A 111,785-nucleotide genomic window follows, 5' to 3' on the forward strand; every position below is an offset into this window, starting at 1 on the left:
GTCCCTGGTCTCCACCATCACCGTGGCCGAGATGACGCGCCAGGGCCAGCTGATCGCAGCGTCCACCTTCCAGAACATGACGGTCTACACCCTGGTCGCCCTGCTCTACCTGGCCATGAGCCTGCCGCTGGTATGGGGGCTCAGGCGTCTGGAAAAGCGCTTTGGAGCGGGAAGGAAGTCGCCATGATCGAGATCGATCACCTGGAAAAGGCCTACGGCGAGCATCGCGTGCTGCGGGGCGTCAACCTGCGCGTGGCACGTGGAGAAGTGGTGTGTCTGATCGGCCCTTCGGGATCAGGCAAGTCCACGGTGCTGCGCTGCATCAACGGCCTGGAGTCGTACCAGGGCGGCGAGGTGCGCGCCTTCGGTGAGCGCGTGGACACACGCGCGCCGTCCATCCACGCGCTGCGCAGCCGCATGGGCATGGTCTTCCAGCGCTTCAACCTCTTCCCGCACCGCACCGTGGTGCAGAACGTGATGGAAGGCCCCATCCATGTGAAGGGCCAGGCGCCCGGCCAGGCCCATGCCGAGGCATTGGAGCTGCTGCGCAAGGTAGGTCTGGCAGACAAGGCACAGGCTTGGCCCGCACAGCTTTCGGGCGGGCAGCAGCAGCGGGTGGCCATTGCCCGCGCCCTGGCCATGAAGCCAGAGGCCATGCTGTTCGACGAACCCACTTCGGCCCTGGACCCCGAGCTGGTAGGCGACGTGCTGGGCGTGATGCGCCAGCTGGCCGAAGAAGGCATGACGATGATCGTGGTCACGCACGAGATGGCCTTTGCTCGCGAGGTGGCCGACCGCGTGTGCTTTCTGCACGGCGGCACCATCGTGGAGGAAGGCCCTTCGGCCCAGGTGCTGGGCGCACCGCGCCATGCACGCACGCAGGACTTCCTGCGGCGCGTGCTGCACCAGCACTGTGCGCCATCAGAAGGTGCGGCATGACGATGGCAGCTACCGCCTCCATCGCATCGTCTTCGTCGGTACGCCCCGTGCTGTCGCACCCGTCAGCGCCATCGCTGTGGGCGGCCACTGCACCCGCCGCACCGCCCACGCCACCGCTGGCAGCAGCGCTGACCACCACCGACGTGCTGGTGATCGGCGCGGGATATACCGGCCTGTCGGCAGCACTGCACCTGGCCGAAAGCGGCGCCAGCGTGTGCGTGCTTGACGCCCATGCTCCCGGCTGGGGCGCGTCGGGCCGCAACGGCGGCCAGGTGAACCCCACCCTCAAGTACGACCCCGACGAACTGCAGCGCATCCACGGTGCCGCTCTTGGCGAGCGGCTGATCGACGCCGTCTCCCGCTCGGCCGACCTTGTGTACGGGTTGATCGAACGCCACGGCATCGACTGTGCGCCCGTGCGCGCCGGCTGGCTGCAGGTCGGATACACCCAGCAGGCGGTGGACGGCATGCATGCGCGCGCCCGGCAGTGGGAGCGGCGCGGCGTGCGCGTGGAACTGCTGGACCGCACTGCTACGGCAGCACGCACCGGCACGCCCGCGTTTGCAGGCGGCTGGCTGGATGGCCGCGCCGGCGCCATACAGCCGCTGGCCTACGTGCGCGGACTGGTGCGCGCCGCACAGACCCTGGGCGCGCAGGTCCACAGCGGATCGCCCGTGCTGGCACTGGAGCGACAGGGCACGGACCATTGGGCCGCCACCACGGCCCAGGGTCAACGCATACAGGCCAGGCAGGTGCTGCTGGCCACCAACGGCTATACCGATGGTCTGTGGCCTGGCCTGGCGCGCACGGTACTGGCAGCCAACAGCTTCATCGTGGCCACGCAGCCCCTGGGCAAGGCGGGCGCGCACATCCTGCCCGGGGGCGAGACAGGCTCGACCTCGCAGCGCCTGCTGCTGTACTTTCGCAAGGACGCACAAGGCCGTCTGCTCATGGGCGGGCGCGGACATTTTGCGGACCCGCAGGGTGCAGGCGACTATGCCCACCTGGAACGCGCCGTGGCGCTGATGTTCCCCGGACTGGGCCCCCTCCAATACGAGTACCGCTGGGCAGGGCGCATCGCCGTCACACGCGACTTCATGCCCCACCTGCACCAGCCTGCCCCCGGCATCACCATGGCCCTGGGCTACAACGGCCGCGGCATTGCCATGGCTACCCTGCTGGGGCGGGAGGCGGCCGCGCTGATGGCCGGCGGAAATGCGCCGGCCTGCCCCTTTCCGGTAACGCCGGTTCAGCCGATACCGCTGCATGGGTTGCAACGGTTGTACATAGCGGCAGGGGTGGCTTGGTACAGCCTGCTGGACCGGCTGGGTGCGTGAGGTTCAGTGGAGCCGGCCGATCAAGCCGCGCCGGCCTGGCGCACCAGCCGCAGCGCCTGCTGCGCCACGCGCTCGCCGAACAGGCGCGCGGTCTCCAGGTCGCCCGGCAGCATCTCGGCGGCCGAGGCATCCGAGGCCGATTGCGCCATGGCGCCGCTGAAGGCGCCTATCCAGTTGAGGTCGTTGCGCTGCGCGGCGCGCGCGTTGGACGGCAGCATGCCGCTGCCCACCCACAGCCCGCCGTGCTGCATGGCCAGCTGGAACAGATAGTCCAGCGTGGTCTGCTTGTTGCCGTTGACGCTGGCACTGTTGGTGAAGCCGGCGAACAGCTTGTCCTTCCAGGCCTGCACGAACCACGGCTTGGACGAGGCATCGGCAAAGCGCTTGAACTGCCAGCTGGGCCCGCCCATGTAGGTGGGCGAGCCGAAGATGATGGCATCTGCCGCCGCCAGCAGCTCCCAGCCGCCGGCAGGCAGCTGGCCGTCGCTGTCTATGGCCAGCATGCGCGCACCCGCGCCATCGGCCACGGCCTGGGCCATGCGCTGGGTGTGCCCGTAACCCGAGTGGTAGACCACCACGATATCTGCCATACAAGAAATCCTCGGGCGCCGGCCACGGCTCCAGGCCGGCAGGCGCCACATTCATCGATCATCCACGCCAAAAGGCCCCACAGCGCTGCTGCGGGGCCCACTCAGGCCGGTAGCCTAACAAAAATAAAGGAGCTGGCGGCAGTGCGCGGGCCACTCAATGGCGCCGTGCATCCACACTCCAGCCACCGGCGCCATGGGCGGCAAAGCCCAGCAGGCCGCCCGTGACGGCGATGTTCTTCCAGAACAGCAGCTGCTGCATCATGGCCGCGTCAGCCGGCACGCTCCAGTAGGCATGGAAGAAGAAGCTGGCCACCAGCGTGAAGAAGGCCAGCGCCAGGGCCGCCCAGCGCGTGCACCAGCCCAGCAGCAGGGCCAGCCCGCCGACGATCTCCACCACCAGGGCCACGGCCACGCCGATCTGCGGCATGGGCATGCCCACCGAGGCCGCATAGCCCACCGTGCCGGCGAAGCCTCCGATTTTCTGAAAGCCCGCAGGCACGAACATCAGCGCGATCAGGATGCGGCCGGCCAGCGCCAGCGGGTTGCTCAGACGGTTCAGCATGATGGTTACTCCTCGTGAATGCTCAGGCTTGCAGATCGAACACCAGGACCTCGGACTGTTCCCCGTCGTGCAGGCGCAGTCGCGGTTCATTCTCCACAAGGGCCGCATCGCCCGTTGTCAGCCGTTGCCCATTGACGCTCAGCGCGCCGCGCACCAGGTGCACATAGGTTTTGCGGCCGGGGGGCAGCTCCATTTCGGCGTGCTCATCGCCGTCGAACAGGCCGGCATAGAGCCGGGCATCGGCATGGACGGTGACCGAGCCATCCGCGCCATCGGGCGAGACCACCAGGCGCAGGCGGCCGCGCTTTTCCTCGTCGGCGAAGGCTTTCTGCGCATATCCGGGCGCAATGCCCGTCTCGCTGGGCAGCAGCCAGATCTGCAGGAAATGCGTGGTCTGGCCTGGTGCGTGGTTGTGCTCGCTGTGCACCACGCCCGAGCCGGCGCTCATGCGCTGCACCTCTCCCGGCGAGATGGTCTGCTCATTGCCCATGCTGTCCTTGTGCGAGAGCCGGCCTTCGAGCACGTAGCTGATGATCTCCATGTCCTTGTGGCCATGGGCGCCAAAGCCCGTACCCGGGGCGATATGGTCTTCATTGATCACGCGCAGGTTGCCAAAGCCCATGTGGCGCGGATCGTGATAGCCCGCAAACGAGAAGCTGTGGTGCGAGCGCAGCCAGCCGTGGTCGGCATGGCCGCGTTCGCGGGATTTGCGCAGGGCGATCATGTGTATGTCCCTTTCAACTGGTCAGATCTTCAAAACTCTTGCGTCGGTGGCTCCACTGTAGAAGCCGCTGTAGCAGGCCAGGCACAGCGGGATTGATGGCATCATTCAAAGCTTTTGAATCCATAACGCCCCATGCCCAGCCCCCGCGACGTGCTCACTCCCGACAGCCTGGCCATGCTCCAGGCCATTGCCGAGGCCGGCAGCTTTGCCGCCGCCGCACGCCAGCTGGGCCTGGTGCCAAGTGCCCTGACCTACCGCGTGCGCCAGATCGAGGATGCGCTGGACGTGCTGCTGTTCGACCGCCGCTCGCGCCACGCCCAGCCCACCGAGGCCGGCCGGGAACTGCTGCGCGAAGGCACCCGGCTGCTGCATGAGATCGACACCGTGGCCCACCGCGTGCGCCGTGTGGCCACGGGCTGGGAGCCGCACCTGACCATCGTGGTGGACGGCGCCGTGGCGCGCACGCCCATGCTGGAACTGGTCGAGGCCTTCTACGCCATGCAGCCGCCCACGCGGCTGAAGCTGCGCGACGGCATTCTCACCGGCACGCTGGAGACGCTGACCTCGGGCCGCGCCGACCTGGCCATCGGCGTGGCCGTCAACTCCAGCAACGTGGCGGGCCTGCAGGCCTGCGAGCTGGGCGAGCTGGACTTCGTCTTTGCCGTGGCGCCCCACCATCCGCTGGCCACGGCGCCCGAGCCCATCACCGACGCGACGCTGCTGCAGCACCGCATCATCGCCGTGGCCGATTCAGGCCTGCGCGACAGCGCCAGCATGGGCCTGCTCAGCGGCCAGGACATCTTCACCGTGGACTCCATGCAGGCCAAGATCGAGGCCCAGGTGCGCGGCATAGGCTGCGGCTTCCTGCCCCATTTCATGGCCGACGTCTATGTGCAGGCCGGCCTGCTGGTAACGCGCCAGGTCGCCCGGCCCTCGCGCAATGTGCGCATGCACTACGCATGGTCCTGCCCGCCGCAGCAGGACCCGCCGCGCGCGCTGCAGTGGTGGCTGCAGCAGCTGGAAAGCCCCGCCACGCGCCGCGCTCTCATGGAAAATCATCACCGACATTGAGCTGGCGCACGCCGCCGGGCGGTCTGTGCGGGTGTAGAGTGGTTACAGGTCCCGGCCTGCTCCGCCGCTGCGGCGAAGCAGGCCGGCAAGGACATGCTTCCCGGAATCTGCCACTGCCCGCAAAGGTCTGCTCCATGAACGCTTCCCGCGCCGCCTCCAAGTCCACGGTCAAGAAAAAGGCCACCAAGCCCCCCGAAGCCTCCAAGGCGCGCCCCAAGGCCGGCGCGCGCCGCATCGCCGTGATCGGTGCCGGCATGGCGGGCCTGGCCTGCGCCCGCACGCTGATGCAGGCCGGCCACGATGTCCATGTCTACGAACGGCTGCCCCAGGTGGGCGGGCGCATGCGCTCCGTCAACGCCGCGCATGGCGCCTTCGACATCGGCGCGCAGTATTTCACCGTGCGCGACAAGCGCTTCGAGCTGGCCCTGCAGACCGTGCCCGGCCTGTGCCGCCCCTGGAGCGTGAGCACGCTGCGCGTGCTGGATGCGCAGGGTCGCCAGTCCAGCGCCGCACCCGCACCCACCGAGGCCCATTGGGTGGCCACGCCCGACATGCAGGCCCTGCCCATGGCCTGGGCCGCGCCGCTGTGGGACGCCGACCGCCTGCATCTGGGCCAGCGCGTGACCAAGCTCGAACGCCAGCCCGGCTCGCGCGGCTGGAGCCTGCATGTGGAGACGACCGAGCCGACCACGCAGATCCGCACGGGATTCGATGAAGTGATACTCGCCCTGCCCGCGCCCCAGGCGCGCCAGCTGCTGCAGACCACGCCCCTGGCCCTGTCGCTGGTGCAGGGCATGGCGGCCGTGGAGATGGCACCGTGCTGGGCGCTGACGCTGTCCTATCCCATGGCCACCGAGGCCGGCCTGTCCACCCTGGGCCCACAGTGGAATGCAGCCCGTACCACCCATGAGCGTGCAGTCTGGGTGGCGCGCGAATCGTCCAAGCCGGGACGCTCCCAGAGCGAGCGATGGACCGTGCTGGCCAGCCCCCAATGGTCCCAGGAGCACCGCTCCGACGACGCGCCCCGCGTGCTGGCCAAGATGCAGAAGGCCTTTGGCGAGATCACGCGCATCCGCATCCCCCCCCGCCATGCCAGCGTCTATCTCTGGCCCCATGCCCAGACCCTGTCGCCGCTGGGCAGCAGCCATTTGCGCAACAAGGACGCCGGCCTGGGCCTGTGCGGCGACTGGTGCATTGGCCGCCGTGTCGAGGATGCCTTTGTCTCGGGGCTGGAGATGGCGCTGGCCATGGTTGCGGACTGAGCCGGGGCAGTGTCCGGCTCCCAGGTCATGGCAAGGGGCGGCGCGAGGCTTTAACATCCGGCCCCGATGATTTGCGCCGTCCCTCAGTCCCCCGATCCCGGCATTGCCACCGCGGCCTCCCCCTATGTGGGCCGCTTTGCGCCCTCGCCCACGGGCCTGCTGCACGCAGGCTCCCTGGTGGCAGCGCTGGCCAGCTGGCTGGATGCCCGGGCCCACGGCGGGCGCTGGCTGGTGCGCATCGAGGACATAGATCCCCCGCGCTGCCAGCCCGGTGCCGACATGGCCATCCTGGGCCAGCTCGCCGCCTGCAGCCTGCTGCCCGACGAGGAGCCGGTCTGGCAATCCCGCCGCGGCGCCCTCTACGAGGCCGCTGTGGAGCAGCTCAAGGCCAGCGGCCTGGCCTATCCCTGCGGCTGCACGCGCAAGGACATCGAGGCCGCCTGGGACCGCCTGGGCTGGATCCATGAACGCCATGTGGAGCGCCCCTACCCCGGCACCTGCCGCGACGGCCTGCATGGCAAGAGCCCCCGCGCCTGGCGCTTTGCGCTGGACCACTTTGCCGGCCGCCACCCCGTGCTGCGCTGGCAGGACCGCCGCATGGGCGCCCAGCAACAGGACGTGACCCACAGCGTCGGCGACTTCGTGCTGCGCCGGGCCGATGGCCTGTGGGCCTACCAGCTCGCCGTGGTCGTCGATGACGGCCTGCAGGGCGTCACCCATGTGGTGCGCGGCGCCGACCTCGCCGACAATACGCCCCGCCAGATGCTGCTGCAGCGCGCCCTGGGCCTGCCCGCCCCGCAGTACCTGCATACGCCGCTGGTGCTCATGCCTGACGGCGAGAAACTTTCCAAGCAGCACGGCGCCCCCGCCCTGGACCTGAGCGTCCCCCTGGCCACGCTTCGCACCGCCGCCACCCACCTGGGCCTGCCCCAGCCTTCTCCACAGACCGCATTGGGCGAAGCGCTGCAGTTCTGGGTACGGAGCTGGCGCCATACATACAATTGAGCCCGTGAACCCAATTCCTTCCTCCCACGCCGAGCAGTCCCTGGACGGCGACATCCCGAACACCATGCCCGCTGCCTCCGGCACGCCGCATGATTGCCCTTCACCCTCCACGCCTGCGGCCGCGCGTACCGGCCAGCCGCCCGAGGGCGTGGCCCATCCCAAGACCATCAAGAGCTATGTGCGCCGCGCCGGCCGCACCACGACCGGCCAGGCCAAGGCCTTCGAGGAACTGGGCCCGCGCTTCGTGCTCAACTACCAGGCCGCGCCGCTGGACGCAGCAGCCACCTATGGCCGCCAGGGCCGTCTGATCCTGGAGATCGGCTTCGGCATGGGCGAGGCCACGGCACACATTGCGCGCGTGCGCCCGGACGACAACTTCCTTTGCTGCGAGGTGCACGAGCCTGGCGTGGGCGCCCTGCTCAAGCGCATTGGCGAGCAGGACATCACCAACATCCGCATCCTGCAGCACGACGCCGTCGAAGTCATAGACAACATGCTGCCCGAGGCCAGCCTCGACGGCGTGCACATCTTCTTTCCCGATCCCTGGCACAAGAAGAAGCACAACAAGCGCCGCCTGATCCAGGAGCCTCTGGTGGCCAAGCTGGCGCGCCGGCTGCGCCCCGGTGGCTACATCCACTGCGCCACCGACTGGGAACCCTACGCAGTGCAGATGCTGGAAGTGCTGGGCGCCGAGCCCCTGCTGGCCAACACGGCACAAGGCTATGCCGCCAAGCCCGACTACCGGCCGCTGACCAAGTTCGAGAACCGCGGGATCCGCCTGGGCCACGGCGTATGGGATCTGGTGTTTGAGCGCCGCTGAGCCGGTCGCGCCCTCCTCCAAGACAAGGCCTCGCATGCAGCCATTGCTACAGAATCTGGTCGAGATGACGGCCCACCGGGACCATCTGCGATTGGAAATCTCGGTGCTGTCCACCTTGTTCAAGCTCAACGGCGTGGTGCAGGTGAGGGCGCTGGAGCTGTTCGCCATGCCTGACGGCAGGCACTGCGTGCGTGCGCGCACCTGGAGCCAGGGCGATGAGGTCATGTCCACCGATGCCGAGGCCCTGTACGACCCGCAGAGCGTGGAGCTGTCCTCCATGCCCTCGCTGCAGCAGGCCCTGCAGCAGCGCGCCCTGGTCGCCTCGGCCGTGCAGCCCGATGGCCGCCATGTGCTGTGGCTGCCGCTGTGGCGCCAGGAGACGGCCTACCACTGCCTGGAGATTGCCCAGTCCACGGCCTTCTCGCCCAGCCGGCTGGATGTGATCCAGGGCATCTTCGGCGTCTATCACAACTACCAGAGCCTGCTGGACTACAGCGAGCGCGACGCGCTGACCGGCCTGCTCAACCGCAAGACCTTCGACGAGCAGTTCCTGCGCCTGTCTCTGCAGGAGCCGCCGGCAGCCATGCCTGGCGTGGCCACGCAAGATGTTCCGGGCCAGTGGCTGGCCGCCATCGACATCGACCATTTCAAGCGCATCAACGACCGCTTCGGCCATCTGTATGGCGACGAGGTGCTGATCCTGGTGGCCAACATCCTGCGCAGCTGCTTCGATGCCAAGGACCGCGTATTCCGCTTCGGCGGAGAGGAGTTCGTGGTGCTGCTGCGCTCGGTCAGCCTGGCCAATGCGCGCAAGGCGCTGGAGCGCCTGCGCCACGATGTGGAGAGCTACGAGTTTCCCCAGGTCGGCCGCATCACCGTGAGCGCGGGATTTGCCGCCATGGGCACGGGCGCGCCCGTGGAGGTTCTGGGGCATGCCGACCAGGCGCTCTACCACGCCAAGGAACATGGCCGCAACCAGACCTGGTACTACGGCGACCTGATCACCCAGGGATTGCTGGCACCCCAGGTGAACAGCAACGACATCGAACTGTTCTGAGCCCGACCTGAGGCCAGGCCGGTCAGGCCGGGTCGGTCAGGCCGGGTCGGCCACGCGCACGCAGTCGCGCCCGGCGTGCTTAGCCTCGTAGAGCATGGCATCGGCACGCTGCAGCAGTTGCTGCACGCCCTCGCCGCCACGCAATTGGGCCACGCCAAAGCTGGCCGTCAGCATCAGATCCAGCCCGTGGACATGCACGGGCATGGTGCGCACGGTCTCGCGCAGTTGACCGGCCAGTGCCCCGGCCCGAGCCGCAGCGACACCAGGGATCACGATCAGGAACTCCTCCCCGCCGTAGCGCGCCATCCAGTGCGCCGACGAATCCAGCTCCAGCGCACGCTGGCAGCGCAGCGCCACCTCGCGCAGCGCGGCGTCGCCAGCGGCATGGCCGTGCCTGTCGTTCACCCGCTTGAAGTGGTCCACGTCCACGAACATCACGCTCAGCGCCGCGCCCCGGTCCCGGCTCTGGACGACCTCGGTCGCCAGGCGCTCGTCCATGGCGCGCCGGTTGAGGCAGCCCGTCAGCGCGTCGGTCAGCGACATGCGCTTGACCTCTTCCACCAGCTCCTGCAGTTGCCCGGTGCGCTGGGCCACCAGCAGGTCCAGATGCTCGATGTGGCCGCGCAGGTCATGCTGCAGCTGGGCAAAGCCCTGCACCACCAGATCGATCTCGTCGTGCTGGCCGCGCCGGGTCCGCTCCAGCACCAGAGGCCGCGACAGCTCGTTGGGCTTGAGGCTGGCCGCAAAGCCTGCAATCTGCTGCAGCGGCTGGCGAAGTTCGCGGCGCATCACCCAGGCCACCATCAGGCAGACCAGGGCCGTGAACAGCGCATAGCCCAGCAGCACGCGCAGCGTGGAGTCGCGCAGCACCTCCAGGTAGTGGCCCCGGTTTTCCCAGACCTGCAACTCACCCAGCGGCAGGCTGGACTGGCTGTGCCTGGGCGCCGCAATGGCCATGGACACGGCGGGAGCCTGGCCATCCCTGGGCTCGCCGGCCTCGTACATCTCGCCCGTGGAGGTGACGCGCAGCTGCACATGGCCGACCAGGGGCAGCCGGCCCAGCCACTGCACCTGCTCGTGCACCAGGGCAGGCTCTATATCCCACAGCGCTGCCGACAGCGAGATCATGCTGTTGGTCACCACCGTCTCCATGGAACGGCGAAACTCCTGCTGCCCCTTGCGGTACTCCCACCAGGCGTGGGCACCGCCGAACACCAGCATGCAGGCCACGGCCAGCAGCATGATGCGCACAATCAGCAAGGAGGCGATCGAACGGAAGCGGGGCATGGAAGGCGCTCAGCGCAGCAGGTGCTTCAACTCGAATCCGTAGCGCCGCAGCCGGGGATTGAGGTGCTTGCTGTAGCTGCGAAAGTCCAGCGGAGCCAGGGGCGCGCTGATCCTGTGCTCGTAGCGGTCGATCTGGGACTTGTCCAGCAAGGCGAACATGGGCCGCACCTGCTCCAGCCCTTCGGTGGCGAAATCGCTGCCGTGCGCATGGTCGTACAGCATGACCAGGGCCCAGGCACCCGTGAGGAAATGGCCGCCCGCCAACGCGCTCAGCTCGCCCGTGCGCAGCGCCGTCATGGCGGCGGCCGATGAATTGATGGCACTGAAGAAGGCATCGTGCCCGGGCGCTCCCCCGCGCGCGCGCCAGGCCTGCATGGCGCCAAAGGCCATCTCGTCGTTGCCGGCCCACACCAGGCGCACTTCGGGATAGCGCTGGAACAGCACGGCCGCCTGCTGCTCGGCGCGTTCGCGGCGCCATTCGCCAAAGACTTCCTGCTGCAGCACCACGTCGCCGGCCTCGGCCGCTGCGCGGCGCATGCCGGCATTGCGCTCCACCGACGAGGGCGTGGAGCGGTCGCCGGCAATGGCCACCATGTGCAGCCGGCCATCGGCCGCACGCGCGTGGCCCGACGCCCGCGCGGCGGCGAACAAGGCCTTGGCCGTGAGGTAGCCGGCCTCTTCGGCGCCCGGCTCCAGGCTGCCCAGCCAGTGGCGATAGCGCTCTCGCGCCACGCCGGTCTGGCCACGCAATGTCTCGGGCACGCCACTGAAGGCCATGAAGCTGTCTATGCCTGCCGCCTCCAGCGTGCGCAGGATTTCGGGCGCCACGCTGTAGTCGTTGGTGAACATCACGTAGCGGGGCCGCTGCGCCTTGGGCAGGGCCGCGATCTGCCGCGCGATCTCGATGGGGCGCAGGTGGTCGCGCTGCGCATAGCGCACCTGCAGCTGCATGCCCAGGCTGCTGGCCGCGTCCTGCATGGCCTCGCTGACCGTGGTCCAGTAGCGCTCGTCGGACCGGCCGGGGTTGATGAAGACCACGCTTTGCGCGGCGGCAGCGGCCGATTGCGCCACCACGCCCATCACCCACGCCATGCGCAGCGCCCACGGCAAGACGCCCCGGTGGAGGAATCCACCGGGGCGTCCCGAAGCGGGAGCAGCAGCAATCATCTGCCGCGCAGCTGGATCAGGCGCGCTCTGCCACCCAGGCCTGCACGGCGGCCAGCGCGGCCGGCAGGCCCGCTGCATCCGTGCCACCGGCCATGGCCATGTCGGGCTTGCCGCCGCCCTTGCCGCCGACCTGGCTGGCCACGAAGTTCACCAGCTCGCCAGCCTTGATGCGCGAGGTCTCGGCCTTGGTCACGCCGGCAGCCAGCTGCACCTTGTCGCCATCGACCGCCGCCAGCACGATGGCGGCGGCGCCCAGCTTGTCCTTGAGCTTGTCCATGGTCTCGCGCAGGGTCTTGGCATCGGCGCCTTCCAGCCTGGCGGCCAGCACCTTGATGCCCTTGACGTCGACGGCCTGACCGGCCAGTTCGTCGCCCTGGCTGGAAGCGAGCTTGCCCTTGAGCGCAGCCACTTCCTTCTCCAGCGCACGGATCTGCTCCAGCGCGCCGCCGATGCGGGTGTTCAGCTCGGCCGTCGGCGCCTTCAGCGCAGCGGCCGCCTGGTCCACCGTGGATTCCAGCGATTGCAGGTAGGCCAGCGCGTTCTCGCCGGTCACCGCCTCGATGCGGCGCACGCCAGCGGCCACGCCGCCTTCGCCCACCACCTTGAACAGGCCGATGTCGCCCGTGCGCTGCACGTGGGTGCCGCCGCACAGCTCGCGGCTGGTGCCGATGTCCAGCACGCGCACGGAGTCGCCGTACTTCTCGCCGAACAGCATCATGGCGCCCGTGGCCTTGGCCGATTCGATGTCCATCACCCGCGCGTCGGTGGGCGTGTTGGCCAGGATCTCGGCGTTCACGCGGCGCTCGATCTCGCGGATCTCGGCAGCGGTCACGGCCTGGTTGTGGGCAAAGTCGAAGCGCGTGCGCTCGGCGTTGACCAGCGAGCCCTTTTGCTGCACGTGGTCGCCCAGCACTTCGCGCAGGGCCTTGTGCATGATGTGCGTGACCGAGTGGTTGCGCATGGTGGCGGCACGCAGCTGCGTGTCCACCTCGGCCTGCACGGCATCGCCCACCTTCAGGCTGCCGGACTCCAGCACGCCATGGTGGCCGAACACATCGGCCTTGATCTTGAGCGTGTCCTCGACCGCGAAGCGCGCGCCTGCGGTGCTGATCACGCCCTGGTCGCCCACCTGGCCACCGGACTCGGCGTAGAAGGGTGTGGTGTCGAGCACGACCACGCCGCTCTGGCCGGCCTTGAGTTCCTGCACGGCGCTGCCTTCGGCATACAGTGCCACCACCCTGGCGGCCTCGGCCAGCTTCTGGTAGCCGGTGAAAGCATTGGCCTGGCCCGTGTACTCGAGGGCGCGGTCCATCTTGAACTTGCCAGCCGCGCGGGCCTTGTTCTTCTGTTCTTCCATGGCGGCCTGAAAGCCTGCCTCGTCCACGCCCAGGCCGCGCTCGCGGCAGACGTCGTTGGTCAGGTCCAGCGGGAAGCCATAGGTGTCGTGCAGCTTGAAGGCCACGTCGCCGGGCAGCACCTTGGCGCCACCGGCCAGCGCCGCATCCAGGATTTCCATGCCGTTGGCCAGGGTCTCGAAGAAGCGTTCTTCCTCGACCTTGAGCACTTCGGTGATGCGCGCTTCCTGCTCGCGGATCTTGGGATAGGCGTCGCCCATCACGGCCACGAGGTCCTTGACCAGCTTGTGGAAGAACGGAGTCTTCTGGCCCAGCTTGTAGCCGTGGCGGATGGCGCGGCGCACGATGCGGCGCTGCACGTAGCCGCGGCCTTCGTTGGACGGGATCACGCCGTCGGCCACCAGGAAGGAGGTGGCGCGGATGTGGTCGGCAATGACCTTGAGCGACGGGGTCTCGAGGTCGGCAATGTGCGTCTCGCGCGCAGCCGCCTTGATCAGTGCCTGGAACAGGTCGATCTCGTAGTTGCTGTGCACATGCTGCAGGATGGCGGCCAGGCGCTCCAGGCCCATGCCGGTATCCACGCAGGGGGCGGGCAGCGGCTTGACGTTGCCCTGCTCGTCCATGTCGAACTGCATGAACACGTTGTTCCAGATCTCGATGAAGCGGTCGCCGTCTTCGTCAGGGCTGCCCGGAGGGCCGCCGGCCACGTGCGCGCCGTGGTCGTAGAAGATTTCCGAGCAGGGGCCGCAGGGGCCGGTGTCGGCCATCATCCAGAAGTTGTCGCTCTTGTAGCGGCCGCCCTTGTTGTCGCCGATGCGGATCACGCGCTCGGGCGGCAGGCCGATTTCCTTGGTCCAGATGTCGTAGGCCTCGTCGTCCTCGGCGTAGACCGTGGCCAGCAGGCGCTCCTTGGGCAGCTTGTAGACCTCGGTCAGCAGTTCCCAGGCCCACTTGAGCGACTCGCGCTTGAAGTAGTCGCCAAAGGACCAGTTGCCCAGCATCTCGAAGAAGGTGTGGTGGCGGGCGGTGTAGCCCACGTTTTCCAGGTCGTTGTGCTTGCCGCCTGCGCGCAGGCAGGTCTGCACCGAGGTGGCACGCGTGTAGGGGCGCTTGTCGGTACCCAGGAACACGTCCTTGAACTGGACCATGCCCGAGTTGGTGAACATCAGCGTCGGGTCGTTGCCGGGCACCAGGGGGCTCGACTCCACGATGGTGTGGCCCTTGGATGCGAAAAAGTCCAGAAAGCTCTTGCGAATGTCGGCAACGGTGAAAGTGGGTGTGCTCATGGTGTCTAGGAGTTCGGAGCGCGCACGCGGGGCGCTGTCCCTGGCGGGAGGGTGTCCCGTCGGGACCAACGCGCATTATAGGTTTGCCCCATCGTCGCGGCAGCGAGCCCTGCCTAGCCTCCATCACGCACGTGGCCAAAGAAGGCCTCTCCTCCCATCTGCCCGCCCTTGAGCACGATCTCCAGCCCGCCGCGCTGGCCGGATCGCTGACATGCGTGCGCAACAGCGGCGCGCGACTGGCCGGTCCGCGGCGCCTACAGCTGTGGGTGGCGCCCCATCCGGGCCGCAGGGCCGACATTCTTGCGCTGGAGAAATGGCTGGTGCAGGAGATGGGGGAGATGGCTAGCACAGGCGATCTCGCCGTTCCCTGATCCCGCTCAGACTGCGCGCGATGGGCGCCCTGGATAATCGCCAGCCGGAACCACAGCAAGCACACCATGGCGCAACCACAGACACCCGAGCCTCATTCCGCCAAACCGGCCCAATCAGGCAAAAGCCGCATCGTGCCCTGGCTCATCGGCCTGCCCGTGGCCTTCTTCGCTGTGCTCATGCTGGCTGGCCAGTTGCTGTCCACGCCCGAAGGCGAGGCGCGCTGGGTGGAGCGCGAAACCATCAAGATCTGCCGCAAGGAAACCGCCAGGCCTGAGGCCGAGCGCAAGACGCGGCAGTTTGAATCGGTGCAGGACTGCGACAGGCTCGAATTCGACTTCAAGCAGCGCTACGGTGAAAACCCCTGAGGCGGAGCCGCAACGGAAAATGCCCCCACGCTCCCCTGCTTCGCAAGGTCCGCTGCCCCCCAGGGGGCCAGCTTTTTGCCTTGGGGCGGCCCGGCGACAAAAAAGGCCGGCAGAGCCGGCCTTTGGCTTGCAAGGGCCCGTTCAGTCGCGCGTCTCGATGGCCCGGTTGATGCCCAGCGCCGCCAGCGTGCACAGCGCGCCCGACAGCAGATAGATGCCCAGCGCCACCAGGCCGAAGCGCGAGGACACGCCCAGCGCCACCAGCGGGGCAAAGGCCGCGCCGACCAGCCAGGCCATGTCCGAGGACAGGGCCGCGCCCGTATAGCGATAGCGCGAGGGGAAGTTGGCCGTCACCGTGCCTGCCGCCTGCCCGTAGGACAGGCCCAGCAGGATGAAGCCGACGATGATGAACACGTTGTTGCCCGTGGTGCCGCTGCCCAGCAGCCAGGGAGCCACAAAGCTGAAGATGCCGATCAGGCAGGCCATGGTGCCCAGCGTGTTGCGCCGCCCCACCCGGTCGGCCAGCCAGCCCGAAACCATGATGGCGCCGGCCGCACAGAAGGCGCCAACGATCTGCACGCCCAGCACATGGTTCACCGACTGGTCCGAATACAGCGAGATCCAGGACAGCGGGAAGATGGTCACCAGATGGAAGAGCGCAAAGCTGGCAAGGGCTGCAAAGGCGCCGATGACCACGTTGCGGCCCTCGTCGCGCATCAGCGGCACCACGCCCATGGGCTCCAGCTCGCGCTGCGCCAGCAGCTCGGTGTAGGACTGGCCCACCACCAGGCGCAACCGGGCAAACAGTGCCACCACGTTGATGGCAAAGGCCACGCAGAAGGGATAGCGCCAGCCCCAGCTGAGGAACTCGTCGGCATCCACATGGGCATAGATGAAGGCAAACAGGCCTGCCGCCAGCACAAAGCCCAGCGGCGCACCCAACTGCCCGATCATCGAATACCAGCCCCGCCGGTTCTGGGGCGCCGACATGGCCAGCAGCGACGGCAGTCCGTCCCAGGAGCCGCCCAGTGCAATGCCCTGGCCGATGCGCAGCAGCGCCAGCACGATGATGGCGTTCACGCCCGCCTGCTGGTAGCTGGGCAGGAAGGCCATGCCCACCGTACACACGCCCAGCAGGAAGAGCGCCAGCGTCAGCTTGGTCGCCCGGCCCCAGCGCCGCTGCACGGCCATGGACAGCGCCGTGCCCAACGGCCGCGCCACGAAGGCCAGCGCGAAGATGCCGAACGACATCAACGTGCCGTCAAGCTTGGAAAGATAGGGGAACAGCAGTGCCGGGAAGACCAGCACGCAAGCGATGCCGAACACGAAGAAGTCGAAGTACTCCGAGGATCGCCCCAGAATCACGCCGACGGCGATCTCGTTGGGCGTGACATCTTCGTGGGTGTCGGCGCGGGACAGAGATTCCTTGCTTTCGTAGCTTCCGTTGGGGAAGCTTGCAGTTGTGTCGAGGCCGCTCATAGATGGATGCTCCTTGTCTCGTCTCACTGACAGCTCCGTTCTACGCCCTCGCTTGATCTGGCGCAAGGCGGTTTCACCTCGACCGGACTTGGTGTTTTTCCTGCTGCGCGCGGCCGAAAAATGCGGCCTCCGGATCGCCGGGACCCCGCTGCCTGCCCCGCCAGGTAGCAGAAAGTTCCCGGCTTCTCCTTGACGTTGGACAAAATGTCCAATGGACAAATTTATACTTCGTAATACATTTGCCCGGATCTTGTAATCCGCGTTTCTATGTAAACGCGCTCTTGTTGCGCCCCTAGCATGCTAAAAATCAAGGAACTCCGTGGGCCTGCGTGGCTCACCGCGGCCGCTTTGACAGCCAGTCTCACTGGCTGCAGCAAAGCCGTCGTGCTCAACCCGGCCGGCGATATCGCCGCGCAGCAAGGCAACCTGGTGGTCACGGCCACCTTGCTGATGCTGATCATCATCATCCCGGTGATCATCCTCACGCTGCTGTTCGCCTGGAAATACCGCCAGTCGAACACCGAGGCCCACTACGACCCCGAATGGCACCACTCCACCACGCTGGAGCTGGTGATCTGGTCCGTGCCGCTGATGATCATCATCGCGCTGGGCGCCATCACCTGGATCAGCACCCACAAGCTCGACCCCTACCGCCCGCTGGACCGCGTCTCGGCCTCCAAGCCCTTGAGCACCGATGTCAAGCCGCTGGAAGTGCAGGTCGTGGCCATGGACTGGAAGTGGCTGTTCTTCATCCCTGAAAAGGGCATCGCCACCGTCAACGAGCTGGCCGCTCCCGTGGATCGTCCCATCCACTTCAAGCTGACCGCCACCTCGACGATGAACGCCTTCTACGTGCCTGACCTGGCCGGCATGATCTATGCCATGCCCGGCATGCAGACCGAGCTGAACGCAGTGATCAACAAGACCGGTGTGTTCCACGGCCTGGCATCGCACTACAGCGGCGCCGGCTTCTCGGGCATGACGTTCAAGTTCCACGGCCTCAGCGACGAGGAATTCGAGCAGTGGGTTGCCAAGGCCAAGTCCGAAGGCAAGGCCCTGAACCGCGACACCTACCTGAATCTGGTCAAGCCCAGCGAGCGCAACCCGGTCGAGCGCTTCGCCACCGTGGACGAAGGCCTGTACGACAAGGTGCTCAACCGCTGCGTCGAGGAAGGCAAGATGTGCATGCACCACATGATGGCCATCGATGCCGCGGGCGGCGAAGCCTATCTCAAGGCCGTGGGCATGAACCTGCCCCAGGATGTGTGCACGGTGCAAAACGCCGACCGCGTCGTGGCCTTCCTGGACCAGCGCGACGGCTCGGCCGCCAGCGCACAGCAATAAGCAGATAGCGGAAGCGGACGACGGCCAGCCCGCCGCCCGTTCCAAAACGACCTAAGAGACTCGATATGTCTGAACATACCTCCCCGGCACAGGCCCACTGGCTGCTGGGACGCATCACCTGGGACTCCATCCCGATGGCGCATGAGCCCATCGTGCTGGTGACCTTCATCGCCGTGGTGCTCGGCGGCCTCGGCGTGCTGGGCCTTCTCACCAAGTTCCGCCTGTGGGGCCCGCTGTGGCGCGACTGGCTGTGCAGCATCGACCACAAGAAGATCGGCATCATGTACATGATCCTCGGTCTGGTCATGCTGCTGCGCGGCTTCGCAGATGCGCTGATGATGCGCCTGCAGCAGGCCATGGCCTTCGGCGACAACCTGGGCTACCTGCCTCCGCACCACTACGACCAGATCTTCACGGCCCACGGCGTGATCATGATCTTCTTCGTGGCCATGCCCTTCGTGACCGGCCTGATGAACTACCTGGTGCCGCTGCAGATCGGCGCCCGCGACGTGTCCTTCCCATTCCTGAACAACTTCAGCTTCTGGATGACCACGGGCGGCGCCGTGCTGGTGATGATCTCGCTGTTCCTGGGCGAGTTCTCCACCTCCGGCTGGCTGGCCCTGTCCAACCTGGGGGCGCAGAACCCGGGGGTCGGGCTTGACTACTACATCTGGGGATTGCAGGTGGCCGGTGTCGGCACCACGCTGTCGGGCATCAACCTGATCGTGACCATCATCAAGATGCGCGCACCCGGCATGAACCTGATGAAGATGCCCGTCTTCACCTGGACTGCCCTGTGCACCAACGCGCTGATCGTGGCCTCGTTCCCCATCCTGACCGCAGCCCTGGTGCTGATGTCGCTGGACCGCTACGTCGGCACGAACTTCTTCACGAACGACCTGGGCGGCAACCCCATGCTGTACGTGAACCTGATCTGGATCTGGGGCCACCCCGAGGTCTACATCCTGATCCTGCCGTGCTTCGGCATCTTCTCCGAGATCGTCTCGACCTTCAGCCGCAAGCGCCTGTTCGGCTACACCTCCATGGTGTACGCGACGGTGTGTATCACCATCCTGTCCTACCTGGTGTGGCTGCACCACTTCTTCACCATGGGCTCGGGCGCCAGCGTGAACACGTTCTTCGGCATCACGACGATGATCATTTCGATCCCGACGGGTGCCAAGATATTCAACTGGCTGTTCACCATGTACCGCGGCCGCATCCGCTTCACCGTGCCGATGCTGTGGACCGTGGGCTTCATGTGCACCTTCGCCATCGGCGGCATGACCGGCGTGCTGCTGGCCGTTCCCCCGGCCGACTTCGTGCTGCACAACAGCCTGTTCCTGATCGCCCACTTCCACAACGTGATCATCGGCGGCGTGGTGTTCGGCGTGTTCGCCGGCATCAACTTCTGGTTCCCCAAGGCCTTCGGCTACAAGCTCGATGAGTTCTGGGGCAAGTGCTCGTTCTGGTTCTGGCTGGTCGGCTTCTGGGTGGCCTTCACGCCGCTGTACGTGCTGGGCCTGATGGGTGTGACGCGCCGCGCCAACCACTTCGAGGACCCCTCGCTGCAGATCTGGTTCATCATCGCCGCCTGCGGCGCAGGCCTGGTGGCCCTGGGCATCGGCAGCTTCCTGATGCAGCTCGTGGTCAGCTACTTCAAGCGCGACCAGCTGCGTGACGAAACCGGCGATCCATGGGAAGGCCGCACGCTGGAGTGGGCCACATCCTCGCCCCCGCCCCAGTACAACTTCGCCTTCACGCCCGTGGTGCATGAGATCGATGCCTGGTGGGATATGAAGAAGCACGGCTACCAGCGTCCGCTGACCGGCTTCAAGCCCGTGCACATGCCCGCCAACACCGGCGCCGGTGTCGTGATCGCTGCGCTGTCCACGGTCTTCGGCTTCGCGATGATCTGGCACATGTGGCCCCTGGCCATCGTGTCCTTCGCCGCCACCGTGCTGGCGTCGATCATCCACACGTTCAACTACAAGCGCGACTACTACATCCCCGCCGCGGAAGTCGCGGCCACGGAAGAACTGCGCACACAACAGCTGGCACGTCATGTCTGATATCCGTTACACCGCAGGCGGCGCTGCCGCCCTGGCCCCGCGTGAGTACCACCTCGCCGAGGAGCCCCATCCCGAAAACGGCACCGCTCTGGGCTTCTGGCTCTACCTGATGAGCGACTGCCTGATCTTTGCAGCGCTGTTCGCCACCTATGGCGTGCTGGGCCGCAACTACGCTGCAGGCCCCACGGGCGCCCAGCTGTTCGACCTGCCCCTGGTGGCGATGAACACGGCCTTCCTGCTGCTGTCGTCCATCACCTTCGGCTTCGCCATGCTGCAAAAGCAGCAGGGCAAGCTGGGCGGCACGCAGATGTGGCTGGCCATCACCGGCCTGTTCGGCCTGTGCTTCCTGGGCCTGGAACTCTATGAGTTCTCCCACCTGCTGCACGAGGGCGCTGGCCCTCAGCGCAGCGCCTTCCTGTCCTCGTTCTTCACGCTGGTGGGCACCCACGGCCTGCACGTGACCTTCGGCCTGATCTGGCTGGTCACGCTGATGATCCAGATCAACAAGCACGGCCTGACGCACGAGAACAACCGCCGCCTGATGTGCCTGTCGATGTTCTGGCACTTCTTGGACGTGGTCTGGATCGGCGTCTTCACTTTTGTTTATCTGATGGGGGTGCTGTAAATGGCTGCACACGACATCCACGCCGGCCACGGTCACCACGACCATCACGGCCATGACGACCACCACCACGATGCCGGCCCGCACAGCACGTTCTCGGGCTACATGTGGGGCTTCGTGCTCTCGATCATCCTGACGGCCATCCCGTTCTGGCTGGTGATGGGCAACATCATCTCGGACCGCTCGACGGCCGTGATGGTGCTCGGCGGCTTCGCCGTGGTGCAGATCCTGGTCCACATGGTCTTCTTCCTGCACATGAACGGCAAGATCGAAGGCGGCTGGACCCTGCTGTCCACCATCTTCACCGTGGTCTTCGTGGCCATCGGCATCGCAGGCACGCTGTGGGTCATGTTCCACATGAACACCAACATGATGCCCCAGCACACCATGCCGACCGATTCTGCGGCGCAGACGGCACCGGCCGTGGTCACGCCTTGACCGCATCCGGAAACTCCGGGCCCTCCAGCCGCGCAGGCGCATGGCGCCGGCGCGGCCCACTCGCTCAGGCGATGCTCATCTCGGTGGGCATCGCCTTGTTTTTGGGCTTCATCTTCCTGGGCAGCTGGCAGGTGCAGCGCCGCGCCTGGAAGCTGGATCTCATAGAGCGCGTGGAGCAGCGCGTGCACGCCGCACCCGCTGCCCTGCCCCCGCCCGCCGAATGGCCGCAGATCACGGCCGCCGACCATGAATACCGCGCCGTGCAGGCCAGCGGCCAATGGCTGACAGGCAAGACCGTGCTGACCCAGGCCGTGACCGAGCTGGGAGCAGGCTTCTGGGTGCTGACGCCGCTGCAGCTGGACGATGGCAGCCAGGTGCTGGTCAACCGGGGCTTCATCCCCACGGAGCAGCGCGCACGCTGGCAGGCGCAGCCCGGGCAGGCATCCCAGGACCAGGTGACGGTGTCCGGCCTGCTGCGCATCAGCGAGCCGCGCGGCGGTTTTCTGCGCGAGAACGATCCTGCTCAGCAGCGCTGGTTCTCGCGCGATGTGGCGGCCATTGCACAGGCCCAGGGCCTGGACCATGCTGCCCCCTACTTCATCGACGCCGGCCTGCCGGGCCAGCCCGTGGCGGACGGCACCTGGCCGCGCCCGGGCATGACCGTGATCCGCTTTCCCAACAGCCACCTGGTCTACGCACTGACCTGGTACGGATTGGCGCTGATGGTGGTCGGTGCCGCCTGGCTGGTCAGGCGCAATGACCGGCAGCCGGCCGACAAGCCATAGAACCGCCTTGCGCAGGCAATGGGGCCATCGATGACATCGGTGGCCCTTTTTCTTCAGTCCTCTACAAGACCCTGCCGCGCCACGGCTGCCTGCGGTAGCGCACAATCGCCCGCGTGAATTCGCCTTCAGAGTCCCTGTTCCGCGTCGAGCGCACCACCGAACGCCAGAACATGCAGCTGCTGATACAGCTGCGCTGGTTTGCCGTGGTCGGGCAGGTGATCACCATCTCCCTGGTGCACTACGGCTTCGGCATCAACCTGCCGCTGCCGGCCATGGCCCTGGTGCTGATGGCCAGCGTATTCACCAACCTCGGCTACATCTACTGGTACCGCAGCCACCGCCGCCAGATCTCGGCGCGCAACCTGTTCCTGGCCCTGCTGGCCGACGTGCTCGCCCTGGCCATACAGCTGTATCTGAGCGGCGGCGCCAGCAATCCCTTCATCTACCTGTTCCTGCTGCAGGGCATTCTGGGCGCCGTGCTGCTCAGGCCCGTGCACGCCTGGATCATCGTCGCCAGCACCTCGCTGTGCACCCTGGTGCTGGCCATCGTGCACTGGCCCCTGCCCATTGGCGCGGCGGGACCGGACGGGCTGCCCGGCCTGTACGTGAGCGGCATCCTGATCAGCTTCGGGCTGACCACAGTGCTGCTGGTGGTCTTCCTGCGCCGCATCGTCTCCAACCTGCGACGGCGCGACGCGCGGCTGGCCAACATGCGCCAGCGCGCCAGCGAGGAAGAGCACATCGTGCGCATGGGCCTGCTGGCCACGGGCGCGGCGCACGAGCTGGGCACGCCGCTGTCGACCATGTCCGTCATCCTGGGCGACTGGCAGCGCATGCCCGCCATCACGCAAGATCCCGATCTGCTCGCCGACCTGCAGGAGATGCAGCAGCAGCTGCTGCGCTGCAAATCCATCGTCTCCAGCGTGCTCATGTCGGCCGGCGAAACCCGCGCCGACGCGCCCCAGGCCACGACCTTGCATGCCTTCATGGATGGAGTGGTCGCCCAATGGCAGTCACGCCATGCGGTGGAGCGTTTCGACTATGTCCAGGCCGAAGAGGACTTCCCCATTCTTTCGGATACCGCGTTGCAGCAAATGGTTTGCAATGTGCTCGACAATGCCGCCGAGGCATCTCCCGGCCATGTGGCGCTGCACCTGTCCGTGCGCACCGGCATGCTGTGCATCACCGTGCGCGACAAGGGTCCCGGCTTTGCACCTGCCGTGCTGGAGCAGCTGGGCCAGCGCCATATCTCCACCAAGACGGAGCGCCCGGGCCGCGGACTGGGCCTGTTCCTGGTGCTCAACGTGGCGCGCTCGCTGGGCGGACGCGTTCAGGTGAGGAACACCCCGCCCAGGGGCAGCGAGGTGGAGATCCGCCTGCCCCTGTCATCGATTGCCATTGAACCCGGCGCCTGAAGCGGCGCCCACAGGAACCCGAATCGCCCATGGACAGCTCCCGCCTCCTGCTGCTGGTTGAAGACGATGCAACGTTTGCACGCACGCTGACGCGATCGTTCGAGCGGCGCGGCTACCGCGTGCTGCAGGCCGCCAGCGCCGAGGAAGTGCGCGAGCTGCTGCAGACGCATTCGCCGCAATACGCCGTCATGGACCTCAAGCTGGCCGGCAATGCCTCGGGCCTGAGCTGCGTGCAGATGCTGCACCAGCACAACCCCGAGGCGCTGATCGTCGTGCTCACCGGCTATGCCAGCATTGCCACGGCCGTGGAGGCCGTCAAGCTCGGCGCCTGCCACTACCTGGCCAAGCCGTCCAACACCGACGACATCGAGGCCGCCTTCGGCCGCCTCGAAGGCCGCACCGACGTGGAGCTGTCGCGCAACCCCACTTCCATCAAGACACTGGAGTGGGAACACATCCACGAAACCCTGGCCGAGAGCGACTTCAACATCTCCGAGGCCGCACGCCGCCTGGGCATGCACCGGCGCACGCTGGCGCGCAAGCTGGAAAAGCGGCAGATCAAGTAAGACGGCAGGCACCAAGACAAACCGGGCCTCAAGGGCCCGGTTTGTCATTGCGCGGCCATGGCCCTCAGGCCATCAGCCCAGCCAGAGGTAGTGATCGATCAGCAGTGCCAGGAACAGCACGCTCAGATGCACCAGCGAGAAGCGGAAAGTCCTGCGCGACAGCTCGTCCGAGTAATTGCGCCACAGCGCGAAGGCATAGCCGCAAAAGCCCACGCTCAACACCACGGCCACCACCAGGTACAGCCAGGAGCTCATGCCGTACATGAAGGGCAGCATGCAGGCTGCGAACAGGATCACCGTGTACAGCAGGATCTGCAGCCGCGTGTACTCGCTGCCATGCGTGACGGGCAGCATCGGCAGGCCCGACTGGCGGTAGTCCTCCACGCGGTACAGCGCCAGCGCCCAGAAATGCGGAGGCGTCCACAGGAAGATGATGAGAAACAGGATCAGCGCCTCGGGTCCGACCTGGCCCGTCATCGCGGCCCAGCCCAGCACGGGCGGCATGGCGCCGGAGGCGCCGCCGATCACGATGTTCTGCGGCGTGGCGGGCTTGAGGATCACCGTGTAGATCACGGCATAGCCCACGAAGGTGGCCAGCGTCAGCCACATGGTCAGCGGATTGGTGCACAGCAGCAGCACCAGCGCACCCAGCGTGCACAGGATGGCCGAGAAGGCCAGGGCCTGCTGGCTGGTCAGCTCCCCGCGCGCCGTGGGCCGCCAGGAGGTGCGCTTCATGCGCGCATCGATATGGCGCTCCACCAGGCAGTTGAAGGCCGCTGCGGCGCCCGCCACCAGCCAGATGCCCAGGCAGGCCAGCGCCATGTGCAGCCACTGGTCGGCGTTGGGCCAGCCCGGCACGGCCAGCACCATGCCGATCAGCGCGCAGAACACGATCAGCTGCACCACGCGCGGCTTGGTCAGGGCATAGAACTGCGTCCAGCGTGAGGACTCGACACTCAGGGAAGCTTGTTTACTCATGCAATCTCTCCACGGGCAACCGGCAACCCGGCCCGCAGCGTGCCCGGGCGACTGGCCGCCAGGCACCAAACAATCACGGTCACCAGCGCGGCTGCGCCACCCGTATGCAGCACCGCGGCCACCAGCGGCCAATCGAGCACCACGTTCGACAGGCCTGTCAGCACCTGCAGCACCAACAACGCACCCAGCACGCGGCGCTGCAACGCCAGTGCGGGCACTTCACCCAAACGCCACCACAGCCCGGCCAGCGCAGCCACCACCACATAGGCCGCCAGGCGGTGCAGATAGTGGATGGCCGTGAGGCCCGCAAAGCTGATGTTGCTGCCGTCCTGCAGCAGGCCCAGCGGACGCCAGATCTGCAGCGCCTGCGAAAAATCCATGGCCGGCCACCAACTGCCCTGGCAGGTCGGAAAACTGCTGCAGGCCAGCACCGCATAGTTGGTGCTGACCCAGCCACCCAGTGCCACCTGCAGCACCAGCAAGCCCAGGCCCAGCCACAGCAGAGCACGCAGGCCCGGGGAAATCACCGTTGCCTGCTGCTGGCGTGCCTCCCGGCTCAGCCCCACGGCGGGCACGCACAGCAAGGCCAGCAGGCCCGTGCCGCCCAGCAGGTGCAGGGTCACGATGGCCGGAAACAGCTTCATGGTCACGGTCCAGGCGCCAAAGGCACCCTGCAGGCAGACCCAGAACAGCGCCAGCGTGGGCCACCAGGGGCTCATGGCCCCCCGCCGTGCGCCTTCCACGCCTTGGGCGCCACCCGCCCTGCCCTGGCGGCGCGCACGCCGCCAGGCCATGATGGTCATGGCGATGATGAGCACGCCCACGGTGGTGGCCAGATAGCGGTGGACCATCTCTATCCATGCCTTGCCATGCGTCACCGGCCCGGTGGGCATGGCGGCCTGCGCCTCGGCAATCTGCGCGCGGGCGCCCATGGGGCTGGCGCTGCCATAGCAGCCCGGCCAGTCAGGGCAGCCCAGGCCGGAATCGGTCAAACGCGTAAAGGCGCCGAACAGCACCAGGTCGAAAGTCAGAAACAGCGTCAGCACCGACAGTGCCTGCAGCCGCTTGAGCGAGCCACCGTTGCGGTTGCGCAGCCACACCCAGGCCAAGGGTCCCAGCGCCAGCAACAGGCCCAGCAGCATCAGCTCCAGAACGGGGGCCAGATCGTACAGCGCCTGCTCGTTCACCTCCGCCCTCCACAGCGCAGCGTCCACCGGACGGAACGGACCCCAGGCAAGCCGCAAGGCAATGCCACAGGCGCATCCGGTTGGCGACAGCAGAACTTCATAAATGAGAGCAATTTGACGAGAAGGCTCAGCCCCATGCGCGAGATTGGATCGCAGGCCGGGCCCACAGAGAATCAGGACATGCACCCAGATACAGGCTGCGGGACGGCGCCCCATGCACAAGGCCCGCCAAGCGGGCCCGGTCGCTGCAACTTTCAGAGCAGCATGTCTTTGATATGAAACAATTCTACTTGCCTGCGCACCACTCAAGCGCCCAAGCGCGCAGTGCCCCTAGACCGCAGCCAGCTTCTTTTGGCCGGCGTGATGCGGCTTGGGCCGGGCGCACACGAATTTGCGCAGGGTGCCACCCGAGGCATCGGTGGCCCGGCTTTGCACAACTGCTCAGATTCGCTCAGATTCAGACGCCCAGCGTTCCTTAGATTGACGCTTTCACTTGGGGACCGGCAACCGCCGGGTGAGGCCATGATTGCAGGACGCTCGTGGACTGTGCTTGATGGGCGCGGACACGAAATCGGGCGTGTCGAAGGCGATGAATTCGTCCGGTGCGGGACCAGGCTCATCTACCGCATCGATGGGCCGGCGCTGTACTCCATGGACGGCTCGGCCAGACTGATGGGCTTTATCGAAGGGACCGAGGTCAGAACCCGGCAGGGGCGGATCTTTCTCAAATTCCTCGCGCATTGAACTGCGCTGCTCTGATCTACGCAGCACCGTGCGCATGCAGCGGCAAGCTTTCGGCCCCCTTCTGCGCCAGCCGATGACAATCTATATCAATTCATTCATAGCCAGTCGCTAAGACGCACAGATAATTGCCGGCATTCGTGTGAATTGTGAGAAGGGACCGGGCCACGTGCCACGCCCTTCGCATGCTGGAGGATTGGCAGATGAGCGCCCCGGAAATGGAGGCCATACAGGAGCGGCTGAAGAAGCTGCGGGCCGACGAGGCGCAGGTAGCCGAGCAGCTGGAACGGCTGCAGACCCAGAAGGCTGCGCTGGAGCACAGGCAGGCCATGATCCAGGGCGCCTTGGAGGTGCTGGAAGAGATGCGGCAGGAGCTGGAGCCATGAACCGCGGCAAGCCCGGTTCGTCCTCGTCCTCGTCACCGCCCGCCACTGCCCTGCCAACAACCCAGGACTGGCTGGAAAGAATTGCAGCCCTGGATGCCACGCAGCCGCCGCCTACCCCACCTCGTCCGCGCAACACTCGCAAAGCAGCGCGCCGCAAGGCGGTCACCATCGTGGCAAGGCTGGTGCTGCTGGTGCTGCTGGCCATCGCCCTGGCCGTGGCGGCGCAATTGATGTGGGTCAAGTAGCTGCCTGCGGTATACCCTCGCATCCTGGCGAAGTTCCCATATTGTTTGCATGCTCACTTGCGCCTAGCATGGAGGCACACTCAACGCAGTGGAGGTGTCATGGCCGATCCCGAAGAACCGCTGGAAATACGCTCAGAACGCTGGCAGTCGCTGAAGGGGCTGGACATCGCCTCCGTGGATCTGGGCCCCATCTGCGTGGTGCTCTTGCTGACGTTGATCTGCATGGCCGTGATGCTGCTGCTGGCCAAGTCCGGCGCCGAGCAGGTGCGGCAGGCCCAGCCATCGCCCCAGGCCAAAGGCCCTGCTCCCCGACCGCAACCGGCGCAGCCCGTGGCAGAACCCGCCCAGCAACAGACCTGGATACCGGCCTTGCGCACCTGAGCGCGGCAAGGCCGGTCCAGGCCGTAGGTAGCGCGTTCAGACCTTCATCGAACGTGTCGCAATGAAGGTCGGCACGAACTTCTCGATCACAAAACGGGCGTGGGGCTGCCAGTCCTCGTGGAAGCCCGTCAGCACAAGCCCCGCATCCAATTCCCCCCCGATCTGATCGGCCAGCGTATGGCCGAACACCAGGGCCTCGTTGCGCTCGCGCTTGGCCGCAATCGCCTCGGGCGGCAAATCCGCCACATCGGAATACGGCAGGCGCCAGGCGGGCCGCACGAGTCCTTGCTCGCGCAATGCAGGATCACGGTCCTCCACGAAGACCACCGGATTCCAGAAGCTGGACAGAAGACGCCCGCCCGTCGTCAGCACCCGCGCGCATTCACGCCACACGGGCCGCACATCGGGCACGTAGAGGTTGGAGATGGGGTGAAAGATCACATCAAAGCTGGCGTCTGCAAAGACCCCCAGATCGCGCATATCGCCCTGCACGCAGGTCAGCGCAAGGCCTTCGCGCTCGGCCACATGCCGGTCCTGCGCAAGCTGGCCGGCTGAGGCGTCAAAGACGGTGACCTGGGCGCCCGCTGCCGCAAGAATGGGCGCCTGCTGGCCGCCGCCGCTGGCAAGGCAGAGGATGCGCAGGCCGCGTACATCATCCAGCCAGCCGGCAGGCAAGGGGCCTGGCGTGAGCCGCGCCTGCCAGCTTCCGGCGCGGGCCCGTGCTATTTCGGCGCTGTCGACCGGGCGCGACCAGTCGCAGGACTTGGCAGCCTGCTGGTTCCAGGCGGCCGTGTTGTGGGCAAGGATATCGATGGATTCCGTCATGGGCACTCTTTCAAAAATTCCGAAAGGAGGCCGCACGGCGACGCCGGGTTGCGTTCAGGAAACGCAGAGCAATCAACGAACAGGCAGGAGGTGACGCAGGCGTCCGCCGTCGGCCGGCAAAGGGCTTCGGGGGATTGGTCGGACGAAGGTCCGAAGGCGTCACAGGTTCATGTCAGGCTCGCAATGGTCGCAGGAACGGAAGCAAAAATTCTAGGGTTGCCCGAAGCACGCTGTCAAACAGCTGCGGCGCCTTCCCCACACGGTCATGCAAAAGTCACAACCGTGAGACGGCCTGGCTGTAAGTTGAACCCGCACCCTCGATGGCGCCGGCTTCTGCTGCGCCTTGGCGCGCCCGCTGACGACCGCCTTTTCCAACCCGGCGCCCAATGGATACCGAGGAGCAACACTTTGAAGGAGAGCTATGCGTAGTCCCAAGAAAGGCAGAGAGCCGATCCGGCTCCTGGACCTGGCCCCCGCCGTCTTCTGCATGCAGTGCGAACAGGAAAAGCCCGCCACAGGCGCCCGCCAATTCCATGCGTGGCACGTGTGCAGCGATTGCTCGCAGAAGCTGGCCCGACTCCCCACGGCGCAAGCACCCACGGCGCACCCTGCGCACTGAGGCAAGCGATTCCCCAAAACGACAGCCCGCCAAATGGCGGGCTTTCTCATGCCCTTTCGGGCATGGGCGGGACCATGACAGTGGATCGCGCCTACCAGGGCGCAAACACCATCATCAGCGCCACGGCCACGACGGCTGCGGCGATGTACATGGTCCGCCTGGTGGCGAACCGGTTGCGGGACGACGACGTGGGCACTTGGCCAGGGGTGTTGGGAGGAGGTGTGTTCATGGCCTCAAGCATGGGTGCCGCCCAGGCACGCCCTTGTCGGACAAGCACAGGTCAGGGAATCAGCGCAAGGCAGGACCAGGCCGTCGGCATTGGCCCATGGCCCGGTGGTCTGAAAGACGAATGGCGCTGCAATCGCTCGCGTGTGCCTCAATATGGGCGGACTCCGCAGATCAGGTGTGAACCGGTGCCGAGAAATCCCAGGCGTTTGCGGGCATGACCGCGCAAAACGCCCCTTCCAGCGTCGCGTTGTGGTGTTCCACAATCTTCTGCGCTGCAAGCTGGGGGGTGTCGGCACAAGTATGTCCATCCGCAATAAGGACGGCATCAAGGCCCAGATCGCGAGCGACCCGGCAATTGGTGTCCACGCAGTACTGAGTCTTCATGCCGGTGATGACCAGGCCGGTCACGTTGCGTGCTTGAAGCTGCTGCAACAGATCGGTGCCTGCAAAGGCGCTTGGGCGGTGTTTTTCGAACACAACCTCACTGCCGTCCAGTTGCAGTTCGGGTGCGAGTTGGGTCAGTGGGCTGCCTGGGCCAATGGGCGTTCCCACGGGACCGATGTGACGAGCCAGAAAAATTGGCGCTCCCGCACGGCGGGCCTGTGCCATCAAGGTATTGATGGTGTCCAGCACCTCGGTGCAGCGCCACATGGGTTCAGGCCCTCGGACCAGGCCGACCTGAACATCGAGGACTAACAGAGCAAACATGAATGCAACTCCTTGCGTGGTGCCGGCGACGCAAGGGCAAAAAAAGGGCCCTGTCCATCGCTGGCGGGCCTGGGAAGTGGTTCAACTGGGACTCACGGCACTTCACACGGTCCGCAGGAAGCGGTCGTGGAGGTGATAGTGGTGAGAGTGCAGTGAACCATGGAGTTCCATTGTAACGAGCGCCTTCGCCTGTCATCTCAGCACCTATGCGGCTTTTTTGCGTTTGTCGCGCCGCAGATCTCGCCCCTGTAGTTCCGGACGCTGTCCAGCTGTTTTCGGGGGGAGACGTCAGGCAAGAACAAGCCCGCTGATAGGGCTTGTCTGCACCTCGGTGTGCTTCACCTTCTTCGACGTCTCGTCACTTCCCAGGATGACAAGTTGCTGCGCCCTTTGCGAGACCAGTTGATGGAGAACCCCCAGGCGCTGACGGATCCGGCAGCGACTACGCGGACAACAGCGCCCAGCGTTCGTGATCTCGCCAGCGACCACCGACCTTCATGAATGCGGGCGACAACCCCTCCAACTTGAAACCACAGGACTTCACCAGTGCTATGGCTGCCTTGTTCTCAGGCTGAATGTTGGCTTCCAGCCGATGCAGCTTCGAAGTCCTGAAGACCTGCTTCACGACATGCGCGAGGCCCTCCTTCATCAGGCCCTTCCCTTCGAAGCCCGAGAATGCAAAGAAGTCGATATGGGCAGAGCGGAACGGGTCCATCAGGATGTTCGTGATCTGCACGACCCCGGCAAAACCATCGCTGCGCCACTCCCAGATCACAAATGCCGCACCCGACGGTTCCTGCACGCGAGCCAGGTAGCCCTGGAACTCCTGTGCCGTGCTGGGCGGCGAAACCCATGGAGCGTGCAGTTTGCGGCTCTGTCCGACCGCGTCGATGAACTGCTGCTCCAGATCGGCGGTCAGCGTCGAAACGTAGATATCTGTGCCCATGACTTCCCTTCTCTGTGGAGAGAAAAGTGTAGCCAGCCCAGGAATCCGTCGGAAGCCCGGCAGCGCGCTTGCACCCTACAGCCTTGTCAAGTGCACCATTGAAACGACGAAGCCCGCTTTGAACTGACCCCATGAAGTTGGACGGTTGGAAGTTAGCGGCTCAAGGCCTGATTTCGGTACTGCACCGGACTCAGGCCTTCTAGCATGAGCTTGATGCATTGGTAGTTGCCCAAAGACCACCACCGCGACGATGCCCTGCCCTTCGGCGACTGCCCCTCTCAGAAAGGAAACCTCGAAATGACCGGCCACAAGCCCTTGCGGCAGCAGAAAGGACCGGCATCGTGACCACGAAACCCGAACCCATCGCCACTAACGTCTATGACAAACAGCCGGGCGGAACCTATAGGGCCAACATGCACGTCAGTGGGCTGGCCATCCAGCGCGCTCTGCGACATATTCGTCCGGGGACACGACAGGAGCTTGCGCGGTTCCGCCTGGGACAGCACCCGGCGCCGAAACCCCACATGCTTCCCCCCGGCGGTTTTCCCCTTGGAACACAGCTGGCGTTTGAGAAGGCTACGCCAACAGTTCGGCGCCTCCCTACCGATCTTTCCTGCATCGAGCCCCAGTCCCACGCCTGCCCCAGCTGTGCCCGCAGCTGCTTGGCCGCCGTGGGAGGGTCTCGTCGCTTATCGAGTACGTCGTAAGCTTGGACACAGGTCACGTCACGCGGCACTGTCCAGGCAAGCTCTGGTACCTCGCCCAGCATTCGCGCCAGAGCGCTCCGCGCAAGGTGATCGCGGAAACCCTCCAGCAGCGCACGCACCTTAGACGATACGGCAGGACCATGTTTGGCCAGTGCTGCCTTGCGACGGGCAGTGACCGGATCAACTCCTGCGCTACCCCCGCGCTTGTCTCCCTGAACTGAGACAGCCTCTGCAAAGCGCTATCTCGGGCCAGTGCCCGAGCCTCACCTACTTCATCAGGCCAGCAGAGCTGTTTGTAGCGGTAGGCCCGTGTTTTGTGCGATTGGGAGTTGACCTATCGCAATTCATCGCACCCCTTCACGAGCAGGTGCGAGCCTGGCTGAAGCTGCTTTGCAGACCGCGAATCGAATAGCACTAGAATCTCACCCAGAGTCATGGCGCCGGTTCTATTGCCAGCGACGTAGGAGGCAAAAACCTACTCCCGAACCTACGCCAAGGTTGCAGGTGCAGATAGATTTCGCTGGGTGCCAAGTTGAGGTTTTGCGGCAAACGCGCCGTGAAAGTCTCAAGAAAACAAGCATCTAGCGAAGAAATGCATGATTCGACAATGGCTCAACCAAGGCGGGCGTCGTTCAATGGCAGGACCTGAGCTTCCCAAGCTCATGACGTGGGTTCGATTCCCATCGCCCGCTCCAGCTTTCCTCGCGCACTCTTCATTTGCGCGCGCGGGCCAATCTCTGGACTGAGGAGCAGGCGCCGCCGCAGCGGCGCCGGGGCGCTATCGCACGCCAGGCGATGAACTGCCCATCTCGACTTTCAGGTCCGGGAAGGAGTTGACCATCTGGACCTTGAAGTCAGGGAAAGAGGTGACGATCTGCCACTCTCCGCAACGGTCTGCGGAGGAGTTCACCACCTTGACCTTGAGGTCCGGGAAAGAGCTGGTTGCCTGGACCTTGATGTCGGGGAAGGACTGCACGAGCTGGACCTTGCCGTAGAGGCGGATGCCTTTGTAGGTGCAGTTTTTCTTGTCGAAGTCTGCGGCGTGAACGAATGCCGGCAGGGCAAGACAGGCAAAGACAAAGCTACAACGCTGCAGAAGATGCATATGCGAAAAGGGAGTGGGTCTTCGGAAACAAGCCAGGCCGTGGCTTGCGGCCGCCCTATTAGAGCATCCTGCATGCAGAAGCCCCTGACGTTTTCGACCGAGCGTCAGCCTGGGGCAAGACCATCCATCCGGCACTCAGGCCATGAGCCCAAGCAGCCAGTCCGCATACTCCACGGTGGCGGGAGTGGTCCCGGAAGGAGGCTTGATGCATGCCGCGCGTGTGGAATTCGCCATGGCGCGTATGTCGCTGGGTGTGTGGCCGAATTTGGCCCGGAATGCGCGGCTGAAGTGGGCCTCACTGGCAAAGCCCAGGCGCGCGGCCACCTCGGCGACACGCAGGCGTCGGTAGGCAGGGTTTGACAGGGCATGGAAGGCCTCTTGCAACCGTCGCTGCTGCACATAGCGCATCACACCCCCCAAAGGTTCGAAAAGGTGGTAAAGCCGGTGACGTGAGATGCCGAAGCACCGGCAAAGCAGCTCGGGCGAGAGGGGAGCAGCCAGGTTTCGCGCGATATGGCGCTTGATACGGTCCAGCATTGCTGCCTGCAATTCAGTCCGAGCCTCGGCCACCGTCCGTAGACTGGGGCGCAGGCAGGCCGCCAGCATCTGGGTAGTGGCATGCACTATGTCGTCAGCCTGCTCCAGGCCGATGGAAGGCAGGCGTCGCTGCAGAGCGCAAAGATGATCTGCCAATAGCCCGGCGAAGATGCTGCTGCGGGTCAACACGGTTCCGTGCAAGCCTGAACTCGATGCACCCATTGCCTGGTCGCCAAGGCTGCGGGGCACGATCAACGAGAGCACATGGGAGTCGTCCGCAACGGTATGCTGGCAGCGAGCCATGTCGAAGAAGACCACATCACCTGCTTGCACCGTCAGCTCGTGACCATCGTCACAGCGCCCTGTGAAGCCGCCTCCCCGGTACCACTGCACCAGATAGTGGTCCAGCCCGTCATGGGCCGCGCGTGCATGTCCGCGCGAAAAGCGCTGTGCACCGAAGCGCAGGTCTCCCAAAAGCAATTGTCCCAAGTGGACTGCATCTACCGAGGCGTGGAAGCCGCCGCGCACCGTACCGCGCTCCAGCGGGGTCACATCGAACAGTACAGAGATGCCGCTGCGCCAAGCGTCGAACCTGTCCGCCTCCAGGCACTGCTCGGTGGTGAAGGTGGTGCTCGGCAGGGCTGAGGTCGGAGTCTGCATGTCGAATGATCTGGGCAAAAGAATGCCGTGGTGAAGCCGTCCCTCCGATAGCAGCCAAGGCGTTGCGACACACTCGCCCAGGACGGCTTTCATTTGAGAGCCGCGGCATCGTAACGCAATGTGTGCTGGGGCGAATCGAACTGACGAACGGTAGCCCGTCAAGATGCAACCCAGGCAGTGATGCAGGAAGATGCGCAGAAGTTGGTGCCTCGGCAGGTCCAGCAGCCATTCAGCCTGTGGCGGTGGATAGCGTTCACAGGCCTTGGAGAATCAATGCTTGAGTTTCTCAAGAGTCAAAACGGAGTGTTCCATGACCCCTACCACCGAACAAAAACGTGCCAGCTTCCGGGCCCTGCACCGCCAAGGCTGCTTTGTACTGCCCAATCCATGGGACGCCGGCAGCGCCCGCATGCTGCAGGGCCTGGGCTTCAAGGCGCTGGCCAGCACCAGCTCGGGCCATGCATGGTCGCTGGGCCGGCCCGATGGCGCCATCTCGCGCGACATGACCCTGGCGCATCTGCGCACCCTGGTCGCGGCCACCGACCTGCCCGTGAACGCGGACTTTGAAAGCGGCTTCGGCCTGGGTCCGCAGGAGGTGGCAGAGAGCGTTCGCATGGCCTTGGACACCGGCGTGGCAGGGCTGTCCATCGAGGATTCGACAGGCGATGCTGCCAACCCCTTGCGCAGCATCGAGGACGCCGTGGCCCGGCTGCGCGCCGCCCGCGCTGCCATCGACGAGGCAGGCGGTAGCACCTTGCTGGTCGGGCGTGCGGAGAATTTCTTCGTGGGCCGGCCCGATCTCGACGACACCATTGCCCGGCTCAAGGCCTATGCCGAGGCCGGCGCGGACTGCCTGTACGCACCCGGCATCCGCAGCGCCGAGCAGATCCGTGCCGTGGTGGCGGCCGTGGCACCCAAGCCGGTGAATCTGCTGATCGGAGGGGCCAGCGAATGGAGCCTGCAGGATGCCGAGGCCATGGGCGTGCGCCGCATCAGCGTGGGCGGCGCACTGGCGCGCGCAGCCTGGGGCGGCTTTCTGCATGCGGCGCGCTCCATTGCCGAGACGGGGCGCTTCGACGCGTTCGCCCAGGCCACGCCGGGCGCCGAGCTCAATGGCTTTTTTCAGGGCAAGGACTGATCCGCACCGGCCTGCAGCCGCTGCGCGGTCATGACCCAGACCGCGATATCGAGCAGGGCGGCTGCGCGCTCCACCGGCGCAAGCTGCGGGTCCAGCACGCCGTCCATCTGCCGTGCCAGGGCGGACCAGCCCAGCAGTGCGGCCTGATCGGCCCAGGCCCGGCCTGCGGCCAGCAGCGGTGCGCCGGCACCCACCAGGCCTGCGGCCTGCATATCGGCCAGCCAGACCTGGCCCTGTGCCAGCCAATGGCGCAGCGGCGCCTCGGCGTTTTCGTTCGGTGCCGTGCTCATGGCTGTTTCTCCCTGGTGCCCTGCGCTGGCGGCGGCTTCCAGGCCGTGCTGGGATGGTGCCAGTCCGTACTGTCCCGCCAGCGCACCGATGCCACGGCCATCTGCAATCGCCCGGCCACGAATTCCACGCGGCCAAAGACCTCCTGCAGCACCCGGCCGCACGCCAGCTCCCGGCGCAGGGCCTCGCCCGCCCTGCCCTGCATGCCGTGCAGATCACCGGCCAGGCATATGACGGGGCCGGAGGTTGGCAGCTGCGGTTGCAGCTCCATCGTCCAGCGCTGCAGCAGCAGGTCAGTCTGCGGCAGGCCGCTGCCGCTCACCTGCCATCGCGCCCAAAAGGGCGGCTGCTGGCGCCAGGGGTCTGCATGCAGCTCCTGCAGATGGCGGCGCAGCAGGACCTGGGGGTCGTCGGCCCCCGGCAAGGGGCCGGCCGCCTGGGCCGCCACCAGCCGGGTGGCATCCCGTGCCGAAAGGCGGCCGTCGTCGCTGACCCAGCCGTCCACCAGCACATGAGGACCTTGCAGCAGCTGCCTTGCCGTGAGGCCGCCCAGGGTTTCCGATTCCAGCGCCTGGGCAGGCTCCCATTGCGGATCAAAGCCCTCAGCGCGCGATGCCGACCAGGTCAGGAACCGGCCACTGGCCGCATCCTGCAAGTGCACCGAAAAACCGCGCTGCCCTCCGCGCGCCAGCCACAGCTCGGCCGCCACGGCATGCAGACACAGGCCTTGCACGCGCCGGTAGCTGCGCCTATGCACGCCAGCCAGCTCCTGCAGGGGCCGAGGCAGGGGTTGCTGGGCCAGGCCGCGCAGCAGCATCCACAGCGCGGCCAGCAGGGGAGCCACGCGCTCGGCCGCGCCGGCACGGCCCGCGCGCTCGTCGCGCAAGGCGCGCACCAGCAGGTTGAGCACGCTGGCGGGGCGCGGCAGGTCGGCCTGGCGCAGTTCGGTGGACAGTGCCTCGCCCTGGTCGAGGAAGGCCGGGCTCATGCCGGCACGGCCCTGCAGCACCCAGCCGGTCAGCCAGAGCCTCACCTGCGCCAGGCGCTGCAGTGCGCCGGCTTCCAGCGCATGCGCAGGCAGCTCGGGCATGGGTGCGCCCGCTGCGCGCCGGGCCTGCAATGCCACCAGGGCGCGGTGCGCGCAGGTGGCGGCCTTGCAGCTGCAACTGGCCGCCGCCAGGCCGCCAGCACGCGGCAGGCGCACGGTCACTTCGTCGGGATTGGAGAGTTCACCGACCAGCGCGGCCGGCGTCTCTTCCAGCACGGCCTCGAAACCCTGTGCCATCCAGCGCAGGGCCTTGCGCTGGGCAGCGCTGCCGAAGGCCCGCGCCACGACCTCGGCATCGCCCTCCAGCCATGGCGCGATAGGGGCCTGTGCTGCCTCATCGGCCGCCCCTCCGCTGGCCAGGCGCGCGCGCAGGCCCAGCAGCAAGGCGCACAGATGGTGGCAGGGTCCATACGCCGGGCAGCTGCATTGCAGCGTGGCAAAGCCCGCGCCGGCCAGGGTCTGGACATGGCCTTCGATATCGGCCCGGGCATGGCTGGCATCCAGCTCCCAGGCCGCCGCATCCAATGTCGCCAGGGCCTTTGCGCCGCGCTTGAGCAGGCCCTTGTTGGCCCAGTCGGCAATGGCGTCATCGTCCAGGGTGCGCAGCCATTCCTGCATCATGAGGATCGCCCTGCCTGCATGACACGGGCCAGCCAGTCCACCAGATGGTCGGGCGTCATGGCGCCGACCTGCGCACCGCGTTCCACCAGTTGCGCAGCCAGGTCCCGGTCGTAGTCGGGATGGGCGCGGCGATCCAGGGCGGCCAGCACCAGCACGCGCGCACCGCTGGCGATCAGCCGCTCGGTCTCGGCGATGACGCGGGCCTCGTCATGGCCTTCGTAGAGATCGGTGATCAGCACGACCACGCTGCGGCGCGGCGCGCCCAGTTGCCCGGCCGCATGCGCCAGGGCGGCACCGATATTCGTGCCTCCGCCCAGTTGCGCGCCCAGCAGCAGTTCTTCGGGCGCATGCAACTGGCCGGTGACATCGGCCACCTCGTCGGCGAACAGCAGCACATGGGTGCGCAGGGCGCGCACGCGCGCGAAGATGCTGCCCATCACGGCGCTGTGGATGACGGATTCGTACATGGAGCCGCTCTGGTCCACCACCAGCCACAGGTCCCAGGTCAAGCGCTGCGCCTCGTTCTCCCTGAAGAACAGGCGCTCCAGCACCAGCACCTGCTCCTCGCTCTGGTAGTGGCGCAGGTTGTGGCGCAGGGTGCGCGGCCAGTCCAGATCGCTCATCTGCCCCTGGCCCCGGCTGCTGCGGCGCCTGCGCCGCCGCCCCAGGGCCGAGTGCACGCGCGAGGACAGCCGCGCCTGCAGATCGGCCACCACACGCGCCACCAGCCGGCGGGCCTCGGCCAGCACCTGCACGGGCAGGCTGGCGCGCACGGCCATCAGCGCGGCCACCAATTCAATGCTGGGCGTGGCCTGGGCCAGTACCTGGGGGTCGCCGAGCAGGCCGTGCAGCCCGTAGCGCGACAGCGCATCACGCTGCAGCGTTTCCACGGCGCTGCGCGGAAACAGGTCGCGCACCTCGCCCAGCCAGTGCACGGCCTGGGGCTCGGGCACGCCGTTGCCGCCCTGGCGCGCGGACAGCCCGCCCGTGCCCTGCCAGGCGTCGGTGCCTGCACCGTCGGGCTGCTCGCGCAGGCGGTGCTCGCGCTGGTAGAGATAGTCCAGTGCCGCGTCGCGGCGCGCATCGGCGTCATCGAGCGGCTGCGCCGCAGCCAGGGGCTGGGCCGCCTCGGGCCCGAGGATGAGGCGCCAGCGCCGCAGGGTGGCGGCATTGATTGCCTGTTCCTGCATTGGCGGCTCGTGCATTGGCAGTTCGTGCATTGGCGGATCTTTCCGGCTCATGACAGTCCCCAGGGATGCAGCAGCCGGCCCACCTGGGCCGCCAAGGCGCGGCTGTGCGCCAGGGCCTCGTCCGATGGCAGGTGCACGCAGGCCAGCGTGGTTGCGCCGGGTGGCGTGGCCGCGCCCGACAAACCGGCCAGCCGCCCGGCCAGTTGCCGCAGTTCGGCACGGGTCAGCTGGGCAAAGGCCAGCCGCAAGGCCGGCAGGCCGGCCAGGAAGGCGTCTTGCGGCCAGTGCGCAATGCCGTCGCTGAGCAGGCGCAGCAGCGGCGGATGACTGAGCAGCCAGCCCTTGGCCACGCGCACAAAGCCCTGCAGGTACTCGCCCATGGCGGCAGCATCGACCTGCGCCAGGCCCAGCATGGCGCGCAGGGCGGCATCGGTCTGCGCAATCTGCCAGCGGCCGGCCATGCTCAGGATGCCGGCGGTGGCGCCGCGCACGCGCGCGGGCGTGCTGTCGGCGCCTGCCTCATGCAAGGCGGCACAGGCATCGTGGAACAGGCCGGCGTCGGCCCAGGGCACGGCGCGGCAGACCATGCCGTGCAGATCGGCCAGGGCATCCAGGGCCTGTGCCTGCTGGGATGCATCGCCCTCGCCCAGCCAGGGCAGGCGCAGGCAGGCCTGGGCAAAGCAGCGCCGCAGCAGCGGCAGCAGGCGCGCCAGGCCCACGCCGCCCAGCGCATGGCGGGCCTCGTAGGCCAGGGCCAGGCAGCCGGTGGCGCGGGCCAGGGCCAGGGCGTCGTGGCTGCGCTCCATCCAGGCCTGCACGGTGTCCAGCACCTGCTGGGCAATGCCGTCCAGGCCCATGACCAGCACTTCCAGCACGCGCTGCGCCGGCTCGGTGTCGGCTGTCTGCGACAGCCGCTCCAGCACGCGGTGGACAGCGGCCTCTTGCAGGCTGGAGCCGTGGCGCATGGCCTCGGTGAGTGCCACCGTGGTCTCGACCTGCCAGCCCAGCGTCCAGACCTCGCGCACGCGCGCCAGGCCGGTGCCCGCCACAAAGTCCGGTCCCGCCAGGCATTGCGCATAGGGCACGCCCAGGTAGCGCAGCCGGTGCAGTCCCTGCGACAGGCGGCGGTGACGGGCGCTGCGGTAGATGTCCAGCTCCTTGCGCACGGGTGCGGCAGGCCGCACGGGCAGGCGGTGGCGCAGGCAGAAGGCCTGTACATCGACCAGCAGCGGGGCGGCCGGCGCGTTGGGTGGCAGCTGGCCGTAGTCGTCGGCGTCCAGCAGCCATTGACCAATCTGCTGCCCGGTCTGCTGCCCGGCCTGCGGCTCCATAGGCTGCGGACGCAGGGCCTGGGCATGCTCCTTGAACACGGCGCTGTCCAGCGCTTCCAGCAGCTCGGCCCGGCCGCCGTGGCAGGCGCGCAGTGCAGCCAGGCCATGGGCCAGGCGCACGGCCTCTGCCGCGTCGGGCAGGCTGGCGGGCAGGCCCCGGGCACGCAGGCCGTTCACGGTGCGTGCCGCCATCTCTGGCCAGGCCTGGGCATCGGGTTGCGAGGCGCCCTGCTCCAGCGCCTGCCAAACGCCCTGGTAGTAGCCGGGCATGGGCATGCCGGCCGCGTAGCCGCTGGCACGCTCCAGCCGCTGCAGCGTGTAGGGGATGAGATGCACGCCCACATCGATGGGCTGACCGGCCGCAGCCGGACGCTCGGGCGCCGACAGGCCAGCGGTGATGCCAGCCACGATGCCCGCCACATGAAAGCCGCCGCAGACCACCAGGCAGCGCCCGCCTTCGGCCAGGGCCTTGCGGACCTGGGCGGCCATGTGGGCCTCGCGGGCCCTGTCTTCGGCATCAGGGCCCGCGCCGCCCGCTGCCTCGTCCCGCTCGCGCAGCAGCTGGCTGAAGGCCAGCACGCCGGCAAAGTACGCCTGGGGCGAGGCGTCCTCATTGCCCGATTCGTAATGCCGGTCCCACCATTCGTCGAAGTCGCGGCAGCCGCCGGCCTGGATGAGGCCGGCCAGCACGTCGGGCGCGCGCCGCGAGGGTTCGTCGGCCAGCAGGGGTTCGGGCGCGCAGGCGAAGTAGTCCAGCTGCGCGGCCTGGACCAGCCGCGCCGCATAGGGCAGGTCGATGAAGCGCACATGGCTGCGCAGCCGCACCGCCTCGCGCAGGGCCACCCATTCAGGAGAGAAGGCCGCAAAGGGCACATAGCAGCGGCAGCGCCAGTCGTCCTCCAAAGCGCCATTCGCGCCATTCGTTTCATGTGCGCCATCGCCGCCTGCCACGGTCGCCTGCAGGTAGGCCGCCAGCGGCGGACGCGCCTGGGCGTGCTGCAGCGCAGGCAGCAGCGCATCGAGCTCGCCCGGGCCTTCGATCAGCACGTGGCTGGGCTTGAACTCGCGCATCAGCGCGCGCAGGTGGTGGGCGCAGCGCGGGCTGTGGTGGCGCACGGGCACCAGGCGCAGCTGCGGCAGCGGCGCCAGCCAGGCGGCAGCGTCAGTGCTCACGGCCGCCTGCGACAAAGTCCTGCCAAGCCGGCTGCCCTGCACGCTGGCGTGCCACCACGCGCAGGTATTCGGCGAAGCGGCGGCGGTCCTCGTCGTCGTCCTTGATCACCGTGCCCAGCAGGTGGCGCGCCAGGTGGGCCGGACCCACGCGCTCCTGCCCGAAGTACCAGCACTGGCAGGCGGCGTTGAAGGCCACGTCGATGGCCTCGGCCGTGGACAGCACGGTGCCCGGCCGCTCCACGGCCGTGCCCTCCACGCTGCCGCTGCGCAGCTCCTGGAAGGCCGTGGCCAGCAGGGCCAGCACATCGGGCGCGACGGTGGTGCCGATGCGCTGCTGCGCCAGTGCGCGGCCCACCTCCTGCCCTATCAATGCGGCCTGCGCGGCCACGCCTTCGAGCGGGCGCATGGTCTCGAAGTTGAAGCGGCGCTTGAGCGCGGCCGACATCTCGTTGACGCCGCGATCGCGCAGGTTGGCCGTGGCAATCACATTGAAGCCCGGCCGTGCCAGCAGCCAGGGCTGCTCGTGCTTGAGTTCGGGAATCTGCAGCAGCCGGTCGGAGAGCACGGGCACCATGCAGTCCTGCACTTCGGTGGAGCAGCGCGTGATCTCCTCGAAGCGCAGCAGCCGCCCTTCGCCCATGGCGCGGTGCAGCGGGCCGGGCACCAGGGCCTCGGGGCCGGGGCCGTCGCGCAGCAGCAGGGCGTAGTTCCAGCCATAGCGGATCTGCTCCTCCACCACGCCGGCACCGCCCTGCACGGTGAGCTTGCTGTCGCCGCTGATGGCGGCGGCCAGCAGCTCGGACAGCAGGGACTTGGCCGTGCCCGGCTCGCCCACCAGCATCAGGCCGCGCTGGCCGGCCAGGGTGACGATGGCGCGTTCGACCAGGGCATCGTTGCCGTGGATCTTGCGCGCGATGGCCGGCCCGCCGCCGTCAGGTTCCGCACCGCCCAGGATGAAGCGCCGAACGGAGCGCGGGCTCAGGCGCCAGCCGTCGGGGCGCGGGCCCTGGTCGGCGGCCTGCAGGGCCGCAAGTTCCTGGGCGTGGGCCATCTCGGCCGGCAGCCGCTGGGCGGCAGGTTCCGGGGTGGGCGCTGCCATGCGTTTGGTGGCCATCAGTCGCTCTCCTTGGTGCCGGCCGATTTGGCGGCGATGGCCGCGAACTGCGCCATCAGCGTGGCCTGCAGCGCGCGCGGCCACTGCTGCGGCTGCAGCCGGGGCCAGCGGCCATCCTCGCCGCGGTGGCTGCTGTCATAGACCACGGCGTGGGCGATGTCCACGCGGTGGTCCAGTTCCATGAACGGCATGTAGCGCCCGTGGTGAAGCTCGATGTACAGCTGCGGGCCCGCCAGGTCCAGCCTGTGCTCGTAGATGCCGGGGCCGTCTTCCACGGGGCCAGGGCGGTAGTTCCACTTGGCCAACAGGCCGGACAGCGCGCCCTGGCGTATCTGCAGCGGGCCGGCAGGGTGCAGGGCATGGTTCTTCCACTGGCTGGCGTCGGGCAGTTGCGCACCCGCGCCCAATTGGTCGATCAGCGGCTGCAGCTCGTAGTCGGCCAGGCAGGTGCGCCAGGCCTCAACCTCGCCCGCTGCGGCATCGACCGGATGCCAGAGCAGCACCTGCGCATCGTCGGGCAGCTCCACGGCATCGTCTGCGGCATCGAGCAGGGAAAAGTCCTCGGCAATGCGAAAGCTGGCGCCCTGCTCCAGCCGCCAGATCAGGGTGCGGCCCATGATGCGCAGCAGGGGATGCTGCAGGAACAGGCGGCGCCAGCGCGGGACGGACCAGCGCTGTCCCGTCATGAAGGCGGTACCCATGCGCGGCGCCTGCTGCCTGGCGATGGCCTTGACGCCGGCGGCAACGGTCTTGAATTCGGCCTGTGCCGCATTCCACTGAAGGCGCAGCGATTCGTCCTTGAGCGCAGGCAGGGTCTTGGAGGCCTTGCCATTGTCACCCACCACGCGCAGGCTCAGGTCGCCCTGCAGCTGCAGGCGGTAGCGCTGCGGGCCCACCTCCAGCACCAGGCCTTCGCCGCCCAGGCCGAAATCGGGCGTCAGTTCGTCATACAGCTCGATCAGGCTCAGGCCGCGCCGCTGGGCGGCTGCCTCCAGCGCGTCATGCGCTGCCGCAATCACCAGGTCCTTGAGCTTGCGCGAGGTGGACAGGGTCTGGACCTGGGACAGCGCGTACAGCGTGTCCAGCGCACCGAGCTGCTCCACGGCGATGATGGCGCGCAGCTTCTTGCTCCAGCCCCAGGCCTTCACGGCGGCCACCAGGGTCTGCACCAGGCGGTCGTCGACATGGCCGTTGGCCAGTCGCAGCGCCCAGCGCGCCTTGGGCTCGCCCTCCAGGGCCACCCAGGCATCGACCAGGTGCAGGGACAGCTGGGCGCGGCTTTCGGCCGGCACATGGGCCAGCAACTGCTCCACCAGCGGCGGCAGCTCTTCCTCGGCCGTGGCCACCAGATGCAGCACGATGCGGGCCGCATGCCCGGACAGCGGCGCGAACAGGGCCAGGGTCTCTGGCTGGTCATAGGCCTTGATGCTGCTGGAAAAGCGCTTGAAGCGCGCCACGCGGGCCTCCAGTGCGTCAAGCGGCACCCTGCCCCCCTCCCCCTGCGCCACGTTCAAAGCACCCGGCACTGGCACACCCAGGGCCAGCAGCCGGCCCTCGACCATGCTTTCGGAGCCCAGGTCCAGGCCCGTGCGCAGCAGCGCCTGCAGCAGCGGTGCGACCCCGGGATCGGGGTGGACCAGCAGGATGTCGCGGCAGGCCAGCTGCATCGCCTTCTCGCGCCGCTGCAGCCAGGCGTTGGACTCGAAGACAGCGCCTACGGCCTGCGCATCCAGTCCCTGCATGAAGCGCGCCACCGCTTCGCGCAGCGCCCGCGAGCTGCTGGCAGCCAGCAGTTCGCCCAGCAGGGGCAGCCGGGCATGCAGCATGGCCGGGTCCAGCTGCGCCAGCAGCGGGGCCAGTCGCACGGTGGGAATCTCGCGCAGGTAGTCGGGCTGCTCGGCCAGCATCTGGTTGAGCAGGCCGATGAAGGGCTCGATCCGCGATTTCTGCAATATGCAGCGCAGCAGATGGGGCAAAAGCTCCGGGTAGCGTGCCTTCCAGATCTGCTGGGCGACCACCGCATCGAAGTGGTACTTGGGCTGCCATCCTTCGATCCAGGCGACGAAGGGCGCGGAATCCTCCCGCACCAGGCGGTCGAAAATGGGGATGAAGTAGTCGGCCGGCTCATGGTCCGCCCTGCTCAGCAGCATGTTGACCAGTTCCAGGCGCCGCTGGGCGTCGGCGCCCAGGTCCCAGCGCAGCGCGATCAGGCCCGGATCTTCGTTGATGGGCTTGTCGTCGAACCAGTCGGGATGGCGGCGGTAGAAGTCGTACCAGGGCGCGCAGCGCTGCGGGTGCGGAACGTCGCTGTGCCGCGTCATGTAGACATCGCGGATGTCGGCATAGAGCGCGCCGCCGCGCTCGGCCAGCTCCATCAGGTCCTGGTCGTCCAGGCTGCCCAGCAGCAGCTTCCAGTCGGCTCTGTCATACCCGCCACCGGACTGGACGTTCAGCTCTGCGGCCCAGTCCAGCAGCGGCATCACCCGTTCACGGCTGATGCCCGGGTACCAGAGCCAGCCGAACATGTCCAGGATGCGGATCTCACGGTAGTCGTTGTCGCCGTCCGGCGCAGGTGGACGGGCCAGGCTGGCGCGCGCCATCTGCTCGAACTCGGCCGCAAGCTCGGGGCTGTGGCGTGGAATGTCGCCGTCCAGGCTGCCGTCGATCCTGCGCCCGAAGGGGATGGTCTGCCGCGCGAAGGCCAGCCACAGGTCATGGTCATGGGTCCAGGGCAGATCGAAGTTGCCCAGGGCGCGGATGGGGTTGGAATAGTCGTCGAAGGCCTTGCGCGTGAAGGCGCCCACTTCGTCATGCCGGCCCGCTCGCATGCGGCTGGCCAGCACCTGGACCAGTTCGGCGGGTGGCAGCGAGGCGCTCAGTTCCTCCAGCGTGGCCTGGTCGGTGTGTTCTAGGGTCGAAGAGTTCATGGATTCAGGGGTTCTGGAGGGAGTCAAACCTGGGCTGCACCTGCTGCGGCTACCGCGCCCGCAGCGCGCGAGGCCAGGGCCTGGAGCATGGCGCACAGCGATGCCTGCAGCGGCAGCGGCCATTCGGCCGGGGGCAGCAGGCGGTCGGCGGCCATGTCGCGCAGGGCAAAGCCTTCGATGTCGATCTCATGGCCGGGCTCGTAGTACGGCATGGCCGCGCTGTGCAGCAGTTCCACGCGCCAGCGCTGCACGGCAAAGTCCCGCAGGTGCAGGTAGATGCCGGGGCCATCGCACACGGGGCCGGCATGAAAGCGCCATGGCCCTGCCAGGCCGTCCAGCGCCTGCTGCGTGAGCCGTATCGGTGCCAGGGGCTGCAGCAGTTCCTGCTGCCACTGGCTGGTCAGCGGCAGGTCGGCGGGCGCATCGACCTGCTCGATCAGGGCCTTGAGGCCGTAGTCGGCCAGGCATTCGCGCCACTGCGCACGCTCCTGTTCGGTGGCCTGCGCGGGGTGCCACAGGGCGATGCGGCCCTCGGCCGGCAGTTGCACCGCGTCGCTCTCGGCATCGACCAGGGACAGGTCCTCGGCAATGCGCAGGCTGAACGGCTGGCCGGCCGCGGGCTCCACCCGCCAGACCAGGCCCTGTGCTACCACGCGCAGCAGCGGGTGCTCCAGGAAGAGGCGGCGCCAGGTGTCCAGCGGCCAGTGCCGGCCCAGCATCAGGCAGGACTGCAGGCGCGGCGCCTGCTGCTGCAGCACGGCCTTGATGCCCTTGGACAGCGTCTTGAGCCGCGCGGCGGCCGCCTCCCACTCCGTGCGCAGGCCCTCGTCGGCCAGGGCCGGCAGGCTGCGCACCAGCTTGCCGGCCGGCGTGCGCAGGCGCAGCGACAGGTCGCCCTGCAGCAGCACGTCATAGGTCTGCGCGCCCACCTGCAATTGCACGCCCCGGCCCAGGTCGAAGTCCGGGGTCAGCTCGTCGCCGAGGTCGGCCAGCGCCATGCCGCGCCGCGTGGCGGCCTCGGCCAGCACGGCCTGCGCGGCGGCCAGCACGCTGGGCTTGAGGGTCTTGCCGGTGGCCAGGGCCTGCACGCAGGACAGGGCATAGACCGTGTCGAGCCGGCCCAGCTGCTGCAGCGCGACCACGGCGCGCTCCTTGCGCGTCTTGTGCCAGGCCAGGGCGGCCGAGGACAGCACATCGACGATGCGGTCGTCCGCCGCGCCGGGCAGCAGCTTGAGCACCCAGCGCGATTCGGGCGCGCCATCGGCAGCCACCCAGTGCTGGACCAGGGCCAGCGCCAGCCGCGCACGGTTCTCCGCGCCGGCCTGGGCCAGCAGTTGGCGGGCCAGCGCAGGCAGCTCCTGCGGGCTGGAGGCCGCCAGGTGCAGCAGCGCGCGCGCGGCCTGGGCCGACAGGGGTGCGAGCAGGTCCAGCAGCGCCGGCTGGTCCAGCGCGGCAATGACGGGCGACAGGCGCTGCAGGCTGGCGGCCTGGGCTTCAAGCTCTGCCAGGGAGCCGGCATCGCTGCCCGCTGGCACGGCCTCGCCGCCAGGTGACCCGGCTGCGTCCGCAACCGGGGCTGCGGCCCCCAGATCCTTCAGTCGCGCCTGCACCGGGCCTTGCTCGGCCACGTCCAGCAATCCACCGGACAGCAGTGCCGACAGCAGGCTGCCAGACGCCGGATCAGGATGGGCCACCAGCACATCGCGGTAGGCCAGCACCAGGTTCTTGTTGGGCTTGGCCAGCCAGCCGGCGGCCTGGGGCGCATCCACGGGCAAGGCAGACAGCGCCTGTGCCAGCGCCGCACGCAAACCCTTGGAGGCACTGCCGGAGGCGGCCTTGCCCAGTTGCGGCAGCAGCCGCTGCAGCGTGTCCACGCGCAGCGCGGGCAGCAGGTGCGTGAGCGGGCCGGCGGCCAGCCGGGCCAGGTCGCCAGGGCGATCGGCCAGCAGGGTCTCGGCCACCGGGGCGTAGCCGGCGCGGTCGGATTCGTGCTTGCAGCCGTCTGCGCAGGCCGGCAATAGCAGCGGCAGCAGGGCCGGCCACCGGGCTTCCCACAGCCGCTGCGCCACGGCGGGATTGATCGCCAGGTGGCCCAGTTGCTTGAACCAGGCGGCCAGGGGCGCAGCGTCGGTCTGCAGCATGCACTCCACCAGGGCACGGTCATGCGGCCAGTCATCGTCCGAGGCAAAGCACAAGGCCTTGAACAGGTCCTGGGCCAGCAGGTCGCGGCGCGCGGCATCGGCCGTCTCCCAGCGCGATGCGATCAGCACGGGCTCGGGCAGGCGCAACTGGTCAAGCACGGCGGGGAATTGCGCAAAAAAATCCCGCCACAGCGCCCAGCGCTGCCCTGCAGGCCGCGTGCGCTGCAGCGGCAGCTGGCGTTGGACGATGTCGCGGCTGAGCTGGCCGCCGCCGTCCTCGATGGCCATGGCCAGCAGTTCGGGCTCGGGCAGCTGGTGCAGCAGGTGCTGCCACTGGCAGTAGTACTGCGCGCCGGGCGCAATGCCGGCCTTTGCGCTCAGTTCCCGCGCCCAGCGCAGCAGGCCGGTGATATCGGCACTGGACATGCCTTCATGGCCCAGCACGCCAAACACCTGCCTGAGCACGAGGTCGTAGCCATCGCGCAGTCTCCAGGGCTGGTGGGTGCGGCTGCCCCAGTCATCCAGCCAGGCGCGGGCCAGTGCCGTCAGCTCTGCGGTCAGCTCGGCACTGCGCCGGGGCACGCCCGGGTTGCCTCCATAGAACTGTCCCAGCGGAAGGCTGATGCGCGCCAGCGCCAGCCACAGCGCGTGGTCGCGCTGCCAGGGCGCATGCTCGCCGGGCAACTGGTGCAGCCGCTCCTGGCACAGGCTGCTGCTGTCGCGCAGGAAGTCCGCCACCTCGGCATCGCGCCCCTGGGCCAGGCGCTTCGCCAGTTCGGCGGCAAAGGCCGGCATGCCCTCGCGCCCGGCCGGCGCGGCCGTGTGCAGTTCGTACAAAGCCTGCAGGGGAAGCGCTGCTGTCTCGTTGTTGCTCATGGTCTGTGGAGTCTTCGGTGATGGGCGATCGGCCGGCCAACGTTTCAAGGGAGCAAAGGTTCACAAAGACAAGGGCTCAGGCAGCCGCCTTGGCCGCCAGGGCCAGCCACTGGCCTTGCAGCGTGGCCAGCAGCGGCTTGGGCAGCCGCGCCGGGTCGGCGCTGGCCCCGTAACCCTTGCTCAGGTCGTGCACGCGCAGGCCTTCCACGGCCACGGGCAGGCCCAGGTCCAGGTAGGGCGGGAAATAGCCGTGCGACAGCTCCAGGCTCAGCTCCAGCGCGGGCAGGCGCCACACATGCTCGTTGATGCTGGGGCCATCGCCCACGGGGCCGGGCCGGTAGCCGAACTTCTTGAGCATGGCGCCGAGCTGCTCCTGCGCCAGCGTGATCGGCGCGGGCGGCAGCAGCATGCCGTTCTTGAACTGGCTTGGCGCGGGCTGCTCGGCGCAGGCGCCCAGCTGGTCGACCAGGGGCTCCAGCTCATAGTCGGCCATGTAGGCCTGCCAGGCCTCGCGCTCGCCGGGCTGGGCCGTGGCCGGGTGCCAGAGGCTGATGCTGCAGCCAGCCGGCAGGGCCACGGTTTCATCCTCCACATCGACCAGCGAGAAATCCTCGGCCAGGCGGAAGCTGGTGCGCGCCAGGCCCGGCGCATCCTCTGCGCGCCAGATCAGGCTGCGCCCCACGATGCGCAGCAGCGGGTGGGCCACGAACAGCCGCTGCCAGCGATCCAGTGGCCAGCGCTTGCCGCTGACCAGGGCCGCCAGCATGCGCGGCGCCTGCTGCTTGACCACGGTCTTGAGGCTGGTGGCCAGGGTCTTGAGCTGCGCGGTGGCCGCCTCCCATTCGGGCTTGAGCGCCTCGTCCTTGACCGCAGGAATGGTCTTGCTGGCCTTGTTCCTGTCGTTGATGACGCGCAGGCTCAGATCGCCCTGCAGCTCCACGCGGTAGCTCTGCGGCCCGACCGTGACCGTCAGGCCCTGGCCCAGGCCGAAGTCGGGGGTCAGCTCGTCGAAGAGCTCGGGCACGCTCATCTTGCGGCGGGCAGCGGCGGCACGCAGGGCGCTGCGCGCCGTGCGCTGCACCTGGTCCTTGAGCGAGCGCGATTCGGAGATCTCCTGCACGCGCAGCAGAGCGTAGAGGCTGTCCACCTCGCCCAGATGCTCGACAGCGGCGGCCGCGCGCTGCAGGCGCGGGCGGTTCCAGGCCTGGACGGCGGCCACCAGCGCATCGACCACGCGGTCATCGGCATGGCCGGGCAGCAGCCTGAGCGCCCAGCGCTGCTTGGGTTCGCCCTCGCAAGCAATCCATTGCTGCACCAGGGCCAGCGCCAGGCGGGCACGGTTGTCGGCCGGAATGCGCGCCAGCAGCTCGTGGGCCAGCGGCGGCAGGCCGCCTTCGGCAATGGCGGATACGTGCAGCAGCACGCGGGCCGCGTGCTCGGACAGCGGCGCGCACAGCGCCAGCAGCTCGGGCGTGTCGAAGGGCTTGATGGCCGCGCTCAGGCGCTTGATGGAGGCGATCTGGGCTTCCAGGTCCACGCCGCCAGCGGCAGACGCTGGCGATGCGGCATCCGCCTGGCTTTCTTCCGATGCCGAGGCGCCCTGCCCGGTCAGGCCCAATTGGTTCAGCCGCTGCTGCACGCTGCTGGCCGAGGCCGCATCCAGCTTGCCGCCGGCCAGCAACTGCGCCAGCAAGGGACCGACGGCGGGGTCGGGGTGGGCCAGCAGCACGTCGCGACAGGTCAGCAGCAGGTTCTTGGGCGGCTTGTTCAACCAGCCGGCATCCACCAAGCTGGCCAGCGGAATATGGGCGGCCAGGCCGGCCATGGCGGCGCGCAGGCCCTTGGCGCTGCTGCCTGCGATGAGCGGGGTCAGGGTGGGCAGCGTGGCCTTCAGGCTGGCGGTGTCGAACGCGGGCAGCACATTGACCAGGTCCTTGACAGGCACCTCGGCCAGATCGGCCGGGCGGCGGGTCACCAGTTCGCGGATCGCGCTGCGGTAGCGGCGCAGCTCGTCCTCGCGGTCGCAGTGCTGGGCAATGGCCGGCAGCAGCAGGGGCAGCAAGGCGGCATCGTTCTGCTTCATGACATGCATGGCCAGCGCCAGGCTGATCCGATAGCCGCCGTTCTCACGCAGCTGCCTGGCAAAGGGCGCGGGATCCTCGGCCACCAGGCGGTCCAGCAGCTGCAGCGCACGGGTACGCTCCCCGCCCTGGGCATGGCCCAATTGGCCCATCAGGGTGCCCGCCAGTTCCTCACGCCGTGGGGCATCTGCGCTGGCCCAGCGCTGCTCCATCAGGTCCGGATCGCCTATGTAGGTCTGGTCATACAGCTCGGGATGCGCGGCAAAGAAAGCCATCCAGGACTTCCAGCCCTGCCCCTTGGGCTGCTTGGGTTGGCGCTCTTCGCGGTAGTGCACTATCACGTCGGCGAACAGCTTGCCGCCCACGGCGGCGTAGCGCTGCAGGTCGGCATCGTTCAGCTGGGCGATCAGCCGCTTCCAGGGCGCGTGGTACTCGGTGTCGGGCTTGTACTCACCTTCCTTGCGCAGCGCCAGCGTCCAGTCCAGCGTGGCCGTCACTTCCTCGTAGGGCATGCCTGGATAGCAGAGCCAGGGCACCAGGTTGCCCAGCACCATGCCTATGCCTTTGAAGACCGGCAGATCCGCGCTGCGGGCATGGGCCAGCCATTGCTCGGCCATCACGCGCACTTCGGCGGCCACCTTGGCATTGGTCAGCTTCTCGCTGAGCCCTGCCGGCGCATGGCCGCGCGGCACCGTGAGCCGTGCCAGTGCCAGCCAGCGCTCACCGTCATGTGTCCAGGGCGATTCGCTGCTGTTCAGGCGCCCCAGCATGTAAAGGCAGCGCTCCTCGCAATCACGCAGGAAAACCTGCACCTCATCGGCCCGCCCGTCATGAAGCCGGGCATCAAGTTCGGCGGCAAAGGCCTCTTCGCTGAGGCCTTCGTCCAGCCGGTCATAGAGATCGCTCAGGGAAGCTGCGTGAAGATCGGTAGTGCTCATAAAGATGAGGAGATGAACAATGTGGGCAGCCGCAAACCGGGGCCTGCCGGGATGGAGACGGGGGTGGAGCCTGCACGGGATGGACGCAAAGGTTCTTGATCCATTCGGACAGTTCCTCGGAAAACTCACAGATTCATGCCCTGCGTATGTCGTCAGCTTCGGAAAAATCTGTAGCGCCGTCGGCAAGGAATGCGCCATTGTTCAGCGGCACGCGCGCGGCGCGGGCGCCGATCTTGTCAGGTCGCGGACCCGGGCACTTGACAGGCTGTCAAGCAGCCGACTGCCACCGCTGCGGGCAATGGACTGTACTGGGGACTTTTCGCCCAGGCGTACTGCCCGGCCCCGCCATGCCGCCGATACCATGGACCGCGACATGACCCCGGAGACACCCCATGCCCATGCCCCTGTCCCAGACGCACAAGCTCTTTGACGACGACGCCTACCTGGACCGCTGCGAAGCCACCGTGATCGCGGTCAGCCCCGAAGGCATCGAGCTGGATGCCACGGTCTGCTATGCCCGCAGCGGCGGCCAGGCCGGAGACACCGGCACGCTGATCCTGGCCGACGGACGCAGCCTGGCGGTCATCGACACCGTCTATGCCGATGACCGCCAGCGCATCCTGCATGTGCTGCAGACCGATGCGCCGCCCCAGGTCGGCGAGCGCGTGCAGGTAGCCATCGACTGGGACAGGCGCCACCGTCTGATGCGCCTGCACACCTGCCTGCACCTGCTGGGCGTGCTGGTGCCCGTGCCCGTGACGGGCTGCAGCATCTCGCCGGACTCGGCACGCCTGGATTTCGACCTGCCTGAATCCACGCTGGACAAGGCCGATCTGACGGAGCGCCTGAACGCCCTGATCGCCGCCAGCCATGCCGTGAACGTGGACCGCATCACGCCCGAGCAATTGGCCGCCCAGCCCGACCTGGTACGCACCGCAGGCGCGGCGCCCCCGGGCGGCACGGCGACGATCCGCATCATCGACATCCCCGGCTTGGACCGCCAGCCCTGCGGCGGCACGCATGTGCGCAGCACGGCCGAGATCGGCACGGTGGCCGTCACCAAGATCGAGAAGAAAAGCCGCACCAACCGGCGCGTGGTCGTGCAGTTCGCCTGAGGCCTGCCGGACCTGCCTGGCCTGCCTTGGCTGCCGCCCCGTGCCTCAGGACATCCAGGACCTGGGCGCCGAGGGGCCACCCGGCTCACGGGACCCCTCGCCGCCCGGAGCCACCCCTTCGGGCTGGCTGCCGGACTTTCGCATCAGCTGCAGGATCTGATCGAGCTTGTCCTGCTCGACGACGATCGAGTGCAACCTGAACAGCACGTACGGAATGAGGACGCTGGCACAGGCCATGCCCGCCAGCGCCGTCTGTTGCTGGGAGCTGTCGACGAAAAACGCCGTCAGCAGAAAGATGGCGCCAATGACAGCACCTATGAAAACCATCACTCCCATAAACCCTCTCTATTTACCGCAATCGTACCCAAATGTGACTGGGGTGAGTAGAGGCATGCGAGCTGTGGGGTTGCCCGTCGCCAAAAGACGACGGACGGCAAGTGATTCCCGGCGACAGCCACCGCGCATACCCTGCCGGCGTGACGCCATCCCGCATGCTTGGAGCGCAGGTCTTCGAACTGTTTTGACTTGATTCAAATCAACCCGCCCTCCCCCATCCTGTCTATGCTGGAGGCAGCCATACAAAGCATCCATGGCGACAGACCGCCTGCCGGTCCATGGCCACCGGATGCCAGCCACCTCACCCGCTTTTCAAGGAGAAAACAATGGCAATGCAATGGAAACCCGTCCTCTTGGCCCTCGCAATGACTGCCGTCGCCGCACCTGTGCTGGCCGCCGACTGCGCCGTCGAGATCGAAGGCAATGACGCCATGCAGTTCAACAAGCCCACCATCAGCGTGCCCGCCAGCTGCAAGCAGTTCACGGTCAAGCTCAAGCACGTGGGCAAGCTGCCCAAGACGGCCATGGGCCACAACTGGGTACTGAGCAAGACGGCCGACCTGCAGCCCGTGGCCAATGACGGCATCGCCGCCGGCGCCGCCAAGGACTTCGTGAAGGACAAGGACGCCCGCGTGATCGCCCACACCAAGGTGATCGGCGGCGGCGAGACCGACTCCGTGACCTTCTCCACCGCCGCCCTGAAGGCGGGCGAGGCCTACAGCTACTTTTGCTCCTTCCCCGGCCACTCCGCGCTGATGAAGGGCACGCTGACGCTGGCCAAGTAAGCCGGCGATCTGCCCTGGCCCGGGACCTTGCGCCCCGCGCCCTACCCGGCGGCACTTCGGTGCCGCTTGTCGTTTCCGCCCCTCACATTTGCGGGACCGGGCAAGCCACGCATGCCTGGCCTGCCGGTCCCTGCTGGTCCCTGCCGATGCATGCCGATCCGTGCCGTTGTGCGCTGCCTCTCAGTGCCGGCTGGCGGTCCTGCCGTGCGGGCGGCCCTGCATTTCCATGCAACCCTTTTGCATCAGGCGCAGCAGCAGCTGGGTCCAGCTGGCGTCGGCCCATTTGGTGCTTTCCAGCACCAGGGACCGTGCCGACTGCAGGCCGTCGCCGGGCTGCAGCTCCACGCGGAAACTGCCGCGTTCACGCTGGGCCGTGACGGCCACCACGCTGCCCAGCAGGGCGATATCGAGGGAAGGGCGCGGGCCTTGCGGGCCGTCCAGGTCCACGCGCAGCACGCAGCCGGGGCGAAGTTCGTAGGTCCAGCGGTGGTCGGCATGGCCGGCCGCGCCCATGGCGTTCATTTCGGCAAGCCGCTGCTCCTGCGTCATGTCGTAGGGGCTGATGATGGGCGCCTGCTGCTGCGGGTAACCCTGCACGCCGTCCAGGCAGGCGGCCATGAAGACCACGGCCGCCGCGCATGCCAGCAGTTTCCAGGCGCAGCGCGGGGCCCGTCGTTCAACGCGGTGCATGGGCTGCTCCTGCGTCTTCGTCGCCGGGCACCTGCAGCGACACGTCCACGCGCATGGCCAGCACCTTGTCGATGGCCTTGCCGTCCATGTCCACCACCTCGAAGCGCCAGCCTTCCCATTGCACGGTGTCGGTGACACGCGGCAGCCGGCCCGTGAGCAGCATGACCATGCCGGCCAGCGTGTGGTAGCGGCCGCGCTCTTCCTCGGGCACGGTGGCCAGCTCCAGCCGGTCCTTGAGCTCGGGCACGGGGATGTGGCCGTCCAGCAGCCAGCTGCCGTCCTCGCGCTGCAGCGCCCAGGAGTTGCGCGGATCGCGGGGCTGGAATTCGCCCGTGATGGCCTCCACCAGGTCCTGCAGGGTGACGATGCCCTGGACCTCGCCGTACTCGTCGATCACAAAGGCCATGTGCACGTCGGACAGCCGAAAGCTCTCCAGCAACTCCATGCCGGTGATGGTCTCGGGCACATAGAGCGCGGTCTGCATGGGCTGGTCGGTCAGGCCCTGATCCTTGCCCTGCAGCGCGCGCGACAGCCACTGGCGCGCGTTGAGCACGCCGATGATGGAGTCCATGCCGCCGCGCACCACGGGAAAGCGCGCGTGGTCGGACTGCTCGATCACGCGCAGGTTGTCCTCGAACGGCGCATCGGCATCCAGGCAGACCACGTCGCTGCGCGGCACCATCAGCGAGCCGATCTGGCGGTCGTCAAGGCGGAACACGTTGCGCACCATGGTGTGCTCGTGCGATTCGATGACGCCGGCCGTCGTGCCTTCGGCCAGCATGGCGTGGATCTCTTCCTCCGTGACGGCGCTGCCGCTGTTTTCCTTGACGCCCAGCAGGCGCAGCAGCGCATGGGTGGACACGGACAGCAGCACCACGAAGGGCTTGGTCAGATGGGCCAGCCAGTTGACTGGGCGTGCGATCAGGCGCGCAAAGGTCTCGGGATAGGTCTGGCCGATGCGCTTGGGCACCAGCTCGCCGACGACGATGGAGAAATAGGTGATCAGCACCACCACCAGCGCCGTGGCCGTGTAGCCGCCATAGGGCGCGGGCACGCCCATGCGCTGCAGCCACTCGGCCAGGGGAGCGGCCAGCGCGGCCTCGCCGACGATGCCGTTGAGCACGCCGATGGAGGTGATGCCGATCTGGATGGTGGACAGGAAACGCGTGGGGTCGGCCCCCAGTTGGGCGGCTGCGGCGGCGCCGGCGTCCCCCTCGTCTATGAGTTTTTGCAGGCGAGCCTTGCGCGCCGTCACCAGCGCGATCTCGGACATGGCGAAGACGCCATTGAGCAGGATCAGCGCAAAAAGAATGGCAATTTCCATGATGCTTGTTCTGGGAACCGGGAGCCGCCGCTGCGGCAAAAAGGGCCCATGCTGCGCTGGGTCCGGAGAGATTGGAAGCGATAGGCCAGCCCCGCAGACGGGGCATGCCGGACAGGACCCGGCGAACGGCGTGGATGCCGCATGCGCCGACCCGGAGGAGCCAACGGCCCCGGCAGGTCGCAAAGGGGATCAGGCCGCCCGGGGAGGCCGTTCGGGCGGGGCCAGGCTGCGCCACGGTCCTTCGCGAAGGCTGCTGGCGACATGGCGATCGGCCTGCAGCCGGGGGGCATCCACGCCATCGACGGCATGCATGACATCGGGGAGGTCCTGCTGATCGTCCATCAGCGCATGGTCGAAGTCATCGAGCAGGGAGGCCGTGTCCACCAGCGGCGCTGCCGTGCGCTGCACGCTGGCGCAGGCGGCGCCGGCCGGCTCGCAAGCGGCCCCCGGCAGGGCCCGCCATGGCACAAGCCCCAGCGTGGACAAGGCCACGCTGACGACGAAGTGCAGGGAAAAAGCCACGATGAACCATCTGGACATGGTCCGGGGATTTTATCCATGCGCCGCACCCGCGGGCAGGCACCGCGCCTGCCCACCGCTGCCTGCCACTGTCCACGGCTGTTCGCCGTTTCCTACAAGCGGCGCGCCGGCGCCGTGGAAACATACGCCACGGCCCACTCTCCGCCCTTTGCCATGAAAGCACTCCATACCCTTTTCACCGTCGTGCACGCGCTCATCGCCCTGCTGTTTTCGCTGGCGGCCATCGCCCTGCTGTGGATTGCAGGCCTCAAGGGCTGGAACGCCATGGCGCATGGCGTGGATGGCGATTCGGGCCTGCGCATCGTCGAGGCGCTGGGCATTCTGGCCTCGGGCGTGGTCGCGCTGCAGATCGCCCAGACCATCACCGAAGAGGAGGTCATACGCGAGGCCCATATCAGCGGCCCCACGCGCGTGCGCCGGTTTCTCTCGCGCTTTCTGGTGGTGCTGGTCGTGGCCCTGGCCGTCGAAGCCCTGGTCGCTGCCTTCAAGACGCAGGAAGAGCCGGCCCACCTGCTCTATCCCGCCGCCCTGGTCAGCGCCGTGGGTGTCCTGCTGCTGGGCTGGGGTGCCTTCATCCACCTCAACCGCTCCGCCGAGGAGCTGGAGCCCGAGGCCATGGAACAGGCCAAGGGCGAGGACCACAAGGTGAACAAGGATTGATGGCAGGCAGCTTCCCTTCAGGTTGCCTGCATTCGTGCGAACAGGCCCTAATATGGGTATCAGCCCTTGAAGCAATTCATGGAAGGTGGATGCCGCCCGCCCCGGCCGGCAACGCACAGGAGCCCGCCATGCCCGAATCTCTTGCCCCGACGGCCGCAACGGCCTTGCCCGACGCGCAGCCCTCCTCGCCACGCCAGGAAAAACTGTCCGATGTCAGCGAGACCTTGCGCATTCCACTGGCCGCCCGCGCCCTGGGCGAGCGGCTGTTTCCCGGCATGGCCGTCAGTGACGCCCACGCCTTGGACACCCTGACCCAGCTGGGCGACGACGGCAGCCGGTGGCTGCAGGACCGGCAGAGCATCTACGGCGTGCTGGCGCGCACGCACTGCTTTCGCGCGCTGGCGCAGGACTTCTTGCAGCGCCAGCCGCAGGGCCATGTGGTGAACCTGGGCTGCGGCCTCAGCGACTATTTCCAATGGCTGGACAACGGGCAGATGCACATGACGGATGCCGACCTGGGACCGGTGACCGCGCTGCGCAGGCAGCTGCTGCCCCGGCAATCGGAGCGCCAGGAGATCCGCGAATTCGACCTGGCCGATGCCGACTGGTGGCAGCGGCTGGGACTGCCGGCCGACAGGTCCGGGCCTGCGGTGTTCATGATGGCCGAGGGCGTTTCCATGTACCTGCAGCCAGAGCAGATGCAGGCGCTGTGGACCACGTTTGCGCAACGCAGCCCGCCGGGCTCGGAGCTGGTGTTCGACGCCATGTGCTGGCTGGCGGCCGGGCGCGCAAGCCAGCACCCTTCGGTCCGGCTCACCCAGGCCCAGTTCCATTGGGGCCTGCGCCGCGAGGCCGATCTGGCGCAAGCCCATCCCCGCCTGCAGCTGGTGGCCGCGCACCAGGTGATGGAAGGCTACGGCCCGCCCTACTCGCTGGTGGGGCCGGCATTCCGCTGGACCTTTGGCGTGCACTTCTATGCCATCTACCAGCTGAAGTCGGTCGAGACGGCGGCTTAGGCCGATTGCGCAGCCGCAACGAAAGATGCCCGGTCAAGCCGGGCATCTTTGCTTCAAGGAAGCAGGATCAGCCTGCGTCGGCCGCGCTGGAAGACAGGGCCAGGGCCAGGCCTTGCACCAGGTCTTTCCCGGGCTGCCATTCGCGCACAAAGCGGTTGCGCGGCGGCCGCAGGGCTTCGCGGCCGGCCGAGACGGGCGTGCCCACATACAGCAGGCCGACGAGCCGGTCATGGGGCTCGAATCCCAGGGCCTCGCGCACGCGCGCATCGTGGCTGTTGGCGCCGCTGGCCCAGAAGCCGCCAAAGCCCAGGATGTGCAGGGCGTTGAGCATGTTCATGGCGGCAGCGCCACCAGCCAGCAGTTGCTCGCTCTCTGGCACCTTGTGCTCGGGCTGCAGATGCACGCCCAGCGCAATGATCAGCGGGGCGGACAAGGCCTTGGCGCGGAATCGCTCGGCGTCGGCCTGCGGGTCGCGCGCCCTGGCGGCCTGCACGAACACCTCGCCCAGCGCATGGCGCGCATCGCCCTGCACCAGCACGAAGCGCCAGGGCCGCAGCTGCCCGTGGTCGGGGGCGCGCAGTGCAGCATCGATGACGGTGTCGATCACGTCTGCGCCCGGCGCCGGGTTCTGCAGCGGCCAGCGCGACTGGCGCGACATCAGCAGGTCCAGGGCGGCGCGCTGCTCGGGGGTCAGGGATCTGTCGTTGGTGCTCATTCGTTGTCCTGCAGCGCAGGCTGTCTTGCCTGCTCGGGCTGTGCCGGTGATTCGGGTGGCAGCTGCGAGCACGCGCTGCAATGGCCGTACAGGGCCAGGCGGTGGTCGGCCAGGCGGTAGCCGTGGGCCTGGGCCACCTGGTGCTGCAGCGCCTCGATGTGGTCGTTGCTGAATTCATCCACGCGTCCGCACTGCAGGCAGATCAGGTGGTCATGGTGCGGCCCCTCGTTGAGCTCGAACACCGCCTTGCCGCTTTCAAAGGTCTGGCGCAGCAGCAGGCCCGCCGCCTCCAGCTGGGACAGCACGCGGTAGATGGTGGCCAGGCCCACTTCGGCACGCCGCTCGGCCAGCAGGCGGAACACGTCCTCGGCATGCAGGTGGCGCGATGCGCTCTGCCTGAAGATTTCCAGCACCTGCATGCGCGGCAGCGTGGCCTTCAGGCCCACGCTGCGCAGTTCGGGTTCGCCACCCGGGCTCAGGGGCATCTTGCTGCGTGTCATGCGGTCGTGTCTCCGTGGCTCAGCGTCATGGCGGGGTTGTCGCCGCCGTCGGCGCCCCGGTGTATGCGGACGATGCGCAGCGCATCGGGCTGCTCCACCAGCACGCAGGTCTTGCCCGTGCGCTGGCAATGGTCCTGCACGCGCCAGTACTCGCCGTGGCTCAGGCAGCCGGTCTGGCAGATCACCAGGTCGGCCTCGCGCAGGCTGGCCTCGAAGGCCTCGGCGTCCTGTTCGGGCTCCCGCGCATGCGCGCCCGCTGCAGGCACGGCGGGCTGCGCCAGGGGCGCGGCCGACTGGCGCTGCCAGCGTGCGCGCTCGCGCAACAGGTCCTGCACGCGCACCAGCAGCGACTCCACACGCCGCGCCAGCGTGACGCGGCGCGAGAGGCCGGGAATGGCCTTCTCCAGCGCCTCGCGCTCCTCGCGCGCCCACAGCAGCTGGGTTTCCTTGGCCATCAAGGCCGCGCGCTGGCGGATCACCAGCCTTTGCAGCCTCTCTATTTCCTGGGCTTGAAGGCACAGCAGCTCGCTGCTGCGCAACTGGGCGTGGCCGTAGCCACGCAGCAGCACCTGGTGCTCGTGCGCCAGCTGCTGAATGTCGTCCAAGGTCTGGGTCATGGTTTCCTCGGCAAACCTGAGCATCGCGCGGCGGTCGCGCGAAGGCCTGTGCGCATGGCCGCGTGCGGCACGGGCCGGGCTTGCCGGCAAGGCGGTGTGCTGCAGTGCAAGCCGGATGCGTCGGCAAATCAGTGAGAATGATTCTTATTAAATCATGAAATGCCGGCCGTCAAACCGATGACCGTACGCCGCCTGGTGCAAAGGCCGCACCGGCGCAGATGCGCTTGCAGGGCGGCCGTCAGCGCCCTGCCATGTACGGCAACGCAGGCCTGCGCCCGGCCTGCCGTTGCCTGTCCGATCCGCTCAAAGCCCCTTGAGCAGCCGCCCGTTGACCTCGGTGCCGTACAGCGAGTACGGGTTGTCGTGGAACTGCTTGCGCGTGTCGGCCACGTTGCCGGTGAAGCGCGGGTCCTGGGGGCGCTCCATGCTGTTGATGTAGGTGGCCACGTCCCAGGCCTCCTGGTCATCCAGCGTGGGGTTGCCGTAGGGCATGTTGCCCTTGATGAAGCTGGCGGCCTTGTCCACTTCGTGCGTGCCCGCGCCCCAGTTGTAGGACTGCTTGCCCCACAGCGGCGGGAACACGGTCACACCGCCCGCTTCCTGGCCCTGGCCCTGAGGGCCGTGGCACAGCGCGCACTTGGCCTCGTACACCTTGGCGCCGCGCTCGAAGCTGGGCTCCTGCGCGGCCTTGCCCACCTTGGTGAAGCCCGCGCCCGGCAGCTTCTCGCCCGTGGGCGCCTTCTGCGCCATCCAGTAGGCATAGGCCTCCAGCGCCACGAGGATGTCGTGGCCGTCGTCGGGGGCCTTGCCGTTCATGCTGTACATGAAGCAGCCGCGCACGCGCTCGGCGAAGGTGTCCACGTGGTTGGTCTTCTTGCGGTAGGCCGGGTACAGCGGGTAGGCACCCCACATGGGTGCGGCGCCCTTGAGTCGGCCTGCGTCCAGGTGGCAGTTCACGCAGTTGAGGGTGTTGCCCGAAAAGCCCACGGCGTTGGCCGGCGTGCGCAGGAAGATGGCCTCGCCACGGCGGATCCACTCGCCCATGGGCGTGTCCGGAATGTCGCGGGCACCGGGCGGCGTGAAGGCTGCGCCGTCGGCAGCCCCCTGAACGGGCTGGGCATCGGGCTTTGCGGGGACAGCAGCGGGTGCGGCGGCCACGTTGACCGGCACGTCGGGCCGGGCTGGACGGCTGACGTACATGCCATAGGCGAGTGTGCCCGCCAGACCGGCGAACAGGCAGGCAACGACGATGTATTCGGCGGTGTTGGAACTGCCGGGGGCGGGATTGCGTGGTGTGTCGGACATGATCGGCTCCCGGTCCATCAGGGTTTGGCCGGCGCGGAGGCCGTGGCTGCGGTGGCTGTGCCCGCGCCATGCAGGCGGGCGTAGTAGGACGCCACCGCCTGGATGTCTTCGGGCGTGAGCTTGCGGGCGATCTTGCCCATCAGGCCCAGGGGGCCGGCCTCGCGCTGGCCCTTGTTCCAGGCGGCGACCTGGCTTTGCATGTAGTCGGCCGTCAGGTGGCCGATGGCGGGGAAGTCCGCTCCCACGCCCACGCCGCCAGGGCCATGGCACTGGGCGCAGGCAGGAATGCCGTCGGCCCAGCGGCCACGCTCGACCAGCCAGGCGCCGTCATCGTCCTTGCCCTTGGGCAGCGGGCCGCGCACGGGCTGGATGGGCAGCGGCAGGCTGGCGTAGTAGGCCGAGACGTCGGCACGGTCCTGGGCCGACAGGGCCTTGGCCATGGGCGCCATCACGGGCGCCTGCCGGCTGCCGTCGGCCAGGTGCTGCAGCTGGCGCGCCAGATAGCCGGCGTGCTGGCCGGCCAGTGCCGGAAAGCCCGCCATGCCCTCGCCCTTGGCGCCGTGGCAGGTGGCACAGGCCGCCGCGCCCTGGGGCGTGCCCGCCTGGGCGATCTTCTGGCCAGCGGCAGCGTTGCCTTGCACTGCCGCCTGCGCAGCGGAGGTGTCTTGTGCCCAGGCGCCGCCCATCGGCATGCAGATGCCGACAGCAATGGCGATGCACGACCGGGACAGGGTCTGTTTGTTCATGCGGTTCATCGTGGGAAGAGGCTGTTGCCCTGCCATGCGTGGGCGCCGGCAGGTGCGCGGCAGCGGCGGACAGGGTCAGTTCTGGATACCTGCGGCTGCCCCCGCACGGCGCAATGCCTGCGCGGCTGGCCAGCCAGGTCGGCACGATACGCAGCGCAGATTAAGTCGGCGTTAATGCGCCGGCGTCGGTGCGCTCTCGTCAGTGCGTCGGCACCAGTGCGCCGGCGCCCACCGCCAACGGCAGATAAAGGCGTGCGACCAGCCCGCTCGCATCGCCTTCTTCGGGCCGCCACAGGCTGCGCGGCTGCAGCAGCAGGCAGCCGCCTGCGCATTCGGCGATGCGCTGCACGATGGGCAGGCCCAGGCCGCTGCCATGCTCCTGGGGACGCTTGCGCCAGAAGCGGCGCGTGGCCTCTTCGCATTCCTGGGCGCTCAGTCCGGGGCCGTGGTCGGCCACGGTGAACTCCACATAGCCTGTGCCCGGCTGCTGCGTCGTGCCCGGCATGGCGCCAATGGGCCGCACGGCCAGTTCCACGGGATGCTGCGGCGCATGGCGCAGGGCGTTTTCCAGCAGATTGCGCAGGGCCGAGACCAGCAGGGGCTCGGAGATGGCCAGAGGCCAGGCGCCATTGCCGGGCTGCTGGTGCGTGTCCAACCATTGGCGCTGCGCCGGCGCCGGTGCTCCGGCGCTCACGGCATTCACCGCCAGTTGCCAGGCCTTGTCCAGCGCCTGCAGCGCATCGGCAGGCGCATCGCCGCAGGCCAGCGCATTGGCGGCGCCCGGTTCATGCTGCTCCAGTCGCGCCAGCAGCAGCAACTGCTCCAGCGTGTGCTGCAGGTGCTCCACGCCCTCGCCCGCCTGGGCCAGCGAATCGCGCGCCATGGAGCCGGGCGGCGCGGCCAGAAGGCCGGCAGGCATGCCGGGCGCCGCCAGCGCCATCTGCGCCACCTGCACGTGGGTCTTGATGGCGGTCAGCGGCGTGCGCAGCTCATGGGCCGCGTCGTCGCTCCAGCGGCGCTCGCGGTCGATGGCCGCGCGCACGCGGTGCAGCAACTGGTTGAGCGTGCCCACCAGCGGCGCCAGCTCACGCGTCTGCAGGCCCTGGGCCACGGGCGAATCGTCGCCGGGCGGGCGGCGCGCCAGCTCGCGCCGCAGGGCCTCCAGCGGCCTGAGGCCCTGGGTCACGGCCCACCACATCAGCCCCATGCTGGCCAGCAGCGCCAGCACGAAGGGCAGGACGATGGTGTAGGCAAAGCCGTGGATCAGGCCCTCGCGCACATCGATGCGGTCGGCCGTGGCGATGCGCACGCCGTGGTCCTCCAGCACATAGGTGCGCCAGGGCTTGCCCCCCTTGATGATGGTCGAGAAGCCCAGCGGCATGCTCTGCGGGAACACGGGGCTGCCCTCGGTCTTGGCCAGCACCTGCGGCAGGGCCGATTCGGGCCGCACGGGCTGGACCTCGCCGCGCACCAGGCTGACCTCGCAGGCCACGCCGTCGCGCGCGATCACGTTGAGCATGGGGCTCCAGTCCTGCGGCAGCTCCCGGGCAGGCCGGAACTGGTGGACGATGCCTGCCACCATGCGCGCCGAGGCGATCAGCCGGTCATCCAGCACGGTGCGCAGCTCGTTGCGCATGTCCGAGAACATCCAGGCCGCCACCCCGCCCCACAGCGTGCACAGCGCCAGGCACAGACATGCCAGCAGGCGCACGCGCAGGCTGCGCATCATGGGTGCAGGCCCAGGCGGTAGCCCTCGCCGCGCACCGTCTCCACCAGTTCATGGCCCAGCTTGCGGCGCAGGTGGTGCACATGCACGTTGACGGCATTGCTCTCCACGTCCTGGCTGTAGCCGTAGAGGCTGTCGCGCAGTTGCTCGGTACTCAGGATGCGGCCCGGCGACTGCAGCAGCGCGCGCAGCAGCGACCACTCGCGGCGCGACAGCTCCACGGTGCGGCCCTGGCGCTGGATATGGCCGGCAGCGGGGTTGATGCGCACCTCGCCCAGCTCGATCCAGTCCACGCTGCGGCCGGCCGCGCGGCGCAGCAGCGCATGCAGGCGCGCCGCCAGTTCGTGCAGGTCAAAGGGCTTGACCAGGTAATCGTCGGCGCCGGTCTGCAGGCCTTCGATGCGCTGTGACACGGCATCGCGCGCCGTCAGCACCAGCACGGGCACCTGCAGGCCCTGGCCGCGCCAGCGCGCCAGCAGCGAGAGGCCATCCTCGTCCGGCAGGCCCAGGTCCAGCACGCAGGCATCGAAATGCGAGGAACGGATGGCCGCATCCGCCTGCCCGGCCGAGGCCACGGTATCCACGCCAAAGCCCTGCAGCTGCAGGCCGGCCCGCACGCCGCTGGCCACCAGCGCGTTGTCTTCCACCAAGAGAACATGCATGTTGTTGTCCGCAGGGCCTGGCGCCAGGCCCCGCCGTCTGTATCCAAGTCGGGAACGAAAAGCGACTGAGCATCGCAGATTTGCCGCGCTGGCGCGGCGGCGTGCCGAATTTCGCAGGCGGGTGCACAAGAATGCGGCCAGGCGGCCCGCTCAGGGCCGGGCCAGCAGCCCGCCCAGCAGCAGGTCCAGCGCCGCCGCGCCGCGCTCCAGCCGCAGGTCGGCGTCCTCGCCCTCGGCAATCCAGAAAGCCGCTTCGGCCAGGCTGCCGTAGATCAGCGATGCCAGCGCCTGCGGATCGGCCCGGGCCACGATGCCCTGCGCCATGAGGTCCGCAATCAGTGCCTGCATGGACGCAATGCAGTGGCGCTGCGATTGCGGCAGCGCTCCGCCCAAAGCCGCGCGCGCATCGCGCAGCACGATGCGCTGGATTTCAGGCTCCAGCGCCATTTCCAGGTAGGCCCGGCAGCGGCTGCGAAAGCCCTGCCAGGGATCCCGGGCATGGGCGGTGATGGCCTTCAGGCGTTCATCCACCTCGGCATCGATCTGCTCGACCACGGCCGCCAGCAGGCCCTGCTTGTCGCCGAAATGGTGGTACAGCGCGCCCCGCGTCAGGCCAACCTGCGCGGTGAGATCGTCCATGGAGGCATCGGCGTAGCCCTGCTCTCCAAAGGCCTTGCGGGCCGTGGCCAGCAGCGTGGCGCGGGTTTCTTCCATCTCGGCGCGGGTGCGGCGGACCATGGCCAATCTCCTTACATACGGCGTGCATGATTATTTACATACGCTTCGTATGTATATAGGATTCTATTCATACGCAGCGTATGTATTTTCTCTGTCCCGCGACGGCGGTGCAACACCCCCCACCTGTTTGAAGGGATCTGGACCATGAATTCGTCTTCCTCCACGCGGCCCGAACCCGCCGCGCGCCGCCCGTGGCTGGCCGTGTCCGCCGTGGGCCTGGCCACCTTTTCCGTGGTGACCACGGAAATGCTGCCGGTCGGCCTGCTCACATCCATTGCTGGCAGCCTGGGCACCTCCATGGGCAGGGCCGGCCTGATGATCTCGCTGCCGGCGCTGCTGGCCGCGCTGTTCGCGCCGCTGGTGGTGATGGCGGCGGGCGGCATGGACCGGCGCCGCATCCTGTGCGGACTGCTGGCCCTGCTCGTGCTGGCCAACCTGGCCTCGGCGCTGGCGCCGTCGCTGACCTGGCTGCTGGCCGCGCGCGTCCTGGTGGGCTTTTGCATGGGCGGCATCTGGGCAATCGCGGGCGGGCTGGCGGCACGGCTGGTACCCCAGGCGTCGATGGGCCTGGCAACCTCCATCATCTTTGGCGGCGTGGCGGCGGCCTCGGTGCTGGGCGTGCCGCTGGGCGCGCTGATCGGCGATTTCGCGGGATGGCGCTGGGCATTCGGTGGCATGGCAGGCTTCAGCGCACTGGTGCTGGCGCTGCACATGGCCGTTCTCCCCGCCCTGCCTGCCACAGGCTCGGCCAACCTGCGCCAGTTCAGCCATCAGCTGGCCAACCGCAGGCTGCAGGCCGGGCTGGCACTGACGCTGCTGCTGGTGGCCGGGCATTTCATGTCCTTCACCTTCGTGCGCCCGCTGCTGCTGACGGTGTCGGGGTTCGATGCGCAATGGATGAGCGCGCTGCTGCTGGCTTACGGCATCGCGGGCATTGCGGGCAACTTCCTGGCGGGCATCATCGCGGCGCGCCGCACGGTGCCGAGTCTGGCGGCGATCGCCATGGGCCTGCTGCTGGCGCCTGTCCTGTTCCTGTCCGTGGGCGACTCGCCAACCGGTGGCGGCGCCGTGCTGCTGGTCTGGGGCCTGGCCTACGGCGGCGTGTCGGTGGGACTGATGACCTGGATGATGCAGGCTGTGCCACGTGCCGTGGAAATTGCCACGGCGCTGTACGTTGGCGTCTTCAACATCGGTATTGCGCTGGGCTCATGGGCGGGCGGCCAACTGGTCGATGGCTGGGGGCTGCACGCCACGCTCTGGCTGTCTGGCGGCTTGGCCGCTGCGGCCTTGCTGCTGTCTGCGGCCATGGGATTGGTTGGGCGAAATGGACCGGTCGCAGCCTGATGGCCATGAGGCTGTTAACCCCCCGTTAATTCCCCGCTGCCAGCATCCACGGCCTGTCAGCCCGCATGGCTGAAACTCCCTTCCATGCATCTCCGGTCATCCCCTCTTCTTTCGTCCTTCCTGCCCTTGCTTGCCGGCCTGCTGCTGGCGCCTTCGCCTGTTCTTGCCGGAGCGGCAGAGCCTGGCGGGCCGTCAGCGCTATCGGCGCTGGGCGCCTGGCTGCACCTGCCTGCCAGCCTGGCGCTGGGGCCGCTGGTCCTGCCGACGGGCGTGGTGGTGGCCATGCTGGCCTGGCTGCTGGCGCAGTGGCTGGCGCGCAGGAATGAAAGGCGCACGGGCCAGGCCGTGGATGCGCTGCTGTGGCAAAGCACCCTGGCCGGCCTGCTGGCGGCGCGCCTGGCCTATGTCGCGCAGTGGTGGACAGAGTACGCGCCGGCCCCCTGGGATTGGAGCGGGATGCCGGCCTTCGCAGGCCGCATCATCGATATCCGCGACGGGGGATGGAACCTGTGGGCCGGCCTGCTGGCCGCGCTGCTGTACATGCTGTGGCGCAGCCGCCGCTCCCCGGTGCTGCGCCGCGCCACAGGGCTGGCGCTGGGCGCGGGGGCTGCCCTGCTGGTGCTGGGCAGCCTGCTGCAGGCGCTGCCGTCCGCAGATGCACCGGCCCTGCCGGCCTTCACCCTGGTCAACGGACAGGCGCAGCCGGTCTCGCTGCAGCAGTTGCAGCAGGCCGATGGCAAGCCCATGGTGATCAACCTCTGGGCCACCTGGTGCCCGCCTTGCAGACGCGAGATGCCGGTGCTGGCCCAGGCCCAGCAGCAGCGGCCCGATGTGCGCTTCATCTGGATCAACCAGGGCGAGCCAGCCGAGACCGTGATGGGCTATTTGCAGCGCGAGCAGGCAGCAGCCCCGCTGCCGCTGGCCCAGGTGCTGTTCGACCCGCAGCAGCAGGCCGGCCGGCATTGGCGCCAGCGGGGCCTGCCTTCCACCTATTTCTATGGCGCCGACGGCCGGCTGTGCGGCATGCGCATGGGCGAGCTGTCGCGCGCCAGCCTGGCCCAGCATCTGAAGGAATGTTCATGAGCGCTTCCCCCCTGTTTCCCCTGCCTGCACTGGCAGGAGCCCTGGCCTTGACGGCAGCCTTGGCCCTGCCGGCTGCGGCGTCCGAGCTGCCATCGGAGGAGTTTCTGGCCCAGCAGGGACTGACCCTGGTGGGACCGCTGCCGGCCGTGGGCGGACTCAAGGCCTGGGCCGCCTACCGCGACCGCCAGCCCGTGCCCATCTACCGCATGCCTGACGGCAAGCACTGGGTGCTGGGCACGGTGATCGACGCCCAGGGCCGCGACGTGAACGCCCAGGCCCTGCAGGCCGCCGTGCAAAAGCCCATGGGCGAGCAACTGTGGGGCGATGTGCAGCGCGCCCAGTCCATCCCGGATGGCCGCGCCGACGCGCCGCGCACGGTCTATGTGTTCACCGACCCCAACTGCCCCTATTGCAACCAGCTGTGGAACGATGCCCGGCCCTGGGTGGAGAGCGGCCAAGTGCAGTTGCGCCACATTCTGGTGGGCATCCTCAAGCCCAGCAGCGAGGGCAAGGCCGCCGCCTTGCTGACCGCGCGCCAGCCCGAGCAGGCCCTGGCCGAGCACGCACGCGCCTATGCCAAGGCCGGCCGCGCCAGCGCAGAGGGCGCGGGCGCCACTCCGCTGGCCCCGGTGCCGCAGGCCACGCGGCAGGTGCTGGCCAGCCATGCCTCGCTGATGTCCACCTGGGGGCTGCGTGCCACGCCGGCCCTGGTCTGGAAGGATGACAAGGGGCTGGTGCAGGTACGCACCGGCCTGCCGCCGGGCCTGCTGGAAGAGGTCATGGGGCCGCGTGGCAGGAAATGACGAGGACGACCATGAGCACAAGCCGTTCTCCCGCCGCTTCCACCGCTTCCACCGCCTCCAGCGACTGGAGCGACCTGTTCCCCGTCCGGCCGGATGCGCCGCCGCTGCGCATCGTGCTGCATGCGCCCACACCCGGCGCCCTGGCCCGTGCACGCAGCAATCTGGCCAACCTGCGCCAGGACCGGCCCGGTGCCGAGGTCCGCATCGTCATCAACGGCCCGGCCGTCGAGGCACTGCTGGACGCCGCGCCGGGCACGCCGCAGCATCTGGATGCGGCCGCCCTGGCCCATGCGCTGGTCTGCCCGAACACGCTCAGGAAGCTGGGCCGCGAGGCGCCTGCCGGCATGCGCGTGCTGCCGCAGGGCGGCATCGAGTCACTGGCCCTGCTGCAGCAGTCGGGCTGGTGCTACGTGCGCTGCTGAGCGGCCTGGGCCAGCGAGGCCAGGCAGCGCGCCTGCCATTGGTATTCAGGCTCGAACGATTCGCGGTCCGTGACGGCGCCGTGGCCGCCCTCGCCATAGACCATGGCGTAGGCCGCATAGTCGGCCGCCTGCAGCGCCCGGCCCGCCAGCCCATGGGCCGTGGCATAGGTGGCGGACACGGCGGCATGGCCGCAGCCGTCGAGGGAGCGTGATCCCTGGTGGTGGTTGGCCAGGCTGGCGGCCTCGCGAGCCAGGCGGTCCAGCTCCTGCCTGTCGATCTGGCCGTCCAGGTAGCGGCGAAGGCCTTGTGCGCAGCGGATGACGTCCGGGTCTTCCAGCAGGTGCGCGATGCGGTCCACGCAGGCCTGTGTGAATTGCAGCCTCAGGTGCTCGCCGGCTTCGGCGGCAAGGTCCAGTTCCGAAGCAAGGCTGTTCAGGGCATGGTTCATGGAGAACTCCTTGGCAGTGGCGACACAAGCAGCCTAGACCGGGGCCGCGCACGGAAACAAGAGGGTGATTTCCGATACGCGCCCCGCATTCCCGAGGAATGCAGTCACCCTGTTAACCCCATCTTAATCCCTGCGCCACACGCTATGGACTGCCTTGGGCGCCTGTCCATGGCAGGCAGTCGGTGGCGCTTTGCAAGCCCATTGCTTGACTCACATCAAGCCGCCAGGGCCCTGAATTTCATATATTAAATTCAATATAAAAAGCATATTTTTAATGCTTTTTTGAGTTTGAGCGACCACGATCCGTGGCCGCAGGACGATGAAAGACAGGCCATGCCAAAAACATCCCGCGCCGGCAGCGGCTGCAACGACTGCAGCTGCAAGCCCTCCACCCAGGACATCCCCGCCCCTACCCTCTCCCATGCGCAGCCCGTCGCAGGCAAGCGCGGCTTCCTGCAGGACCTGCTGGCCGCTGCCATGGCGGCCGTGGCCCTGCCCGTGGCGGCGGCCGCGCCCGGCACCCCGGGTTTCCAGCCACCGCGCCGCCCCGGCGAGGCCGGCAAGCGCTACGGCATGCTGGTGGACCTGCGCCGCTGCATAGGCTGCCAGGCCTGCACGGTGAGCTGCTCCATGGAGAACCTGCCGCCGCTGGGCCAGTTCCGCACCACGGTGCTGCAGTACGAGGTGCAGCACGCGGGCAACGAGGACCTGCCGCCGGCCATGCTCAACCTGCCGCGCCTGTGCAACCACTGCGACAACCCGCCCTGCGTGCCGGTCTGCCCGGTGCAGGCCACCTTCCAGCGCAGCGACGGCATCGTGCTGGTGGACAACGAGCGCTGCGTGGGCTGCGGCTACTGCGTGCAGGCCTGCCCCTATGACGCGCGCTTCATCAACCACGAGACGCAGACCGCCGACAAGTGCACCTTCTGCGAGCACCGCCTGGAAGCCGGCCTGCTGCCGGCCTGCGTGGAAAGCTGCGTGGGCGGCGCCCGCGTGATCGGCGACCTCAACGACGAGGGCAGCGAGATCCGCCAGCGCATGCGCGAGCACGCCAAGGACCTCAAGGTGCTCAAGCCCGCCATGGGCACGGACCCGCATGTGTACTACCTGGGATTGCCCGACGCCTTCGTCGACGGCGTGGACGGGCAGGCCAGCGTGCGGCTGGTCACTTCCCACTGAACGCAAGGAGCATCCCATGCACATCGTCGAACTCCTGACCCCCGCCTACGAATCGGCCTGGCTGCCCTGGGCCGTGCAGTACTTCTTCCTGGCCGGCATTGCCACGGGCGCCGCCCTGCTGGCCGCCACCTGCGCCTGGGCGCCGCGCGCCAGCGCCATGGCGCGCCTGCTGCCGGCCGCCGTGCTGGTGCTGGCCGTCAGCGCCATCGCCGCGCCCGTGTCGCTGCTGGCCGACCTGCACCAGCCTGCGCGCTTCTGGCATTTCTATGCGCACTTCACGCCGTGGTCGTGGATGTCGGTGGGCGCCCTGCTGCTGCCCGTCTTCGTGGGACTGGCGCTGGCCTTCGTGCTGGCCTGGTGGCTGGGCCGGCCGCAGTGGCTGCGCTGGCTGGCGCCGCTGCTGGCCGTGTCGGCGCTGACCATCACCGCCTATACCGGCGCCGAGCTGATGGCCGTGCGCTCGCGCCCGCTGTGGAACACGCTGTGGGTGCCGCTGAACCTGGCACTCACGGGCTGGCTGGCCACGCTGGGCTGCATGCTGGTGACGGCGCGCTTTCTGCCCGCCCGCCACCGCCCCGATGCCGGCGCCCTGCAGGCGCTGCGCATGCTGGGCCTGGCGCTGGCGCTGTGCCTGCTGGCCATGGTGGTGGTCTGGGCCGTTGCCGGCTGGCTGGGCCAGGGCCGCTCCTTCCAGGCGGCGCTGCAGCTGTGGCAGCAGTTTCCGGTCTGGCGCCTGAGCATGCTGGGCTCGGCCGTGGCCGGTGCCGCCCTGCTGTGGGCCCTGGTGCGGAATGGTCAGCGCATGGCCTGCCCGCGCTACACGCTGGCCCTGGGGCTGGGGCTGGCCGCCGCGGCCTGGGCCTTCCGCTGGGCGCTGTTCATGGGCGTGCAAGGCGTGCCCAAGTACGGCGCGGGCCTGTACATCTACCACATGCCGCTGGGCGGCGACGGCCTGCTGGGCATGCTGGGCGTGGCCGGCCTGTGCATTGCACTGGTGACGCTGGCCACCTGGGCGCTGGAGCTGTTTCCCGCGCGCTCGGCAGCGGCCCGCGCCCTCTGACACCGCCGCCCTGACGACCCCTCACCCATTCACGGAGCGCGGCCCGCCACCGGCCGGCCGCGCCACAGAAAGCCTTTCATGACCGACAAGAAGAAACTCCCCCAAGCCCCCGAAGATTCCCTGGATGCCGAGGCCGCCCGCCGCCGCCTGCTGCTGCGCGGTGGCCTCACCGCCGGTGGGCTGGCCGCCTTTGCGGCCGGCTACGGCGAGACGCTGGCGCGCGGTGCCAAGGGCCTGGTCGCAGGCACCTCGGGCACGCCCACGGCCAGCGCCACGCGCGGCAATTCGCTGACGCCGGAGTTCCGCATCGACCCGGCCACGGGCGCGCTCGCCACCCAGCCCAGCCAGGTGGTCAGCCCGTCCAGCTGCCTGGGCTGCTGGACGCAGTGCGGCGTGCGCGTGCGTGTCGATACCGCCAGCAACCGCATCCTGCGCGTGGCAGGCAACCCCTACCACCCGCTGGCCACCACGCGCCCGGCCGCCATGGAAGAACCCGTGCGCGAGGTCTACGCCAAACTGGGTAAGGAGCTGGGCCTGGAGGGCCGGGCCACGTCCTGCGCGCGCGGCTCGTCCATGCTGGAGCACCAGAGTGCACCGCACCGCGTGCTCACCCCGCTCAAGCGCGTGGGCCCGCGCGGCAGCGGCCGCTGGCAGAGCATTTCCTTCGAGCAGCTGGTGCAGGAAGTCTGCGAGGGCGGCAATCTGTTCGGCGAAGGCCAGGTCGATGGCCTGCGTGCCATCTGGGACACAAAGACGCCGCTGGACGTCGACAACCCCGAGTTCGGCCCGCGCTCCAACCAGTTGCTGGTGACCGACGCCTCCAACGAAGGCCGCGCCCAGCTGCTGCGCCGCTTTGCGGGGCCGTCCTTCGGCACCGTGAACGTCAGCAACCACGGCGCCTACTGCGGCCAGAGTTTCCGAGTGGGTGCGGCAGCGGCCCTGGGCGACCTGCCCGGCATGCCGCACGGCAAGCCGGACTGGAGCCATGCCAGCTTCGGCCTGTTCATCGGCGCGGCGCCCGCGCAGTCCGGTAACCCCTTTCAGCGCCAGGGCCGCGAACTGGCCGAGGCCCGCTCGCGTGAGGACAACCGGTTCCGCTACGTGGTGGTCTCGCCCGTGCTGCCCACCTCGTCCAGCCTGGCTGCGGGCAGCGGCAACCGCTGGCTGGCCGTCAAGCCGGCCAGCGACCTGGCCCTGGCCATGGCGCTGATCCGCGTCATCCTGGACGAGGCACGCCATGACACGGGCTTTCTCGCCCAGCCCGGCCCGGCCGCCATGCAGGCGGCGGGCGAGGCGTCCTGGAGCAATGCCACGCACCTGCTGGTCAACGAGCCCGGCCACCCGCGCCACGGCAGCTTTCTGCGCGGCGCCGACCTGGGCTGGGCGCTGCCCGCGCCAGCCGAAGACGGCAAACCGGCCCAGGATGTGTTCGTGGTGCAGCGTGCCGATGGCCGCCTGGCGCCGCACACCCAGGCCGAGCCTGCACAGCTGATGGTGCGCACCCGCGTGGCCGTGCCCGGCCTGAAGGCCGAAGGCGCGGACCAGGCCCCCGAGCTGTCGGTCTGCTCCTCGCTGGCCAAGCTGCATGAGCAGGCCAGCCTCAAGACACTGGACGAATACGCGGCGCTGTGCGGCGTGGCGCGCGGCGAGATCGAGGCGCTGGCGCGCGAGTTCACCAGCCATGGCAAGCGCGCCGTGGCCGATGCGCATGGCGGCACCATGAGCGGCGCGGGCTTCTACACCGCCTACGCCATCAGCATGCTCAACACCCTGGTGGGCAACCTCAACGTGCAGGGCGGCCTGGTGCTGGATGCGGGCCCGTTCGGCCCCTTCGGCCCGGGCCCGCGCTATGACTTCGCCAACTTCGACGGCAAGGTCAAGCCGCGCGGCCTGGCGCTGTCACGCCACCGCCAGCCCTACGAGAAAAGCGCGGAATTCCAGCGCAAGCGCGAGGGCCAGCCCGAGGGCGCGAAGGACTATCCCGCCGCCCAGGCCCCGTGGTACCCGGCCGTGGGCGGCCTGTCCAGCGAGATGCTGGCCAGCGCGCTGGCCGGCTACCCCTACCGCGCCAAGGCCTGGATCAACCACATGAGCAACCCCGTCTACGGCATTGCGGGCTTTCGCAATGCGCTGGTGGACGATCTCAAGGACCCGAAGAAGCTGCCGCTGATCGTCTCCATCGATCCCTTCATCAACGAGACCAGCGCGCTGGCCGATTTCATCGTGCCCGATACCGTGACCTACGAGAGCTGGGGCATCTCGGCGCCCTGGGCCGACGTGGTGGCCAAAAGCTCCACCGTGCGCTGGCCCGTGGTGCAGCCCGCCGTGGCGCGCACGGCCGGCGGCCAGCCCGTGAACGTGGAGAGCTTCCTCTTTGCCGTGGCAGAACGGCTGGGCCTGCCCGGCTTTGGCGAGGCCGCCATCAAGGACGCCCAGGGCCAGCCCCATGCGCTGCGCTCGGCCGAGGACTTCTTCATCCACGCCCTGGCCAACGTGGCCTGGGCAGGCGGCAAGCCCGTGCCGGCGGCCAGCGATGACGACATCGCCATCACCGGCGTGGACAGGCTGGTGCCCGCGCTGCGCCAGCGCCTGAAGGACGATGAATGGCGTCAGGTGGCCATGCTGCTGACGCGCGGCGGGCGCTTCGACCGCATCGAGGACGCCTGGAAGGATGGCCACACCCGCAAGGCCCACGCGCCTGCCCTGCAGGTCTGGAGCGAGGAGCTGGCCCGCATGCGCCACGCCATGACGGGCGAGCGCTACAGCGGCTGCCCCACCTGGTATCCGGCACGGCTGGCCGACGGCAGCGCCATGCGCACGCATTTCGGCGAGCAGCAATGGCCGCTGCTGCTGACCTCGTACAAGTCCAACCTGATGAGTTCCATGTCGATTGCCGTCTCGCGGCTGCGCCAGGTGCATCCGCACAACCCGGTGTCCCTGCACCGCGATGACGCCGAGCGGCTGGGCATCGCCAACGGCGACACGGTGCGCATCCGCACGCCGGGCGGCGCGGTGACGGCCGTGGCCATGGTGCGCGACGGCGTGATGCCGGGCACCGTGGCCATCGAGCACGGCTACGGCCACCGCGAGCTGGGCGCGGGCCGCCACAGCATCGACGGCCAGCCCATGCCGGTGAACGCCGAGCATGCCAATGGCGTGAACCTCAATGACCTGGGCTTTGCCGATCCCACGCGGCCCGGCTGCAAAAACGTGTGGGTGGACTGGGTGTCGGGCGCCGCGGTGCGCCAGGGGCTGCCTGCGCGCATCGAGAAGGTCTGATCAGCGGGTGGGGCTGGCGACAGGTGCAGCGACGGGTGCGGCCACTGGTGCAGCGTCGGCCTGCCAGCCGCCGCCCAGCGCCTGGTACAGCGCAATGGCGTTTTCCAGCTGGCTCTGGCGCAGGCGTATGACTTCCTGCTGGGCCTGGTACAGATTGCGCTGGGCGTCCAGCTCTTCCAGGTAGCTGGCGTAGCCGGCCTCGTAGCGGTCCTTGGCAAAGCCCAGGGAGCGCTGCAGCACCGCCTCGCGCTCGCTGGCGTGCTGCCACTGCGACTGCAGGCGCCGGGTGCCGACCAGGGCGTTTTCCACATCGGCCAGGGCCTTGATCACCACGCCACGGTAGGCATAGGCGGCCTGGTCGCGCTGGGCGGTCACGGCGTCGAACTGGCCCTGCAGCCGCCCGCCCGTGAACAGCGGCGCCAGCACGCTGCCGCCCAGGGCCCAGACCGTGGCCGGGTGGTATTGCAGGGCATTGACCAGCAGGCTGCCGGCGCTGGCCGTCAGCGAGACCTGGGGCAGGAAGGCGGTGCGCTGCACGGCCAGGCTTTCGTCAGCGGCCGCCAGCTGCAGCTGCGCCCGTGCAATGTCGGGGCGGCGCTGCAGCAAGGCCGAAGGCAGGCCGGCGGCCGGCGCAGGCGGCGGCGCGCCCAGCGTGGCGGACTGGCTGTCGGTTGTTGCCATGAGCGCGGCGGCCTGCTCGTCACCCTCGCCGCCGGCCAGCAGCAGGAGCGCCGTGCGCTGGCGCGCCAGCGACAGCTCCAGCTGCTCCACGGCCTGCTGCACGCCCTGCAACTCGGCCTGGGCCTGGGTGAGCTGCAACTGCGAGGTGTAGCCGACGCGCGCCTGCTCGTCGGCCAGGCGCAGGGCCTGTTCGCGCGAGCGGGCCGTGGCCTGGGCCACTTGCAGCTGCGATTGCAGCGAGCGCAGGCCCACATAGGCCTGGGCCGTGGTGGCGGCCACGGCCAGGGCCACGGCGTCGCGGTCGGCCTCGCTGGCCTGCAGGCGCAGGGCAGCGGCCTTTTCCAGGTGGGCGATGCGGCCCCACAGATCAGGCTCCCAGCTGGCCTGCAGGCCGGGCTGAACCGAGCGCGTGTGCGCCAGGCCCCGCGCGCCCAGGCTGCGGCCCGTGGAGGCGCCGGCCGTGGCCGAGAGCTGGGGCAGGCCCGCGGCGCCTGCCACATCCAGGTTGGCCCGCGCCTCATCCACGCGCGACAGGGCCAGCAGCACATCGTTGTTGCGGGACTGGGCCAGCTCCACCCAGCGCGTGAGCAGCGGATCGCCAAAGGCCTGCCACCACGATGCCTGGACGGCGGCGGCAGGCTCCTGCCCTGCCCCGCTCCACTGGGCGGGCATGGCGGGCCGGGCCGCTTCAGGCGCGGTGCTCAGCGGCGGCACGCTGCAGCCGGCCAGCGCGGCAGCGCAGGCCATGGCCATGGCCAGTGCGCGGGCGGTCATGGGCGAGCCTCCGGTTGGGGTGCGGGCTGCTGTGCGGGTTGCCGTGCGGGTTGGGGCTCAGGCTGCGCCGTATCCAGCCGCACCACCACCGACATGCCCGCGCGCAGCCGCGCGGCCAGCTCCTGGTCGGGATCGATTGCAATCTTGACCGGCAGGCGCTGCACGACCTTGGTGAAGTTGCCCGTGGCGTTGTCGGCCTTGAGCACGCTGAATTCCGAGCCCGTGGCCGGCGCGATCTCCAGCACGCGGCCCGTGAGGTGGGCGCCGCCCAGCGCATCGACGCTGAAGCGCACAGCCTGGCCTATGCGCACCTGGGCGGTCTGGGTTTCCTTGAAGTTGGCCACCACCCACAGCGTGTGCGGCACCACGTACATGAGCTGGGAGCCGGCCGTGACGTACTGGCCCCGGCGCACGCCGACTTCACTGACCTGGCCATCGCCGGGCGCGTGCACCACGGTGTTGTCCAGGTTGATCTGGGCCTGGCGCAGCTGCGCCTCGGCCATCTGGACCTGGGCTTCGAGCGAGGCGCGGTTCACCGTCGTCGCCTTGATCTTCTGGGCGTTGATCTCGATGTCGGCCTGGGCCTTGGCCACGTTGGTGGCCGCCAGGCGCGCGGTGGCACGCACCTTGTCGCGCTCGTTGAGCGAGACGGAGCCGCGCTCGGACAGCGCCTGCACGCGCTGCAGCTCGGCTGCGGCGCGGTCGGATTCGGCCTGCGCCGCCGCCAGGCCGGCGCGGCTGGCGCCCAGCGTGGCGCGGTTCTGGGCCTGGGTCTGGTCGGCATTGGCCAGCTGTGCGCGGGCATTGGCCAGCTGGGCCTGGGCCTGGGCCTGGGCGGCTTCGTAGGTGCGTGCGTCGATGCGCACCAGGGGCTGGCCGGCCTTGACGTTCTCGTAGTCCTGCACCAGCACCTCGGTCACATAGCCGCTGACCTGGGGCGCGAGCACGGTGACGGCGCCGCGCACATAGGCGTTGTCGGTGCTGACCACGGTGCCCGCGAAGGGGAACAGGTTCCAGGCACGCAGCACCAGCAGCACGCCGGCCAGTGCGACCACCAGCATCACCAGCACGCTGCGCAGCGAGGGCTTGATGAGCTTGGGCGAAGGCGAAGGCGATGGCGATGGCGAAGGCGCCGCAGCGGGAGCCGGCGCAGGCGAGGCAGAGGCGGCCGTGCCGCCATTGGAATTTTCGGAGTCACTCATGTTGTTGTCTTTTCTCTGGGCGAACGGTTTCAGGCGCGGGCGACGGGTTGGGTGGGCGGCTGGCCCGGCGCGTCCTGCGGCGCGGCGGCATCGGTGCCGCGCATGGCCGAGGCATCGGCAGCGGCGGCGCGCATGCGCTCCACGAAGGCGCGCTGGCGTGCGCGGCCGGCCAGGGCCAGCATCCACAGCAGGTAGAGCACGGCCACGCCGGCCGTGAGCGCGAACACGTCGTTGTAGGCGCGCACATTGGCCTCGCGGCGTGCCGCCTGCGCCAGCTGGGCCGTGCCCTGGGCCGCGCGCAGGGCCGGGTCGGCGATGACGCGGGCCAGGCTTTGCTGCTGCAGGCGCAGGCGGTCGGCCACGATGGGGTCGGTGGGATCGACGTCGGCCACGATGGCGGCCGAATACACCTGCTCGCGGTGCATCTGGTAGGTGCTCAGCAGGGCCGAGCCCATGAGCGCGCCCATGGCCTGCGTCATGGAGATGGTGACGATGGCCGTCAGCATGTAGTGCGCGCCGAACTTCAGGCCCTGCACCACGCCGATCAGCATCAGCGGCCCCATGAACAGGCCCGCGCCCACGGCCATGAGGAACTGGCTGCCGAAGAAGTCCTCGGGCCGGGCCAGGCTGGTGCGGCTGTGGTCCAGCCAGGCCGCCAGCGCGAACAGCACGATGGAGCCCACGATCTGCTTGCCCATGTTCTCCAGCCCGAAGGTCAGCGCCGACACGGCAATGCCCGCGATGGTGCCCAGCAGGATGACGATGAACAGCGGCTGCATCTGGTCCACCGTCATGCCCAGCATGCGCTGCATGCCGATCACGCCATAGGTCTGCTCGGTGGTCAGAAAGCGCAGCAGCAGCGCACCGATCACGAAGCGCACCGTGGGCGCCAGCACGAACCAGCGCGTCTGCAGCATGGGGTTGCGACGGTGGTGCTCGATGTACAGCGCCACGCTCAGCAGGACGATGGAGCCGATCAGCATCCAGGCCAGCCAGGGCGTGTCCAGCCACCAGTGGTTGTAGCCCTGCACCAGCACGGAGATCAGCAGGCCCACGCCGGGCACCATGAGGAAGAAGGTCAGGAAGTCCAGCCGCTCGAAGCTGCGGATATGCACGCCCGGCGGCAGCTTGAGCACCACCACGCCCGCGAACGAGATCAGGGCCAGGCCGGCCTCGAACAGATAGAGGTTGTGCCACTCGCTGTTGAACAGCAGGCCCGGCGACAGGATCCAGGCCAGCGGCGTGGCGATCTGCCCCAGCCCCACGCCGATGACCAGCATCTTGAGCACATGCTTGCGCGGCGCGGCCTGCAGCATGTAGAGCGTGCCCAGCGTGCTGCAGGTGGCGCCCGCCAGGCCGCTGGCCGCGCGCAGCATGAGCAGGCTGGTGTAGCTGCCCAGCACCAGGTGCAGCAGCGTCAGCAGCGCATACAGGCCCAGGCCGATCTCGGCGAACAGCCGCATGCCGAACTGCTGGCGGAACTTGTAGACCAGCAGGTTGGCCGTCATGTTGAGCATGACGTAGGCGCCGGTCAGCCAGGCGGCCTCGGAAGACGTCAGCCCCATCTGCCCCTGGATGGTGGGCAGGTTGGCCGTGAACAGTGCATTGCCCAGGCCGCCCGTCAGCGCCACCAGCACGGCGATCAGGCCATAGGCGGCGCGCACGGCCGGCTGGTGCAGCGGCATGGACGGCGAGCCCGGCAGGCTGGGCTTCTCGTGCTCTTCCCAGTCCGGCGGGGGCTTGAGGTAGACGACGGGGGGCGACGGGGGCAGCACGGGCCCCGGTGGAGTGGGTGTGGTGGCCATGTCAGGCCTTCAGGCCTTGCCAGACGATCTGCAGCGCCTTGCGCGCCAGTGTGCGCCGCTGCTGCGGCGTCTCGCCGCGCAGCGAGGCGCCCAGCATGCCGAAGACCAGGGACAGCTCGGCCTGCGTCAGCGGCTGGCGGCAATGGCCACAGGCCACGGCCCGGTCCATGGCCGGCCGAAAGATCTGCCACATGGCAACGCGGGCCTGGGCGATGACCTCGTCGCCGCGCTCCACGGTGCGCCAGTAATCGGTGATGGGGGCCGAGACCGCAATGCGCTCGGCCAGGCGCGACAGCAGCTTGTAGAAGGCATCGTCGTCCTCGGCCATGGCTTCGGCCGCGCTGCGCATGCTGTCCAGCGAACGCTCCAGCAGCGCCAGCATCAGCGCACGCCGGTCAGGAAACTGCCGGTACAGCGTGGCGCGGCCGACCTCGGCGCGCTCGACCACCAGGTCCAGCGGCGCGGTCACGCCATGCTCGGAAAACACGGCATCGGCCGCGTCCAGCAGCTGGGCGCGGCGGATATCGGCACTGGGTCTTTTGGAAGTCATGCGGACAATTATCGGACAAAGTTGTCCGTTAAATGTCCGCAGCCGGCCTATCCCATGGCGGGGCCATGGGCAAAAAACCAACGGTTTCCGGCAGCGGCAAGGCCTCTACAGGTCGGTCAGCGGCAGCAGCTGGCGGCGGCTGTCAAAGCGCCGCGACTGGCCGTCCAGAGGATCGGTGAAGGCCAGGCTGCGCGCCAGCAGCTGCAGCGGGCGCGAGTAGTCGCCCTCGGGCATGTCATGCACTTCGGGATAGAAGCCGTCGCCCCACAGCGGCAGGCCCAGGGCGGCCATGTGCACGCGCAGCTGGTGGCGCTTGCCGCTTTCGGGCTCCAGCCGGTAGCGTGCCCAGCGGCCGTGCTGCTCCAGCACCTGCATGTGGGTGCGGGTGTTGGGCGTGCCGGCCACCTCGTGCATGCGAAAGAAATGGCCGCTTTCCTCCATGCGGCTTTCATGCGTGCGCGGGAAAACCACGTCCTCGCGCCAGGGCGCGACGGCCTCGTAGGTCTTGTGGATGGCGCGGTCGCGGAACAGCGCCTGGTAGATGCCGCGCGTGGCGCGCTGCACCGAAAACACCACCAGCCCCGCCGTGTCGCGGTCGATGCGGTGGATGGGCGACAGCTCGGGCAGGTCGAACTCGCGCTTGAGCCGCACCAGCAGCGTCTGCTGCAGGTACTTGCCGGCCGGCACCACGGGCAGGAAATGCGGCTTGTCGGCCACCAGCAGATGCGCGTCGCGGTGGAGGACCTCGGCCTCGAAGGGGATGGGCGGCTCGGACTGCAGCTCGCGGTAGTAGTAGTAGCGCAGGCCCGGCGCAAACGCCGTGCCTGCATGGGCGGCACGACCGTGCTCGTCCACCACTTCTTCCTGCGCCATGCGCCGCAGCCAATCCTCGCGCGCGACGGCCGGCAGGCGCTCGGCCAGAAAATCGATCAGCAACCCGCCGCCCTGGCTGGGCAGCACCACGCAGCTGGGGCTGACGCCGTCGCGTATGGGAAGAACCTTGGGGTCGTGGGCGTTGTGCATGGATTCCTGCCCTCAGCGCTTGTGCAGCGCTGCCCACTCATCGGGCGTCACGATCAGGCCGGGAAAGCTGTCTCGCAGCGCCAGAAGGTCGCCGTCGCCGGTGATGAGCGCCTGGGCCCGGCCCACATGCGCCAGCACCAGGAACACCTGGTCCTTGTCGTCCCGGCACAGCGGCAATGCAGGCCAGGGCTGCGGCAGTGTGACGACATCGGCCCAGGGCAGGAAATCCTCCAGCAAGGCCTGTTGCTCGGCCGTTGACAGCTTGAACTTCGGATAGGCGAGCACACGCAGCAGTTCGCTGGCCGTTTCCCTGCAGACCAGGGGCTTCAACTGCTGGTGCTGCCAGGCCCGGCGTATCCACGCAAGGCGGCCGGACGTGAACAGCAATGCCGAGAGCACGACGTTGGTGTCCAGGACGACACGCATCATTTGCGCGCCCAGGAGGTCGCCTCCTGCACATCCTCTTCGGTGATGCCCATCTGCTGCAGCTTGTCGCGGACGGCCTGTGCGCGCTGGACGCGCTGCAGGTGCACGGGCGTAAGCACGATGCGGCCGTTTTCCACGGCCACCTCGAAATACTCGGTGGCCTCCACCTCGGACACCACGGCCTTGGGCAGGGTGATCTGGTTCTTCGACGTCAATTTGGCAAGCATGGCCGGCTCCTGCAAATGAGAGAAAACACGGAAATCTTACTTCCTTACTTCATTCCTCTGCGGCTCACCGGCTTTCTTCGCCTGGGGAGGCGGGGCCGTTCAGTCCACTCACGCCGTTCAACCCGCTGTCCGCCGTCACCAGCACGCCCGCCGAAACGATGTAGTCGGCCGCGCTTTCGATGTCGCCGCGCAGCGCCTCCTTGGCGGCGGGCGCATCGCCGCGACGCAGGGCCTCGACCAGGCGCGCATGGTGGCCGACCGCCACCTGTTCGCTCACGCGGCGCGAGCCCGAGCGCATGTCGTGGTTGAGGATGGGGCCTATGCGCAGCCACAGCGCCTCGATCATCTGCAGCAGCATGGGCATGCCGGCCGCGCTGTAGACGGCGAAGTGGAAATCCTTGTTGAAGGCGATGAGCCGCGCGCCGTCCGGCGAGGCGCTGGCCATCTCGGCCGCAAAGCGGTCCTGCAGGGCGGCGATGCGTTCCAGCCCGGCGGCCGGCAGTTGCCGTGCCGCCTGCTCCGTGGCCAGGCCTTCGAGGTTGACGCGGATGCGGGTGATCTCGCGGAAGGCGCTTTCCGTCATCAAGGGCACGCGCAGCGCGCGGTTGGGCGTGAGTTCCAGCGCCTGCTCGGCCACCAGCCGGTGCACGGCCTCGCGCACGGGCATGACGCTGACGCCCAGCGCGCTGGCCGTGGTGCGCAGCGAGATCTGCTCGCCCGGAATCATCTGGCCCGTGATCAGCAATTCCCTGAGCTGTGCATAGACATCGCTGCTGAGGGTCTGCCGTTTGAGTGGGGTGACTAGTTCGTTGATGGCCATGGCGGCGATGGTAGCGCGGCGCCGCCGCTGTCATGCCTCATAGGGTATTCACCATATTTGATCTGTGATCACAGATACAAAATCCAAACCCAACCCGAATCCCTTTCACCTTTGTTTGAGTTCCCAAGGAGTCCCCGCATGTGGAAAAACGATCTTCTGGCCGGCCAGCGCGTCCTGGTGACGGCGGGCGCCGCCGGAATCGGCCTGGAAATCAGCCGCGCCTTTGCCGAGGCCGGCGCGCGCGTCATGGTCTGTGACGTGGCCCAGGCCAGCCTGGATGCGCTGGCTGCCGCCCTGCCCGGCGCCAGCGGCCGTCTTGCCGATGTGTCGGATGCCTTGCAGGTGCAGGCCCTGTTCAAGGCCGTGGACAACGAGTTGGGCGGCCTGGACATCCTCGTCAACAACGCCGGGGTGGCCGGCCCCACGGGCGCGGTGGAGACGCTGGAGCTGGCCGACTGGCAGCGCACGCTGGATGTGAACATCACCGGCGCCTTCCTGTGCACGCGGCTGGCCGTGCCCCGGCTTCGGCAATCGGCACGCGAGGGCCGGCAGGCGGCCATCGTCAACCTGTCTTCGGCGGCAGGCCACCTGGGCATGCCGGGCCGCTCGGCCTATTCGGCGTCCAAGTGGGCGGTGATCGGCCTGACCAAGTCGCTGGCGCTGGAGCTGGGCGCAGACGGCATCCGGGTGAACGCCATCCTGCCGGGCGCCGTGGACGGCCCGCGCATCCGCGATGTGATTGCCGCCAAGGCGCAGGCGCGCGGCCTGCCGCTGGAGGACGTCACGCGCAGCTACACGCACCAGGCCGCGCTGGGCCGCATGGCCACGGCGCGCGACATTGCCAACATGGCCGTGTTTGCCGCCAGCCCGCTGGCCGGCCATGTCACGGGCCAGGAACTGGCCGTCGATGGGCTGACCCAGGCGCTGAGCTGAGCGCCCTCTCCTCCTCCTCTCCCCCCTCTACTCCTCTCGACTTTTCACCGTTCGCAAGGACCTTCCATGGCCACCCGCACCAAAGCCATCATCACCTGCGCGCCCACGGGCGCCATCCACACGCCCAGCATGTCGCCCCACCTGCCGGTGACGGCCGAGCAGATTGCGCGCGCCGCCATCGATGCCGCCGAGGCCGGCGCCGCCATCGTGCACCTGCATGCCCGTGATCCCCGCGACGGACGCCCTTCGCAGGACCCTGAGCTGTTCCGCCCCTTTCTCAAGGCGATCCGTGCCGAGTGCGATGCCATCGTCAACATCACCACGGGCGGCAGCCCGCACATGACGGTGCCAGAGCGCATGCGGCCCGTGACCGAGTTCCAGCCCGAGCTGGCCTCGCTGAACATGGGCTCGATGAACTTCGGCCTGTTCCCCATGCTGGAGCGCTTCCCGAACCTGGAACACGCCTGGGAGCGCGAGCACCTGGAAAACAGCCGCAACCTGGTCTTCAAGAACACCTTTGCCGATATCGAAGGCATCCTGCGCCTGGGCCAGGCCCAGGGCACGCGCTTCGAGTTCGAGTGCTACGACATCAGCCACCTGCACAACCTGGCGCATTTCGTGGACCGGGGGCTGGTGCAGGGGCCCGTGTTCGTGCAGTCGGTGTTCGGCATCCTGGGCGGCATCGGCGGCCACCCGGAGGACCTGATGCACATGCGCCGCACGGCCGACCGCCTGCTGGGCAGCAACTACCAGTGGTCCATCCTGGGCGCCGGGCGCAACCAGCTGCCGCTGGCCACCATGGGCGCGGCCATGGGCTCGCATGTGCGCGTGGGGCTGGAAGACTCTCTGTGGATAGGCCCGGGCCAGCTGGCCACCTCCAGCGCCGAGCAGGTGCGCCGCATCCGCACCGTGCTCGAGGCCCTGAATGTCGACGTCGCCACGCCTGACGAGGCGCGCAGCATGCTGGGCCTCAAGGGTGCGGCCAACGTGGCCTTCTGAACCGCCTTCCCGGGCCAGCCCCCATGCCACAAAACAGGAGACTCCCATGCAGATCGATATCGTCGCCGACCTCAAGACCACGCTGGGCGAAGGCCCGCTGTGGGACGTCGGGCAGCAGCGCCTGTACTGGATAGACAGCTTCGACGGCCGCATCTTCCGCTGCACGGCCGACGGGCGGGAACTGCGCGCCTGGGAAGTCGGCCAGAAGATTGGCTCCATGGCACTGCGCCGCGACGGCCGCTCGGCCCTGGTGGCGCTGCACGGCGGCGTGCACACGCTGGACCTGGAAAGCGGCGAGCTGGAGCTGGTCGTCGCCCCAGAGTCCCACCTTCCCGGCAACCGGCTCAACGACGGCAAGGTGGACCGGCAGGGCCGCTTCGTCTTCGGCTCCATGGACACCCTGGAGGAGCAGCCTTCGGCACGGCTGTACCGGCTGGACACGGACCTGAGCCTGCATGTGCTGGACGAGGGCATCATCTGCTCGAACGGCCCGTGCTGGAGCCCGGACGGCATGACGCTCTATTTCTCGGACACGTGGAGCGGCGAGATCCGGGCCTACGACTACGACACGGCCACGGGCCATGCCAGCGGCCGCCGGACCTTTGCCCCGGTCGACACCAGCGGTGGCGGCGCGGCCGACGGGGCCACGGTCGATGCCGAAGGCTGCCTGTGGCAGGCCCTGGTGTACGCGGGCCAGCTGGTGCGCTACACGCCGGACGGCCGGGTGGACCGGGTGATAGAGATGCCGGTGCGCAAGGTGACCAGCGTGATGTTCGGCGGGCCCGGGCTCGACACGCTGTACGTCACCTCCATGGGCAAGCCGCCGTTGCCGCGTTTCCCGGGCGACGGCCAGTCCCGTGGCGCGCTGTTTGCCGTCAAGGGGCTGGGCGTGCGTGGCCTGCCCGAGCAGCGCTTCGGCGCCTGAGCACGGAGCCGGGCATGCAGGCCCGGAGCCTTCGCACCGCAACGCCGCCCGCCCCGCGAAGCGGCGCCTTCATCCACACAACAATGAAACGGCACCCACCGCTGGTGCCCGGGAGACCGCCATGGCCCAGGCCCCGCGCGCTTCGCTGCGCCAGATCCACCGCTATTCATGGGTATCCCTGCTGGTCTGCTGGCTGATCTGGGTACTGAATGCCTACGACCGCGAGATCGTGCTGCGGCTGGGGCCGACCATCTCCCGGCACTTCGGCCTGTCGGCCGACGAATGGGGCACGGTGGCCACCATCGTGATGCTGGCCCTGGCCGTGCTGGACATTCCCGGCGCGATCTGGAGCGACCGCTACGGCGCGGGCTGGAAGCGCGCACGCTTTCAGGTGCCCCTGGTGCTGGGCTATACGGCGCTGTCGTTCGCCTCGGGCTTCAAGGCGCTCAGCGGCAGCCTGGCGGGCTTCGTGGCGCTGCGCGTCGGCGTCAACCTGGGCGCCGGCTGGGGCGAGCCCGTGGGCGTGAGCAATACCGCCGAGTGGTGGCCGGTGGAGCGGCGCGGCTTCGCGCTGGGCGCCCACCACACGGGCTATCCGGTGGGCGCCATGCTCAGCGGCCTGGTCGCCGGCTTTGTGCTGTACGCCTTCGGCGAGGAGAACTGGCGCTATGTGTTCTTTGTCGCGCTGGTCGTCGCCATCCCGCTGATGTGGTTCTGGGCGCGCTACTCCACGCCGCAGAAGATGGAACTGCTGTATGCCGACATCGCCGCCCGGGGCATGACCCCGCCGCAGGCCAGCGTGGCGGCGCAGGTGGAAAAAGGCCAGGCCTGGCGCACCCTGCGCAGCACGCTGGCCAACCGCAGCATCGCCCTGACGGCTGGAAACACCCTGCTCACGCAGGTGGTCTACATGGGCATCAACGTGGTGCTGCCCGCCTACCTCTACAACATCATGGGCCTGTCGCTGGCCGAATCGGCAGGCATGAGCGTGGTGTTCACGCTCACCGGCATCCTGGGCCAGCTGGTCTGGCCGGCTCTGTCGGACGTGATCGGGCGCCGCGTCACCCTGGTGATCTGCAGCCTGTGGATGGCCGCCAGCGTGGGCGCCTTCTACTTCGCCGACACCATGGCCCTGGTCGTGGTGATGCAGCTGCTGTTCGGCCTGGTCGCCAATGCGGTCTGGCCCATCTACTACGCGGTGGCCTCGGACTGCGCCCAGCCTGCGGCCACCTCCACGGCCAACGGAATCATCACCACCGCCATGTTCGTGGGCGGCGGCATCGCGCCCGTGCTGATGGGCAGCCTGATCTCCCTGGGCGGCGGCTGGACCAGCCCCGGCGGCTATGCCCTGTGCTTCGTGGTCATGGCCGGCTGCGCGCTGGGCGGCGTGGCCCTGCAGCTGGGCACGCGCGGCAACGCCGCCTCCACCGCCACCGCCTGACTCCGCTTTCATCCACCCATCTTTCCAAGGATTTGCCATGGTCCATCACCCATCGCCCTCCCCTGTTCACGCGCCGCCCGCACGGCCGCAGCCTGCCGCCGGCGACAGGCAGTCCCTGCTCAATGCCCGCATCTTCCGCAGGCTGATGCCGCTGCTGGTGCTGTCCTATGTGATCAGCTTCATAGACCGCACCAATATCGCGCTGGCCAAGTCGCACATCGAGGTGGACCTGGGCATCTCGGCGGCCGCCTACGGCCTGGGCGCGGGGCTGTTCTTCCTGAGCTACGCCCTGCTGGAAGTGCCCAGCAACCTGATCATGCACAGGGTGGGCGCGCGGTTCTGGATCACCCGCATCATGGTGACCTGGGGCCTGCTGTCGGCCGGCATGGCCTTCATCACCGGAGAGACCTCGTTCTACGTGATGCGCGTGCTGCTGGGCGCGGCCGAGGCGGGGCTGTTCCCCGGCGTGATGCTGTACCTGACCTACTGGTTCGGCCGCGAGGAACGGGCCCGCGCCATCGGCTACTTCCTGCTGGGCGTGTGCATTGCCAACATCCTCAGCGGCCCCGTGGGCGGCGCGCTGCTGCAGATGGACGGCTTCCTGGGCTGGCACGGCTGGCAATGGATGTTCGTGATCGAGGGCCTGCCCGCCGTGGCCCTGGCCTGGGTGGTCTGGAAGAAGCTGCCAGACGGCCCGGCCAGCGCGCCCTGGCTGACGGCCGCCGAATCGCGCGAGGTACTGCAACGCCTGCAGGCCGAGCAGGACCAGCAGGCCAGCGCCGGCCAGGTGGGCCACTCGCTCCGGGACTGCCTGCGCGACCGCCAGATCTGGCTGGCCATCCTTGTCTACTTCTGCCACCAGATCAGCATCTACACGGTGATCTTCTTCCTGCCCGGCATCATCGGCACCTACGGCCAGCTCTCGCCGCTGCAGATCGGCACGCTCAACTCCGTGCCCTGGATTGCAGCGGCCATCGGTGCGGCCTGGCTGCCGCGCTTTGCCACCCACCCGCAGCGCTGCCGGCGCATGCTGCTGGCGGGCCTGGGCACCATGGCTGCAGGCCTGCTGCTGGCGGCGCTGGCGGGCAAGGCCTCGCCCGCGCTGGGGCTGCTGGGTTTCAGCCTGACGGCGCTGATGTTCTTCGTGGTGCAGTCCGTCGTCTTCCTGTTCCCGGCTTCGCGGCTGGCGGGTGCGGGGCTGGCGGGCGGCATTGCCCTGGTCAATACCTGCGGACTGGTGGGCGGCTTCATCGGCCCCACGGTGATGGGGATGATCGAACAGGCCACGGGCAGCACCCGCAACGGCCTGTTCATCATGGCGGGCCTGCTGGTGGTGGCCGCCCTGGCATCCACCCGGCTGCGCCAGGGCCAGGAGACACGGTGATGACAGCGCTTTTGCCACGGCAGGCCGCGCTGTAGGCCAATCTCCTGTATGCGGGCCTGCCGGCTGCCCGCCAGCGCGTCCCGGACCTTGGCAAGCGGTTTTGCGGCGCTAGGATGGACCGAACACCATTCAGCGGCCCCCTGCGCCATGACCGACACAGCGACCGACAGCTCCCCCACGCCGGCCTCCAAGCCCACACCCCGCCCGCCGCGCCGCCGCTGGCTGCGCATCCTCGTGTGGATGGTCTCGGCACTGGTGCTGCTGCTGGCGCTGGTCGTGGTCCTGATTGCCACCTATGACTGGAACCGCGCCAGGCCCTGGATCAATGAGCGCGTCAGTGAAAGCACCGGCCGGCATTTCGCGATTGAAGGCGACCTGCGGGTGCAATGGAACTGGCCCCAGCCCCTGGACCAGGGCTGGCGTCACTGGATTCCTGGCGTCACCGTCCAGGCCGAGCAGCTGACGCTGGGCCAGCCCGAAGGCTGGCAGGTGGAGCAGGAGCCGGCCAAGGGCAGTGGCGAGCTGCCTGCCCTGCCTGCGCCGCCCGACCAGTTGAACAAGGGCCGCCTGCCCGAGGAGAAAGCCAAGGAACAGCCCAGGGGAAAGGCGAAGGACAAGGGCACGGACAAGGACGAAGGCAAGGACAAGGACTCGCAGGCCAGCCCTTCCGCGCCCAGTATCGACAGCGACAGCATCGTCCTGGCCGACGAGAAAATGGCCCCTCCCCCGCGCGACGCCGCCACCATGGCCACGGCAGCCCGCGCCACGGCCAGCCTGCGGCTGTGGCCGCTGCTGGGCCGGCACGTGCTGCTGGACCATCTGCAGCTCGAAGGGCCTGACCTGGTCTTTGCACGGCGCAAGGACGGCAGCAACAACTGGACTTTCAAGCGCCCCGAGTCCACCGGTCCGCGCTGGCGCTTCCAAGTGACGCAATTGAGCCTGCGCGGCGGCCTGGTGGGCTGGAGCGATGGCGTGCGCCAGATGGCGGTGCGCGCACGCCTGGACAGCCTTGTACGGCCGCCCAGTCCAGACTTTCCGTATGGCATGCGCGTCGGCCTGACCGGCCGCATCGCCAAGGCCACGGTCGAGGCCCAGGGCCTCATCGGGCCCGTGCTGGACCTGCAAAGCGAGCAGGCACGCTTTCCGGTCAAGCTGTGGGCCCATGCGGGCAGCCTGCGCGCACGGGCCGAGGGCATTCTCGACAATCCCAGGGCACTCAAGGGCATGGACCTGCAGGTGCACCTGCGCGGCTCCAGCATGGCCGACCTGTTCCCACTGACCGGCCTGCTGCTGCCGCGTACACCGCCCTTCGACACCAACGGCCATCTGGTCGGCAGCCTGCAGCCCGGCCGCGCCGAGTGGGACTACGAAAACTTCGAGGGCCGCGTGGGCCAGAGCGATCTGCGCGGCTCGCTGCATTACGCATCCGGCAAGCCCCGGCCCAAGCTCAGCGGCGAGCTGGCATCGCGCAAGCTGCGCCTGGCCGACCTGGGGCCGGTGGTAGGAGCACCGTCCACCAGGCAGGACCAGAAAAGCCGGCAGGCGGCCAGCGGCAAGACCCTGCCCACGCAGCGCTTCGACACGAGCAAGTGGAATGCCATGGATATGGATGTGCACTTCCAGAGTGACCGCATCGAGCGTCCCCAGGCCCTGCCCATCGAGAACTTCAGCGTACATGCCGTTATGGACAACGGTGTGCTGCGCCTGGCGCCGCTGCGCTTCGGCATGGCCAAGGGCAAGCTGGACCTGCAGGCCATGGTGGACAGCGGCGCCAAGCCGCCCAAGGCCAACCTCCAGGGCAAGGTCCAGGGGCTGCAGCTGTCGGCCCTGTTCCCCGAGATCGAATTGATGAAGAAAAGCCTGGGCAGCATGGATGGCGCCATCGCCCTGGAGGGCCGAGGCCAGTCCATGGCCGAATGGCTGGGCACCAGCTCCGGCGACATGCGCCTGTATGTGCGCGACGGGCGCTTCAGCAAGCAACTGCTGGACCTGGCCGCGCTCAACCTGGGCAGCGTGGTGGTGACCAAGCTGTTCGGTGCCGACAAGGAAGTCCAGCTCAACTGCGCCGTGGCCGACCTGTCCGTGCAGAACGGCCTGGCACGCACGCGCAACGTCAAGTTGGCGACGCCGGAGGCGATCGTGGAGGCCACAGGCCAGATCAGCCTGGCGCAGGAGACCATGGATCTGCACATCAAGCCCGAATCGCTGAAGTGGAAGTTCTTCTCGCTGCGCACGCCCCTGTATGTGCGCGGCAGCTTCGCCAACCCCAAGGTGGGCGTGGAGCCCGGCCCGCTGCTGCTGCGTGCGGGCGCGGCCGTGGCCGCCGCCGTGGTGGCACCCGCCGCCCTGGCCCTGGTGCCGCTGACGGTGCCGGCTGCCGAGGAAGATGCGCAATGCCAGCGCCTGCTGGCAGACGCCGGCAAGAAGTAGGAAGGCCTGCCCGGCCTTCAGCTGCAGCGCGCCCTGGGAACGCCACGAACGGCCGTCCCCAGGCGCTGGCCAGCAAGACCATGATCACCGCGCGCCTATGTGAGCCGGGGCTTTGGCCTGCGTGCAGTCTGGCAAGAGTGGCAACGCCGACCGTGCGAGCCATCAGTACCATGAGGGCCACAGCCGTTGCGAACGGCGGCGGCGCACAGCGCATATGACCCGCCCCGCTGTAGCAGGCCATGCATTGCGTATTTCCCCTTAGCCCCATCGCGGCGCAGACCGTTGATTTCGCTTAACCTTCGCCGTTAACCCGCTTTTGCCGTGCCCAGCCCTTCTCCCATGTCCTCCAAAGTCCAGTTCCGCCTGCGCGTATACAACGACAGCACCATTGCCATCGGACCCGGCAAGGTGCAGTTGCTCGAATCCATCGCCGAGGCGGGCTCCATCTCGGCCGCAGCCCGTTCGCTGGGCATGTCGTACCGGCGCGCCTGGGTGCTCGTGGACGAGATGAACCGCGCGCTGCAGACGCCGGCCGTCAACACCAGCGCAGGCGGCGCCCATGGCGGCGGCGCCTCGCTCACGGCCACGGGCGAGGCCATCGTCAGGCATTACCGCTCCATAGAAACCACGTCGCGCATGGCGGCTGCGGCCGATATCGCAGCGCTGACGCGTCTGCTCAATCCCCAGGGCACCGCCAGCGCATGAGCGATGCCGCCGCGCAAGCCATAGGCTGCCGCCCCATCGGCCATGTGCGCAGCCGCTTCACCGATCCGGTGGGCATGCCCATACAGACGGCAGGCGCGGCCGACGAGGCAGGCCGCGTGGAGCTGCTGCCCGAGTTCGAGGCCGGGCTGCGCGACATCGAAGGCTTTGACTACCTGATCCTCATCACCCACCTGCACCAGGCCGTGGAAAGGCTGGAAGTCGTGCCCTTCATGGACGACAGCAGCCACGGCGTGTTCGCCACGCGCGCCCCGGCGCGGCCCAACCGGCTGGGCCTGTCCATCGTGCGTCTGGTGCGGCGCGAAGGACTGCTGCTGCATTTCCTGGGCAACGACATGCTCGACGGCACGCCCGTGCTCGACATCAAGCCCTACGTGCCCAGGCTGGACGTGCGCCAGACCGAGCGCATAGGCTGGTTCGGCAAGCGTATCGACCAGATGCCCGACATCCGCGCCGACGCCCGCATGGCCTGAGCCTGCTTCGGCAGCCGCAGCAACGGCAACAGCCCTCAGTGGAAATTGCGGCTCGCCACGCCGGCGCCGCCCAGGCGGCCCAGCCAGCGGCTCATGTCGCGGGCGCGGTGCACGATGAGATGGCGCACGGCGGGCACCTCCTGGCTGGCCTGCTCTGCAGGCACTGACTCGCCGCAGTCCTTGCCGCCGCCCCAGTCCGAGCTGCTTTGCCAGATGCCCTCGACCGCCAGCAGCCGCGCGCCCAGCAAGGGCTCGCCCCAGCGCGTGACGGTATCGGGCCAGACCACCAGGTTGACCGTGCCCGTCTCGTCCTCCAGCGTGATAAAGACCGTGCCCTTGGCCGTGGGCGGGCGCTGGCGCACGGTGACGATGCCGCAGGCCCGCACGCGCATGCCCGCCAGCGTGTCGCGCAGCTCCAGCGCCGTGCGCAGCCCGTGGCGGCGCAGGCGGTCACGCAGCAGGGCCAGCGGATGGCGGCGCAGGCTCAGGCCCGTGGCCGCGTAGTCGAACAGGATTTCCTCGCCCTCGGGCGCGGCGGCCAGTTGCACGGGCGCCTCGTGCACGGGCACGCCCGCGAACAGCGGGGGCTGCACCTGCAGGGCCGCCGCATCCCACATCTGCTGGCGGCGGTGGCCTGACAGGCCCTGCAGCGCATCGGCCGCCGCCAGGGCCTGCAGCTCGGCGCGCTGCAGCCGGGCGCGCAGGGCCAGGTCCTCGGTGCTCCTGAACGGCGCCTGCGCGCGGACCTGGGCCACGCGCTCGCCCGAAGTCTTTGGCAGCTGCGCCACCATGCACAGCCCCAGGCGCACGGCCGGCTGCGGCAGCTCGACGCCGGCAATGCGCTCGTGCGGCGCCTCCAGCGTGCAGTCCCAGTCGCTGTGGCGCACATCGACGGGCAGCACGCGCACGCCGTGGCGGCGCGCATCCTGGATCAGTTGCGAGGGGGTGTAGAAGCCCATGGGCTGGGCATTGAGCAAGGCCATGAGAAAACAGGCCGGCTCATGGCGCTTGAGCCAGGCGCTGGCATAGGCCAGCATGGCGAAGCTGTAGGCATGGCTTTCTGGGAAGCCGTATTCGCCGAAGCCCAGCATCTGGCGGAAGATGGCCTGGGCAAATTCGGCGCTGTAGCCGTTGGCCAGCATGCCGTCTATCAACGGACGCTCGAAGCGGTGCACGCCGCCCTTGCGCCGCCAGGCCGCCATGGAGCGGCGCAGCTCGTCGGCATCGCCCGCCGAGAAGTTCGCCGCGATCATGGCGATCTGCATCACCTGCTCCTGAAAAATGGGCACGCCCAGCGTGCGCTTGAGCGCCTTCTCGAGCGCAGGCTTTTCCAGAACCAGCTCGCCGCCCTGCCGCCGACGCTCGCGCGCCTGAAGATAGGGATGGACCATGCCGCCCTGTATGGGGCCGGGCCGCACGATGGCGACCTCGACCACCAGGTCGTAGAACTCGCGCGGCTGCAGCCGGGGCAGCATGCTCATCTGCGCCCGGCTCTCGATCTGGAAGGTGCCCACGGTGTCGGCGCGGCAGATCATGTCGTAGGTGGCCGGGTCGTCCTTGGGGATGTCGGCCAGCTCCCAGCGCGGGCCGCGCAGCGCGGCGCGCGCGTGCAGGCTGCCGCGCAGCACGGTGAGCATGCCCAGGGCCAGCACATCGACCTTGAGCAGCTTCATGGTGTCCAGATCGTCCTTGTCCCACTGGATGACCGAGCGGCCCTCCATGGCGGCCGGCTCCACGGGCACCAGCCGCGTCAGCGGCCCGTCGGTCAGCACAAATCCGCCCACATGCTGGCTCAGGTGGCGCGGGCTGTCGCGCAGCTGCAAGGCCAGCTCCAGCCACAGCCGCGCACGCTGGGGCGACAGTTGCGGGCAGTCGTCGCCCAGCCGCTCGCGCAGCCGGGCCAGGCGCAGCAGCTTGGAGCGCACCCAGCCCAGGGCGGGGTCATCGGGTTCGGGTTCCGGCTCGGCCGCTTCGTCCTCGGCATCGCTGAACCAGTGGTGCTGCCGGGCCATGGCGTCGATCAGCGCCGCATCCACGCCCAGGGCCTTGCCCGCATCGCGCAGCGCACCGCGCGTGCGCCAGCAGCTGACCACGGCCGTCAGCGCCGCACGGCCGCGGCCGTATTTTTCGTAGATGTACTGGATGACGGTCTCGCGCCGCGCGTGCTCGAAGTCCACGTCGATATCTGGGGGCTCGCTGCGCTCGCGGCTGATGAAGCGCGCCATCAGCAGCGTGGTCTTGTTCGGGTCCACGGCCGTGATGCCCAGGCAATAGCAGACGGCCGAGTTCGCGGCCGAACCGCGCCCCTGGCACAGGATGCCTTCGCTGCGCGCATAGCGCACGATGTCGTGCACGGTGAGAAAGTACATCTCGTAGCGGCATTCGGCGATCAGCTCCAGCTCATCCTTCAACTGCTTGGCGACCGATTCGGGAATGCCTTGCGGATAGCGCCCCGCCGCTCCCTGCCAGGTATGCCAGGCCAGGGTCTGGCGCGCGTCCATGCCGGGCAGCACGCTTTCCTGCGGATAGTGGTAGCTGATCTCACTGAGCTTGAAATCGCAGCGCGCGGCAATCTGCAAGGTTGCATCCAGCATGGCGCGCGGATAGATGCCGCCCAGCCGCAAGCGTGAGCGCAGATGGCGCTCGGCATTGGGATGCAGCTCGAAGCCGCATTCGGCCACCGTGCAGCCCAGGCGCAGCGCCGTCACCAGGTCCTGCAGCGGCTTGCGCGAGCGCGCATGCATGTGCACGTCGCCGCATGCCACGCAGGACAGGCCCATTAACCCTGCCACGTCCTGCAGGCTTTGCAGCCACAGGCTGTCGTCGGGCGCCAGCAGCAGCTCCACGCCCAGCCAGCAGCCCGGCCCCAGCTGCGCCACGGCGGCCTGCACGGCCTGGGCGATGGCGGGCACATCGCCGGCTGGAAGCAGCGCACGCTGTGGCAGGACGATGCATTCGCAGCCTTCACGCAGCAGATGCCAGGGGCTGTCGGCATCGACCAGGTACCGGCCCTTTTCGGCACGGGCGCGCGCTGCGCTGATGAACTCGCAGAGGTTGCCCCAGCCGTTCAGATCGCGCGCCAGCGCCACCACGCGCAGCGGCCCCCTGGCGAATTCGCTGCCATGGATCAGCGCCATCTCGCAGTCGCGTGCAGCCTCGAAGGCCCGCACGGCGCCGGCCACCGAGCATTCGTCGGTCAGGGCCAGCGCCTGGTAGCCCAGGGCCTTGGCGCGCTGCACCAGTTGGGCCGGCGAAGAGGCGCCGCGCAGAAAGCTGAAGTTCGACAGGCAGTGCAGCTCCGCATAGCCGGGCAGGCCCGGGCCAGATGCCATGCCGGACACCGGCCCGGTGGCCTGGGGCGGGGGCTGCAGCCGCTGCAGCTGCGGGGGCGGCGGCTCCAGCAGGATGTCCTGTTCAGCCATAGATGCCTTGCGCAAACCAGGCGGCGGGCGACAGCAGGGCCGGCATGCCTGGCAGCCGTTCCGATGCAGGCGCGCGCTCGCGGTAGATCCAGACATGGCCGACAGCCGCGTTGCTGGCCACGAAATAGTCACGCACGGCCAGCGCCGCATCGGCCTGCGGCTCTCCCCACCAGCCGGCCTCCAGCCGATAGGGGCCGGCCAGCAATTGCAGCGGCCCCTGCCAGCAAGGGCGGCTGCCCTGCAGGAGCAGGGGCTGGGGCGGATCAAGCAGCCAGGGCGGCAGCAGGCCCTGCCAGGGGTTGGCCGCCTTGCGCGCGTGCGCGGGCCGCCGCGGTGCCTGCGGGGTCTGCAGGGCCTCGCAGGCCGGGGTCCAGCGCTGCATGGCCTCGGGCCGGTGGTCCGATTGCAGCTGCGCCACCCGTACGCCCTGCGCACCACGGCGGGCCGAGACGCGCTCCACCCATTCATGCCAGGCCATGCCGCTGGCCACGTCTGTCGCGCCTGCCGCCTCGCCCAGCGGCGCCGGACCGGGCGCGGCCGGTGGCAGGCAACTGCCGGCATCGGCCGCGAAAGGCGCGGTGTCCAGCGCCACCAGCTCCAGCATGTCCGCAGGCGCGCGCCAGGGCGTGCGGGCCAGGCGTTCGCGCAGCAGGCGCTCCATGTGCTCCAGCGCCTGGGCGGGCCGGGCCGTGCGGATGTCCAGCGCTTCCCAGGCCGGCAGCTGCGTGCCGTCCACGCGCCGCAGATCGTGGTGCCAGCGCAGTTGCAGGCCCAGCACGCCCTGGTGGCGGGCCTGCAGCCAGGCCTGCAGCGCACGCAGCAGGGGCCGGGCGGCCTGCAGCAGGGCCTGGGCGTCGCTGGCCGGATAGCCCAGGTCGGCGCGCAATGCAAAGTGTTCGGGCAGCTCCAGCCAGTCCAGCGCATGGGGGCTGCTGCCATAGGCCTGGTCCAGCGCCAGCAGCGCCGGCAGCCCGATGCGCCGTGCCAGGCCCGCGCGCGGCAGGGCGCGCAGCTCGCCCCAGCGGCGGCAGCCCATGCGCTCCAGGGCCGGCGCATGGGGTTCGAGCGCGGGCAGGGTCCAGATCGGCAGGGCATCGGCAGGCGGCCAGGGCTGGCGCGAATCCGTGCCCTGCATGCGCCAGCGCAGCCGGGCCAGCGCCTGCCAGGCCGTGGCGGCCCGGGCCCAGACCGGCATCTGCGGGCTGCCTGCCTGCCATGTGTCAGGCTGCTGTTCACGCAGAGCGCGCAGCAGGCCCAGCAGCATGGACTGGCGGCCGCCCCACAGGCGCTCCACGCTGCCCACCTCCATCAGCGCCACGGCCTGCCCTGCGCCCTGCCAGACGGCCACGCGCGGCGTCCAGCGCAGGGCCCACCAGGCCTGCTGCGCGCAGGCACTGCCTTTGCCATCACTGTCGCCGTTGCCCTGGCCATCGCCCTGCGCGGCATGCAGCGGCCAGGCAATCCAGTGCAGTGCTTGATTCGGCTGTGCCATGGCATCTCATCCCAGGGTGTGCGCTGCCGCCTGCAGGGCGGGCGCCTCGGCGGGCAGCAGTTGCCCGTGTCCATGAAGCCAGCGCTGCGCCTCGCCCGCCTGCCGGGTGCGCCGCTGGGCCTGGGCCTGCAGCACGTCCTGCCAGGCCCAGTGGTGCAGCGGCAGTTTCAAGGGATGCTCCAGCGCAGGCCCCCGGCGCTTGAGCAACTGCACGCGCAGGCAGGCTGGCGTGCCGCCTTCGCCCGGCTCCCCCAACTCTGTCTCCACGCGCAGCCGCAGCGGCGCAGGCGAGGCCACCGTCTGCAGGGCGGCCGAGGCCTCGCGCCACAGCCACAGAATGCGCCCCTGCGCAGCGGCCGCCCATTGCAGCCGGCGCAGCGTGGCCATGGGCAGACCGGCCGGCAGCCAGGCCAGCACGGCCAGCACGTCGCGGCAGCGCAGTGCCTGCTCACAGACCCAGGCCAGCCCTGCCCCATCGCCTGCCGGGTGGGCGCCGGGGTGGGTGCCGGGGTGGGTATCGGCCTCCACGCAGCACAGCCGGTGCGCCGCCACGCCCGCCGCTTCCAGTCCCGGTGCAAAAGGCCTGCAAGGCGGTGCCACCAGCACCACCTGGCCCGCGCTGCGCTGCATCAGGGCCGCCAGACCCGGCAACAGCAGCGGCCATTCGGCATGGCCATGGGCGGGCTGCAGCAGCTCGACCATCGCGCCCAGCGGCCAGCCCCCGCCCGGCAATTGCGCATCCAGCAGCGCATGGCCCGAAGGCTGGACGCGCTGCTGCAGCGCCTGCTGCCAGCCATCGCCACGCCACACGCCCTGCAACTGAGGCAGCACACGCGCCGCGCCCGCCATGGGGGCGGGCTGCGCAGGTTGGGAGGCGTGGGGCGTGGTCATGGGGAAAATCTCAAATACTGTATTAATATACAGCACTCTTGATTTCCAAGAGATCCACGGATGTAAAAAAAGCCGGGCAAGCCCGGCTGTCTCAGTGCGCAGCTGTTGCCGCTGCCCCACCCGGCGGCGGCGTGGCGTCGATCTGCATGCAGGCTTCGCACCATTGCGCGACCGCCGTGTCCACGGCGTGGGTGCGGGCGTTGATGGCGGGCCAGCGGCGCAGGCAGGCGTTGACGATGGCCTGCAGCTGCCACAGGGCCTCGCGGCTGAGCAGGGCCAGCTCGCTCATGCCCTGCACGTCGTCCTTGAGGTAGGCCAGCAGGTCGGTTTGCTGGTTCGGGTGCAGGCCGGCCTCGGCCAGCTGCTTTTGCAGGCTGCCGATGCTGGAGTCGATGTAGACGGCCGCCTGGTGGTCGGGCATGGCCTGCCAGCGCTCGGGAAAGGCCTGGCTGAACGTGTTCCACATCTGGAAGGCGGCCGACAGCGCTGCCACGCTGTGCGTGACCTCGGCCTGCAGCGGCGGCAGCGGCGTGCCCGGCGAGATCTCGTCGTACAGCAGCGGCAGCAGGATGCCGACCAGATCGGCCGGATAGCGGCGGTGGTTCATGCGCAGCATCAGCGACAGGCGCTGGCCGGGCAGGTCCTGGAATTTGTCGAAGAAGGCCGAGACCACCTCGGCCAGCAACAGGATGCGGCCCATTTTGGAGATGGCTTCGCCATGCACGCCGCGCGGATAGCCCGTGCCGTCCATGCGCTCGTGGTGCTCGAGCACGGCCATTTCCACGTCCTGCGAATACGCGCCCGCGCCCCGCATGATGAGCATGCCCGTGACCGAGTGCGCCACCAGGTGCTTGCGCTCGGCGCCCGTGAGCCGGTAGTTGGGGTCGGTCCAGGCCGGGTCCATGTAGAGCATGCCCACATCGTGCAGCAGGGCCGCCGTGGCCAGCGGGCCGCATTCACGCTCGCTCCATTCGCTTTGCAGCGCCAGGTAGACGGCCACCAGCATCATCTGCAGGCTGTGGGCGAACAGCTCGGGGCGCTGCTCGCGCATGACCGTGAGCTTGAAGGCGATCTGCGGCGGCAGCACCATCAGGCGCAGCGGCGCCAGCAGCCGGTCCGTGCCGCCCAGCGACTGCACCAGGCGGCGCATCAGGTCCACGGTCTCGCACTGCACCATGGCCTGGGCCTCGATGGCCAGCACGTCCACGCGGTTGTCAACGCCCAGGTGCTTGTCGATGGGGTCGCGCAGCTTGTGCTTGACCAGGCGCTCGTACATGTTGCTGTCGATGCGCGCGCCCTTGTCCACGAGCTTGACACCCTTGTCGTTGAAGATGGGCTCGCCGGTCACCACGTTGCAATGCTCGGCCATGTCGGTGACGGCGCGCAGGAAATGCACGCCCTCGTCCTTCCATCCCTGCGCTGTCGGTGGATTGCGCACGGCCGCGACATCCGTCATAGAGGCTCCCATTGGCTCGAAATCTGAAATATAAGCAAAAGAGCCCGCGCAAGGCGGGCTCTCGTCGCGCAGGCCTGCACCAGGCAGGCACTGCACAGCACGGCAACATCAGCGAATCAGCGTCACGCCGGTCTTGGACTGGATGTCCTCGAAGCTCACTTCGGGGGCCAGTTCCACGAGCTTCAGGCCCTGCGGCGTCACGTCCATCACTCCCAGGTCGGTGATGATACGGTCCACCACGCCCACGCCGGTCAAAGGCAGAGTGCAGGCGGGAAGAATTTTGAGGTCGGTCGTGCCGTCCTTCTTCTTTGCCACATGCTCCATGAGCACGATGACGCGCTTGACGCCCGCCACCAGGTCCATGGCGCCGCCCATGCCCTTGACCATCTTGCCGGGGATCATCCAGTTGGCCAGGTCGCCCTTCTCGGACACCTGCATGGCGCCCAGGATGGACAGGTTGATCTTGCCGCCGCGGATCATGGCGAACGACTGGTCGCTGCCGAAGATGGACGAGCCGGCAATCGTCGTCACGGTCTGCTTGCCGGCGTTGATCAGGTCGGCGTCCACGGCATCCTCGGTCGGGAAGGGGCCGATGCCCAGCATGCCGTTCTCCGACTGCAGCCACACTTCCTTGTCACCCGTGTGGTTGGCCACCAGGGTGGGAATGCCGATGCCCAGGTTGACGTAGAAGCCGTCTTCGAGTTCTTGGGCCGCGCGGGCGGCCATCTGGTCTTGGGTCCACGGCATGGTCAGGCTCCTTGTTTTTCTGTGATGGTGCGCTTTTCGATGCGCTTTTCGGGGTTCGGGTTGTGCACGATGCGGTGCACGTAGATGCCGGGCAGGTGGATGTCGTCCGGTGCGATCTCGCCGACCTCGACCACCTCCTCCACTTCCACGATGCAGACCTTGCCGGCCGTGGCGGCGGCAGGGTTGAAGTTGCGCGCCGTCAGGCGGAACTGCAGGTTGCCGCTCTTGTCGGCACGGTGGGCCTTGACCAGGGAGACATCGGGCACGAGCGAGCGCTCCATCACATAGGTCTCGCCGTCGAACTCGCGCAGCTCCTTGCCCTCGGCCACCATGGTGCCCACGCCGGTCTTGGTGAAGAAGGCGGGAATGCCGGCGCCGCCTGCGCGCAGCTTCTCGGCCAGCGTGCCCTGGGGCGTGAATTCCAGCTCCAGCTCGCCGGCCAGGTACTGGCGCTCGAACTCCTTGTTCTCGCCCACATACGACGAGATCATCTTCTTGATCTGGCGCGTCTCCAGCAGCTTGCCCAGGCCAAAGCCGTCCACGCCCGCGTTGTTGGAAATCACCGTCAGGCCCTTGACGCCGCTGTCACGCAGCGCGTCGATCAGGGCCTCGGGAATGCCGCACAGGCCGAAGCCTCCCACAGCCAGCAATTGCCCGTCGGCCACGACGCCCTGGAGCGCCTGCTCCGCAGAGGGGTAGAGCTTTTTCACACATGTCTCCTTCAGATTGGATGCGCTACGATACTACGTACTTGCATAAGTAGTTTTTCGTAAAGATTTGCCCATGGATATAGATTACAGGCTGGCGTTCGAGGCCGCCCCCGTCGGTCTCGTGATCTCGCGCAACCGCACCATGATCGACTGCAACCGCCAGGTCTGCGAGATGTTCGAGGCCTCGCGCGAGGTGCTGATCGGCCAGACCTTCCAGATCCTCTACCCCAGCGCCGACGAGTATGAGCGGCTGGGCGCGCGCATCGCGCCCATTCTCAATGCAAGGGGCTTTTATTCGGACAACCGCATCATGAAGCGCGCCAACGGCGAAACGTTCTGGTGCCATGTCACGGGCCGCACGCTGGACCGCAGCGACCCGCATGCCTCGGGCATCTGGAGCTTCGAGGACCTCAGCGCCCAGCGCCCCGTCAAGGCCGAACTCACGGGGCGCGAGCGCGAGGTGGCCGCCCGCCTGCTGGAAGGCCTGACCTCCAAGGAAATCGGCCGCGCCCTGGCCATCAGCCACCGCACGGTGGAGATCTACCGCGCACGGCTGATGCGCAAGTACGGCGCCTCCACGGCCGCCGATCTGGTCCACAAGCTGGTCTCTGGCTGACAGGGCGACGGCCTACACGGGCCGTATCCGCCCGCGCAACACAATGCCTTGGCAAAAAGCATGCCCGGCACGACGCAGGCGGGGTGCGGTGAAATTTTTTGGCTATGGCGCAGTTGAGATTTGCCAATCGCCAAAGCCTTGCCGCATCCATAGAACGAAACAACAATAAAAGCAATTCGATAGCACGCAGCTATTGATTTTCCAAGCGCCGCGCTGCCTGCGTGCAAGCCGGCGCCGCTACCACCCCTCGATCAAGGAGAGACCATGACCCACAAGCTCACCACCGCCGCAGGTGCCCCGGTTGCCAACAACCAGGACTCGCTCACGGCCGGCCCGCGTGGCCCGATGCTGCTGCAGGACCTGTGGCATCTGGAAAAAATGGCCCACTTCAACCGCGAAGTGATTCCCGAGCGCCGCATGCACGCCAAGGGCTCGGGCGCCTTCGGCACCTTCACCGTGACGGGTGACATCACGCGCTACACCCGCGCCAAGGTGTTCTCCGACATCGGCAAGCAGACCGAAGTGTTCGCGCGCTTTTCCACCGTGGCCGGCGAGCGCGGCGCGGCCGACGCCGAGCGCGATATCCGTGGCTTCGCCGTCAAGCTCTATACCGAGGAAGGCAACTGGGACCTGGTGGGCAACAACACGCCGGTGTTCTTCTTCCGCGACCCGCTCAAGTTCCCGGACCTGAACAAGGCCGTCAAGCGCGACCCCTACACCAACCTGCGCTCGCCCGAGAACAACTGGGACTTCTGGACCGGCCTGCCCGAGGCGCTGCACCAGATCACCATCGTCATGAGCGACCGGGGCATTCCGCGCGGCTACCGCCACATGCATGGCTTCGGCTCGCATACCTACAGCTTCATCAACGCCAGCAACGAGCGCCACTGGGTCAAGTTCCACTGGGTCTGCCAGCAGGGCATCGAGAACTTCACCGATTCCGAGGCGGCCTCCGTCGTCGCCTCCGACCGTGAAAGCAGCCAGCGCGACCTGCTCGAGGCCATCGAGCGCGGCGAGTTCCCGCGCTGGAAGCTGTGCGTGCAGATCATGCCCGAGCATGAAGCCGAGACCTACCGCTTCCACCCCTTCGACCTGACCAAGGTCTGGAGCAAGAAGGACTACCCGCTGATCGAAGTGGGCGTGATGGAGCTCAACCGCAACCCGCGCAACTACCACGCCGATGTGGAGCAGGCCTCGTTCACGCCGGCCAACCTGGTGCCGGGCATCGGCCCCTCGCCCGACCGCATGCTGCAGTCGCGCCTGTTCTCGTACGGCGATGCCGCGCGCTACCGCCTGGGTGTGAACCACCACCAGATCCCCGTGAACGCGCCGCGCTGCCCCTACCACGCCTACCACCGCGATGGCGCCATGCGCGTGGACGGCAACTACGGCGGCACCATCGCCTACGAGCCCAACACCAAGGGCGAGTGGCAGGAGCAGCCGGCCTTCGCCGAGCCGCCGCTGGCCCTCAACGGCGCGGCCGACCGCTGGAACTACCGCGAGGACGATGCCGACTACTTCACCCAGCCCGGCGACCTGTTCCGCCTGCTCACGCCCGATGCGCAGCAGCGCCTGTTCGAGAACACGGCGCGCAACATCGCCGGTGTGTCCGAGCACATCGTGCAAAAGCACATAGCGCACTGCACCCAGGCCGACCCGGCCTACGGCAAGGGCGTGGCCGATGCCATCGCCCGCCAGAAGGCCGGCACGCTCTGACCGGCTGACGCCCACGGCAAAACGCCCCCGAAACTTCGGGGGCGTTTTTCATGGCGCGCCCTGCCCTCAGGCCACGGCCTTGAAGGCGGGAAGCTTGTCGCCCAGCCGCTTGCCCATCTCCGTGCCCAGGGCCTGCAGGCCGCTCATGGGGCGCACCATGACCTCGAATTCCCGGATCAGCCCCTGCTCGTCGAAGCGGATGAAGTCGATGCCCTTGAGGTTCTTGCCACCCACGCTGGCGCTGAACTCCAGCACCACGTCCAGGCCGTCATCGCTGGCCATCTGGCGGTGGTAGGTGAAGTTCTCGAACACCTGGACCACGGTGGACAGCGCCAGCATCAGCGCGGCTGCCGAGGCATAGGGCGTGTTGGCCATGGGCGAGCGGAACACTGCGTCGGGATGGACGATGGTGTGCAGCTCTCCCAGGTCGCTGGCGGCAACCATGCGATGCCACAGCTCCAGGGAGCGGGCGACTGCGGGATGGGCGTTCTTCGGGGGCTGGGACATGCTTGTCTCCTGGTGGTTGAGGTGGAAAACGGAATCGGGCGGCGCCCTCAAAGGCTGGCCGCCAGCGTGGTGCCTTGCAGAATGGCGCGCTTGGCGTCGAGTTCGGCCGCCACGTCGGCGCCGCCGATCAGGTGCACGCTGCAGCCCGCCGCGCTCAGGGCCGCATGCAGCTCGCGCTGCGGCTCCTGGCCCGCGCAGAGCACGACGTTGTCCACCTCCAGCAGTTGCGGCTGGCCGTCCACGGTGATGTGCAGCCCGGCGTCGTCGATGCGCTCATAGGCCACGCCCGAGCCCATGGCCACGCTGCGTGCCTTCAGCGAGGTGCGGTGTATCCAGCCCGTGGTCTTGCCCAGCTGGTCGCCCACCTTGGTGGACTTGCGCTGCAGCAGGTGCACGCGGCGCGGCGAGGGCTCGGCCTGCGGCTGCGCCAGGCCGCCGGCCTGGGCGTAGTCCGTGTCTATGCCCCACTCCGCATAGAACTTGCGGGGCGCCACGGCGCCGCTGTCGTCGGCATGGGTCAGGTACTCGGCCACATCGAAACCGATGCCGCCCGCGCCGATGATGGCCACGCGCTCGCCCACGGGCCTGTCGCCCTGCAGCACGTCCAGGTAGCCGAGGACCTTGGGATGGTCCACGCCGTCGATGGCGGGAACGCGCGGCCGTATGCCCGTGGCCAGCACGATCTCGTCATAGCCGCCCTCGATGAGCTGGGCAGCCTCCACGCGGTGGCCCAGTCGCAGCGCCACGCCGCCCAGCTCCAGCTGGCGGCGGAAGTAGCGCAGCGTCTCGTGGAACTCCTCCTTGCCGGGCACCTTCTTGGCAATGTTGAACTGCCCGCCGATCTCGCTGGCCGCATCGAACAGCGTCACCGCATGGCCGCGCTGCGCGGCGGTGACGGCAAAGCTCAGGCCCGCCGGGCCGGCGCCCACCACGGCGATGCGCTTGGCGGCGGGCGCGGGCGCAATCACCAGCTCGGTCTCATGGCAGGCGCGCGGGTTGACCAGGCAGGAGGTGATCTTGCCGCCAAAGGTATGGTCCAGGCAGGCCTGGTTGCAGGCAATGCAGGTGTTGATCTCGTTGGCCCGGCCCTGGCGCGCCTTGCGCACGAAGTCGCCATCGGCCAGCAGCGGCCGGGCCATGGAGACCATGTCGGCATAGCCCTCGGCCAGCAGGCGCTCGGCCACTTCGGGCGTGTTGATGCGGTTGGAGGTGATCAGCGGGATGTCCACCTGCCCCATCACGCGCTGCGTGACCCAGGCATAGGCGGCGCGCGGCACCTTGGTGGCAATGGTGGGGATGCGCGCCTCGTGCCAGCCTATGCCCGTGTTCAGCAGCGTGGCGCCCGCGGCCTCGATGGCCTGGGCCAGCGCGATCACTTCCTCCAGCGTGGAGCCGCCTTCCACCAGGTCCAGCATGGACAGGCGGTAGATGATGATGAAGTCCCGCCCCACGCGCTGGCGCGTGCGCCGCACGATCTCCACCGCAAAGCGCATGCGGCCCGCGTAGCTGCCGCCCCATTCGTCATCGCGGTGGTTGGTGCGCGCCGCAATGAACTCGTTGATCAGGTAGCCCTCGGAGCCCATGATCTCCACGCCGTCGTAGCCCGCATGCCGGGCCAGGGCTGCGCAGCGCACGAAGTCCTCGATGGTCTGCTCCACCTCGTCGCCCGTCAGCGCATGCGGCACGAAGGGGTTGATGGGCGCCTGCAGCGCGCTGGGCGCCACCAGCCCGGGCTGGTAGGCATAGCGGCCGAAGTGCAGGATCTGCATGGCGATCTTGCCGCCCTCGGCATGAACGGCCTGCGTGACGATGCGGTGCTGGTCCGCCTCGTGCTCATTGACCATCATGGCGCCGCCCTTCATGGGCCGGCCGCGCTCATTGGGGGCGATGCCGCCCGTGACGATCAAGCCCACCTCGCCGCGCGCGCGCTCGGCGTAGAAGGCGGCCATGCGCTCGAAGCCGTTGGGCGCCTCCTCCAGGCCCACGTGCATGGAACCCATGAGCACGCGGTTTCTGAGCGTGGTGAAGCCCAGGTCCAGTTCGGCATTCAGGTGGGGGTAGTGGGTCATGCCTGTCTCGCTTTTTTATGCAACTGATTGCATGAATGTAGTCAGCCTCCTTTATTTATGCAACTGGTTGCGCAAAAAATTGCAGAAATGACTGCAGCGCTTGGCCGCACCTCCATGCAGGCCCGTAAGATGGCGCCCAGCGCCAGTCCCTTTGTTGCCGATGTCCCTGCCACACGCCCTTCTCACCGCCTTGGTCGAGCACCCCTGCTCGGGCTCGGAACTTGCCGAGCGCTTCGACCGCTCCATCGGCTATTTCTGGAATGCCACGCACCAGCAGATCTACCGCGAACTCGCCCGGCTGGAAGAGGCGCAATGGATCGAGGCCCTGCCCGCCGAATCCGGCCGGGGCCGCAAGCGCCAGTACCGCATCCTGCCCACGGGCCGCAAGGAGCTCAAGCGCTGGGTGGCCGAGCAGGAAGACCCCAAGCCGCTGCGCGAGGAATGGATGGTCCGCCTGCGTGCCGAGGCGGTGGTGGGGCCCTGCGGACTGCAGGACGAAGTGCAACGGCTGCTGGCACTGCACCAGGCGCAGCTGGACGTCTACCAGCGCCTGGAGCAGCGCGACTTCCTGGACAAGCCGCCCACGCGCGAGCGGCGGCTGCAGCACCTGGTGCTCAAGGCCGGCATACAGCAGGAGCAGCTGTGGATAGGCCTGCTGCAGGAAGCCCGGGAGATCCTGGACATGCCGGCCAGGCCCTGAGGAACGGTTGCGACGACTGAGACTGCCGAGACGGCTGAGAAGGTCGCGACGGCCGCCTCAGCCCTTGTTCAAGCCGTGCAGCGCCAGCCCCGGCGCCTCCAGCCGGGCACGCAGAATGCACCCGTGCGTGGAGTCCGTCACATGCAGCGTGCGACGGTCAGCGCCGCCAAAGGCCAGGTTGGTGAGCGAGCTTCCCGGCACGCCACGCAGCACCTGCACGGGCTCGGCGCGGTGGTTGAGCACCCACACCAGGCCCAGGCCCGGGTTGGCCACCAGCAGCCGGCCCTGGTCATCCACGGCCAGCCCGTCGGGCCCGCTGGGGCCGTAGGAGGTGAAGAACTGCCCCACCTTGGCCACGCTGCCATCGGGCAGCAGGGGCACGCGCCAGACGCAGTTGCCGCGCGTCACGGCCAGGTAGAGCACGCGGCCGTCGGGCGACAGCGCCACGCCGTTGGGGCTGGGCACGTTGGCCAGCAGCAGGTCCAGCCGGCCGTCCGGACGCAGGCGGTACAGGCGGCCGCTGGGATCGTGCAGGCCGCTCTGGCCCTGGTCGGTGAAGTAGAGGTTGCCTTCGGCATCGAAGACCAGGTCGTTCACGCCCTTGAAACGCTCGCTGTTGCGCCGCTGCAGATAGGGGCTGACGCGCCCCGTGGCCACCTCCAGGCACATCAGGCCGTTCTTGTAGTCGGTGATCAGCAGCGTGCGCTCGTCAAGGAACTTCATGCCGTTGGGCTCGCCGTCGTACTCGGCCACCAGGGTCCAGGCGCCTTGCGGATCGATGCGGAACACGCGGCCCCAGGGAATGTCGGCCACGTACAGGTTGCCGGCGCCGTCGAACACCGGCCCCTCGAGGAAGGAGTCGGTGACGGCGCCGCCCCGGTTGGCATCGGCCCACTCGCTGCGCTCGGGGCGGCGCAGGGCGTCGGGCATGGCGGTGAACGATTCGAGGTCGCAGACCTGGGGGGCTTGCAGCAGGAACATGGTGCTTGTCTTTCTCGGGATTTCAGGGGATGGCGCTGAAACCGTACAGGCGCGCTGGATTGTCGACCAGGATGCGGTCCATGGCCTCGTCCGTGCCCGCCCAGGCCTGCAGCAGATCGACCAGGTCGGCATCGTCGACGGAGCCCGGCGCCTCGGTGGTGTGCGGCCAGTCGCTGCCCCAGACCAGGCGCTCGGGTGCGGCGCGCACCAGGTCGCGGCCCAGCGGCAGCGTGTCGGCATAGGAGGGGCCGCCCACCGATGAACGCATATAGGCGCCGGAGAGCTTGACCCAGGTGTTGCCGCCATCGAGCAGCCGGCGCAGCGCGGCATGGGCCGCGCCCTCCACGCCCTGCATGCCCGCGGCCGGATCGATGCGACCCAGGTGGTCCACGACCAGGGGCACGGGCAGCGCGCCCAGCACGGGCTCCAGCGCCACCAGCTGTTCGGGCTGCACGAAGACCTGCACATGCCAGCCCAGCCGTGCGACCCGGTGCGCCAGCGTGACCAGCATGTGGGCCGTGGTCTCGCCCCAGGACTGCGGCGAGACAAAGTTCACGCGCAGCCCGCAGACGCGGTGCGTGGCCAGCCGGTCCAGCTCGGCATCGGCCACATCGTGGGCGACCACGACCACGCCGCGCGCATCATCGCCCAGGCGCTCCAGCGCATCCAGCGTGCAGGCGTTGTCCGTGCCATAGGTCGAGGGCGTGACCACCACGGCGCGCGAGGTGCCCAGGCGCCGCTGCAGTTGGCGGTACATGGCCACGTCGGCCTGCGGAGGCGTGCGCGGCCAGTGCGGCGACGGCGCAAAGCGCGCATCGAAGATGTGCATGTGGCTGTCGCAAGCCAGGGGCGGCAGCGTGCGCGCAGGCCGGCTCGTGCCGGCCGAGTGCGGCACGGCCATGGCGATGTCGGTCATGCCCATGCGCTCAGTCCAGCACGATGGCGCCCTTGCGCACCACCTCGCCCCACTTGGCGTCTTCCTTCTGGAGGAAGGCGGCGAACTCGGCCGGCGTCGATGCCATGGGCTGGGCGCCCAGGTCGCTCAGGCGCTGGCGCACCTCGGCTTCCTGCAGCACCTCGGACAGCGCCTGGTGCAGGCGCGCGGCCACGGGCTCGGGCGTGCCCGTGGGCAGGAAGATGCCGTTCCACTCATAGGCCTCGTAGCCGGGAATCACGGTCTCGGACACGGTGGGCACATCGGGCAGGCGGGCCGAGCGCTGGGGCGCCGCCACGGCCAGGGCGCGCAGCTTGCCGCCCGTGACCAGCGGATAGGTGGCCGCCATGGTGCCGAACATGAAGTCCACCTGCCCGCCCATCACATCGGCAATGGCCGGCCCGCCGCTCTTGTAGGGCACATGGACCATGTCCAGCTCCAGCCGCTGGCGGAACAGCTCGGCCGCCAGGCGCTGCACCGTGCCGCTGCCGCCCGAGGCGAAGTTGATCTTGCCCGGCTGCGCCTTGGCCCTGGCCGCCAGGTCGGCCACGCTGCGCACGGGCGAGTCGGCCTTGACCACGACCACATTGGGCATGAGCAGCACCAGCGACAGCGGCTGCAGCGCGCTGCGCGCATAGGGCAGCTTGGCAAACAGATGCGGGTTGATGGAAAACGGCGTGGCGTCGTAGAGCACCGTGTAGCCATCGGCGCGCGCCTTGGCCACCTGGCTGGCGCCAATGGTGCCGCTGGCCCCGGGCCGGTTGTCCACGATGATGCTGGTGCCCAGCCGCGCGCCCATGCGCGTGGCCAGCAGGCGCGCGGCCGCGTCGGCGCCGCCGCCGGGCGCATAGGGCACGACCAGGGTGATGGGACGCTCGGGAAAGGCGGCCTGGGCCACGGCGGCGGCCAGGGCGCAGGCCGCGATCAGGGTTCTGGCAAGGAATTTCATGGCTTGTCTCCAGATTTTTTAGAGGGGGCGGCGGCCGAATCAATCCGCCTTCAGGTTCAGTTCGCGGGCGATCTGCGCATAGGAGGCCGCTTCGCTGGCCACGCGCTGCGCGAAGGCGCTGCCGCAGCTCGACTCGGCATCCATGCCCAGGCCGTGCAGCTTGTCCGCGGCCGATGCACTCTTGGCAAACTCCACGGCCACGCGCTCCAGCGCCTGGGCCGCGCCGTCGGGAATGCCGGCCGGCGCGAGCACGCCGTACCAGACATCGGCCGAGTAGTCGCCGCCACCCGCTTCGGCAAAGGTGGGCACCTGGGGCAGCAGGGACGCGCGTCTGGGCGAAGCCACGGCCAGCGCCGTGAGCTTGCCGCTGCGCACCTGGGGCAGCACCGAGCCCAGCGTGGCGAAGGAGCTGTCGAGCTGGCCGCCCATGAGATCCGTGACCACGGGCGCCGCGCCCTTGTAGGGCACGTGGTTGAGCTTCAGGCCCTTGGCCCGCGCAAACATCTCGGTGGCGAAATGGCCCGAACTGCCCATGCCCGCCGTGCCGGCCGTGACGCTGCCGGGCCGGCTGCGTGCCTGGTCCATGTACTCCTGCAGGTTGCGCGCCGGCATGCCCGGCCCCACGACCAGCACCGTGGGGCTGCTGGCCACCGTGCACAGCGGCCGGAACGAGCGCACCACGTCGAACTTCACGCGGCCCTGGTACAGCGCCGGGATCATGCTGTGGTTGGTGGCGCCGAACAGCAGCGTATAGCCATCGGCCGGCGCGCCAGCCACGGCCTGCGCGGCCAGTATGGTGTTGGCCCCGGGCTTGTTGTCCACCACGAAGGGCTGGCCCAGCGCCTTGCCCGCATGGTCGGCAAAGGCGCGCGCCACCACGTCGGTGGGGCCGCCCGCCGCAAAGCCCACGACCAGCCGCACGGGCTTGGCCGGATAGTCCTTCTGCGCCAGCGCGGGCTGGGCGCCCAGCACGGCCAGCCCCACGGCGGCCAGCAGGCCGCCGCGCAAGGCCAGGCGGCGGACCTCTTGGAAATTCCTCGACATCGCTTGTCTCCTCAAATCACATGCATGCACATGCATGGGCCAAGGGCGCGCACGGCGCCCCTGCCCTGGCTCAGGCGCCGGCCGCCGCAGGCACGCGGGCCAGCACCTCCAGCACATTGCGGGCCGCGCCCACGCCCATGTTCACGTAGGCATCGCCGGTCACGCCGCCGATATGGGGGCTGAGCACGAAGTTCCTTTCGCCCTGGAACGGGTGGCCGGCCACCATGGGCTCCACCGCAAAGCTGTCCAGCCCTGCGGCCGCCACCTGGCCCGAGCGCACGGCGGCCAGCAGCGCGGCCTCGTCGATCAGGCCGCCGCGTGCGGTGTTGACCACGATCACGCCGCGCCTGCAGGCCGCCAGCGTGGAGGCGCCGAGCATGCCCCGGTTTTCCTCGGTCAGCGGGCAGTGCAGCGAAATCGCGTCGGACTCGCGCCAGATGGTTTCCAGGTCCACGGGCTGCACGTAGGCGGGCAGGTTCTTTGCGAAGGGATCGAAGCCGATCACGCGCATGCCCAGCGCATCGGCCATGCGCGCAAAGCGCAGGCCGATGGCGCCCAGCCCCACCAGGCCCACGGTGCGCCCGCCCAGCTCCAGGCTCTTGTGCGTGGCCTTGTCCCAGTGGCCTGCGTGCATGCGGGCGTCCAGCGCCACCACCGACTTGGCGCAGGCCAGCAGCAGCGCGAGTGCCTGCTCGGCCACGGCCGCCGCATTGGCGCCCGCGGCGGCCACCACGGCAATGCCGCGTTCGGCGGCGGCCGCCTTGTCGATGGTGTCCGTGCCGCTGCCGTGCTTGGAGATCACGCGCAGCGAGGGCGCCGCGTCCATCACGGCCGCGCCCACCTTGCCGTAGCGCACGATGATGGCCACGGGATCATGGTCGCGGCACAGCGCGACCAGGTCCTCTTCGGTGGGCGTCTTGCCCGCATAGACGATGTCGTGCCGGGCCAGCAGGTCCAGGGCCTGTGGCGCCAGATCGGCGCCGGTGACGATGACGGTGCTCACAGCGATTCCCCTTCCTTGAGCACGCCGGCCGCGCGCAGGGCCGCGGGCAGCCACTTCGATGCCGTGTCGCCGCGCGCAATGGCCTCGATGCGGGCGGCCTCGTCGGCCACCTTCTTCACGGCCAGCTCCAGCATGGCGGGTGCCTTGGCGCGCTCGATGACGACCACGCCATCGGCATCGCCCACCACCAGGTCGCCCGGGTGAACCGTCGTGCCACCAGCGCAGATGGCGTGGTTGATGCGGCCCGGTACGAACTTGGTAGGGCCTGCGGGATTGAAGCCTGCGCTGAACACGGGGAAGTCCAGCTCCAGCAGCTCCAGCCGGTCGCGGATGGCGCCGTCCACGATGACGCCGGCCAGGCCCAGCTTCTTGCAGGCGCTGAGCATCAGCGTGCCCATCAGCGCGGCGGTCTGGTCGCCCTTGCCGTCGATGACCAGCACGTCGCCGGGCCGGGCCAGCGCGATGGCGGCGTGGATCATGAGGTTGTCGCCGGGACGCACCTCGACGGTGAAGGCCGGGCCGGCCACTTTCATGCCCTGGTGCACGGGCGCCACGCGCGAATGCATGGTGCCGCGGCGGCCCGCCACGTCGGCCAGGATGGCGGCCTGAAAGCCGGCTGCGCGCTGCACGACTTGGGCGTCCACGCGCTCTATGTCACGGATGATTTCTGGGAGTTGGCTCATGATGGTCCAGCGAGATGAGGTGAAGGAAAACAGGAAGATGCAAGCGCGTCAGTCGGCCTTGATGCCGGCCTCGCGGATGAGTTGGGCCCACTTGGCGGAGTCGGATTTCTGCAGCTCGCCCAATTGCCGGGACGTGCCGCCGACCATGCCGGCCTCGGCCATGGTGAGCACGTCAGGCAGGGCCTTCAGGCGCGCCGCCGAGGTCACGGCCAGCGCGGGCGTGTCGCCCTTGTAGGGCACATGGATGAAGCGCACGCCGCCCTGCCTTTGCAGCAGCTCGCCCTGCATCTGCAAGACGGTTCCGCTGCCGCCCGAGGCAAAGGCCAAACGGACGGGCACGGCAAGGCTGTCGCAGTCCATGGCGAGATCTCGATGGAGGAAAGGAAGGGAGGTGGGAGCGAGAAGGAAGCGAAAGGGCTGGCGCCCCTGCCCCGGGCTCAGTCCAGGCTGGCGCCCGAGTCCTTGACGATGCGTGCCCAGCGCGGCACCTCGGCGCGCAGCAGCGCGGCGAACTTCTCGGACGAACCGCCCAGCACCTCGCCGCCTTCGGAGCGCAGCTTCTCGGCCACCTCGGGCACCAGCAGCGCGTCGTTGATGGCCTTGTTCAGCTGCTGCACGATGGCCTGCGGCGTGCCCGCCGGCGCCAGCACGCCGAACCAGGTGACGGCCTCGAAGTCCTTGTAGCCCGACTCGGCCAGCGTGGGCGTCTGCGGCAGCTGGTCAGACCGCTTGAGCGAGGTCACCATCACCGCGCGCAGCTTGCCGTTGCGCACCTGGCCCAGCAGCGTGGGCACGGCCGACATGTAGAAATCGATCTGCCCGCCCACCAGGTCGGTCATGGCCTGGGCTGCGCCCTTGTAGGGCACATGGCGCAGCTTGATGCCGGCCGCGTTCTCGGCCAGTTCGCCGGCCAGGT

104 protein-coding genes, 1 tRNA gene and 1 pseudogene (2 of these 106 running past the window's edge) are annotated in these 111,785 nt (G+C 68.5%); 45 read left to right on the forward strand and 61 right to left on the reverse strand.

All coding sequences use genetic code 11. The features are described 5' to 3' along the window. The 3 genes in view from ehuD to PO605_RS18910 are tightly spaced (at most 2 nt apart) and all read left to right on the forward strand, a layout consistent with a single transcriptional unit that may run on beyond the window. Window positions 1-187, forward strand: the 3' end of a protein-coding gene (gene ehuD, locus PO605_RS18900; protein WP_016451664.1) for an ectoine/hydroxyectoine ABC transporter permease subunit EhuD. Its footprint begins 479 nt before the window's first position; only the last 187 of its 666 coding nucleotides appear in the window; its start codon lies off the left edge, out of view; its stop codon occupies window positions 185-187. Then, window positions 184-939, forward strand: coding sequence for an amino acid ABC transporter ATP-binding protein (locus PO605_RS18905; protein ID WP_016447167.1), 756 nt, complete (start codon window positions 184-186; stop codon window positions 937-939). The genes ehuD and PO605_RS18905 overlap by 4 nt, the downstream gene beginning before the upstream one ends. A 2-nt stretch (window positions 940-941) precedes the next feature. Continuing rightward, the gene (locus tag PO605_RS18910) at window positions 942-2,276 is read left to right on the forward strand and encodes an NAD(P)/FAD-dependent oxidoreductase (protein ID WP_047472494.1); all 1,335 of its coding nucleotides are present in this window, start codon (window positions 942-944) and stop codon (window positions 2,274-2,276) included. Window positions 2,277-2,296: 20 nt separating this feature from the next. On the opposite strand, the gene PO605_RS18915 is transcribed toward PO605_RS18910, so the two are convergent. The 3 genes from PO605_RS18915 to PO605_RS18925 form a co-directional block, all read right to left on the reverse strand. Beyond that, the gene (locus PO605_RS18915; RefSeq protein ID WP_046239827.1) at window positions 2,297-2,866 is read right to left on the reverse strand and encodes a flavodoxin family protein; all 570 of its coding nucleotides are present in this window, start codon (window positions 2,864-2,866) and stop codon (window positions 2,297-2,299) included. Window positions 2,867-3,020: 154 nt separating this feature from the next. Further along, window positions 3,021-3,428 carry a DoxX family protein gene (locus PO605_RS18920; protein WP_016447170.1) on the reverse strand — a complete coding sequence of 136 codons (408 nt, stop codon included), beginning with the start codon at window positions 3,426-3,428 and terminating at the stop codon, window positions 3,021-3,023. A 22-nt stretch (window positions 3,429-3,450) separates the two neighbouring features. Beyond that, entirely contained in the window at window positions 3,451-4,152 is a 702-nt protein-coding gene (locus tag PO605_RS18925; RefSeq protein ID WP_047472493.1) for a pirin family protein, read from the reverse strand. 132 nt (window positions 4,153-4,284) lie between these two features. On the opposite strand from PO605_RS18925, the gene PO605_RS18930 reads away from it, so the two are divergent. The 5 genes from PO605_RS18930 to PO605_RS18950 all read left to right on the forward strand — a co-directional run bounded on the left by PO605_RS18930 (window position 4,285) and on the right by PO605_RS18950 (window position 9,367). Continuing rightward, window positions 4,285-5,223, forward strand: a complete 939-nt coding sequence (locus tag PO605_RS18930; RefSeq protein WP_016447172.1) for a LysR family transcriptional regulator — start codon at window positions 4,285-4,287, stop codon at window positions 5,221-5,223. Between the two features lie 134 nt (window positions 5,224-5,357). Further along, entirely contained in the window at window positions 5,358-6,485 is a 1,128-nt protein-coding gene (locus PO605_RS18935; RefSeq protein WP_016447173.1) for an NAD(P)/FAD-dependent oxidoreductase, read from the forward strand. A gap of 66 nt (window positions 6,486-6,551) precedes the next feature. Further along, on the forward strand, window positions 6,552-7,490 hold the full coding sequence (gluQRS, locus tag PO605_RS18940; protein WP_047475381.1) for a tRNA glutamyl-Q(34) synthetase GluQRS: 939 nt from the start codon (window positions 6,552-6,554) through the stop codon (window positions 7,488-7,490). A 64-nt stretch (window positions 7,491-7,554) separates the two neighbouring features. After that, window positions 7,555-8,310, forward strand: coding sequence for a tRNA (guanosine(46)-N7)-methyltransferase TrmB (gene trmB / locus PO605_RS18945; protein WP_197065211.1), 756 nt, complete (start codon window positions 7,555-7,557; stop codon window positions 8,308-8,310). 34 nt (window positions 8,311-8,344) lie between these two features. Beyond that, entirely contained in the window at window positions 8,345-9,367 is a 1,023-nt protein-coding gene (locus tag PO605_RS18950) for a GGDEF domain-containing protein (protein ID WP_016447176.1), read from the forward strand. Window positions 9,368-9,403: 36 nt separating this feature from the next. Here PO605_RS18950 and PO605_RS18955 read toward each other — a convergent pair whose 3' ends face one another. The 3 genes from PO605_RS18955 to alaS all read right to left on the reverse strand — a co-directional run bounded on the left by PO605_RS18955 (window position 9,404) and on the right by alaS (window position 14,462). Next, window positions 9,404-10,654: a GGDEF domain-containing protein gene (locus PO605_RS18955; protein WP_047475379.1), complete on the reverse strand. Its 1,251-nt coding sequence runs from the start codon at window positions 10,652-10,654 to the stop codon at window positions 9,404-9,406. Window positions 10,655-10,663: 9 nt separating this feature from the next. Beyond that, window positions 10,664-11,746 (reverse strand): ABC transporter substrate-binding protein, encoded by a 1,083-nt coding sequence (locus PO605_RS18960; protein WP_047475378.1) that lies wholly within the window; start codon window positions 11,744-11,746, stop codon window positions 10,664-10,666. Between the two features lie 91 nt (window positions 11,747-11,837). Next, window positions 11,838-14,462: an alanine--tRNA ligase gene (alaS, locus tag PO605_RS18965; protein WP_016451657.1), complete on the reverse strand. Its 2,625-nt coding sequence runs from the start codon at window positions 14,460-14,462 to the stop codon at window positions 11,838-11,840. A gap of 83 nt (window positions 14,463-14,545) precedes the next feature. Between alaS and PO605_RS18970 the strand changes: the two genes are divergently transcribed. Together PO605_RS18970 and PO605_RS18975 are read left to right on the forward strand one after the other, a co-directional pair. After that, window positions 14,546-14,833, forward strand: coding sequence for a hypothetical protein (locus PO605_RS18970; protein WP_272206733.1), 288 nt, complete (start codon window positions 14,546-14,548; stop codon window positions 14,831-14,833). A gap of 66 nt (window positions 14,834-14,899) precedes the next feature. Then, window positions 14,900-15,199 (forward strand): hypothetical protein, encoded by a 300-nt coding sequence (locus PO605_RS18975; protein WP_272206734.1) that lies wholly within the window; start codon window positions 14,900-14,902, stop codon window positions 15,197-15,199. A gap of 141 nt (window positions 15,200-15,340) precedes the next feature. Here the strand turns inward: PO605_RS18975 and PO605_RS18980 are convergent, their stop codons facing one another. Beyond that, entirely contained in the window at window positions 15,341-16,678 is a 1,338-nt protein-coding gene (locus PO605_RS18980) for an MFS transporter (protein WP_016447181.1), read from the reverse strand. Window positions 16,679-16,975: 297 nt separating this feature from the next. Here PO605_RS18980 and cyoA point away from each other — a divergent pair, with 297 nt between their 5' ends. The 7 genes from cyoA (at window position 16,976) to PO605_RS19015 (ending at window position 23,920) form a co-directional block, all read left to right on the forward strand. Beyond that, the gene (gene cyoA / locus PO605_RS18985; RefSeq protein WP_016447182.1) at window positions 16,976-18,022 is read left to right on the forward strand and encodes a ubiquinol oxidase subunit II; all 1,047 of its coding nucleotides are present in this window, start codon (window positions 16,976-16,978) and stop codon (window positions 18,020-18,022) included. Window positions 18,023-18,087: 65 nt separating this feature from the next. Further along, window positions 18,088-20,094: a cytochrome o ubiquinol oxidase subunit I gene (gene cyoB / locus PO605_RS18990; RefSeq protein ID WP_016447183.1), complete on the forward strand. Its 2,007-nt coding sequence runs from the start codon at window positions 18,088-18,090 to the stop codon at window positions 20,092-20,094. Next, window positions 20,087-20,719 carry a cytochrome o ubiquinol oxidase subunit III gene (cyoC, locus tag PO605_RS18995; RefSeq protein ID WP_016447184.1) on the forward strand — a complete coding sequence of 211 codons (633 nt, stop codon included), beginning with the start codon at window positions 20,087-20,089 and terminating at the stop codon, window positions 20,717-20,719. Before cyoB ends, cyoC begins: the two co-directional genes overlap by 8 nt. Next, window positions 20,720-21,154 carry a cytochrome o ubiquinol oxidase subunit IV gene (gene cyoD, locus PO605_RS19000; RefSeq protein WP_047475370.1) on the forward strand — a complete coding sequence of 145 codons (435 nt, stop codon included), beginning with the start codon at window positions 20,720-20,722 and terminating at the stop codon, window positions 21,152-21,154. A 71-nt stretch (window positions 21,155-21,225) separates the two neighbouring features. After that, window positions 21,226-21,939, forward strand: a complete 714-nt coding sequence (locus tag PO605_RS19005) for an SURF1 family protein (protein ID WP_047475367.1) — start codon at window positions 21,226-21,228, stop codon at window positions 21,937-21,939. Between the two features lie 113 nt (window positions 21,940-22,052). Then, window positions 22,053-23,354, forward strand: coding sequence for an ATP-binding protein (locus PO605_RS19010; RefSeq protein ID WP_047475365.1), 1,302 nt, complete (start codon window positions 22,053-22,055; stop codon window positions 23,352-23,354). A gap of 29 nt (window positions 23,355-23,383) precedes the next feature. Next, window positions 23,384-23,920: a response regulator transcription factor gene (locus PO605_RS19015; protein WP_012205888.1), complete on the forward strand. Its 537-nt coding sequence runs from the start codon at window positions 23,384-23,386 to the stop codon at window positions 23,918-23,920. 72 nt (window positions 23,921-23,992) lie between these two features. Here PO605_RS19015 and cyoE read toward each other — a convergent pair whose 3' ends face one another. After that, window positions 23,993-24,898: a heme o synthase gene (gene cyoE, locus PO605_RS19020; protein WP_016447188.1), complete on the reverse strand. Its 906-nt coding sequence runs from the start codon at window positions 24,896-24,898 to the stop codon at window positions 23,993-23,995. Next, entirely contained in the window at window positions 24,895-26,085 is a 1,191-nt protein-coding gene (locus PO605_RS19025) for a COX15/CtaA family protein (RefSeq protein WP_272206735.1), read from the reverse strand. The genes cyoE and PO605_RS19025 overlap by 4 nt, the downstream gene beginning before the upstream one ends. A 522-nt stretch (window positions 26,086-26,607) precedes the next feature. Here PO605_RS19025 and PO605_RS19030 point away from each other — a divergent pair. The 4 genes from PO605_RS19030 to PO605_RS19045 all read left to right on the forward strand — a co-directional run bounded on the left by PO605_RS19030 (window position 26,608) and on the right by PO605_RS19045 (window position 27,838). After that, window positions 26,608-26,829, forward strand: a complete 222-nt coding sequence (locus PO605_RS19030) for a hypothetical protein (RefSeq protein ID WP_017403888.1) — start codon at window positions 26,608-26,610, stop codon at window positions 26,827-26,829. A 200-nt stretch (window positions 26,830-27,029) separates the two neighbouring features. Further along, entirely contained in the window at window positions 27,030-27,212 is a 183-nt protein-coding gene (locus PO605_RS19035; RefSeq protein ID WP_016447190.1) for a hypothetical protein, read from the forward strand. Further along, window positions 27,209-27,457, forward strand: a complete 249-nt coding sequence (locus tag PO605_RS19040) for a hypothetical protein (protein WP_047475362.1) — start codon at window positions 27,209-27,211, stop codon at window positions 27,455-27,457. Before PO605_RS19035 ends, PO605_RS19040 begins: the two co-directional genes overlap by 4 nt. 99 nt (window positions 27,458-27,556) lie before the next feature. Next, window positions 27,557-27,838 carry a hypothetical protein gene (locus tag PO605_RS19045; RefSeq protein ID WP_016447192.1) on the forward strand — a complete coding sequence of 94 codons (282 nt, stop codon included), beginning with the start codon at window positions 27,557-27,559 and terminating at the stop codon, window positions 27,836-27,838. Window positions 27,839-27,874: 36 nt separating this feature from the next. Here PO605_RS19045 and PO605_RS19050 read toward each other — a convergent pair whose 3' ends face one another. The 5 genes from PO605_RS19050 to PO605_RS31040 form a co-directional block, all read right to left on the reverse strand. Further along, window positions 27,875-28,663, reverse strand: a complete 789-nt coding sequence (locus tag PO605_RS19050) for a class I SAM-dependent methyltransferase (protein WP_272206736.1) — start codon at window positions 28,661-28,663, stop codon at window positions 27,875-27,877. A gap of 710 nt (window positions 28,664-29,373) precedes the next feature. Continuing rightward, entirely contained in the window at window positions 29,374-29,511 is a 138-nt protein-coding gene (locus PO605_RS19055) for a hypothetical protein (protein WP_193726258.1), read from the reverse strand. Between the two features lie 170 nt (window positions 29,512-29,681). Then, on the reverse strand, window positions 29,682-30,218 hold the full coding sequence (locus tag PO605_RS19060) for a cysteine hydrolase family protein (RefSeq protein WP_082001667.1): 537 nt from the start codon (window positions 30,216-30,218) through the stop codon (window positions 29,682-29,684). 442 nt (window positions 30,219-30,660) lie between these two features. Continuing rightward, the gene (locus PO605_RS19065) at window positions 30,661-31,164 is read right to left on the reverse strand and encodes a GNAT family N-acetyltransferase (protein WP_016447197.1); all 504 of its coding nucleotides are present in this window, start codon (window positions 31,162-31,164) and stop codon (window positions 30,661-30,663) included. A 152-nt stretch (window positions 31,165-31,316) separates the two neighbouring features. Beyond that, window positions 31,317-31,397 (reverse strand): IS3 family transposase, encoded by an 81-nt coding sequence (locus PO605_RS31040; protein ID WP_354004185.1) that lies wholly within the window; start codon window positions 31,395-31,397, stop codon window positions 31,317-31,319. Between the two features lie 1,095 nt (window positions 31,398-32,492). Between PO605_RS31040 and PO605_RS19070 the strand changes: the two genes are divergently transcribed. Beyond that, a tRNA-Gly gene (locus PO605_RS19070) sits at window positions 32,493-32,566 on the forward strand. A gap of 83 nt (window positions 32,567-32,649) precedes the next feature. Here the strand turns inward: PO605_RS19070 and PO605_RS19075 are convergent. Both PO605_RS19075 and PO605_RS19080 read right to left on the reverse strand, forming a co-directional pair. Then, entirely contained in the window at window positions 32,650-32,976 is a 327-nt protein-coding gene (locus PO605_RS19075) for a hypothetical protein (RefSeq protein ID WP_016446204.1), read from the reverse strand. Window positions 32,977-33,111: 135 nt separating this feature from the next. Further along, window positions 33,112-34,173 carry a helix-turn-helix domain-containing protein gene (locus PO605_RS19080; RefSeq protein ID WP_047475355.1) on the reverse strand — a complete coding sequence of 354 codons (1,062 nt, stop codon included), beginning with the start codon at window positions 34,171-34,173 and terminating at the stop codon, window positions 33,112-33,114. A 310-nt stretch (window positions 34,174-34,483) separates the two neighbouring features. On the opposite strand from PO605_RS19080, the gene PO605_RS19085 reads away from it, so the two are divergent. Further along, complete coding sequence (locus PO605_RS19085) at window positions 34,484-35,311, forward strand: isocitrate lyase/PEP mutase family protein (protein WP_016451625.1); 828 nt, start codon at window positions 34,484-34,486, stop codon at window positions 35,309-35,311. On the opposite strand, the gene PO605_RS19090 is transcribed toward PO605_RS19085, so the two are convergent. The 8 genes from PO605_RS19090 to PO605_RS19125 form a co-directional block, all read right to left on the reverse strand. Beyond that, window positions 35,296-35,601: a hypothetical protein gene (locus PO605_RS19090; RefSeq protein WP_017403878.1), complete on the reverse strand. Its 306-nt coding sequence runs from the start codon at window positions 35,599-35,601 to the stop codon at window positions 35,296-35,298. The two genes, PO605_RS19085 and PO605_RS19090, sit on opposite strands and share 16 nt — an antisense overlap. After that, entirely contained in the window at window positions 35,598-37,268 is a 1,671-nt protein-coding gene (locus PO605_RS19095; protein ID WP_272206737.1) for an SWIM zinc finger family protein, read from the reverse strand. Before PO605_RS19095 ends, PO605_RS19090 begins: the two co-directional genes overlap by 4 nt. After that, entirely contained in the window at window positions 37,265-38,458 is a 1,194-nt protein-coding gene (locus tag PO605_RS19100; protein WP_272206738.1) for a VWA domain-containing protein, read from the reverse strand. Before PO605_RS19100 ends, PO605_RS19095 begins: the two co-directional genes overlap by 4 nt. 47 nt (window positions 38,459-38,505) lie before the next feature. Continuing rightward, window positions 38,506-40,962 carry a DUF5682 family protein gene (locus PO605_RS19105; RefSeq protein WP_272206739.1) on the reverse strand — a complete coding sequence of 819 codons (2,457 nt, stop codon included), beginning with the start codon at window positions 40,960-40,962 and terminating at the stop codon, window positions 38,506-38,508. Then, window positions 40,952-42,076, reverse strand: a complete 1,125-nt coding sequence (locus PO605_RS19110) for an ATP-binding protein (RefSeq protein ID WP_047468168.1) — start codon at window positions 42,074-42,076, stop codon at window positions 40,952-40,954. Before PO605_RS19110 ends, PO605_RS19105 begins: the two co-directional genes overlap by 11 nt. Next, on the reverse strand, window positions 42,076-45,003 hold the full coding sequence (locus PO605_RS19115) for a DUF4132 domain-containing protein (protein WP_272206740.1): 2,928 nt from the start codon (window positions 45,001-45,003) through the stop codon (window positions 42,076-42,078). The genes PO605_RS19110 and PO605_RS19115 overlap by 1 nt, the downstream gene beginning before the upstream one ends. A gap of 23 nt (window positions 45,004-45,026) precedes the next feature. Next, window positions 45,027-48,020, reverse strand: a complete 2,994-nt coding sequence (locus tag PO605_RS19120; protein ID WP_272206741.1) for a DUF4132 domain-containing protein — start codon at window positions 48,018-48,020, stop codon at window positions 45,027-45,029. A 76-nt stretch (window positions 48,021-48,096) separates the two neighbouring features. Continuing rightward, complete coding sequence (locus PO605_RS19125; RefSeq protein ID WP_047470792.1) at window positions 48,097-51,039, reverse strand: DUF4132 domain-containing protein; 2,943 nt, start codon at window positions 51,037-51,039, stop codon at window positions 48,097-48,099. Between the two features lie 392 nt (window positions 51,040-51,431). Between PO605_RS19125 and PO605_RS19130 the strand changes: the two genes are divergently transcribed. Beyond that, the gene (locus PO605_RS19130) at window positions 51,432-52,154 is read left to right on the forward strand and encodes an alanyl-tRNA editing protein (RefSeq protein ID WP_016451616.1); all 723 of its coding nucleotides are present in this window, start codon (window positions 51,432-51,434) and stop codon (window positions 52,152-52,154) included. A 45-nt stretch (window positions 52,155-52,199) separates the two neighbouring features. Here PO605_RS19130 and PO605_RS19135 read toward each other — a convergent pair whose 3' ends face one another. Continuing rightward, the gene (locus PO605_RS19135; protein ID WP_272206742.1) at window positions 52,200-52,490 is read right to left on the reverse strand and encodes a hypothetical protein; all 291 of its coding nucleotides are present in this window, start codon (window positions 52,488-52,490) and stop codon (window positions 52,200-52,202) included. 326 nt (window positions 52,491-52,816) lie between these two features. On the opposite strand from PO605_RS19135, the gene azu reads away from it, so the two are divergent. Further along, window positions 52,817-53,275, forward strand: coding sequence for an azurin (gene azu, locus PO605_RS19140; RefSeq protein WP_016446217.1), 459 nt, complete (start codon window positions 52,817-52,819; stop codon window positions 53,273-53,275). A gap of 180 nt (window positions 53,276-53,455) precedes the next feature. On the opposite strand, the gene PO605_RS19145 is transcribed toward azu, so the two are convergent. From PO605_RS19145 to PO605_RS19155, 3 genes are all read right to left on the reverse strand, one after another. Then, on the reverse strand, window positions 53,456-53,965 hold the full coding sequence (locus tag PO605_RS19145) for a hypothetical protein (RefSeq protein WP_047327407.1): 510 nt from the start codon (window positions 53,963-53,965) through the stop codon (window positions 53,456-53,458). Then, entirely contained in the window at window positions 53,952-55,289 is a 1,338-nt protein-coding gene (locus PO605_RS19150; RefSeq protein WP_017403868.1) for a hemolysin family protein, read from the reverse strand. The genes PO605_RS19145 and PO605_RS19150 overlap by 14 nt, the downstream gene beginning before the upstream one ends. Before the next feature lie 189 nt (window positions 55,290-55,478). Continuing rightward, the gene (locus PO605_RS19155; protein ID WP_272206743.1) at window positions 55,479-55,829 is read right to left on the reverse strand and encodes a hypothetical protein; all 351 of its coding nucleotides are present in this window, start codon (window positions 55,827-55,829) and stop codon (window positions 55,479-55,481) included. Window positions 55,830-55,982: 153 nt separating this feature from the next. Between PO605_RS19155 and PO605_RS19160 the strand changes: the two genes are divergently transcribed. Beyond that, window positions 55,983-56,489: a hypothetical protein gene (locus tag PO605_RS19160; protein ID WP_026061999.1), complete on the forward strand. Its 507-nt coding sequence runs from the start codon at window positions 55,983-55,985 to the stop codon at window positions 56,487-56,489. Window positions 56,490-56,617: 128 nt separating this feature from the next. Continuing rightward, window positions 56,618-57,505 (forward strand): class I SAM-dependent methyltransferase, encoded by an 888-nt coding sequence (locus PO605_RS19165; protein WP_016446222.1) that lies wholly within the window; start codon window positions 56,618-56,620, stop codon window positions 57,503-57,505. Between the two features lie 67 nt (window positions 57,506-57,572). On the opposite strand, the gene PO605_RS19170 is transcribed toward PO605_RS19165, so the two are convergent. The 8 genes from PO605_RS19170 to PO605_RS19205 form a co-directional block, all read right to left on the reverse strand. Then, window positions 57,573-58,220, reverse strand: a complete 648-nt coding sequence (locus PO605_RS19170; RefSeq protein WP_047474055.1) for a nitroreductase family protein — start codon at window positions 58,218-58,220, stop codon at window positions 57,573-57,575. Then, window positions 58,217-58,720 carry a ferric iron uptake transcriptional regulator gene (gene fur, locus PO605_RS19175; protein ID WP_047327410.1) on the reverse strand — a complete coding sequence of 168 codons (504 nt, stop codon included), beginning with the start codon at window positions 58,718-58,720 and terminating at the stop codon, window positions 58,217-58,219. Before fur ends, PO605_RS19170 begins: the two co-directional genes overlap by 4 nt. Further along, window positions 58,717-59,337, reverse strand: a complete 621-nt coding sequence (locus PO605_RS19180) for a DUF2325 domain-containing protein (RefSeq protein WP_016446225.1) — start codon at window positions 59,335-59,337, stop codon at window positions 58,717-58,719. Before PO605_RS19180 ends, fur begins: the two co-directional genes overlap by 4 nt. A 303-nt stretch (window positions 59,338-59,640) precedes the next feature. Then, window positions 59,641-60,642 (reverse strand): c-type cytochrome, encoded by a 1,002-nt coding sequence (locus PO605_RS19185; RefSeq protein ID WP_272206744.1) that lies wholly within the window; start codon window positions 60,640-60,642, stop codon window positions 59,641-59,643. 17 nt (window positions 60,643-60,659) lie between these two features. Continuing rightward, window positions 60,660-61,397, reverse strand: a complete 738-nt coding sequence (locus PO605_RS19190) for a c-type cytochrome (RefSeq protein WP_016446227.1) — start codon at window positions 61,395-61,397, stop codon at window positions 60,660-60,662. 190 nt (window positions 61,398-61,587) lie between these two features. Next, window positions 61,588-63,117: an ATP-binding protein gene (locus PO605_RS19195; RefSeq protein WP_272206745.1), complete on the reverse strand. Its 1,530-nt coding sequence runs from the start codon at window positions 63,115-63,117 to the stop codon at window positions 61,588-61,590. Next, on the reverse strand, window positions 63,114-63,776 hold the full coding sequence (locus tag PO605_RS19200; protein ID WP_012206042.1) for a response regulator: 663 nt from the start codon (window positions 63,774-63,776) through the stop codon (window positions 63,114-63,116). Before PO605_RS19200 ends, PO605_RS19195 begins: the two co-directional genes overlap by 4 nt. A 150-nt stretch (window positions 63,777-63,926) precedes the next feature. Further along, the gene (locus PO605_RS19205; protein ID WP_016446229.1) at window positions 63,927-64,514 is read right to left on the reverse strand and encodes a TetR/AcrR family transcriptional regulator; all 588 of its coding nucleotides are present in this window, start codon (window positions 64,512-64,514) and stop codon (window positions 63,927-63,929) included. A gap of 144 nt (window positions 64,515-64,658) precedes the next feature. On the opposite strand from PO605_RS19205, the gene PO605_RS19210 reads away from it, so the two are divergent. From PO605_RS19210 to PO605_RS19225, 4 genes are all read left to right on the forward strand, one after another. Further along, window positions 64,659-65,858 carry an MFS transporter gene (locus PO605_RS19210; RefSeq protein ID WP_272206746.1) on the forward strand — a complete coding sequence of 400 codons (1,200 nt, stop codon included), beginning with the start codon at window positions 64,659-64,661 and terminating at the stop codon, window positions 65,856-65,858. A gap of 84 nt (window positions 65,859-65,942) precedes the next feature. Then, complete coding sequence (locus tag PO605_RS19215; RefSeq protein ID WP_047471422.1) at window positions 65,943-66,941, forward strand: TlpA family protein disulfide reductase; 999 nt, start codon at window positions 65,943-65,945, stop codon at window positions 66,939-66,941. Continuing rightward, window positions 66,938-67,744: a thiol:disulfide interchange protein DsbG gene (gene dsbG / locus PO605_RS19220; RefSeq protein ID WP_272206747.1), complete on the forward strand. Its 807-nt coding sequence runs from the start codon at window positions 66,938-66,940 to the stop codon at window positions 67,742-67,744. The genes PO605_RS19215 and dsbG overlap by 4 nt, the downstream gene beginning before the upstream one ends. A gap of 11 nt (window positions 67,745-67,755) precedes the next feature. Beyond that, window positions 67,756-68,166 carry a DsrE family protein gene (locus tag PO605_RS19225; protein ID WP_047474975.1) on the forward strand — a complete coding sequence of 137 codons (411 nt, stop codon included), beginning with the start codon at window positions 67,756-67,758 and terminating at the stop codon, window positions 68,164-68,166. On the opposite strand, the gene PO605_RS19230 is transcribed toward PO605_RS19225, so the two are convergent. Beyond that, on the reverse strand, window positions 68,151-68,615 hold the full coding sequence (locus tag PO605_RS19230; protein ID WP_012206046.1) for a hypothetical protein: 465 nt from the start codon (window positions 68,613-68,615) through the stop codon (window positions 68,151-68,153). The two genes, PO605_RS19225 and PO605_RS19230, sit on opposite strands and share 16 nt — an antisense overlap. 333 nt (window positions 68,616-68,948) lie before the next feature. Here PO605_RS19230 and dsrO point away from each other — a divergent pair, with 333 nt between their 5' ends. From dsrO to PO605_RS19245, 3 genes are all read left to right on the forward strand, one after another. Continuing rightward, on the forward strand, window positions 68,949-69,794 hold the full coding sequence (dsrO, locus tag PO605_RS19235) for a sulfate reduction electron transfer complex DsrMKJOP subunit DsrO (RefSeq protein WP_272206748.1): 846 nt from the start codon (window positions 68,949-68,951) through the stop codon (window positions 69,792-69,794). A gap of 16 nt (window positions 69,795-69,810) precedes the next feature. Next, a complete protein-coding gene (gene nrfD / locus PO605_RS19240; RefSeq protein WP_272206749.1) occupies window positions 69,811-70,854 on the forward strand; it encodes an NrfD/PsrC family molybdoenzyme membrane anchor subunit in 1,044 nt (347 codons plus the stop codon). 78 nt (window positions 70,855-70,932) lie between these two features. Then, a complete protein-coding gene (locus tag PO605_RS19245; protein WP_272206750.1) occupies window positions 70,933-74,133 on the forward strand; it encodes a tetrathionate reductase subunit A in 3,201 nt (1,066 codons plus the stop codon). On the opposite strand, the gene PO605_RS19250 is transcribed toward PO605_RS19245, so the two are convergent. The 8 genes from PO605_RS19250 to PO605_RS19285 all read right to left on the reverse strand — a co-directional run bounded on the left by PO605_RS19250 (window position 74,134) and on the right by PO605_RS19285 (window position 81,641). Continuing rightward, window positions 74,134-75,588 (reverse strand): efflux transporter outer membrane subunit, encoded by a 1,455-nt coding sequence (locus PO605_RS19250; protein WP_272206751.1) that lies wholly within the window; start codon window positions 75,586-75,588, stop codon window positions 74,134-74,136. Next, window positions 75,585-76,790, reverse strand: a complete 1,206-nt coding sequence (locus PO605_RS19255) for an HlyD family secretion protein (protein ID WP_272206752.1) — start codon at window positions 76,788-76,790, stop codon at window positions 75,585-75,587. Before PO605_RS19255 ends, PO605_RS19250 begins: the two co-directional genes overlap by 4 nt. 29 nt (window positions 76,791-76,819) lie before the next feature. After that, window positions 76,820-78,595, reverse strand: a complete 1,776-nt coding sequence (locus PO605_RS19260) for an MFS transporter (RefSeq protein WP_034366017.1) — start codon at window positions 78,593-78,595, stop codon at window positions 76,820-76,822. 1 nt (window position 78,596) lies between these two features. Next, a complete protein-coding gene (locus PO605_RS19265) occupies window positions 78,597-79,145 on the reverse strand; it encodes a TetR/AcrR family transcriptional regulator (protein WP_016446240.1) in 549 nt (182 codons plus the stop codon). 105 nt (window positions 79,146-79,250) lie between these two features. Next, window positions 79,251-80,168 carry a pseudouridine synthase gene (locus tag PO605_RS19270; RefSeq protein ID WP_047474372.1) on the reverse strand — a complete coding sequence of 306 codons (918 nt, stop codon included), beginning with the start codon at window positions 80,166-80,168 and terminating at the stop codon, window positions 79,251-79,253. 12 nt (window positions 80,169-80,180) lie between these two features. Then, a complete protein-coding gene (locus PO605_RS19275; protein WP_012206055.1) occupies window positions 80,181-80,597 on the reverse strand; it encodes a putative toxin-antitoxin system toxin component, PIN family in 417 nt (138 codons plus the stop codon). Next, on the reverse strand, window positions 80,594-80,821 hold the full coding sequence (locus tag PO605_RS19280) for an AbrB/MazE/SpoVT family DNA-binding domain-containing protein (RefSeq protein ID WP_016446243.1): 228 nt from the start codon (window positions 80,819-80,821) through the stop codon (window positions 80,594-80,596). Before PO605_RS19280 ends, PO605_RS19275 begins: the two co-directional genes overlap by 4 nt. Before the next feature lie 64 nt (window positions 80,822-80,885). Next, window positions 80,886-81,641 (reverse strand): GntR family transcriptional regulator, encoded by a 756-nt coding sequence (locus tag PO605_RS19285; protein ID WP_160852316.1) that lies wholly within the window; start codon window positions 81,639-81,641, stop codon window positions 80,886-80,888. Between the two features lie 138 nt (window positions 81,642-81,779). Between PO605_RS19285 and PO605_RS19290 the strand changes: the two genes are divergently transcribed. The 8 genes from PO605_RS19290 (at window position 81,780) to tsaA (ending at window position 90,949) form a co-directional block, all read left to right on the forward strand. Then, window positions 81,780-82,574 (forward strand): SDR family oxidoreductase, encoded by a 795-nt coding sequence (locus tag PO605_RS19290; protein WP_047327423.1) that lies wholly within the window; start codon window positions 81,780-81,782, stop codon window positions 82,572-82,574. A gap of 66 nt (window positions 82,575-82,640) precedes the next feature. After that, window positions 82,641-83,573, forward strand: coding sequence for a 3-keto-5-aminohexanoate cleavage protein (locus tag PO605_RS19295; protein WP_017403843.1), 933 nt, complete (start codon window positions 82,641-82,643; stop codon window positions 83,571-83,573). Between the two features lie 46 nt (window positions 83,574-83,619). Then, window positions 83,620-84,498, forward strand: a complete 879-nt coding sequence (locus PO605_RS19300) for an SMP-30/gluconolactonase/LRE family protein (protein WP_272206753.1) — start codon at window positions 83,620-83,622, stop codon at window positions 84,496-84,498. Window positions 84,499-84,619: 121 nt separating this feature from the next. Beyond that, window positions 84,620-85,939, forward strand: coding sequence for an MFS transporter (locus tag PO605_RS19305; RefSeq protein WP_272206754.1), 1,320 nt, complete (start codon window positions 84,620-84,622; stop codon window positions 85,937-85,939). Window positions 85,940-85,976: 37 nt separating this feature from the next. Continuing rightward, window positions 85,977-87,323: an MFS transporter gene (locus tag PO605_RS19310; RefSeq protein ID WP_017403840.1), complete on the forward strand. Its 1,347-nt coding sequence runs from the start codon at window positions 85,977-85,979 to the stop codon at window positions 87,321-87,323. 147 nt (window positions 87,324-87,470) lie between these two features. Beyond that, a complete protein-coding gene (locus PO605_RS19315; RefSeq protein WP_047474363.1) occupies window positions 87,471-89,753 on the forward strand; it encodes an AsmA family protein in 2,283 nt (760 codons plus the stop codon). Between the two features lie 339 nt (window positions 89,754-90,092). Continuing rightward, window positions 90,093-90,458, forward strand: coding sequence for a winged helix-turn-helix domain-containing protein (locus PO605_RS19320; protein WP_016446251.1), 366 nt, complete (start codon window positions 90,093-90,095; stop codon window positions 90,456-90,458). Then, window positions 90,455-90,949: a tRNA (N6-threonylcarbamoyladenosine(37)-N6)-methyltransferase TrmO gene (gene tsaA, locus PO605_RS19325; RefSeq protein WP_047474361.1), complete on the forward strand. Its 495-nt coding sequence runs from the start codon at window positions 90,455-90,457 to the stop codon at window positions 90,947-90,949. The genes PO605_RS19320 and tsaA overlap by 4 nt, the downstream gene beginning before the upstream one ends. A gap of 35 nt (window positions 90,950-90,984) precedes the next feature. Here tsaA and PO605_RS19330 read toward each other — a convergent pair whose 3' ends face one another. From PO605_RS19330 to PO605_RS19355, 6 genes are all read right to left on the reverse strand, one after another. Next, window positions 90,985-94,371: an error-prone DNA polymerase gene (locus tag PO605_RS19330; protein WP_272206755.1), complete on the reverse strand. Its 3,387-nt coding sequence runs from the start codon at window positions 94,369-94,371 to the stop codon at window positions 90,985-90,987. Continuing rightward, complete coding sequence (locus tag PO605_RS19335) at window positions 94,364-95,863, reverse strand: Y-family DNA polymerase (RefSeq protein WP_272206756.1); 1,500 nt, start codon at window positions 95,861-95,863, stop codon at window positions 94,364-94,366. Before PO605_RS19335 ends, PO605_RS19330 begins: the two co-directional genes overlap by 8 nt. Before the next feature lie 6 nt (window positions 95,864-95,869). Continuing rightward, on the reverse strand, window positions 95,870-96,754 hold the full coding sequence (imuA, locus tag PO605_RS19340; RefSeq protein WP_047468345.1) for a translesion DNA synthesis-associated protein ImuA: 885 nt from the start codon (window positions 96,752-96,754) through the stop codon (window positions 95,870-95,872). A 91-nt stretch (window positions 96,755-96,845) separates the two neighbouring features. Further along, on the reverse strand, window positions 96,846-98,210 hold the full coding sequence (locus PO605_RS19345; RefSeq protein ID WP_047468348.1) for an HD-GYP domain-containing protein: 1,365 nt from the start codon (window positions 98,208-98,210) through the stop codon (window positions 96,846-96,848). Window positions 98,211-98,318: 108 nt separating this feature from the next. Next, window positions 98,319-98,957, reverse strand: coding sequence for a 3-oxoacid CoA-transferase subunit B (locus tag PO605_RS19350; RefSeq protein ID WP_012206068.1), 639 nt, complete (start codon window positions 98,955-98,957; stop codon window positions 98,319-98,321). 2 nt (window positions 98,958-98,959) lie between these two features. Then, the gene (locus PO605_RS19355; RefSeq protein WP_016446257.1) at window positions 98,960-99,667 is read right to left on the reverse strand and encodes a CoA transferase subunit A; all 708 of its coding nucleotides are present in this window, start codon (window positions 99,665-99,667) and stop codon (window positions 98,960-98,962) included. 73 nt (window positions 99,668-99,740) lie between these two features. On the opposite strand from PO605_RS19355, the gene PO605_RS19360 reads away from it, so the two are divergent. Together PO605_RS19360 and PO605_RS19365 are read left to right on the forward strand one after the other, a co-directional pair. Next, complete coding sequence (locus PO605_RS19360) at window positions 99,741-100,283, forward strand: PAS and helix-turn-helix domain-containing protein (protein ID WP_016446258.1); 543 nt, start codon at window positions 99,741-99,743, stop codon at window positions 100,281-100,283. 264 nt (window positions 100,284-100,547) lie between these two features. Beyond that, a complete protein-coding gene (locus tag PO605_RS19365; RefSeq protein ID WP_047468360.1) occupies window positions 100,548-101,999 on the forward strand; it encodes a catalase in 1,452 nt (483 codons plus the stop codon). Between the two features lie 66 nt (window positions 102,000-102,065). On the opposite strand, the gene PO605_RS19370 is transcribed toward PO605_RS19365, so the two are convergent. Together PO605_RS19370 and PO605_RS19375 are read right to left on the reverse strand one after the other, a co-directional pair. Further along, window positions 102,066-102,506, reverse strand: a complete 441-nt coding sequence (locus tag PO605_RS19370) for a nuclear transport factor 2 family protein (RefSeq protein ID WP_016446260.1) — start codon at window positions 102,504-102,506, stop codon at window positions 102,066-102,068. 47 nt (window positions 102,507-102,553) lie between these two features. Beyond that, window positions 102,554-104,575 carry an NADPH-dependent 2,4-dienoyl-CoA reductase gene (locus PO605_RS19375; protein WP_047468363.1) on the reverse strand — a complete coding sequence of 674 codons (2,022 nt, stop codon included), beginning with the start codon at window positions 104,573-104,575 and terminating at the stop codon, window positions 102,554-102,556. Window positions 104,576-104,735: 160 nt separating this feature from the next. Here PO605_RS19375 and PO605_RS19380 point away from each other — a divergent pair, with 160 nt between their 5' ends. Further along, window positions 104,736-105,275, forward strand: a complete 540-nt coding sequence (locus PO605_RS19380) for a PadR family transcriptional regulator (protein WP_016446262.1) — start codon at window positions 104,736-104,738, stop codon at window positions 105,273-105,275. A gap of 57 nt (window positions 105,276-105,332) precedes the next feature. Here the strand turns inward: PO605_RS19380 and PO605_RS19385 are convergent, their stop codons facing one another. The 8 genes and pseudogenes from PO605_RS19385 to PO605_RS19420 all read right to left on the reverse strand — a co-directional run. After that, window positions 105,333-106,256: an SMP-30/gluconolactonase/LRE family protein gene (locus PO605_RS19385; RefSeq protein ID WP_047468366.1), complete on the reverse strand. Its 924-nt coding sequence runs from the start codon at window positions 106,254-106,256 to the stop codon at window positions 105,333-105,335. A 22-nt stretch (window positions 106,257-106,278) separates the two neighbouring features. Continuing rightward, window positions 106,279-107,178, reverse strand: coding sequence for an amidohydrolase family protein (locus PO605_RS19390; RefSeq protein WP_047468370.1), 900 nt, complete (start codon window positions 107,176-107,178; stop codon window positions 106,279-106,281). A 4-nt stretch (window positions 107,179-107,182) separates the two neighbouring features. Next, window positions 107,183-108,139 carry a tripartite tricarboxylate transporter substrate binding protein gene (locus PO605_RS19395; protein ID WP_016446265.1) on the reverse strand — a complete coding sequence of 319 codons (957 nt, stop codon included), beginning with the start codon at window positions 108,137-108,139 and terminating at the stop codon, window positions 107,183-107,185. A 39-nt stretch (window positions 108,140-108,178) separates the two neighbouring features. Next, window positions 108,179-109,183, reverse strand: coding sequence for a Bug family tripartite tricarboxylate transporter substrate binding protein (locus tag PO605_RS19400; protein WP_046987107.1), 1,005 nt, complete (start codon window positions 109,181-109,183; stop codon window positions 108,179-108,181). Window positions 109,184-109,253: 70 nt separating this feature from the next. Next, window positions 109,254-110,186 carry an NAD(P)-dependent oxidoreductase gene (locus PO605_RS19405; protein ID WP_047472367.1) on the reverse strand — a complete coding sequence of 311 codons (933 nt, stop codon included), beginning with the start codon at window positions 110,184-110,186 and terminating at the stop codon, window positions 109,254-109,256. Continuing rightward, complete coding sequence (locus tag PO605_RS19410; protein WP_016451551.1) at window positions 110,183-110,869, reverse strand: hypothetical protein; 687 nt, start codon at window positions 110,867-110,869, stop codon at window positions 110,183-110,185. The genes PO605_RS19405 and PO605_RS19410 overlap by 4 nt, the downstream gene beginning before the upstream one ends. Before the next feature lie 48 nt (window positions 110,870-110,917). Beyond that, window positions 110,918-111,211 (reverse strand): annotated as a pseudogene (locus tag PO605_RS19415) (tripartite tricarboxylate transporter substrate-binding protein); the annotation flags it as partial. A 95-nt stretch (window positions 111,212-111,306) separates the two neighbouring features. Further along, window positions 111,307-111,785 carry the 3' end of a Bug family tripartite tricarboxylate transporter substrate binding protein gene (locus PO605_RS19420; RefSeq protein ID WP_047472366.1) on the reverse strand. It continues 523 nt past the right edge of the window, so 479 of the gene's 1,002 nt are visible here — the last part of the coding sequence; the start codon falls outside the window, past its right edge; it ends in the stop codon at window positions 111,307-111,309.

The organism is Delftia sp. DT-2, from assembly GCF_028401915.1.
In the GTDB taxonomy this organism is placed as follows: domain Bacteria; phylum Pseudomonadota; class Gammaproteobacteria; order Burkholderiales; family Burkholderiaceae_C; genus Comamonas; species Comamonas tsuruhatensis.

Coding starts and splice junctions, on each gene's coding strand:
- PO605_RS18905 (WP_016447167.1), top strand. CDS start 184: ATGATCGAGATCGATCACCTGGAAAAGGCCTACGGCGAGCATCGCGTG.
- PO605_RS18910 (WP_047472494.1), top strand. CDS start 942: ATGGCAGCTACCGCCTCCATCGCATCGTCTTCGTCGGTACGCCCCGTG.
- PO605_RS18915 (WP_046239827.1), bottom strand. CDS start 2,866: ATGGCAGATATCGTGGTGGTCTACCACTCGGGTTACGGGCACACCCAG.
- PO605_RS18920 (WP_016447170.1), bottom strand. CDS start 3,428: ATGCTGAACCGTCTGAGCAACCCGCTGGCGCTGGCCGGCCGCATCCTG.
- PO605_RS18925 (WP_047472493.1), bottom strand. CDS start 4,152: ATGATCGCCCTGCGCAAATCCCGCGAACGCGGCCATGCCGACCACGGC.
- PO605_RS18930 (WP_016447172.1), top strand. CDS start 4,285: ATGCCCAGCCCCCGCGACGTGCTCACTCCCGACAGCCTGGCCATGCTC.
- PO605_RS18935 (WP_016447173.1), top strand. CDS start 5,358: ATGAACGCTTCCCGCGCCGCCTCCAAGTCCACGGTCAAGAAAAAGGCC.
- gluQRS (WP_047475381.1), top strand. CDS start 6,552: ATGATTTGCGCCGTCCCTCAGTCCCCCGATCCCGGCATTGCCACCGCG.
- trmB (WP_197065211.1), top strand. CDS start 7,555: ATGCCCGCTGCCTCCGGCACGCCGCATGATTGCCCTTCACCCTCCACG.
- PO605_RS18950 (WP_016447176.1), top strand. CDS start 8,345: ATGCAGCCATTGCTACAGAATCTGGTCGAGATGACGGCCCACCGGGAC.
- PO605_RS18955 (WP_047475379.1), bottom strand. CDS start 10,654: ATGCCCCGCTTCCGTTCGATCGCCTCCTTGCTGATTGTGCGCATCATG.
- PO605_RS18960 (WP_047475378.1), bottom strand. CDS start 11,746: ATGGCGTGGGTGATGGGCGTGGTGGCGCAATCGGCCGCTGCCGCCGCG.
- alaS (WP_016451657.1), bottom strand. CDS start 14,462: ATGAGCACACCCACTTTCACCGTTGCCGACATTCGCAAGAGCTTTCTG.
- PO605_RS18975 (WP_272206734.1), top strand. CDS start 14,900: ATGGCGCAACCACAGACACCCGAGCCTCATTCCGCCAAACCGGCCCAA.
- PO605_RS18980 (WP_016447181.1), bottom strand. CDS start 16,678: ATGAGCGGCCTCGACACAACTGCAAGCTTCCCCAACGGAAGCTACGAA.
- cyoA (WP_016447182.1), top strand. CDS start 16,976: ATGCTAAAAATCAAGGAACTCCGTGGGCCTGCGTGGCTCACCGCGGCC.
- cyoB (WP_016447183.1), top strand. CDS start 18,088: ATGTCTGAACATACCTCCCCGGCACAGGCCCACTGGCTGCTGGGACGC.
- cyoC (WP_016447184.1), top strand. CDS start 20,087: ATGTCTGATATCCGTTACACCGCAGGCGGCGCTGCCGCCCTGGCCCCG.
- cyoD (WP_047475370.1), top strand. CDS start 20,720: ATGGCTGCACACGACATCCACGCCGGCCACGGTCACCACGACCATCAC.
- PO605_RS19005 (WP_047475367.1), top strand. CDS start 21,226: ATGCTCATCTCGGTGGGCATCGCCTTGTTTTTGGGCTTCATCTTCCTG.
- PO605_RS19015 (WP_012205888.1), top strand. CDS start 23,384: ATGGACAGCTCCCGCCTCCTGCTGCTGGTTGAAGACGATGCAACGTTT.
- cyoE (WP_016447188.1), bottom strand. CDS start 24,898: ATGAGTAAACAAGCTTCCCTGAGTGTCGAGTCCTCACGCTGGACGCAG.
- PO605_RS19030 (WP_017403888.1), top strand. CDS start 26,608: ATGATTGCAGGACGCTCGTGGACTGTGCTTGATGGGCGCGGACACGAA.
- PO605_RS19035 (WP_016447190.1), top strand. CDS start 27,030: ATGAGCGCCCCGGAAATGGAGGCCATACAGGAGCGGCTGAAGAAGCTG.
- PO605_RS19040 (WP_047475362.1), top strand. CDS start 27,209: ATGAACCGCGGCAAGCCCGGTTCGTCCTCGTCCTCGTCACCGCCCGCC.
- PO605_RS19045 (WP_016447192.1), top strand. CDS start 27,557: ATGGCCGATCCCGAAGAACCGCTGGAAATACGCTCAGAACGCTGGCAG.
- PO605_RS19050 (WP_272206736.1), bottom strand. CDS start 28,663: ATGACGGAATCCATCGATATCCTTGCCCACAACACGGCCGCCTGGAAC.
- PO605_RS19055 (WP_193726258.1), bottom strand. CDS start 29,511: ATGAACACACCTCCTCCCAACACCCCTGGCCAAGTGCCCACGTCGTCG.
- PO605_RS19060 (WP_082001667.1), bottom strand. CDS start 30,218: ATGTTTGCTCTGTTAGTCCTCGATGTTCAGGTCGGCCTGGTCCGAGGG.
- PO605_RS19065 (WP_016447197.1), bottom strand. CDS start 31,164: ATGGGCACAGATATCTACGTTTCGACGCTGACCGCCGATCTGGAGCAG.
- PO605_RS19075 (WP_016446204.1), bottom strand. CDS start 32,976: ATGCATCTTCTGCAGCGTTGTAGCTTTGTCTTTGCCTGTCTTGCCCTG.
- PO605_RS19080 (WP_047475355.1), bottom strand. CDS start 34,173: ATGCAGACTCCGACCTCAGCCCTGCCGAGCACCACCTTCACCACCGAG.
- PO605_RS19085 (WP_016451625.1), top strand. CDS start 34,484: ATGACCCCTACCACCGAACAAAAACGTGCCAGCTTCCGGGCCCTGCAC.
- PO605_RS19090 (WP_017403878.1), bottom strand. CDS start 35,601: ATGAGCACGGCACCGAACGAAAACGCCGAGGCGCCGCTGCGCCATTGG.
- PO605_RS19095 (WP_272206737.1), bottom strand. CDS start 37,268: ATGATGCAGGAATGGCTGCGCACCCTGGACGATGACGCCATTGCCGAC.
- PO605_RS19100 (WP_272206738.1), bottom strand. CDS start 38,458: ATGCAGGAACAGGCAATCAATGCCGCCACCCTGCGGCGCTGGCGCCTC.
- PO605_RS19110 (WP_047468168.1), bottom strand. CDS start 42,076: ATGGCCACCAAACGCATGGCAGCGCCCACCCCGGAACCTGCCGCCCAG.
- PO605_RS19115 (WP_272206740.1), bottom strand. CDS start 45,003: ATGAACTCTTCGACCCTAGAACACACCGACCAGGCCACGCTGGAGGAA.
- PO605_RS19120 (WP_272206741.1), bottom strand. CDS start 48,020: ATGAGCAACAACGAGACAGCAGCGCTTCCCCTGCAGGCTTTGTACGAA.
- PO605_RS19125 (WP_047470792.1), bottom strand. CDS start 51,039: ATGAGCACTACCGATCTTCACGCAGCTTCCCTGAGCGATCTCTATGAC.
- PO605_RS19130 (WP_016451616.1), top strand. CDS start 51,432: ATGCCCATGCCCCTGTCCCAGACGCACAAGCTCTTTGACGACGACGCC.
- PO605_RS19135 (WP_272206742.1), bottom strand. CDS start 52,490: ATGGGAGTGATGGTTTTCATAGGTGCTGTCATTGGCGCCATCTTTCTG.
- azu (WP_016446217.1), top strand. CDS start 52,817: ATGGCAATGCAATGGAAACCCGTCCTCTTGGCCCTCGCAATGACTGCC.
- PO605_RS19145 (WP_047327407.1), bottom strand. CDS start 53,965: ATGCACCGCGTTGAACGACGGGCCCCGCGCTGCGCCTGGAAACTGCTG.
- PO605_RS19150 (WP_017403868.1), bottom strand. CDS start 55,289: ATGGAAATTGCCATTCTTTTTGCGCTGATCCTGCTCAATGGCGTCTTC.
- PO605_RS19155 (WP_272206743.1), bottom strand. CDS start 55,829: ATGTCCAGATGGTTCATCGTGGCTTTTTCCCTGCACTTCGTCGTCAGC.
- PO605_RS19160 (WP_026061999.1), top strand. CDS start 55,983: ATGAAAGCACTCCATACCCTTTTCACCGTCGTGCACGCGCTCATCGCC.
- PO605_RS19165 (WP_016446222.1), top strand. CDS start 56,618: ATGCCCGAATCTCTTGCCCCGACGGCCGCAACGGCCTTGCCCGACGCG.
- PO605_RS19170 (WP_047474055.1), bottom strand. CDS start 58,220: ATGAGCACCAACGACAGATCCCTGACCCCCGAGCAGCGCGCCGCCCTG.
- fur (WP_047327410.1), bottom strand. CDS start 58,720: ATGACACGCAGCAAGATGCCCCTGAGCCCGGGTGGCGAACCCGAACTG.
- PO605_RS19180 (WP_016446225.1), bottom strand. CDS start 59,337: ATGACCCAGACCTTGGACGACATTCAGCAGCTGGCGCACGAGCACCAG.
- PO605_RS19185 (WP_272206744.1), bottom strand. CDS start 60,642: ATGTCCGACACACCACGCAATCCCGCCCCCGGCAGTTCCAACACCGCC.
- PO605_RS19190 (WP_016446227.1), bottom strand. CDS start 61,397: ATGAACCGCATGAACAAACAGACCCTGTCCCGGTCGTGCATCGCCATT.
- PO605_RS19195 (WP_272206745.1), bottom strand. CDS start 63,117: ATGATGCGCAGCCTGCGCGTGCGCCTGCTGGCATGTCTGTGCCTGGCG.
- PO605_RS19200 (WP_012206042.1), bottom strand. CDS start 63,776: ATGCATGTTCTCTTGGTGGAAGACAACGCGCTGGTGGCCAGCGGCGTG.
- PO605_RS19205 (WP_016446229.1), bottom strand. CDS start 64,514: ATGGTCCGCCGCACCCGCGCCGAGATGGAAGAAACCCGCGCCACGCTG.
- PO605_RS19210 (WP_272206746.1), top strand. CDS start 64,659: ATGAATTCGTCTTCCTCCACGCGGCCCGAACCCGCCGCGCGCCGCCCG.
- PO605_RS19215 (WP_047471422.1), top strand. CDS start 65,943: ATGCATCTCCGGTCATCCCCTCTTCTTTCGTCCTTCCTGCCCTTGCTT.
- dsbG (WP_272206747.1), top strand. CDS start 66,938: ATGAGCGCTTCCCCCCTGTTTCCCCTGCCTGCACTGGCAGGAGCCCTG.
- PO605_RS19225 (WP_047474975.1), top strand. CDS start 67,756: ATGAGCACAAGCCGTTCTCCCGCCGCTTCCACCGCTTCCACCGCCTCC.
- PO605_RS19230 (WP_012206046.1), bottom strand. CDS start 68,615: ATGAACCATGCCCTGAACAGCCTTGCTTCGGAACTGGACCTTGCCGCC.
- dsrO (WP_272206748.1), top strand. CDS start 68,949: ATGCCAAAAACATCCCGCGCCGGCAGCGGCTGCAACGACTGCAGCTGC.
- nrfD (WP_272206749.1), top strand. CDS start 69,811: ATGCACATCGTCGAACTCCTGACCCCCGCCTACGAATCGGCCTGGCTG.
- PO605_RS19245 (WP_272206750.1), top strand. CDS start 70,933: ATGACCGACAAGAAGAAACTCCCCCAAGCCCCCGAAGATTCCCTGGAT.
- PO605_RS19250 (WP_272206751.1), bottom strand. CDS start 75,588: ATGACCGCCCGCGCACTGGCCATGGCCATGGCCTGCGCTGCCGCGCTG.
- PO605_RS19255 (WP_272206752.1), bottom strand. CDS start 76,790: ATGAGTGACTCCGAAAATTCCAATGGCGGCACGGCCGCCTCTGCCTCG.
- PO605_RS19260 (WP_034366017.1), bottom strand. CDS start 78,595: ATGGCCACCACACCCACTCCACCGGGGCCCGTGCTGCCCCCGTCGCCC.
- PO605_RS19265 (WP_016446240.1), bottom strand. CDS start 79,145: ATGACTTCCAAAAGACCCAGTGCCGATATCCGCCGCGCCCAGCTGCTG.
- PO605_RS19270 (WP_047474372.1), bottom strand. CDS start 80,168: ATGCACAACGCCCACGACCCCAAGGTTCTTCCCATACGCGACGGCGTC.
- PO605_RS19275 (WP_012206055.1), bottom strand. CDS start 80,597: ATGATGCGTGTCGTCCTGGACACCAACGTCGTGCTCTCGGCATTGCTG.
- PO605_RS19280 (WP_016446243.1), bottom strand. CDS start 80,821: ATGCTTGCCAAATTGACGTCGAAGAACCAGATCACCCTGCCCAAGGCC.
- PO605_RS19285 (WP_160852316.1), bottom strand. CDS start 81,641: ATGGCCATCAACGAACTAGTCACCCCACTCAAACGGCAGACCCTCAGC.
- PO605_RS19290 (WP_047327423.1), top strand. CDS start 81,780: ATGTGGAAAAACGATCTTCTGGCCGGCCAGCGCGTCCTGGTGACGGCG.
- PO605_RS19295 (WP_017403843.1), top strand. CDS start 82,641: ATGGCCACCCGCACCAAAGCCATCATCACCTGCGCGCCCACGGGCGCC.
- PO605_RS19300 (WP_272206753.1), top strand. CDS start 83,620: ATGCAGATCGATATCGTCGCCGACCTCAAGACCACGCTGGGCGAAGGC.
- PO605_RS19305 (WP_272206754.1), top strand. CDS start 84,620: ATGGCCCAGGCCCCGCGCGCTTCGCTGCGCCAGATCCACCGCTATTCA.
- PO605_RS19310 (WP_017403840.1), top strand. CDS start 85,977: ATGGTCCATCACCCATCGCCCTCCCCTGTTCACGCGCCGCCCGCACGG.
- PO605_RS19315 (WP_047474363.1), top strand. CDS start 87,471: ATGACCGACACAGCGACCGACAGCTCCCCCACGCCGGCCTCCAAGCCC.
- PO605_RS19320 (WP_016446251.1), top strand. CDS start 90,093: ATGTCCTCCAAAGTCCAGTTCCGCCTGCGCGTATACAACGACAGCACC.
- tsaA (WP_047474361.1), top strand. CDS start 90,455: ATGAGCGATGCCGCCGCGCAAGCCATAGGCTGCCGCCCCATCGGCCAT.
- PO605_RS19330 (WP_272206755.1), bottom strand. CDS start 94,371: ATGGCTGAACAGGACATCCTGCTGGAGCCGCCGCCCCCGCAGCTGCAG.
- PO605_RS19335 (WP_272206756.1), bottom strand. CDS start 95,863: ATGGCACAGCCGAATCAAGCACTGCACTGGATTGCCTGGCCGCTGCAT.
- imuA (WP_047468345.1), bottom strand. CDS start 96,754: ATGACCACGCCCCACGCCTCCCAACCTGCGCAGCCCGCCCCCATGGCG.
- PO605_RS19345 (WP_047468348.1), bottom strand. CDS start 98,210: ATGACGGATGTCGCGGCCGTGCGCAATCCACCGACAGCGCAGGGATGG.
- PO605_RS19350 (WP_012206068.1), bottom strand. CDS start 98,957: ATGCCGTGGACCCAAGACCAGATGGCCGCCCGCGCGGCCCAAGAACTC.
- PO605_RS19360 (WP_016446258.1), top strand. CDS start 99,741: ATGGATATAGATTACAGGCTGGCGTTCGAGGCCGCCCCCGTCGGTCTC.
- PO605_RS19365 (WP_047468360.1), top strand. CDS start 100,548: ATGACCCACAAGCTCACCACCGCCGCAGGTGCCCCGGTTGCCAACAAC.
- PO605_RS19370 (WP_016446260.1), bottom strand. CDS start 102,506: ATGTCCCAGCCCCCGAAGAACGCCCATCCCGCAGTCGCCCGCTCCCTG.
- PO605_RS19375 (WP_047468363.1), bottom strand. CDS start 104,575: ATGACCCACTACCCCCACCTGAATGCCGAACTGGACCTGGGCTTCACC.
- PO605_RS19380 (WP_016446262.1), top strand. CDS start 104,736: ATGTCCCTGCCACACGCCCTTCTCACCGCCTTGGTCGAGCACCCCTGC.
- PO605_RS19385 (WP_047468366.1), bottom strand. CDS start 106,256: ATGTTCCTGCTGCAAGCCCCCCAGGTCTGCGACCTCGAATCGTTCACC.
- PO605_RS19390 (WP_047468370.1), bottom strand. CDS start 107,178: ATGGGCATGACCGACATCGCCATGGCCGTGCCGCACTCGGCCGGCACG.
- PO605_RS19395 (WP_016446265.1), bottom strand. CDS start 108,139: ATGAAATTCCTTGCCAGAACCCTGATCGCGGCCTGCGCCCTGGCCGCC.
- PO605_RS19400 (WP_046987107.1), bottom strand. CDS start 109,183: ATGTCGAGGAATTTCCAAGAGGTCCGCCGCCTGGCCTTGCGCGGCGGC.
- PO605_RS19410 (WP_016451551.1), bottom strand. CDS start 110,869: ATGAGCCAACTCCCAGAAATCATCCGTGACATAGAGCGCGTGGACGCC.